The 114,188-nt window shown below is 67.0% G+C and carries 110 protein-coding genes, 3 tRNA genes and 1 pseudogene (2 of these 114 cut by a window edge); 74 read left to right on the top strand and 40 right to left on the bottom strand.

Annotation, left to right across the window (positions count from 1 at the left end; all coding sequences use genetic code 11):
- A protein-coding gene (locus HRC28_RS01575) for a serine/threonine-protein kinase (protein WP_182378342.1) crosses the window boundary here: on the top strand, positions 1-531 show its 3' end. The gene continues 1,071 nt to the left of window position 1, outside the view; the window shows 531 of its 1,602 coding nt (coding positions 1,072-1,602); its start codon lies off the left edge, out of view; its stop codon occupies positions 529-531.
- A 3-nt stretch (positions 532-534) separates the two neighbouring features.
- Here the strand turns inward: HRC28_RS01575 and HRC28_RS01570 are convergent, their stop codons facing one another.
- Together HRC28_RS01570 and HRC28_RS01565 are read right to left on the bottom strand one after the other, a co-directional pair.
- On the bottom strand, positions 535-1,299 hold the full coding sequence (locus tag HRC28_RS01570) for a putative protein N(5)-glutamine methyltransferase (RefSeq protein ID WP_182378341.1): 765 nt from the start codon (positions 1,297-1,299) through the stop codon (positions 535-537).
- Positions 1,300-1,336: 37 nt separating this feature from the next.
- The gene (locus tag HRC28_RS01565) at positions 1,337-1,582 is read right to left on the bottom strand and encodes a PspC domain-containing protein (RefSeq protein WP_182378340.1); all 246 of its coding nucleotides are present in this window, start codon (positions 1,580-1,582) and stop codon (positions 1,337-1,339) included.
- 149 nt (positions 1,583-1,731) lie between these two features.
- Between HRC28_RS01565 and HRC28_RS01560 the strand changes: the two genes are divergently transcribed.
- Positions 1,732-2,547 carry a glycerophosphodiester phosphodiesterase family protein gene (locus tag HRC28_RS01560; protein WP_237111655.1) on the top strand — a complete coding sequence of 272 codons (816 nt, stop codon included), beginning with the start codon at positions 1,732-1,734 and terminating at the stop codon, positions 2,545-2,547.
- A 10-nt stretch (positions 2,548-2,557) separates the two neighbouring features.
- Entirely contained in the window at positions 2,558-3,502 is a 945-nt protein-coding gene (locus HRC28_RS01555; protein ID WP_182378339.1) for a DUF5926 family protein, read from the top strand.
- A gap of 138 nt (positions 3,503-3,640) precedes the next feature.
- Here HRC28_RS01555 and HRC28_RS01550 read toward each other — a convergent pair whose 3' ends face one another.
- The 4 genes from HRC28_RS01550 to HRC28_RS01535 all read right to left on the bottom strand — a co-directional run bounded on the left by HRC28_RS01550 (position 3,641) and on the right by HRC28_RS01535 (position 7,295).
- Positions 3,641-4,678: an adenylate/guanylate cyclase domain-containing protein gene (locus tag HRC28_RS01550; RefSeq protein WP_182378338.1), complete on the bottom strand. Its 1,038-nt coding sequence runs from the start codon at positions 4,676-4,678 to the stop codon at positions 3,641-3,643.
- 7 nt (positions 4,679-4,685) lie between these two features.
- Positions 4,686-5,063 (bottom strand): cyclic nucleotide-binding domain-containing protein, encoded by a 378-nt coding sequence (locus HRC28_RS01545; RefSeq protein WP_182378337.1) that lies wholly within the window; start codon positions 5,061-5,063, stop codon positions 4,686-4,688.
- 139 nt (positions 5,064-5,202) lie between these two features.
- Positions 5,203-6,432 (bottom strand): arginine deiminase, encoded by a 1,230-nt coding sequence (locus tag HRC28_RS01540; protein WP_182378336.1) that lies wholly within the window; start codon positions 6,430-6,432, stop codon positions 5,203-5,205.
- Positions 6,433-6,464: 32 nt separating this feature from the next.
- A complete protein-coding gene (locus tag HRC28_RS01535) occupies positions 6,465-7,295 on the bottom strand; it encodes a prephenate dehydratase (protein ID WP_182378335.1) in 831 nt (276 codons plus the stop codon).
- A 38-nt stretch (positions 7,296-7,333) separates the two neighbouring features.
- Here HRC28_RS01535 and HRC28_RS01530 point away from each other — a divergent pair, with 38 nt between their 5' ends.
- Positions 7,334-7,732 carry a DUF4446 family protein gene (locus HRC28_RS01530; protein WP_182378334.1) on the top strand — a complete coding sequence of 133 codons (399 nt, stop codon included), beginning with the start codon at positions 7,334-7,336 and terminating at the stop codon, positions 7,730-7,732.
- A gap of 143 nt (positions 7,733-7,875) precedes the next feature.
- A complete protein-coding gene (locus HRC28_RS01525) occupies positions 7,876-8,829 on the top strand; it encodes a type IV toxin-antitoxin system AbiEi family antitoxin domain-containing protein (RefSeq protein ID WP_202033191.1) in 954 nt (317 codons plus the stop codon).
- 77 nt (positions 8,830-8,906) lie between these two features.
- Here the strand turns inward: HRC28_RS01525 and HRC28_RS01520 are convergent, their stop codons facing one another.
- Positions 8,907-10,484: a YegS/Rv2252/BmrU family lipid kinase gene (locus tag HRC28_RS01520; RefSeq protein WP_182378333.1), complete on the bottom strand. Its 1,578-nt coding sequence runs from the start codon at positions 10,482-10,484 to the stop codon at positions 8,907-8,909.
- A 56-nt stretch (positions 10,485-10,540) separates the two neighbouring features.
- Here HRC28_RS01520 and HRC28_RS01515 point away from each other — a divergent pair, with 56 nt between their 5' ends.
- The 4 genes from HRC28_RS01515 (at position 10,541) to HRC28_RS01500 (ending at position 14,356) form a co-directional block, all read left to right on the top strand.
- Positions 10,541-11,524: an aldo/keto reductase gene (locus HRC28_RS01515; protein WP_182378332.1), complete on the top strand. Its 984-nt coding sequence runs from the start codon at positions 10,541-10,543 to the stop codon at positions 11,522-11,524.
- 66 nt (positions 11,525-11,590) lie between these two features.
- Positions 11,591-12,871 (top strand): serine--tRNA ligase, encoded by a 1,281-nt coding sequence (gene serS, locus HRC28_RS01510; RefSeq protein WP_182378331.1) that lies wholly within the window; start codon positions 11,591-11,593, stop codon positions 12,869-12,871.
- A complete protein-coding gene (locus HRC28_RS01505; RefSeq protein ID WP_237111654.1) occupies positions 12,864-13,730 on the top strand; it encodes an HAD family hydrolase in 867 nt (288 codons plus the stop codon). Before serS ends, HRC28_RS01505 begins: the two co-directional genes overlap by 8 nt.
- Complete coding sequence (locus HRC28_RS01500) at positions 13,727-14,356, top strand: hypothetical protein (protein ID WP_182378330.1); 630 nt, start codon at positions 13,727-13,729, stop codon at positions 14,354-14,356. The genes HRC28_RS01505 and HRC28_RS01500 overlap by 4 nt, the downstream gene beginning before the upstream one ends.
- A gap of 3 nt (positions 14,357-14,359) precedes the next feature.
- On the opposite strand, the gene HRC28_RS01495 is transcribed toward HRC28_RS01500, so the two are convergent.
- Genes HRC28_RS01495 through HRC28_RS01480 form a run of 4 tightly spaced genes read right to left on the bottom strand, consistent with a single transcriptional unit; the run spans position 14,360 to position 17,020 of the window.
- Positions 14,360-14,992 (bottom strand): bacterial proteasome activator family protein, encoded by a 633-nt coding sequence (locus HRC28_RS01495; protein WP_182378329.1) that lies wholly within the window; start codon positions 14,990-14,992, stop codon positions 14,360-14,362.
- 34 nt (positions 14,993-15,026) lie between these two features.
- Positions 15,027-16,004, bottom strand: a complete 978-nt coding sequence (locus tag HRC28_RS01490; protein WP_182378328.1) for an NAD(P)H-quinone oxidoreductase — start codon at positions 16,002-16,004, stop codon at positions 15,027-15,029.
- A gap of 60 nt (positions 16,005-16,064) precedes the next feature.
- On the bottom strand, positions 16,065-16,388 hold the full coding sequence (locus HRC28_RS01485; RefSeq protein WP_182378327.1) for a DUF6457 domain-containing protein: 324 nt from the start codon (positions 16,386-16,388) through the stop codon (positions 16,065-16,067).
- A gap of 38 nt (positions 16,389-16,426) precedes the next feature.
- Positions 16,427-17,020 (bottom strand): NTP transferase domain-containing protein, encoded by a 594-nt coding sequence (locus tag HRC28_RS01480; protein WP_237111653.1) that lies wholly within the window; start codon positions 17,018-17,020, stop codon positions 16,427-16,429.
- A 47-nt stretch (positions 17,021-17,067) separates the two neighbouring features.
- Here HRC28_RS01480 and HRC28_RS01475 point away from each other — a divergent pair, with 47 nt between their 5' ends.
- From HRC28_RS01475 to HRC28_RS25540, 7 genes are all read left to right on the top strand, one after another.
- Positions 17,068-17,859: a carbon-nitrogen hydrolase family protein gene (locus HRC28_RS01475; RefSeq protein ID WP_182378326.1), complete on the top strand. Its 792-nt coding sequence runs from the start codon at positions 17,068-17,070 to the stop codon at positions 17,857-17,859.
- 11 nt (positions 17,860-17,870) lie between these two features.
- A complete protein-coding gene (locus tag HRC28_RS01470; RefSeq protein WP_182378325.1) occupies positions 17,871-18,902 on the top strand; it encodes a hypothetical protein in 1,032 nt (343 codons plus the stop codon).
- Between the two features lie 46 nt (positions 18,903-18,948).
- Positions 18,949-19,182: a biotin/lipoyl-binding carrier protein gene (locus HRC28_RS01465; RefSeq protein WP_182378324.1), complete on the top strand. Its 234-nt coding sequence runs from the start codon at positions 18,949-18,951 to the stop codon at positions 19,180-19,182.
- Positions 19,183-19,235: 53 nt separating this feature from the next.
- Positions 19,236-19,323, top strand: a tRNA-Ser gene (locus tag HRC28_RS01460).
- Positions 19,324-19,458: 135 nt separating this feature from the next.
- Positions 19,459-19,917 carry a hypothetical protein gene (locus HRC28_RS01455; protein ID WP_182378323.1) on the top strand — a complete coding sequence of 153 codons (459 nt, stop codon included), beginning with the start codon at positions 19,459-19,461 and terminating at the stop codon, positions 19,915-19,917.
- A 101-nt stretch (positions 19,918-20,018) separates the two neighbouring features.
- Positions 20,019-20,112, top strand: a tRNA-Ser gene (locus tag HRC28_RS01450).
- Positions 20,113-20,282: 170 nt separating this feature from the next.
- Positions 20,283-20,408: a hypothetical protein gene (locus HRC28_RS25540; protein WP_272902657.1), complete on the top strand. Its 126-nt coding sequence runs from the start codon at positions 20,283-20,285 to the stop codon at positions 20,406-20,408.
- 29 nt (positions 20,409-20,437) lie between these two features.
- Here the strand turns inward: HRC28_RS25540 and HRC28_RS01445 are convergent, their stop codons facing one another.
- On the bottom strand, positions 20,438-21,439 hold the full coding sequence (locus HRC28_RS01445; protein WP_182378322.1) for a LuxR family transcriptional regulator: 1,002 nt from the start codon (positions 21,437-21,439) through the stop codon (positions 20,438-20,440).
- A gap of 98 nt (positions 21,440-21,537) precedes the next feature.
- On the opposite strand from HRC28_RS01445, the gene HRC28_RS01440 reads away from it, so the two are divergent.
- The 3 genes from HRC28_RS01440 to HRC28_RS01430 all read left to right on the top strand — a co-directional run bounded on the left by HRC28_RS01440 (position 21,538) and on the right by HRC28_RS01430 (position 23,317).
- Positions 21,538-21,610 (top strand) — tRNA-Arg (locus tag HRC28_RS01440).
- A 233-nt stretch (positions 21,611-21,843) separates the two neighbouring features.
- Complete coding sequence (locus HRC28_RS01435) at positions 21,844-22,080, top strand: helix-turn-helix domain-containing protein (protein ID WP_182378321.1); 237 nt, start codon at positions 21,844-21,846, stop codon at positions 22,078-22,080.
- Positions 22,073-23,317 carry a site-specific integrase gene (locus tag HRC28_RS01430; RefSeq protein WP_182378320.1) on the top strand — a complete coding sequence of 415 codons (1,245 nt, stop codon included), beginning with the start codon at positions 22,073-22,075 and terminating at the stop codon, positions 23,315-23,317. Before HRC28_RS01435 ends, HRC28_RS01430 begins: the two co-directional genes overlap by 8 nt.
- 158 nt (positions 23,318-23,475) lie before the next feature.
- On the opposite strand, the gene HRC28_RS01425 is transcribed toward HRC28_RS01430, so the two are convergent.
- Genes HRC28_RS01425 through HRC28_RS01415 form a run of 3 tightly spaced genes read right to left on the bottom strand, consistent with a single transcriptional unit; the run spans position 23,476 to position 25,421 of the window.
- The gene (locus tag HRC28_RS01425) at positions 23,476-23,976 is read right to left on the bottom strand and encodes a DUF6527 family protein (RefSeq protein WP_182378319.1); all 501 of its coding nucleotides are present in this window, start codon (positions 23,974-23,976) and stop codon (positions 23,476-23,478) included.
- Positions 23,960-25,141, bottom strand: a complete 1,182-nt coding sequence (locus HRC28_RS01420; protein ID WP_182378318.1) for a ThiF family adenylyltransferase — start codon at positions 25,139-25,141, stop codon at positions 23,960-23,962. The genes HRC28_RS01425 and HRC28_RS01420 overlap by 17 nt, the downstream gene beginning before the upstream one ends.
- A complete protein-coding gene (locus tag HRC28_RS01415; protein ID WP_182378317.1) occupies positions 25,116-25,421 on the bottom strand; it encodes a multiubiquitin domain-containing protein in 306 nt (101 codons plus the stop codon). The genes HRC28_RS01420 and HRC28_RS01415 overlap by 26 nt, the downstream gene beginning before the upstream one ends.
- A 160-nt stretch (positions 25,422-25,581) precedes the next feature.
- Between HRC28_RS01415 and HRC28_RS01410 the strand changes: the two genes are divergently transcribed.
- Positions 25,582-25,941, top strand: coding sequence for a helix-turn-helix transcriptional regulator (locus HRC28_RS01410; RefSeq protein ID WP_202033190.1), 360 nt, complete (start codon positions 25,582-25,584; stop codon positions 25,939-25,941).
- 4 nt (positions 25,942-25,945) lie between these two features.
- A complete protein-coding gene (locus HRC28_RS01405; RefSeq protein ID WP_182378315.1) occupies positions 25,946-26,524 on the top strand; it encodes an ImmA/IrrE family metallo-endopeptidase in 579 nt (192 codons plus the stop codon).
- A 182-nt stretch (positions 26,525-26,706) separates the two neighbouring features.
- Here the strand turns inward: HRC28_RS01405 and HRC28_RS01400 are convergent, their stop codons facing one another.
- Together HRC28_RS01400 and HRC28_RS01395 are read right to left on the bottom strand one after the other, a co-directional pair.
- On the bottom strand, positions 26,707-27,462 hold the full coding sequence (locus HRC28_RS01400; protein WP_182378314.1) for a hypothetical protein: 756 nt from the start codon (positions 27,460-27,462) through the stop codon (positions 26,707-26,709).
- Positions 27,463-27,564: 102 nt separating this feature from the next.
- Positions 27,565-28,005, bottom strand: coding sequence for a hypothetical protein (locus tag HRC28_RS01395; protein WP_182378313.1), 441 nt, complete (start codon positions 28,003-28,005; stop codon positions 27,565-27,567).
- A 433-nt stretch (positions 28,006-28,438) separates the two neighbouring features.
- On the opposite strand from HRC28_RS01395, the gene HRC28_RS01390 reads away from it, so the two are divergent.
- Entirely contained in the window at positions 28,439-28,765 is a 327-nt protein-coding gene (locus HRC28_RS01390) for a hypothetical protein (RefSeq protein WP_182378312.1), read from the top strand.
- Between the two features lie 297 nt (positions 28,766-29,062).
- Entirely contained in the window at positions 29,063-29,239 is a 177-nt protein-coding gene (locus HRC28_RS01385) for a hypothetical protein (RefSeq protein ID WP_182378311.1), read from the top strand.
- A 566-nt stretch (positions 29,240-29,805) separates the two neighbouring features.
- Here HRC28_RS01385 and HRC28_RS01380 read toward each other — a convergent pair.
- From HRC28_RS01380 to HRC28_RS01365, 4 genes are all read right to left on the bottom strand, one after another.
- Entirely contained in the window at positions 29,806-30,210 is a 405-nt protein-coding gene (locus HRC28_RS01380; protein WP_182378310.1) for a hypothetical protein, read from the bottom strand.
- 19 nt (positions 30,211-30,229) lie between these two features.
- Complete coding sequence (locus tag HRC28_RS01375) at positions 30,230-31,669, bottom strand: hypothetical protein (RefSeq protein ID WP_182378309.1); 1,440 nt, start codon at positions 31,667-31,669, stop codon at positions 30,230-30,232.
- 99 nt (positions 31,670-31,768) lie between these two features.
- Positions 31,769-32,689 (bottom strand): bacterial transcriptional activator domain-containing protein, encoded by a 921-nt coding sequence (locus HRC28_RS01370; protein ID WP_182378308.1) that lies wholly within the window; start codon positions 32,687-32,689, stop codon positions 31,769-31,771.
- 284 nt (positions 32,690-32,973) lie between these two features.
- The gene (locus HRC28_RS01365) at positions 32,974-33,354 is read right to left on the bottom strand and encodes a hypothetical protein (protein WP_182378307.1); all 381 of its coding nucleotides are present in this window, start codon (positions 33,352-33,354) and stop codon (positions 32,974-32,976) included.
- Positions 33,355-33,426: 72 nt separating this feature from the next.
- Between HRC28_RS01365 and HRC28_RS01360 the strand changes: the two genes are divergently transcribed.
- Genes HRC28_RS01360 through HRC28_RS01350 form a run of 3 tightly spaced genes read left to right on the top strand, consistent with a single transcriptional unit; the run spans position 33,427 to position 35,034 of the window.
- The gene (locus HRC28_RS01360) at positions 33,427-33,855 is read left to right on the top strand and encodes a hypothetical protein (protein ID WP_182378306.1); all 429 of its coding nucleotides are present in this window, start codon (positions 33,427-33,429) and stop codon (positions 33,853-33,855) included.
- A 19-nt stretch (positions 33,856-33,874) separates the two neighbouring features.
- Positions 33,875-34,462 carry a helix-turn-helix transcriptional regulator gene (locus HRC28_RS01355; protein WP_182378305.1) on the top strand — a complete coding sequence of 196 codons (588 nt, stop codon included), beginning with the start codon at positions 33,875-33,877 and terminating at the stop codon, positions 34,460-34,462.
- A complete protein-coding gene (locus tag HRC28_RS01350) occupies positions 34,459-35,034 on the top strand; it encodes a hypothetical protein (RefSeq protein WP_182378304.1) in 576 nt (191 codons plus the stop codon). The genes HRC28_RS01355 and HRC28_RS01350 overlap by 4 nt, the downstream gene beginning before the upstream one ends.
- Positions 35,035-35,115: 81 nt before the next feature.
- Here the strand turns inward: HRC28_RS01350 and HRC28_RS01345 are convergent, their stop codons facing one another.
- From HRC28_RS01345 to HRC28_RS01320, 6 genes are all read right to left on the bottom strand, one after another.
- The gene (locus tag HRC28_RS01345; RefSeq protein WP_237111652.1) at positions 35,116-36,585 is read right to left on the bottom strand and encodes a plasmid pRiA4b ORF-3 family protein; all 1,470 of its coding nucleotides are present in this window, start codon (positions 36,583-36,585) and stop codon (positions 35,116-35,118) included.
- Between the two features lie 91 nt (positions 36,586-36,676).
- The gene (locus tag HRC28_RS01340) at positions 36,677-36,889 is read right to left on the bottom strand and encodes a DNA-binding protein (RefSeq protein ID WP_182378303.1); all 213 of its coding nucleotides are present in this window, start codon (positions 36,887-36,889) and stop codon (positions 36,677-36,679) included.
- 94 nt (positions 36,890-36,983) lie between these two features.
- Complete coding sequence (mobF, locus tag HRC28_RS01335) at positions 36,984-39,668, bottom strand: MobF family relaxase (RefSeq protein WP_237111651.1); 2,685 nt, start codon at positions 39,666-39,668, stop codon at positions 36,984-36,986.
- A gap of 376 nt (positions 39,669-40,044) precedes the next feature.
- Positions 40,045-42,438, bottom strand: a complete 2,394-nt coding sequence (locus HRC28_RS01330) for a DEAD/DEAH box helicase (protein ID WP_182378302.1) — start codon at positions 42,436-42,438, stop codon at positions 40,045-40,047.
- A gap of 73 nt (positions 42,439-42,511) precedes the next feature.
- Positions 42,512-43,315, bottom strand: a complete 804-nt coding sequence (locus HRC28_RS01325) for a hypothetical protein (RefSeq protein WP_182378301.1) — start codon at positions 43,313-43,315, stop codon at positions 42,512-42,514.
- A gap of 63 nt (positions 43,316-43,378) precedes the next feature.
- Positions 43,379-43,750, bottom strand: coding sequence for a hypothetical protein (locus HRC28_RS01320; protein WP_182378300.1), 372 nt, complete (start codon positions 43,748-43,750; stop codon positions 43,379-43,381).
- Between the two features lie 563 nt (positions 43,751-44,313).
- Here HRC28_RS01320 and HRC28_RS25535 point away from each other — a divergent pair.
- Positions 44,314-44,448 carry a hypothetical protein gene (locus HRC28_RS25535; protein WP_272902656.1) on the top strand — a complete coding sequence of 45 codons (135 nt, stop codon included), beginning with the start codon at positions 44,314-44,316 and terminating at the stop codon, positions 44,446-44,448.
- A 309-nt stretch (positions 44,449-44,757) separates the two neighbouring features.
- On the opposite strand, the gene HRC28_RS01315 is transcribed toward HRC28_RS25535, so the two are convergent.
- Positions 44,758-46,113, bottom strand: coding sequence for a helix-turn-helix domain-containing protein (locus tag HRC28_RS01315; RefSeq protein ID WP_182378299.1), 1,356 nt, complete (start codon positions 46,111-46,113; stop codon positions 44,758-44,760).
- A 76-nt stretch (positions 46,114-46,189) separates the two neighbouring features.
- A complete protein-coding gene (locus HRC28_RS01310) occupies positions 46,190-47,074 on the bottom strand; it encodes a helix-turn-helix transcriptional regulator (protein WP_182378298.1) in 885 nt (294 codons plus the stop codon).
- Positions 47,075-47,290: 216 nt separating this feature from the next.
- Between HRC28_RS01310 and HRC28_RS01305 the strand changes: the two genes are divergently transcribed.
- Positions 47,291-53,386 carry a DNRLRE domain-containing protein gene (locus HRC28_RS01305; RefSeq protein WP_182378297.1) on the top strand — a complete coding sequence of 2,032 codons (6,096 nt, stop codon included), beginning with the start codon at positions 47,291-47,293 and terminating at the stop codon, positions 53,384-53,386.
- Entirely contained in the window at positions 53,376-54,179 is an 804-nt protein-coding gene (locus HRC28_RS01300) for a hypothetical protein (protein ID WP_182378296.1), read from the top strand. The genes HRC28_RS01305 and HRC28_RS01300 overlap by 11 nt, the downstream gene beginning before the upstream one ends.
- 71 nt (positions 54,180-54,250) lie before the next feature.
- On the opposite strand, the pseudogene HRC28_RS25250 reads toward HRC28_RS01300, so the two are convergent.
- Positions 54,251-54,376: pseudogene (locus HRC28_RS25250) on the bottom strand (integrase core domain-containing protein); the annotation flags it as partial.
- Between the two features lie 476 nt (positions 54,377-54,852).
- On the opposite strand from HRC28_RS25250, the gene HRC28_RS01295 reads away from it, so the two are divergent.
- The 5 genes from HRC28_RS01295 (at position 54,853) to HRC28_RS01275 (ending at position 61,156) form a co-directional block, all read left to right on the top strand.
- Positions 54,853-56,478: a DNRLRE domain-containing protein gene (locus HRC28_RS01295; protein ID WP_182378295.1), complete on the top strand. Its 1,626-nt coding sequence runs from the start codon at positions 54,853-54,855 to the stop codon at positions 56,476-56,478.
- 115 nt (positions 56,479-56,593) lie between these two features.
- Positions 56,594-57,496: a hypothetical protein gene (locus HRC28_RS01290; RefSeq protein WP_182378294.1), complete on the top strand. Its 903-nt coding sequence runs from the start codon at positions 56,594-56,596 to the stop codon at positions 57,494-57,496.
- Positions 57,497-57,555: 59 nt separating this feature from the next.
- Entirely contained in the window at positions 57,556-58,194 is a 639-nt protein-coding gene (locus tag HRC28_RS01285; RefSeq protein WP_182378293.1) for a hypothetical protein, read from the top strand.
- Positions 58,195-59,165: 971 nt separating this feature from the next.
- Positions 59,166-59,918 carry an ATP-binding cassette domain-containing protein gene (locus HRC28_RS01280; protein WP_182378292.1) on the top strand — a complete coding sequence of 251 codons (753 nt, stop codon included), beginning with the start codon at positions 59,166-59,168 and terminating at the stop codon, positions 59,916-59,918.
- Positions 59,915-61,156, top strand: coding sequence for a hypothetical protein (locus HRC28_RS01275; RefSeq protein WP_182378291.1), 1,242 nt, complete (start codon positions 59,915-59,917; stop codon positions 61,154-61,156). The genes HRC28_RS01280 and HRC28_RS01275 overlap by 4 nt, the downstream gene beginning before the upstream one ends.
- Before the next feature lie 642 nt (positions 61,157-61,798).
- On the opposite strand, the gene HRC28_RS01270 is transcribed toward HRC28_RS01275, so the two are convergent.
- Complete coding sequence (locus HRC28_RS01270; protein WP_182378290.1) at positions 61,799-62,068, bottom strand: hypothetical protein; 270 nt, start codon at positions 62,066-62,068, stop codon at positions 61,799-61,801.
- 18 nt (positions 62,069-62,086) lie between these two features.
- On the opposite strand from HRC28_RS01270, the gene HRC28_RS01265 reads away from it, so the two are divergent.
- The 3 genes from HRC28_RS01265 (at position 62,087) to HRC28_RS01255 (ending at position 64,084) form a co-directional block, all read left to right on the top strand.
- Complete coding sequence (locus HRC28_RS01265) at positions 62,087-62,764, top strand: MMPL family transporter (protein WP_182378289.1); 678 nt, start codon at positions 62,087-62,089, stop codon at positions 62,762-62,764.
- A 598-nt stretch (positions 62,765-63,362) separates the two neighbouring features.
- Complete coding sequence (locus HRC28_RS01260; protein WP_182378288.1) at positions 63,363-63,950, top strand: helix-turn-helix transcriptional regulator; 588 nt, start codon at positions 63,363-63,365, stop codon at positions 63,948-63,950.
- Entirely contained in the window at positions 63,947-64,084 is a 138-nt protein-coding gene (locus HRC28_RS01255) for a hypothetical protein (protein ID WP_182378287.1), read from the top strand. Before HRC28_RS01260 ends, HRC28_RS01255 begins: the two co-directional genes overlap by 4 nt.
- Positions 64,085-64,236: 152 nt before the next feature.
- Here the strand turns inward: HRC28_RS01255 and HRC28_RS01250 are convergent, their stop codons facing one another.
- A complete protein-coding gene (locus HRC28_RS01250; protein WP_182378286.1) occupies positions 64,237-64,872 on the bottom strand; it encodes a sigma-70 family RNA polymerase sigma factor in 636 nt (211 codons plus the stop codon).
- A gap of 161 nt (positions 64,873-65,033) precedes the next feature.
- Between HRC28_RS01250 and HRC28_RS01245 the strand changes: the two genes are divergently transcribed.
- Genes HRC28_RS01245 through HRC28_RS25245 form a run of 3 tightly spaced genes read left to right on the top strand, consistent with a single transcriptional unit; the run spans position 65,034 to position 68,792 of the window.
- Positions 65,034-66,290 carry an Ig-like domain-containing protein gene (locus HRC28_RS01245; RefSeq protein WP_182378285.1) on the top strand — a complete coding sequence of 419 codons (1,257 nt, stop codon included), beginning with the start codon at positions 65,034-65,036 and terminating at the stop codon, positions 66,288-66,290.
- Positions 66,287-66,460: a hypothetical protein gene (locus tag HRC28_RS01240; protein WP_182378284.1), complete on the top strand. Its 174-nt coding sequence runs from the start codon at positions 66,287-66,289 to the stop codon at positions 66,458-66,460. Before HRC28_RS01245 ends, HRC28_RS01240 begins: the two co-directional genes overlap by 4 nt.
- Before the next feature lie 37 nt (positions 66,461-66,497).
- Positions 66,498-68,792: a LuxR C-terminal-related transcriptional regulator gene (locus tag HRC28_RS25245; RefSeq protein WP_182378283.1), complete on the top strand. Its 2,295-nt coding sequence runs from the start codon at positions 66,498-66,500 to the stop codon at positions 68,790-68,792.
- Positions 68,793-68,795: 3 nt separating this feature from the next.
- Here the strand turns inward: HRC28_RS25245 and HRC28_RS01230 are convergent, their stop codons facing one another.
- Complete coding sequence (locus HRC28_RS01230) at positions 68,796-69,086, bottom strand: hypothetical protein (protein WP_182378282.1); 291 nt, start codon at positions 69,084-69,086, stop codon at positions 68,796-68,798.
- A gap of 173 nt (positions 69,087-69,259) precedes the next feature.
- Entirely contained in the window at positions 69,260-69,574 is a 315-nt protein-coding gene (locus HRC28_RS01225) for a hypothetical protein (RefSeq protein ID WP_182378281.1), read from the bottom strand.
- 278 nt (positions 69,575-69,852) lie between these two features.
- Between HRC28_RS01225 and HRC28_RS01220 the strand changes: the two genes are divergently transcribed.
- The 6 genes from HRC28_RS01220 to dmpG all read left to right on the top strand — a co-directional run bounded on the left by HRC28_RS01220 (position 69,853) and on the right by dmpG (position 81,877).
- On the top strand, positions 69,853-76,593 hold the full coding sequence (locus tag HRC28_RS01220; protein WP_182378280.1) for a DUF11 domain-containing protein: 6,741 nt from the start codon (positions 69,853-69,855) through the stop codon (positions 76,591-76,593).
- Between the two features lie 137 nt (positions 76,594-76,730).
- On the top strand, positions 76,731-77,189 hold the full coding sequence (locus HRC28_RS01215; RefSeq protein WP_182378279.1) for a hypothetical protein: 459 nt from the start codon (positions 76,731-76,733) through the stop codon (positions 77,187-77,189).
- Positions 77,182-78,705, top strand: a complete 1,524-nt coding sequence (locus tag HRC28_RS01210; protein WP_182378278.1) for a sigma-70 family RNA polymerase sigma factor — start codon at positions 77,182-77,184, stop codon at positions 78,703-78,705. The genes HRC28_RS01215 and HRC28_RS01210 overlap by 8 nt, the downstream gene beginning before the upstream one ends.
- Positions 78,706-79,074: 369 nt before the next feature.
- The gene (locus tag HRC28_RS01205; protein WP_182378277.1) at positions 79,075-79,896 is read left to right on the top strand and encodes a fumarylacetoacetate hydrolase family protein; all 822 of its coding nucleotides are present in this window, start codon (positions 79,075-79,077) and stop codon (positions 79,894-79,896) included.
- Positions 79,893-80,867 carry an acetaldehyde dehydrogenase (acetylating) gene (locus tag HRC28_RS01200; RefSeq protein ID WP_346010508.1) on the top strand — a complete coding sequence of 325 codons (975 nt, stop codon included), beginning with the start codon at positions 79,893-79,895 and terminating at the stop codon, positions 80,865-80,867. The genes HRC28_RS01205 and HRC28_RS01200 overlap by 4 nt, the downstream gene beginning before the upstream one ends.
- Positions 80,867-81,877, top strand: coding sequence for a 4-hydroxy-2-oxovalerate aldolase (gene dmpG / locus HRC28_RS01195; RefSeq protein ID WP_182378275.1), 1,011 nt, complete (start codon positions 80,867-80,869; stop codon positions 81,875-81,877). Before HRC28_RS01200 ends, dmpG begins: the two co-directional genes overlap by 1 nt.
- Positions 81,878-81,887: 10 nt before the next feature.
- Here dmpG and HRC28_RS25530 read toward each other — a convergent pair whose 3' ends face one another.
- A complete protein-coding gene (locus HRC28_RS25530) occupies positions 81,888-82,022 on the bottom strand; it encodes a hypothetical protein (protein WP_272902655.1) in 135 nt (44 codons plus the stop codon).
- A gap of 202 nt (positions 82,023-82,224) precedes the next feature.
- On the opposite strand from HRC28_RS25530, the gene HRC28_RS01190 reads away from it, so the two are divergent.
- From HRC28_RS01190 to HRC28_RS01175, 4 genes are all read left to right on the top strand, one after another.
- Positions 82,225-82,944: a tyrosine-protein phosphatase gene (locus HRC28_RS01190; RefSeq protein WP_182378274.1), complete on the top strand. Its 720-nt coding sequence runs from the start codon at positions 82,225-82,227 to the stop codon at positions 82,942-82,944.
- A 162-nt stretch (positions 82,945-83,106) separates the two neighbouring features.
- On the top strand, positions 83,107-84,459 hold the full coding sequence (locus HRC28_RS01185; RefSeq protein WP_182378273.1) for a helix-turn-helix domain-containing protein: 1,353 nt from the start codon (positions 83,107-83,109) through the stop codon (positions 84,457-84,459).
- Complete coding sequence (locus HRC28_RS01180) at positions 84,456-85,154, top strand: SDR family NAD(P)-dependent oxidoreductase (protein ID WP_182378272.1); 699 nt, start codon at positions 84,456-84,458, stop codon at positions 85,152-85,154. Before HRC28_RS01185 ends, HRC28_RS01180 begins: the two co-directional genes overlap by 4 nt.
- Positions 85,154-86,134, top strand: coding sequence for an NADPH:quinone oxidoreductase family protein (locus HRC28_RS01175; RefSeq protein WP_182378271.1), 981 nt, complete (start codon positions 85,154-85,156; stop codon positions 86,132-86,134). The genes HRC28_RS01180 and HRC28_RS01175 overlap by 1 nt, the downstream gene beginning before the upstream one ends.
- A 9-nt stretch (positions 86,135-86,143) precedes the next feature.
- On the opposite strand, the gene HRC28_RS01170 is transcribed toward HRC28_RS01175, so the two are convergent.
- Positions 86,144-86,941, bottom strand: coding sequence for a glucose 1-dehydrogenase (locus tag HRC28_RS01170; protein WP_182378270.1), 798 nt, complete (start codon positions 86,939-86,941; stop codon positions 86,144-86,146).
- 122 nt (positions 86,942-87,063) lie between these two features.
- Between HRC28_RS01170 and HRC28_RS01165 the strand changes: the two genes are divergently transcribed.
- Positions 87,064-88,125: a phosphotransferase family protein gene (locus HRC28_RS01165; RefSeq protein WP_182378269.1), complete on the top strand. Its 1,062-nt coding sequence runs from the start codon at positions 87,064-87,066 to the stop codon at positions 88,123-88,125.
- Here HRC28_RS01165 and HRC28_RS01160 read toward each other — a convergent pair.
- Both HRC28_RS01160 and HRC28_RS01155 read right to left on the bottom strand, forming a co-directional pair.
- Complete coding sequence (locus tag HRC28_RS01160) at positions 88,112-89,095, bottom strand: NADPH:quinone oxidoreductase family protein (RefSeq protein ID WP_182378268.1); 984 nt, start codon at positions 89,093-89,095, stop codon at positions 88,112-88,114. The genes HRC28_RS01165 and HRC28_RS01160 overlap by 14 nt on opposite strands.
- Positions 89,096-89,121: 26 nt before the next feature.
- On the bottom strand, positions 89,122-89,574 hold the full coding sequence (locus HRC28_RS01155; protein WP_182378267.1) for a MaoC family dehydratase: 453 nt from the start codon (positions 89,572-89,574) through the stop codon (positions 89,122-89,124).
- 150 nt (positions 89,575-89,724) lie between these two features.
- Here HRC28_RS01155 and HRC28_RS01150 point away from each other — a divergent pair, with 150 nt between their 5' ends.
- Positions 89,725-90,966, top strand: coding sequence for an acyl-CoA dehydrogenase family protein (locus HRC28_RS01150; RefSeq protein ID WP_182378266.1), 1,242 nt, complete (start codon positions 89,725-89,727; stop codon positions 90,964-90,966).
- On the opposite strand, the gene HRC28_RS01145 is transcribed toward HRC28_RS01150, so the two are convergent.
- Positions 90,963-91,511 carry a TetR/AcrR family transcriptional regulator gene (locus HRC28_RS01145; protein WP_182378265.1) on the bottom strand — a complete coding sequence of 183 codons (549 nt, stop codon included), beginning with the start codon at positions 91,509-91,511 and terminating at the stop codon, positions 90,963-90,965. The genes HRC28_RS01150 and HRC28_RS01145 overlap by 4 nt on opposite strands.
- Before the next feature lie 14 nt (positions 91,512-91,525).
- Here HRC28_RS01145 and HRC28_RS01140 point away from each other — a divergent pair, with 14 nt between their 5' ends.
- The 4 genes from HRC28_RS01140 to HRC28_RS01125 are packed head-to-tail and all read left to right on the top strand — an operon-like array spanning position 91,526 to position 95,435.
- Positions 91,526-92,794 (top strand): LuxR C-terminal-related transcriptional regulator, encoded by a 1,269-nt coding sequence (locus HRC28_RS01140; RefSeq protein ID WP_182378264.1) that lies wholly within the window; start codon positions 91,526-91,528, stop codon positions 92,792-92,794.
- Between the two features lie 51 nt (positions 92,795-92,845).
- Positions 92,846-94,054, top strand: a complete 1,209-nt coding sequence (locus HRC28_RS01135; protein WP_182378263.1) for an acyl-CoA dehydrogenase family protein — start codon at positions 92,846-92,848, stop codon at positions 94,052-94,054.
- Complete coding sequence (locus HRC28_RS01130) at positions 94,051-94,782, top strand: CoA transferase subunit A (RefSeq protein WP_182378262.1); 732 nt, start codon at positions 94,051-94,053, stop codon at positions 94,780-94,782. Before HRC28_RS01135 ends, HRC28_RS01130 begins: the two co-directional genes overlap by 4 nt.
- Positions 94,782-95,435, top strand: a complete 654-nt coding sequence (locus tag HRC28_RS01125; RefSeq protein ID WP_182378261.1) for a CoA transferase subunit B — start codon at positions 94,782-94,784, stop codon at positions 95,433-95,435. The genes HRC28_RS01130 and HRC28_RS01125 overlap by 1 nt, the downstream gene beginning before the upstream one ends.
- 4 nt (positions 95,436-95,439) lie before the next feature.
- Here HRC28_RS01125 and HRC28_RS01120 read toward each other — a convergent pair whose 3' ends face one another.
- Complete coding sequence (locus tag HRC28_RS01120; RefSeq protein ID WP_202033189.1) at positions 95,440-96,219, bottom strand: FadR/GntR family transcriptional regulator; 780 nt, start codon at positions 96,217-96,219, stop codon at positions 95,440-95,442.
- A 125-nt stretch (positions 96,220-96,344) separates the two neighbouring features.
- On the opposite strand from HRC28_RS01120, the gene HRC28_RS01115 reads away from it, so the two are divergent.
- The 18 genes from HRC28_RS01115 to HRC28_RS01030 form a co-directional block, all read left to right on the top strand.
- Complete coding sequence (locus HRC28_RS01115; RefSeq protein WP_182378260.1) at positions 96,345-97,454, top strand: acyl-CoA dehydrogenase family protein; 1,110 nt, start codon at positions 96,345-96,347, stop codon at positions 97,452-97,454.
- 90 nt (positions 97,455-97,544) lie between these two features.
- Positions 97,545-98,711, top strand: coding sequence for an acyl-CoA dehydrogenase family protein (locus HRC28_RS01110; RefSeq protein ID WP_182378259.1), 1,167 nt, complete (start codon positions 97,545-97,547; stop codon positions 98,709-98,711).
- Complete coding sequence (locus HRC28_RS01105) at positions 98,711-99,469, top strand: SDR family oxidoreductase (protein ID WP_182378258.1); 759 nt, start codon at positions 98,711-98,713, stop codon at positions 99,467-99,469. Before HRC28_RS01110 ends, HRC28_RS01105 begins: the two co-directional genes overlap by 1 nt.
- 1 nt (position 99,470) lies before the next feature.
- Positions 99,471-100,643: a thiolase family protein gene (locus HRC28_RS01100; RefSeq protein WP_182378257.1), complete on the top strand. Its 1,173-nt coding sequence runs from the start codon at positions 99,471-99,473 to the stop codon at positions 100,641-100,643.
- Positions 100,644-100,659: 16 nt separating this feature from the next.
- The gene (locus tag HRC28_RS01095) at positions 100,660-101,898 is read left to right on the top strand and encodes an acetyl-CoA hydrolase/transferase family protein (RefSeq protein ID WP_202033188.1); all 1,239 of its coding nucleotides are present in this window, start codon (positions 100,660-100,662) and stop codon (positions 101,896-101,898) included.
- On the top strand, positions 101,895-102,845 hold the full coding sequence (locus HRC28_RS01090; RefSeq protein WP_202033187.1) for a hydroxymethylglutaryl-CoA lyase: 951 nt from the start codon (positions 101,895-101,897) through the stop codon (positions 102,843-102,845). The genes HRC28_RS01095 and HRC28_RS01090 overlap by 4 nt, the downstream gene beginning before the upstream one ends.
- Positions 102,846-102,869: 24 nt before the next feature.
- Positions 102,870-103,631: an SDR family NAD(P)-dependent oxidoreductase gene (locus HRC28_RS01085; protein ID WP_182378255.1), complete on the top strand. Its 762-nt coding sequence runs from the start codon at positions 102,870-102,872 to the stop codon at positions 103,629-103,631.
- Between the two features lie 11 nt (positions 103,632-103,642).
- Positions 103,643-104,659 (top strand): lipase, encoded by a 1,017-nt coding sequence (locus HRC28_RS01080; RefSeq protein WP_182378254.1) that lies wholly within the window; start codon positions 103,643-103,645, stop codon positions 104,657-104,659.
- Positions 104,660-104,680: 21 nt separating this feature from the next.
- The gene (menB, locus tag HRC28_RS01075) at positions 104,681-105,520 is read left to right on the top strand and encodes a 1,4-dihydroxy-2-naphthoyl-CoA synthase (protein ID WP_182378253.1); all 840 of its coding nucleotides are present in this window, start codon (positions 104,681-104,683) and stop codon (positions 105,518-105,520) included.
- Positions 105,521-105,558: 38 nt separating this feature from the next.
- Positions 105,559-106,335 carry an enoyl-CoA hydratase-related protein gene (locus HRC28_RS01070; RefSeq protein WP_182378252.1) on the top strand — a complete coding sequence of 259 codons (777 nt, stop codon included), beginning with the start codon at positions 105,559-105,561 and terminating at the stop codon, positions 106,333-106,335.
- 9 nt (positions 106,336-106,344) lie between these two features.
- Positions 106,345-107,289 carry an EamA family transporter gene (locus tag HRC28_RS01065; RefSeq protein WP_182378251.1) on the top strand — a complete coding sequence of 315 codons (945 nt, stop codon included), beginning with the start codon at positions 106,345-106,347 and terminating at the stop codon, positions 107,287-107,289.
- Positions 107,290-107,425: 136 nt separating this feature from the next.
- Entirely contained in the window at positions 107,426-108,640 is a 1,215-nt protein-coding gene (locus HRC28_RS01060) for an ABC transporter substrate-binding protein (protein WP_182378250.1), read from the top strand.
- Between the two features lie 64 nt (positions 108,641-108,704).
- Positions 108,705-109,559: a branched-chain amino acid ABC transporter permease gene (locus HRC28_RS01055; RefSeq protein ID WP_182378249.1), complete on the top strand. Its 855-nt coding sequence runs from the start codon at positions 108,705-108,707 to the stop codon at positions 109,557-109,559.
- Entirely contained in the window at positions 109,556-110,599 is a 1,044-nt protein-coding gene (locus HRC28_RS01050; RefSeq protein ID WP_182378248.1) for a branched-chain amino acid ABC transporter permease, read from the top strand. Before HRC28_RS01055 ends, HRC28_RS01050 begins: the two co-directional genes overlap by 4 nt.
- A gap of 67 nt (positions 110,600-110,666) precedes the next feature.
- Entirely contained in the window at positions 110,667-111,368 is a 702-nt protein-coding gene (locus HRC28_RS01045; protein ID WP_182378247.1) for an ATP-binding cassette domain-containing protein, read from the top strand.
- A complete protein-coding gene (locus HRC28_RS01040; protein WP_182378246.1) occupies positions 111,365-112,060 on the top strand; it encodes an ABC transporter ATP-binding protein in 696 nt (231 codons plus the stop codon). Before HRC28_RS01045 ends, HRC28_RS01040 begins: the two co-directional genes overlap by 4 nt.
- A gap of 96 nt (positions 112,061-112,156) precedes the next feature.
- Positions 112,157-113,380 (top strand): CaiB/BaiF CoA-transferase family protein, encoded by a 1,224-nt coding sequence (locus tag HRC28_RS01035; RefSeq protein WP_182378245.1) that lies wholly within the window; start codon positions 112,157-112,159, stop codon positions 113,378-113,380.
- Positions 113,377-114,188 carry the 5' portion of an enoyl-CoA hydratase-related protein gene (locus tag HRC28_RS01030; RefSeq protein ID WP_182378244.1) on the top strand. It continues 1 nt past the right edge of the window, so 812 of the gene's 813 nt are visible here — the first part of the coding sequence; its start codon is at positions 113,377-113,379; its stop codon straddles the right edge of the window (only 2 of its three bases are visible, at positions 114,187-114,188). The genes HRC28_RS01035 and HRC28_RS01030 overlap by 4 nt, the downstream gene beginning before the upstream one ends.

The following is a 114,188-nucleotide window of genomic DNA, read 5'->3' as shown; positions in this document are numbered from 1 at the left end:
AGCGAACCCGCCGCGGACATCGATTTCCCTGCCCTCGCGGCGCCGGCCGACTACGAGGTCCACGTGGTGCGGACCAAGGAGGGCGGATGGAACTACCTCGCGCCGACGGGCTGGGTGGCGTTCAAGGTCAAGGACAACGGCAGCGATGCCGGTGTGCTCGACGTGGCGCAGATCGACGAGCAGCGACAGGTGCGCTGGCGGCCGGAGGGCGAGCCCGCGGTCGGCGGCTACAGCCTGCGTGTCGAGGCGATCACGTCGACCGAGTCCGTCGCGGAGATGGTTGCGGCCAAGGTCGACGCGTTCGTGAACTCGCCCGACCTCGTCGGTGTCGAACTCCTCAACCGGACCAACGACACCGTCTACTTCACCTTCCGGGACGGAGCCAACCGGCTCCGCTACAACTTCTTCCGCTGGGTTGCTGACGCCGAGGGCCTGGCCGGCCTGGAGATCTCGGTGACCGGTCGCAAGGCCGACGAGTCGGCGTTGTCCGACCTGCTCGACAGCGTGTCCGGGAGCGCGAACCCGTCCTAGGAGTCAGCGAAGCGTCCCGCTGAGGACGGTGGCGTACCGCTCGGGGTCGTGGTGGATCTGCGCGTCGAGGCCTGCTGCAGTGAACGCCGCCGCGGCCTCGTCGGACTGCTCGTCGGACACCTCGGAGAAGACGCTGCCACCCGGCTTGAGCCAGGTGGGGGCGAGGGCCGCGACTCGGCGCAGCACGTCGAGCCCGTCGAGCCCGCCGTCGACGGTGCCGAGCGGTTCGTGGTCGCGGGACTCGGGCGGCATCAGCGCGATCGCGGCGGTCGGGACGTAGGGGACGTTGGCGAGGATGACGTCGACGTGCCCACGCAACGCGGCGGGCAGCGGCTCGGCCAGGTCGCCGAGATGGGCGACCCCGCCGACAGGTTCGAGGTTGTGGGCCGCGCAGGCAACGGCGATTGGGTCGTTGTCGGTCGCGTGCAGCGCCGTCGCAGGGTGGCGACGGGCCAGGGCCAGCGCCAGGGCGCCACTGCCGCAACACAGGTCCAGCACCGTTGCCGGACCGGTGGCCAGCGCGTCCGCCGCCAGTCCCACGAGGTACGACGTCCGCTGCCGCGGCACGAAGACGCCCGGTTCCACCGCGACCCGGAGCCCGTCGAACGCGACCCAGCCGACGACGTACTCGAGGGGTTCGCCTGCGACGCGGCGCGCGACCAGTGCCTCGAGCTCGGTCGTCGTACCGGCTGCTTCCTCGAGCAACGCGGCCTCTTCCTCGGCGAACACGCAGCCCGCGGTGCGGAGGCGGGTCACGAGGTCGGGCACCCGGCCACCTTGTCGCCGTTGATCGAGCTTGTCGAGATCACGCCTCCGGCATCAGCCACCACGCGACGGCGTACAGCACGATGCCGAGGCCGGACCCGAACACGATCGCGGCGACCAGGACGAGGCGCACGATGGTGGCGTCGACACCGAAGTGGTCGGCGATGCCGCCGCAGACACCGGCCACCATCCGGTTGTGCGAGCGGCGGGTCAGCCGCCGACCGGCGGTGGCCTGCGGGTAGGACGGGGCCGGGGACGGGGCGGGGTAGTTGTCGTAGTTGCTCATGCCTCAACGGTGCCCGGGCGCGCGCCTCCGCACATCGGGGACCGACCCCGGTCGTACCCGGGCCTCACCCCCGAGGGACCCCGGCCCGTGACCGGACCGATCCCTGAGTGTCGCTGCCAACCCCGGCGGCGTACTGACACAATCGACACGTGCCGGACGTCCCACCCCTGCGGCCGCAGGTGGTTGCCCATCGCGGTGCCAGCCATGAACTCGCCGAACACACGCTGGCGGCTTATCTGCGGGCGCTCGACACCGGCGCGGGTGGTCTGGAGTGCGATGTCCGCCTGACCGCCGACGGGCACCTCGTCTGCGTGCACGACCGCGACCTCCGTCGTACCGCCTCCACCAAGGGCCTCGTCTCCACGATGGACCTCGCGGACCTGTCCGAGCTCGACTTCGCCGCCTGGAAGAACCCGTGGGCGGACCTCGACGACGAGGCGCCCGAGGCCGACGAGTCGCTCCACAGCGTGCTCACGCTCCGCAAGCTCCTCGAGACCGTCGCCGACTACGACCGCCGCGTCGAGATGGCCATTGAGACCAAGCACCCGACCCGCTTCGGTGGTCTCGTCGAGAAGCGCCTCGTCGAGATGTTGCGCGAGTTCGGCTGGGACCAGCCGGGGTCGCCGGTGCGGGTGATGAGCTTCTCGTTCACCGCGTTGCAGCGCGTCGAGCGCCTCGCCCCCGACATCCAGCTCGTCCAGCTCTTCGACAAGCCCAACCAGTGGCCCATGCTGCGGCGCGTCATCGGCAAGGACTGGATCGTCGGCCCCGGCATCAAGATCCTCCGCCAGCACCCGAAACTGCGGGACAGCCTGGTGCGCAGCGGCCGCGACATCCACGTGTGGACGGTCAACAAGGAGAAGGATCTCCAGATCTGTCTCGACCTGGGCGTCAAGGCCGTGATCAGCGACAAGCCGCGGTTCATGCTGGACCTCCTCGACACCCGCTTCGGTCCCGCCGAGTAGGTTTCGGCGCATGGCCAAGAAGAACCGCACCAAGTCATCCGGGACCGCGACCGAGACCCCCGCCGGCGAGGTCGGTCCGCGCCAGCCCTGCCCGTGTGGCTCCGGCAAGCGCTACAAGGCCTGCCACGGTGCTGCCGGCGGTGCCGACGTGTTCGTGAAGCGTCCGTTCGAGGGCCTGGCCTCGGAGTGCGACGTCGTCGCGCTGCGCGAGCTCGTCCCGGCCGCGACCGCCGTACTTCCTCTCAAGGGTGAGTACGCCGACCGCGTGGTCAAGCTCTGCTCCCTGCTCCCGGGCGCCGCCCCGGCGCTGGTCCGCGACAGCGGCGAGGTGTGGCTCGGCCTGCAGGTCCAGCATGCCTACGGCGACCCCGCCCGCGACCTCGGTGCCGTGCTCGAAGCGGCCCTCGCCGCCGAGCCGGGCGCCGGCATGATCGGCCTGACCAGCAACCCCGGGCAGGGTCCGCGACTGCAGGACCTCGTCGTGGACGGCGACCTCAAGATCGAGGTCCACGAGGGCTTCGAGTTCTGGGTGTCCGACATGGAGGCCAGTTCCGAGCTGGCCCAGGCGCTGGAGGCTGCTGACGGTGCTGCCGCCCCGACCGCCCGCCTGACCGAGGTCACCGCGGCCTACTGGACCGCGATGGGCTCCAAGGAGCACCTGCGCTGGGTGATGCCCGAGCCCGAGGACGTGCTGCTCGACGCCCTCGCGCGTCTGCACGTATCCGGTGATGACGTCATCGTGCCCGACGCCCGCCTGGTCGGCATGTTCCGCGCCCACGGCCTGCTCGCCCCCGTCTGGGACCTCCCCGTCGGCACGGGCCCCGAGCCGCTCGAAGACGCCGCAACGACCTTCAAGGCCAAGCTCGACGCCGCCCTGGCCAACACGGCCGACCTCACCACCGAGGAGCGCTCCGCGCGCAACGGCCTGGCCAACCGTCAGGTCACCATCCGCTGACGAGGTGCGCTGGTTTCTCACACGAAGTGCGTTGGTTTCTTGCTCGAGGTCTGAGGGTTTCTCACCCCGTGCGAGAAACTGCCGCACCTCGAAGCAGAAACCAGCGCACTTCGACCAAGAAACCCACGCACTTCGCGGTCAGCTGGGCTGCAGGGCCCAGACGTGGAGGCGTGAGTAGCCCTTGACCGACACCCTCCGCAGCCGGCGGAAGCGGTACGACGACGCGTCGGTCGCCGGGTGGTGGGTCGCTGCCGGATCGTCGTGGTCGTCGTCGGACGTCCGTCCCGAGAGTGCCTCGTAGGCGCCCTCGTCGACGAGCACGGAGTTGGGCCGGGCGATCGAGGTGAGCCGGGCGGCGATGTTGACGGTCGGCCCGAAGACGTCGCCAAGACGAGTCACCACGTCGCCGTACGCGATGCCGGCACGGACCGCAGGGAACGGGTCGTCGTGGTCGGCGCCGCGGCGGGTGAGCTCGGCGGCGATCTCGGCCATGGCCACGGCGTCCTCGGCCACGATCAGGAGCTCGTCGCCGATGTTCTTGATGATCCGGCCGCCGCGGTCGACGGCGAGGCGGAGCACCGTCGTCTCGAAGTCCTCGAGCCAGGCGACCAGTTCACGGTCGGTCAGGGTCCGTGAGCGCGAGGTGTAGCCGACGATGTCGACGAAGCAGACGGCCAGTGTCGTGGACGCTCCGGAACCGGTCTCGGCCAGCATCCGGGCGCTCGCGCTGAGCAGGTGCCGACGCCAGACGTAGCTCTGGAGCTCCTCGACGAGCGGCATCACTTCGTCGGAGATGGCGAGCAGGCCGTTGGTCGGATCGGCGCCGCTCTCGACGGCGACGTCGGCGAGCAGGGCGACCTGCCAGTCGGCGAGCCGGGCGAAGCTGCGCCCCCAGGTGCGGACCAGGCCGGCCTGGCGGTCCGGGCTGAGCACGCCGACGGAGATCAGTTGGCTGGCCAGCCGTACTGCCTCGACGTCGGCGGAGGTGAACGCCACGGCGTCATCGGGGACGTGGGCGAAGCCCAGCAGGTGCCACAGTTCCTCGGCGATGACGGTGGGTACGCCGGACTGTTCGGCGACCTGCGCCCGGTTGAACTGGGGACGCTCGCCGAGCAGGTGCTCCTCGAGCGCACCAATGACCCCGCCGTCTCCGGCGGGGTCATCCGGCGAATTCACGAGTCGATCAGCCTGCGTCGTTGCCGAAGCGCGACTGGGCGACCTCGACGAGCGCCGCGTGGAACGTGGGCCACTCGGCGTCGAGCTGCGTCAGCGTCTCGTCGGTCAGGTGGATGGTGTCGAGGGGCGTGAGCGCGACGATGGAGGCGGTGCGCAGCGAGTGGCCGACGATCGCGGCCTCGCCGACGATTTCACCGGGACCCAACTGGGCGATCTCGACGCCGTCGCGTCGGACCGACACGGTGCCGGCGAGAAGGATGTACGCCTTGTCGGCGGGGGTGTCCTCCCAGATCGGCGACCAGCCCTGGGGGAGCTTCACGCGCCGCCCGGTCGCGCTGATCCGCGCGATCTCCTGCGGCGTGAAGTGCTCGAAGAACGTTGCCATGCTGACCCTTTCGCTGTGCCTGACCCTGACATTTCGCCGGCGTCCGGCTCCCCATGTGCTGCTGGTGACCTTAGTCGTCCCCGGCTCCCAGCGGGAGCCTCGCGGGATTACCTGTCACAACGTGTCCCGGCCAGCGGGGTTACCCCAGCGGGTCGCGCGCCACCGGGCAGCTCATGCAGCGCGGACCACCGCGGCCGGACCCGAGCTCGGAGCCCGCGATCCGGATGACCTCGATGCCCTCCTCCTCGAGCCGCGCGTTGGTGCCGTCGTTGCGCTCGTAGGCGACGGCGAGACGCGGTGCGAGGGCGAGTGTGTTGTTCCCGTCGTCCCACTGCTCGCGCTCGGCGGTGACCGGGTCGAGGCCGGTGTCGATGAGGTGCAGGGTGTCGATCTGCATCGCCTTCGCCGCCGCCACCAGGAACGGCTCGGGCGGGGCCACGTCGATCACGGTCGAACCGGGTTCGCGTGCGGTCACGGCGTACGCCGTCAGGTGGTCGGCGACGTTCGGGTACATCACGACCTTGTCGACGTCGACCATCGTGCAGACGGTGTCGAGGTGCATGGTCGCGCGCTCCTGGGCGATCGGGACCGCCAGGACGGTGGTCGCCAGACCGGCCCGGAACACCTGGCGCGCGAGCCGCTCGGCACCTGCGGGCGTCGTACGTTCGCCCACGCCGACGGCGATGACCCCCGGTGCGAGGAGCAGTACGTCGCCGCCCTCGACGTGTTCGAGGTGGTGGCCGTGCAACCGCTCGGTGCCGGCGAAGCGCGGGTGGTAGTGGTAGATCAGCTCGGTCAGCTGGGTCTCGCGGCGCCGGGCGGGCATTGCGAGCGAGGTGACCGCGACACGGTCGGGCAGCCAGAACGACGAGTCGCGTGTGAAGAGCAGGTTCGGCAACGGGTCGACCAGGAAGGTGTCGTCGGACAGCAGCGACGTGACGAGCGTGCCGCTGGCCAGGCCGGAGCGGACCTCGTCGTTGCGGACGCCGGCGGTGAGCAGGTGGGTGAGCTCTTCGGGCGTGGCGGCGCGGAACATCGCACGCAGGTGCTCGCGGACCGGGTCGCCGAGGTCGCGACCGCTGGGCCCGGTGAGGGTCGTGTCGATCACCGCGGCCCGGGCGGCCGACACCTCGAGGGCTTCGGTGAGCAGTTCGGTCAGGTAGAGCACCTCGACGTCGTGGCTGCGCAGCGCTTCGGCGAAGGCGTCGTGCTCCTCCTGGGCGCGGGCGACCCACGGGATCCCGTCGAAGAGCAGCCGGTCGTTGTTGCGCGGGGTCAGCCGCTGCAGTTCGGGTCCGGGACGATGCAGCAGGACCGTACGCAGACGACCGACTTCGCTGTCGGCGCCGTGGGCGGCAGGGTTCACCATGCGCCCACCCTAGGCGTGCGCTGCCGGGCGCGTCAGCGCCGGAACGGATCGGCGGGGTAGACGCCGAGGATCTTGATGTCGGTGGTGAAGAACGCGAGTTCTTCGAGCGCCCGCTTGAGTTCGGGGTCGTCCGGATGGCCGTCGACTTCGGCGAGGAACTGGGTCGCGGCGAACTCCGCGCCGACCATGTAGCTCTCGAGCTTGGTCATGTTGATGCCGTTGGTCGCGAACCCGCCGAGCGCCTTGTAGAGCGCGGCCGGGAGGTTGCGCACGTTGAAGACGAAACTCGTGACGACCGGACCGTTGCCTTGCGGGGCCGCGATGAACTCGGGGGAGAGTACGACGAAGCGGGTCGTGTTGTGGTCCTCGTCCTCGACGTCGTCGCGGAGGATCTGCAGGCCGTAGATCTCCGCGGCCAGCGGCGGTGCGATCGCGGCCTGGCGCGGGTCGGCGGCCTCGGCGACCTCGCGGGCGGCGCCGGCGGTGTCGCCGGAGATGATCGGCGTCAGGCCGAGTTCGCGGATGATCTTGCGGCACTGGCCGAGCGCGTGGACGTGGCTGTGGACCGTCTTGATCGTGTCGAACGACGCGTCCGCGGTGGCCATCAAGGTGAACTGGATCCGCAGGAAGTGCTCCGCGATGATGTGCAGCCCGGAGTCCGGCAGGAAGTGGTGGATGTCGGCGACGCGCCCGGCGATCGAGTTGTCGATCGGGATCATCGCCAGGTCGCAGTCACCACTGGTCACGGCCGCGAAGACGTCCTCGAACGACGCGCACGGGACGGCCTCGGCCTCCGGGTAGTGCCGACGGCACACCATGTCTGAGTTGGCGCCGGGTTCCCCCTGGTACGCGATACGAGCCATGCGCAAAGGGTAGTGGCCGAACACCTACGCTCGTCGCCATGGCCGTCGCACTCTCGATCCTCGCTCTCGTCGTCGCCCTCGCAGCCCTCGTGGTGGCCCTGAGGAACGGGACCAAGCGGGCCGGTGCCGGTGCCGACGACCTGCCTGCCGACGCTGCTGGCCTGCGCCGCGAGGTGGCCGCCCTGCGTGCCGAAGCGGTGGGCGCGCTGCGGCATCTCGCCGTGGTCCGGTACGACGCGTTCGACGAGATGGGCGGCCGGTTGTCGTGGTCGCTGGCCCTCGTCGACGACGGTGGCGACGGCGTCGTACTGACGTCGATCCGGGGCCGCAACGAGGCGCGGACCTACGCCAAGTCGGTCGCCGGGTGGAGCAGCGAGCAGGAGTTGTCGCCCGAGGAGACCGAAGCGGTCGCCCACGCGCGCATGGCGCGCTCGTAGGCAACTCGTCGACATCGCTGACCTGCTCTCAGCACGCACCAGGTGAGTGCTCAGCGCAGGTCAGTGCACGTCGTTCACGCTCCCGTCCACAGGTCGGGGCGCTCGGGCTGGTCGGAGCCGCGATGCGATGCCAACCTCCCCCCATGCCGCGTCACCTCGAGTTCACCCACCCCGGCCTGCAGGAACTGCTCGTGCGCGAACAGCACGGCGTCGTCTCGCGCCAGCAACTGCTGGCTCTGGGCGCGACCGACCACGACATTGCCCGCATGGTGCGGCGCCGGGAGCTGACCGCGCCCTGCCCCGGCGTGTACGTCGACCACACCGGCCGCCTGACCCGTGCCCAGCGAGAATGGGTGGCGCTGTTCACGTGCGCTCCCGCCGCGCTGAGCCACGAGTCAGCCATGCCCGGGGGCGACCCGCCGGTTGTGCACGTGTGCGTCGGTCCGGACCGGACCGTCCGGCGAATGGCTGGCGTCGTTGTCCACCGAACCGCGCATCTCGCGACACGAGTCGACTGGCGTCGTCGGCCGCCCCGGATGGCGCCGGAGCACGCCACGGTCGACGTGATGGAGTCTCGGATTCGCTCAGGTGACGTCGCCGGCGCATACGCCGCGCTGACCCGCGCCTGCTACACCCGCGAGGTCGGTCCCCCCATCTTGCGCTCGGCCCTGGCCCACCGCGCGAGGGTCACCCGTCGTGCGCTGATCGCGGGGATGATCGACGACGTCGAGCACGGCGCCAACTCGGTGCTCGAGCGCGGCTACCTCCAGTTGGTCGAGCGGGCACACGGACTGCCTCGTGCGCGGCGTCAGCAGGCAAGCCATGCGACCGGCAGGAAGACGGTCCAGGACGTCCGTTACGAGGAGTTCGGCGTCATTGTCGAGCCGGACGGTCGCGCCTTCCACGATTCGCCGGAGGCCCGCGACGTCGACGCTCGACGTGACCTCGCCGAACGAGCGGTCAGCGAAGCGGTGACGTTGCGGGTGACGTACGGACTCGTCTTCAACGACGGGTGTCGTACTGCTAGGTGGATCGCCACGATCCTGCAACGCCGCGGCTGGAACGGCGTGCTTCAGCGTTGTCCGCGTTGCCCTTGATCGTTGACCTGCTCTCAGCACGCACCAGGTGAGTGCTCAGCGCAGGTCAACGAGGTTCGCAGCTTGATGAGCAACGGCTAGCGAGGAACCCGCACCAGCACGCGCCCGTGGATGCACTCCATCCGCAGCTCGGCGCCGGCGCCGATCGTGTCGCCGTCCAGTTGCCGCGGCACGTCCCCTGACGCCCGTACGACGACCTTCCGCCCCGTCATGCGTACGACGGCCTCGCCGGCGTTCTGCTCCCGGCGGGTGAGCACCCGGGCGACGAGCGGGATCCAGCTCAGGAACCGGCGGGGGTAGAGCACCACGACGTCGATCAGGCCGTCGTCGATCGAGGCGTCGGGGAGCAGCATCATGCCGCCCTGCAGGCTGCCGACGTTGCCGATGACGCAGGTCCGGGCGCGGTGCTTGGTGAAGGGCAGGTCGTCGATGGAGATCTCGAGCTTCATGGTCGGGAACATGAGGGCCTTGAGGCCGGACAGCACATAGGCGATCCAGCCGACCTTCTTCTTGATGTCCTCGTTGACGCCCTCCATGAGGGCGGCGTCGAAGCCCATGCCGGCCATCACCATGAAGTGGGTGGGCTCGAGCTCGTCGCCCTCGACGGACACCATGTCGATGGCGCGGTCCTGGCCGGTCAGCGCGATGTCGATCGCGGCCCGGATGAAGAGCGGGATCTGCAGGTTGCGGGCCAGCAGGTTGCCGGTGCCGGCGGGCACGATGCCGACCGGGATGCCGGTGCCGGCGAGTTCGGCACACACCTCACGGACGGTGCCGTCGCCGCCGCAGACGATCACGAGGTCGGCGCCCTCGACCGACGCCAGTTCGGCCTGGCCGGTGCCGGAGTCCTCGACGGTGGTGAAGTGCCAGCGCGGTTCCTTCCAGCCGGAATCGACCGCCAGCTGGTTGACCATCGACTGGAACTGCTCGACGGACTCCACCTTGATCGGGTTCAGGATCACCGCGAGGTTGCCGCCGCGGGGGAAGACCGCCGGCAGTGGCTCGGCCTTGAGGGCGTGGCTGCGCGGCAGCGGGCTGTAGAGCGCGAGGCCGAGCAGCACGATGCCGGCGCCGAACAGCACGCCACCGACGACGTCGCTCGGGTAGTGGCGGCCCAGCAGGATCCGGTCGGCGGCGACGGCCGCCACGACGAGCACCATCAGGGTGATGACCAGGCGGCGGATGCCGCTGCGGCGGATCAGCATGATCGCCAGCAGGATCACCAGGCCGGCGTACGCAGCAATGCCGGAGGCGTGGCCCGACGGGTAGGCGTTGGAGTGCAGGAAGTACTCCGGGTCCTGCCACACGGGCCGGCCGCGGCCGACCAGGACCTTGGTGCCGTACGTCGCCAGCGCCGTGGTGACCATGACGACGACGATCAGGATGCCTGCGCGGCGGTGGCCCTTGAACAGCATGAAGCCGGCGAGCAGGACGGTCAGCACCGTCATTGCGGGCGTGGCGAACAGGAACTCGACCACCCGCAGCGGGTCGCGCAGCCAGGCCTGGTCGACGGCCCAGTTGGCGGTCGACTCCCCGCGGTGGTCGAGGTCGATCAGCCAGGACCATTCGGCGGCGACTGCGACAGCGATCGCGGCGAACAGGCCCAGGCAGAGGAGAGCGGCCAGGAGCGGAGTCCGGCGAGGTCGGTCGAGCACCAGCGGAGTTTAGGACACCCCGTCGCAGGTATCGGCATGGTCGATACCGTCGGGGCATGAGCACCCCGTCGTACGCCGCCCTCGGACGCTCCGGCCTGGTCGTCTCCACGATCGGGCTGGGCTGCAACAACCTCGGTCGCCCGGGCACCGCCACGGAGACACAGAAGGGCACCAACCGGGTCATCGGCGCCGCCCTGGACGCGGGCATCACCCTCTTCGACGTCGCCGACACGTACGGCGCGACGCCGGGCCTGTCCGAGACGCGTCTGGGTGTGGCGCTGGGCGCCCGCCGGTCCGGCGTGATCCTGGCGACCAAGTTCGGCATGGACGCCCAGGGTGCGAACGGGGCCGACTTCGGTGCGCGTGGCTCGCGCCGCTACATCCGCAACGCCGTCGAGGCCTCGCTGCGCCGCCTGGGCACGGACTGGATCGACCTCTACCAGTTCCACACGCCCGACCCGAACACCCCGATCGACGAGACCCTGTCGGCGCTCAGCGACCTGGTCCGCGAGGGCAAGGTGCGCTACATCGGCCACTCGAACCGGTCCGGCTGGCAGATCGCCCAGGCCGAGTACGTCGCCCGCGAGCTCGGCGTCGAGCGCTTCATCTCCGCCCAGAACCACTACAACCTCACCGACCGTCGCGCCGAGTGGGAGGTGTTGCCTGCCGCTCGTGAGTTCGGGCTGGGTGTGCTGCCGTACTTCCCGCTCGCCAACGGCCTCCTCACCGGCAAGTACGCCTCGGGCATCGCGCCCGAGGGCTCGCGTCTGACCCGCAGCCGCCAGCACCTGCTGGACGTGGCGACGTCGAAGCCGTTGCAGGAGTACTCCGCGTTCGCGAAGTCCCGCGGCGTACCGGAGGCGACGGTGGCCTTCGGCTGGCTGCTCGCCCAGCAGCCCGTCACCTCGGTGATCGCCGGCGCCACGACGACCGAGCAGGTGTGGGCGAATGCCGCAGCGAGTGCCTGGGTCCCGACGCCCGAGGACCTCGCCGACCTCGACGCCATCTTCCCTGCACCGGAGCCCATCTCTCCCTTTTGATGCCGAGACCCGGCGATGCTCGAAACCGGCGCGCGATCGGTCGGCAGGGCCGGATAGCCTCAGGGCATGATCGACCCGCGCATTCTCCGTGACGAGCCCGACCGCATTCGCGCCTCGCAGGCCAAGCGCGGCGCGTCCGCCGACGTCGTGGACCGGGCGCTGGTCGCCGACGGTGCCCGCCGGGCTGCGATCTCCTCGTTCGAGGAGAAGCGCGCGGCGCAGAAGGCGTTCGGCAAGCAGGTCGCCCAGGCGGCCGGCGACGAGAAGCAGGCCCTGCTCGCGCAGGTGAAGACGCTCTCGGGTGAGGTCAAGGAGCTCGAGGCCACCCAGGGCGTCGCCGAGGAGGAGTGGCTCTCGGCCCTCAAGGCGATCCCGAACGTGGTCGCCGAGGAGACCCCGGCCGGCGGCGAGGACGACTTCGTCGTCATCGAAGAGGTCGGTACGCCGCGCGACTTCGCGGCCGAGGGCTTCGAGCCACGCGACCACATCGAGATCGGCCGGATCCTCGGCGCGATCGACCTCGAGCGTGGCGCGAAGGTCAGCGGCAGCCGCTTCTACTTCCTCACCGGGGTCGGTGCCCAGCTCGAGTTCGCGCTGGTCAACATGGCGATGGACCAGGCTCGGAACGCCGGCTTCACGCAGGTCATCGCGCCCTCGCTCGTGCGCCGCAGCGCGATGGAGGGCACCGGTTACCTCGACCAGGGTGGCGGTGACGACGTCTACCGCCTCGAGGGCGAGGAGATGTATCTCGTCGGCACGTCGGAGGTCGCCATGGCGGCCTACCACTCGGAGGAGATCCTCGACGGCGGATCGTTGCCCCTGCGCTACGCCGCGTTCAGCCCGTGCTTCCGCAAGGAGGCAGGCTCACACGGCAAGGACACGAAGGGGATCATCCGGGTCCACTGGTTCGACAAGGTCGAGATGTTCATCTACACCACCCTCGAGGACGCTGCTGCCGAGCATCAGCGCCTGCTGGCGTGGGAGAAGGAGTTCCTCGAGAAGCTCGAACTGGCCTACCGCGTCGTCGACATCGCCGCGGGCGATCTCGGCTCGTCGGCCATCCGCAAGTTCGACTGCGAGGCCTGGATCCCCACGCAGGGCAAGTACCGCGAGCTCACCTCGACCTCGAACTGCACCGACTTCCAGACCCGGCGCCTCGACACCCGGGTCCGCACCGGCGACAAGATCGGCCCGGTGGCGACCCTCAACGGCACGCTGACCGCGATCACCCGCACCATCGTCGCGATCCTCGAGACCCACCAGCAGGCCGACGGATCGGTGCGGGTGCCGAAGGCGCTCCAGCCGTACCTCGGTGGCCTCGAGGTCATGGAGCCGATCGGTGGTTGAGGTGCGAGCGCAGCGAGCCTCGAAACCACAGCTCGTGGCGCTGGACATCGACGGCACTCTGCTCAAGTGGGTGGAGGGCCTCGGCATGAGCTACGAGCAGGTCACCCCCGCCGTCCACGACGCCATCCAGGCAGTGCTCGACGCCGGCGCCCACGTGGTCCTCTCGTCGGGACGGTCCGCGGCCAACATGGTCACCGTTGCCGACCAGCTCGACCTCCACGGCCACGGCGAGAAGATCTGGATCGTTGCGTCCAACGGTGCCGTCGTGCTGCGGTACCCGCCCATCGAGGTCGTCCACGAGGTCACCTTCGACGCACGCGCAGCCGTGGCCGCCGTACTCAAGGAACACCCGGAGGCGCTGGTCGCCGTCGAGGAGCGCGGCGTCGGCTACCTCGTGTCCGCGCCGTTCCCCGACGGTGAGCTCGGCGGTACGTCGACGGTGGCCGAGGTGGCCGACATGGTCGCCCAGCCTGTGAGCCGCGTGATCATCCGCGACCCGAACGCCACGGCGGAGGACTTCGTCCAGCTGTCCAGCCGGCTGGGCCTGCACGGCACCGACTACGTCGTCGGCTGGACCGCCTGGCTCGATCTGGCACCCGTGGGCGTGTCCAAGGCCTCCGGCCTGGAGTACGTCGCCGGGCAGCTCGGCGTCGATCGCGCCGACGTGTTGGCGATCGGTGACGGCCGCAACGACATCGAGATGTTGCAGTGGGCCGGCCGGGGTGTGGCGATGGGCCAATCGGTCGACGAGGTCAAGGCGGTGGCCGACCACGTCACCGCCTCGGTCGAGGACGACGGCGCCGCGGTGGAGCTGGGTCGCTGGTTCCCCGCGCCCGGATCTGGTGGGATGGGCGCGTGAGGCTCCCCCTTCGTGCTGTTGCCGCCCTGGCGGTCGTGTCGTTCTCGCTGCTCCCGGCAGCGGCCCATGCGACCCCGGCGATGCCCGGCGCGTGCGGCGGTCTCGCCCTCACGGACCGCACGGCCGTCTACGAACGCGGTGCCGGGGTCGACGACGTGTTCGTGGGCCGCGTCGACAACGTCCTCCCGGGTGTCCTGCCCGGCGGTGGGACGGCGAATGCCAGCCCGCACCGCGTTTTCGTCCAGGTGCCGCTGAAGAGTGACCTCCCGGCCGGGAAGTACGTGCAGGTCACGTTCACGCCCACCGATGAGGTCGCGGACCGCACGTTGAAGGTCGGTGGCCGCTACCTCTTCTTCACGCAGGGCAGCACGCCCGGCGAGCTGAGCGCTGACGCGTGCGACGGTTACGCCGCCGTGACCGGTCTCGACAAGGCCATGGAGACCCAGCTCCGGGAGTACCTCACCGTGCCCCCGGTTCCGGCCGAGCCGTCAGCGCTCGCCGAACCGCCTGCCGACGCCGACTCCACGCCCGACCTCGGGCGGCTGCTGGCTCCGGGTGGCGCGATCAGCCTGATCGGCGTGCTCGGACTGGTGCTGATCAGCCGGCTCGGCCGCCACCGTTATTGACCGTTAGAGGTACATGCCGCCGCGGGGCTCGTCGCCCTGACCGGCCTGACCGGGCTGCTCCGGCTGACCGGGCTGACCGGGCTGCAGGGGGGACTGCTCGGGACCGCCCATCGACATCCCCGGGGGCAGGGCCCGACGGATCTGTTCGAACTGCGCACGCGCGGCCATCTGCTGGGCGTAGATCGCCGTCTGGATGCCGTGGAACAGCCCCTCGAGCCATCCGACGAGCTGGGCCTGGGCGATCCGGAGCTCGGCCTCGGAGGGCGTGACGTCCTCGGAGAACGGCAGGGAAAGGCGCTCCAGCTCCTCGACGAGCTCCGGGGCCAGGCCCTGCTCGAGCTCGGCGATGGAGGACCGGTGGATCGCGGCGAGGCGGTTGCGGCTGGCTTCGTCGAGCGGCGCGGCCTTCACCTCTTCGAGGAGCTGGCGGATCATGCTGCCGATCCGCATCACCTTGGCCGGCTGCTCGACCAGGTCGGCCAGCGAGCGCTCGCCGTCGTCGTCCTCGTCGTCGCCACTGGTGACGTCGGTGACGTCGGTGTCCTGGCTGGCCTGGACTGCTGAGGCGGGGACGGTGCCGATCGGCTGTCCGTCCGGTCCCACCACCACGATCTGCTCTTCGCCGCTCTCGGTCATGGCTCCAAACCTAGCCCGACTCGGCCAACCGGGTTCAGGGGGTCAGGAGGACCTTGCCCACGCTGTCGCCGGACTCGATCAGCCGGTGTGCGTCGCCCACCCGGTCGAGCGGGAGGACGGCGGAGACGACGGGCACGATCGAGCCGTCGTCGACGAGCGGCCACACGTGCTCGACGACCGATGCGCAGATCCGCGACTTGCCTTCGACCGGCCGCGAACGCAGGGCGGTGGCGATCACCGCGCCGCGCTTGGCCAGCAGTTGGGCGATGTTGAGCTCGGCCTTCACGCCGCCCTGCATGCCGATGATGACGAGGCGACCCTCGTCGGCGAGGACGTCGACGTTGCGGCCGAGGTACTTCGCGCCCATGTTGTCCAGGACGACATCGGCCCCACGACCGCCGGTGGCTTCCTTGACCACCGCGACGAAGTCCTCGTCGTGGTAGTTGATCGCGACCTCGGCGCCGAGTTCCCGGCACCGCGCGAGCTTCTCCTCGCTGCCTGCGGTCGTGAACACCCGCGCACCGGTCTTCGCGGCCAGCTGGATCGCGAAGGTCCCGATACCGCCGCCGCCGCCGTGCACGAGGAAGACGTCGCCGGGGCCGAGCCCGGCGACCATGAAGACGTTCGACCACACCGTGCAGGCCACCTCGGGCAGGGCCGCGGCGGTCACGAGGTCGATCCCCTCAGGGACCGGCATCACCTGGGCGGCCGGTACGACGACCTGGCTCGCGTAGCCGCCACCAGCCAGCAGCGCACACACCTGCTCGCCCACCGACCACGTCTCGACGCCGTCGCCGAGTGCGGCGATCGTGCCGCTGCACTCGAGGCCGATGACGTCCGATGCTCCCGGCGGCGGCGGGTAGAAACCCTGGCGCTGCAGCAGGTCGGCACGGTTCACGGCCGTTGCGGCGACGTGGATCAGCACCTCGCCGGGACCCGGAACCAGGTCGGGCAGTTCCGTGACGGTCAGGGTTTCGGGGCCCCCGGGGCCGGACTGGGTGACGGCACGCATGGCGCCAGTCTGTCAGCCGCTCCGTGTCCGCTGGGCCTCAGACCAGGCCAACCGGCTCGGTCAGACGAGGGAGTCCTCATCGGCGTACTCGGCGTCGCTGAGCTCGTCGACCTCGACGTCCACGACGGGCTCGTCGCTCACTCCGGCCGGGCGGTCCCAGGCCTCGGCGAGCGCCTGTGCCTTTCCGGCCAGCCCCTCCACTTCGTCGGGGTCTGCACCGCCTTCGCCAGCGGCGAAACCGAGGAGGAACGCCGTCACCACCCCGGCTGCGGGGTGCACGTTGTCGACAGCGATGCGGGCAAGGTCAACCAGGAGGCCTTCGTCGGCCTCGGCCTCGATGTCCAGGACATCGCACAACTCATCGATCCAGTCGTGGAGGTTCACCCGTCCAGAGTGATCCTCAGTCGGCCTGCTGACAAGAGTCAGCGGGATCCGGACTCGTACTCCGAGGCCGCATCGCGCAGATCGGTCCAGGTGTCGATGTCCTGGGCCTCGCGTCCGACCTGCGGAACCTCGGCCAGGTCGAAGGGTTCGAGCAGGGCCTTGACGGACAGGTTGTGCTGCGCTTCGCGGTCCGGTCGTACGGCGTCGAGCCGGCCGGTTTCGAGCACGTAGGCCAGTTGGCGACGACCGTCGGCCCCGACCAGCGCAGCGCCCTCGTGCCCGACGGCGGCCTCCTGCAGGCGGCGGAAGGTCGAGGCGGTGAGGTGCGGCATGTCGACCGCGAGGACGGCCAGGGTCGGGAAGCGGCGCAGCAACGAATCGCGGCCGGTCAGCAGTCCGGCGGCCGGACCTCCGTGGCGCGGGTCCTCGAGGACAAAGGTCACGGGCCGGTCGGTCGGCACCGGGTGACCGACCACCACGACCTCGCTGGCGTCGATGACCGATTCGAGCGCCCGGTCCAGCAGCGTCCGGCCGTCGATCTCGATCGACGCCTTGTCCGCGCCACCGAGCCGCACCGCCCGCCCGCCCGCAAGGACGATGGCGGCGAATCCTGTCAGCCCGGCTTCGATCACCCCGACAGTCTCCCAGCCGGGCGCGAACGACGTCCTACGCTTGCACCGTGATCGTCCCCACTCTTCGCCTTGCCCTCGTGCAGGCCGCGGCGACCCTCGACCCCGCCGCGAACAGGGACGAACTCGCCCGCCTGACCGCCGAACACGGCGCCGACACGGACCTGGTCGTCTTCCCCGAGGCGTTCGCCCGCGACTTCGGCGAGGCAGGGTCCGACGTGAGCGGGTACGCCGAGCCTCTCGACGGTCCCTTCGGTACGGCGCTCGCCGCGGCCGCGGCAGGACGGGACACCACCGTCGTGGCCGGCCTGTTCGAGCAGGGTCCCGACCCGAGCCGCCCGTTCAACACGCTGCTGATGCGCGGGGCCGGCCGGGCGTCGTACCGGAAGGTGCACCTGTACGACTCCTTCGGTTACCGCGAGTCCGATCGCCTCAGCGCGGGTCCGATCGAGCCGGTCGTCGTCGAGCTGAAGGGCTGGAAGGTCGGCCTGATGACCTGTTACGACCTCCGTTTCCCCGAACTGGCGCGGGCCCTGGTTGACCGGGGTGCCGAGGTGATCGTGCTGCCGGCCGCCTGGGTCGCCGGGCCGCGCAAGGTGCACCACTGGCGCACCCTGCTCACCGCGCGTGCCATCGAGAACACCGTGTACGTCGCCGCGGTCGGCCAGCCTGCGCCGCGGTACTGCGGCCACTCGGTGGTCATCGATCCGTTCGGCGAGGTGGTGGCCGAGGCCGGTCCGGGTTCCGTCGAGGTTCCCGAGGTCGTCCGGGCGGTGCTGGACCACGAGGTCCTCGGCGAGGCGCGCCGGGTCAACCCGTCCCTGAGCAACCGCCGTCTGTAAGGTCCTTCATCGTGTCCCGCAGCGCCCCACGTGTCCCCTCCCGGGAGCCGATCGAGCAGCGCCTCGGGGAGTTCGGGACGTCCCGGAAGCCGTTGCTGGTCCTGCTGGCGCTGATGGTCGCCGGGACCGCAGCGCTGGTCTGCGCGATGGTGCCGGTGGGCCCCGACTGGTTCGGCAGGGTCGGCTCGATCATCATCGCGACCTCGTTCAGCGCGGCGCTTGCTGCCCGCACAGGTGGCCGGCCGTTCGTCTTCGGACTGCTCGCGCTGGGCTGCGGCCTGACTGCGGTGATCAGCGACCAGGACCTCCTGCTCACCGGCGCTGCGGTCCTCACCTCGGCGATCGCCGCCGTCCTCGGCGTGATGCTCACGGTCCCTGCCGCCGGCTTCTTCGCCTCCGCACGTGAATGCACCGTCGGGCTCGTCGTTGCGGGCGTCGGAGCCCTGGCCACCATCGGTTTCGAGCCGGTCATCGAGACCGTCCGCTTCGAGTACGTCGGCCTCGGGATGGCGTTCCTCGCGGCCATCGTGCTCGTGTTCCGCCTCGGAGCCGGCTTCCACGGGCTCGGTCGTCGCGGCCTGATCGTGGTGGCGATCGGCGGCGCGGTGCTCGCGGCGACGCTGCTCTACGCCGAACTGCTGCGGAACTACGGATCGTCCGGTCTCGTCGACCAGTTGCTGTCCTGGGTGACCTGGAGCAGGGAGACCCTCGGTGCCTTCCCGCGCCCGATCGAGACCGTCCTCGGTGTCCCGGCGCTCGCCTACGGGTGCCACATGCGGGCCCGTCGGCGTCAGGGCTGGTGGGTCTGTGCGTTCGGTGTCGCGGCCACCTCGCCCACCGCCACCGCGCTCGCCAACCCGGCCGTCACCGTCCAGGAGGCGGTGCTGTCGGTCGTCTACGGCCTCGTGGTCGGCCTGATGATCGGCTGGATCATGATCCGCCTGGACCTGGCGCTCACCGGCAACCGGGGACGCCGCAGTCGCGTCGCCGAGCAGGCCGCCGCCGTACGCCCGGAGCCGAGCCGGTTCTCAGCGCTCCTGTGAGTGTCGTGGCTTCGGGTACCACCCGGTAACGCCTAGCGTCGCAGGCATGGCCTGGGTGACGACGTCAGAGCTGGTCGCGGAGATGGTGGCCAACGTGCTGCGCGTGGAAGTCGAGGAGGGCGATGCGGTCGCGATCGGCGACACCGTCGTGCTGCTCGAATCGATGAAGATGGAGATCCCGATCATCGCCGAGGTCGCGGGCACCGTCAGCGCCATCAAGGTCTCCGCCGGCGACGTCGTCCAGGAGGGCGACGTCCTCGTTGAGCTGACGAACCGGTAGTCGTCTAGGCTCGCTTGCTGTCCGTGACTGCGCCCTGGCGCGGTGGCGGATGAGGAGGGGTGCCGGAGTGGCCGATCGGAACCGCCTTGAAAGCGGTCGTAGGGAAACCTACCGGGGGTTCGAATCCCTCCCCCTCTGCCACATTTGGTCGAGCGTGTCTTCGGCCACTGGAGGGGGCAGCAAGCTGCCCGTCGTTGGCCTCCCGCCACGCTGCCGACCGGGAGCGCGCCCATCGCGGCTTTGGCGAGTCAGCAGCAGGTCTTGTTCAATCGCCCCATGAGCAGCGCGCAGTCGACCTCCATCTCCGAGTACCGGCTCGCTCCTGTCGTGATGGCACGGTTCGTCGGCGCCTACCTCGTGCTGCTGGCCCTCCTCCTCCTCGGTACGACGGTCGCGGCCGTGACGTTCGAGTGGAGCCTCGACGTGCTGGTGGCCCTCCTCGGGCTCGGCATCCTGGGCCTGATCGGGCTCAGCTGGTGGTTGCGCAGCAAGCTCGTCGTGGTGCGGCTGACCTCGTCGGGCTACCGCGTCCGGATGGTGCGCGCCGCCGGGGTTTCCGAAGCGCCGTGGAGCGACGTCGAGGACGCCGTCGCCGCCGCCCCGCGCGACATCGAGTGCGTCATCCTGCGGTTGCGCGACGGCCGCTCCACGACCATTCCGGTCGAGCTCGTCGCCGGTGACAAGGACGACCTGGCCCGCGACATCCGCGATCGCCTGCGCGGCGCGACCCGCTGACGTCGTACTCGTCCGTGAGACGACGGGCGGGTCAATTGGGTGCCGCGCGACGGTGCTTGTAACCTTGCTCCGCTGCTCGGTCGTTCGCGACCGATGGTGGAGGAGGCGTCGCCTAGTCCGGTCTATGGCGCCCGCCTGCTAAGCGGGTTTGGGGCTACAACCCCATCGAGGGTTCAAATCCCTCCGCCTCCGCCAAGTGACAGCGCGAGACCCCGGAGTGAGGACCCCTCACCCGGGGTCTCGCCATTGCTGCGGAGTTGCGGCAAGATGGAGGATGCGTGGTCTGGACATTGGGGGACGGTCACGTTGTCTCGGACTCCAGAGGGAGGGTTCCGGGAGGGACCCCACTAGCTAGGGGATTGACGATGAAGAACATTGCTCGCAAGACCGCACTCGCGTTCGCTGTGATGATCGCCGCCGTTGGCGTCGTGTCGATTCCGACGGCTGCCGAGGCCGACAGCGGCTGGGGCTGGGTCGTCGGGCGCAACTGACGCGCGCCCGGGCCGTTCGGCCCTGATGGTCAACCGCCGCTGGTCTCCTGGCCGGCGATGCCGCGCTGACCCATGATGTAACCGAGCTGGAAGCGCGTCTCTGCGTCGTACTCGTCCTTGAGTTCGGCGACGTATCCGGCGTACGTCCGCGCGCTCACGCCGAGCCGCTTCGCGCTCACGGCGTCCGCGTGCCCCTCGATGAGCATCCGCATCGTCATCGAACGCTGCTCGGTCGCGATCTCCTTCATCACCTTCTGCTCGCCGCTGGCGAACGGCCGGCCGCGCGCGAAGGCGCGCTCGAAGACGTCGACGAGGTACGCCACGATGGCGGGCTCCCGTACGACGACGGCGGTGGCCAGGCTGTCAGCAGCGGGGATCAGGGCGACCCGGCGGTCCACCACGATCATCCGGTTGAAGAACTCGTCCAGCGTCCGCACCTCGGCGCCGTGCCGGGTCACGTCCGCGACGTACTTGTGCGTAGCGGGGTGGCGCCGCGCGCTGTGCTGGTAGATCGTTCGCATCGAGATCCCGCGCTTCAGCGCTGCGACATCCCGGACGGCACCCTCGGCGACCGTCTTGGCGCTCCGGGTGGTCTGCGGTTGCGCGGTGAGCAGTTCGGTCTCGGCGTCGCCGATGATCGCGGTGAGGTACGGGCTGATCGCCTCGCCGTGCAGGTAGAGGAATGGACCCGACTCCGTGGCCGCGGGCGAACGCCGCCAGCTCTGGGTGAGATTCGAGAACGCCTTCGCCCAGCGCGCCGACTCGTCGATCAGCCGCGCGCCCTCGGTCCCGAGCGGCGTGACCACGCGCGACTGCGCGTTGCTCGGCTCCACCGGCCGCCAGGTCTTCCGGGTCTCGTCCAACTGCAGCAAGCCGAGCTCGGTGAGCAGGTCGAACGCCCGTCGTACCGGCGTCGTTCCGGCCAGTCGCGAGTCGTCGGCAGCCAGCCCGCCCTCGGCCAGGATCTGCTCATAGAGACTGGTCGCTTCGTCCTCGAAGAGCTCCCGATCCTCGGGTTGCAGGCCAGCCATGACGCCATGCTTCCACACCCGGCGTACGACGACAGGTGGTCCTGATTCGGCATCGGCCCACGCCCTCGGCTATTCTCGTCCGGTCGCGCAAGCGATATGCGCCTGTAGCTCAACGGATAGAGCATCTGACTACGGATCAGAAGGTTTGGGGTTCGAATCCCTACAGGCGCACAGACTGGATTCACCGCATGACCTGCACAAACAGGTTCAGAGGCCCGCTTCCCGAACAGGGAGGTGGGCCTTTCTCGGCTCAAATACTGGCTCAAAAACTATTTGGCGTCCCTCTGTCGCCTCGAGTCGGGCCGAGACGCGAGTCCCCCCAACGTCCCCCGAAATCCGGCGGCGTCCCCCGCGTCCCCCGGTTTCGTGATCGCACGGGCCTGGTCTCCGACCTTTGGTGGCACATGGAGACCACCACTCACCCCAGCCCCCTGACCACGACCGCAGCCGACACCCTGCTGCTCACCCTCGATGAGGCCGCCCGCCAGCTGTGCTGCGCCCGCCGCAGCGTCGAGCGCCACGTCGCCAGCCACCGGCTTCGCGTCGTCCACCTCGGCCGCTCCGTACGCATCGAGCGCAGCGAGCTCGAGCGGTTCATCGCCCGGATGCGCGATTCGTACGTCGAGGTCCGCGATGAGTAGGCCACGCAAGGCAGCCGAGCAGACCACCTCGACGCTTTACCAGGGCGCTGACGGCAATTGGCACGCCCGCGTCACCATGGGCCGCCGTCCCGACGGCACGACTGCGCGCAAGCACGTCCAGCGGCAGACGAAGTCAGAGTTGCGCGACGCAGTCCGCGACCTCGAGCGCCGCCGGGACAACGGCACCTTCGTGTGGACCCACGACGACGTCACCTTGGGTCACTGGCTCGAGCACTGGCTCGAATCCGTGGTGCCCATGACCGCACGGTGGAAGACCCTGTCGACATACCGCAGCCAGATGCGCGTCCACGTCATCCCCGCCCTCGGACAGTGGCGGCTCAGCGAGCTCCGTCCCGAGCACCTCGAGGAGCACTACCGACGCATGCAGACCGACGGCCACTCCGCCCATGTCATCCGCGGCGTGCATCGCGTCCTGCGCTCTGGTCTCAACGAAGCAATACGCCGCCGACGACTCGCCACCAACCCGGCCCTGGTCGCGCGTCCGCCACGCGCCGAGGACGTCGAGGTCGAACCGCTCTCGGTCGAGGAGAGCCGCCGCGTCCTCGCGGCCGCGCAATCCACGCTGCACCCAGCCCGGTGGTCGATCGCCATCTCGCTCGGACTGCGCCAGGGCGAGACGCTCGGCCTCCTTTGGCCCGACGTCGACCTCGACGACGGCGTCCTCCGGATCCGTCGGGCGGTCCAGCGCCACACCTGGGAGCACGGCTGCCCGTCGATGGACGGTTCGCCCTCCTGTGGACGGAAGCGCGGCGCGGAGTGCGAACACCGGAGCGGTGGCGGGCTGCAGTTGGTCGAGCCGAAGACGAAGGCCTCGAAGCGGACGATCGTGCTGCCTCAGCCGCTCGTGGACGAGTTGCGTTCTCATCGGGCCGCGGTGAACCGCCGACGCCTCGCAGCCGGTTCCGACTGGGACAACACCCACGACCTGGTCTTCCCCGCCGCCAGCGGCGGCCTCATCGATCCAGCACGCGACCACACCGAGTGGAAGGCGCTCCTACAACGAGCCGGCGTCCGAGAGGTCCGCCTCCACGACGCCCGTCACACCGCCGCGACCTTGCTGCTCCTGCAGAACGTCGATATCCGCACCGTCATGTCGATCATGGGCTGGACCGAGATGGCCACTGCCCAGCGCTACACCCACGCCGTCGATGAACTTCGACGTCGCGCAGCGCGTCAGATGGGGGCGCTGCTCTGGGAGGGACAGACAGGAGGGTGAGCCGTGGATCGCATCCGGAGGTAGGGCATAGCGCCCAGATTGACGCGCCGTCGTGATCCACCTGCCACGACCGGGCGGAGCCGCTGCAACAGCGTGCCGCAGCTCGCAGTAGGTAGGGCCGTGCGTTCGGACAGGCCCGGCCGTCTGGCCGCCTAGGATCAATGTTCGCCGCTGCGTCCCAGGAACGACCGCATCCAGCTGGCCGGCCTGTCGTCGCCGGCACTCGGCGGCGCCTCAGGTTCGCCGCGGGTGCGGTCGCCGTCGCCGACCGGGCCACGGCGGTCGGGCGGCCAGTCGCCGTAGGTGCGTTCATCTTCGCCGCGGGCGAGGACGGCGCGGTCGCGGTCGCGGTTGCGGGCGATCTCGCGGTCGGTGAAGATGCGGGCCCAGCGGACGACTCCCCCGCGGTCGACGATGTAGTGCGACTTGCAGGGCAGGCTCCAGTTTCCGATGGAGGGGCGGAGGGAGGCGTTGCGGCCGTCGTAGGTGAAGGACCACTGGGCGGGGCCGAGCGGGGTGATGACTTCGTTGCCGCAGCCGCAGGCGCAGAGGTGTCCGCAGGTGTCGTACTCGATGGAGATGTAGAGGACGCCGGGGTCCATCGAGTCTGGGAAGGACTCGATGAACTCCGGCTTGTAGTGGTCAGTCTTCGTCGTCATAGACGTTGTCCTGATGGGTGATGTGGTTGGTGAACAAGGAGTAGGTGAAGAAGGTTTCGCTGGTGCCGTCGGCGTAGAGCCCGAGGTGTCGCTTCCAAGTGATCACGGCGAGGAGCGCGTTGAGCGCGTTGAGGTCGGCGATCTGGATGTTGCGGTCGTAGTCGTCGGGGTCGGCGGTCTCGGGGACCGAGTCGCGGGTCGCGGTGTTGTCGGGGAGGCCGAGGGTTACGCGCAGCAGGCCGGAGAGCTTGCCGTCGATCTCCTCGACGCCCATGCCGACGTCAATGAACGGGATGTTGTGCTCGACGAGGTGGTTGATGATCGGGATTTTCGAGTTGGTGTCATCCATGGAGATGAACACGAACGTGAACTCGTTGAGCAGATCGAGGTTGGTCTCGTCGATGAACTCGGGCACCGCGGTGATGCCGGTGTGCATGTTGGAGTAGAGCTCGGTGAAGTACTCGGCCTTGTTGGGCCGTTCGCGGAGTTTGTCGAGCGTGGCCGCGCTGGGTGCACGGAACGCGTTGTGGTTGTCGAAGGTGTCGCCGTCGAAGCAGCGGATCGCATCGACGGGGGTCTTGGCGATCTGGTCCAGGATGTAGCCGCCGGATCCTCCGAGGCCGACCATTGCGATTCGCTGGCCGCGGAAGACCTTGTTCAGCGGTGCGATGCCGGCCCGGGTGGACGCGGTGTCGCGGTAGACGAACGGGAGGTCGTCTTCGACTTCCTGCCACGCGGCGCCGGGGGTGGCGGTCGCGGTCGGATCGATCGCGGCGGCCGGGTGGGACAGGATCCGGGCGTACGCGACGACCTTCTCGTACTCGCTGGGGTACCCATTGGGGCCCGGCTTGGACGAGAGCATGTAGCTGGCGCGGAACTCTTCAGAGACGATCCGCTCCTCTGCGTTCGCGCAGCTGATCTGCTGGCCGTGCTCGTTGCAGGGGATGGTGTCGCCGCCGAACCAGATGCGGTGGTCAGTGTCTGACACGATCCGGTCGCCCGAGACGGTCACGGGGTAGGTGAGGAACCCGCAACGCACTTCGCGGTCGGGGGTCACGTACGGGATGTGGCGGATGACCAGGTGGCCCGCCTGGACGACGACGTCGTAGCCGTCGTCCAGGAGGCGACCCAGGTCCGGGTCAGGAACGGATCGTGAGGTAGACATCGAACGTCATCTGGTTCTTGACGTACACGGAGTGGCCGACAGTGAGGGAGCCCTCGCGGTTCTCCTTCGGGCCACGGGTGTAAGCGATGGTGACCTCTTCGGTCTCGTCGAGGACCTTGCCGGGGAAGCGGATCTGCACGAGGTCCTTATAGGAGATCTGCTCCTTGTCCCAGTCGGTCTTGCGGGTGTTGATGATCAGGGTGAACGTCTTGGTCGGGTGACCGTTGTCTCCCTTGTTGTCGTTGTCGTCGGTGTGTTTCTCGGCTGCGGTCGCGGTCATGGCGGCTCTCCTTCGTTGGTACCAACTCGGTTGACTGCTGGCGTTGCGAATTTACTTCGCTGCTCGAAGTATCAAGCAGTGCTAACATACCACACATGCTCGACTCTTCAAGCACCGCTTACTTTTCGGAGCGCTGGTGAATACCGGTCCGACTGTTGACGTGAAGACGCTGCACGCCGCGCTGGATAAGGCCCGCGAGGATGCAGATCTGTCCTGGAGGGCGTTGGCGAAGGAGATCGGCGTGAATGCGTCGACCATCTCGCGGATGCAGCAGGGCCTGAAGCCGGACGTGAACGCGTTCGCGGCGATGACCACCTGGCTGCGGATGGACGCCGAGAAATTTTACCTAGCCGGCGACGACGACCCGGGGACCAGTGATCCGGCGCCGTTGATGTCGGAGCTGACTGTTTTGCTTCGCGCGAGGCCAGATCTGCCGGACAAGAACCGCTCGTACTTGGAGGACGTCATCGAAGCCACGCTGCGTCGCTTCGAGTCCGAGCGCACCGAGGACGGCCTCTGATTCGGTGGGCGCGAAGAAGGGGTGGACCCAGGCGCGGATGCGTGAGGTCGCCAAGGAGGAACGTGACGAGCTCGGCCTCGATCCGTTCGACCCGTTAGACCCGTACGAGCTCGCTGACGCTCACGGCATCCCCACCTACACGCTGACCGACCTGCTCGACCACGGCCTGGCCCCCGCGACCAGGGACCATTTCCACGCCGCTGGCTCCCGGGACTGGTCCGCGGCTCTGGTGCCACTGGGGACCGCGCGGGTGATCGTGGAGAACGAGGCGCACCTGGAGGTGCGGCGCAGGTCGAACATCGCCCACGAGATGGGCCACCACCTGCTGGAGCACCCGTTCGACAGCGTCATCCTCGGCGAGGACCACAAGGAGCAGTTCGACTCGACCCTGGAGAAGCAGGCCACGTTCATCTCCGGGGAGCTGCTGGTGCCGGACGAGGCTGCCCGCAAGGCGGCGTACGCCGGATGGGACAACGCGAAGGTCGCCCGCCGCTTCAACGTCAGCGAGCAGTTCGCTCAGATGAGGATGTACGGCGCCCGGGTCATCGCCGCGCGCACCGCGAGGAAGTACTCCCGCACCTGAGCACGTCGGCGCCGGCGCACCTGCCGACTAACTACTCGTCGTTGGAGCCGACTACCCGGTATGCACCATGAGCCCCAGCGTCACGCGGGCTTCGCTGGTATCTCCAAGACCCGAATGGGGCCCAGTTATTGGCCGGCCCTCGGCTCAACTAGCCGACCCGTGCGAGCGGGCGGTTCGAGAACTCAGGTGCCGGTGCGGAAGTCGGGCGACTCCCCGTTGTACAGGTCGAGAACCTCGATCTGTCCCGCAACCGTCAGCCAGCGACGCCACGCCTGCAAGGTCTCGCAAACGACCAGGGTCCGCTCTTGCTGCAGCCAGAAGTTCAGGTTCGTGATCTCGTAGTGCTTGAGCAGGTAGGACAGTCGCTCGTCGCCGACCCGACGGACGATTGCCTCGACTGTCTTCGGGAACGGCGCACCGTGAGTGGTGGTCCACACGGGCACTTCAAAGGAAACGCCCCCGGCGTTGCCGGAGGCGTTGATGGAAGAACTAGACGGGTCCCGCTTGTGAGCGGGAGGCTCGCTGTCATCGTCAGCGAGCCCCTCGTCGTCCTTCTTCTTCTTCCGCATCTGTCCGAGGGTCTCGCCGAGCAGCTCGGCTCCGGACGAACCCCGCTCCGTCGTCGACCTCGGAGTCTTTGAGTTCTTCACGGCGTGGTCGACCAGCGCACCGTACATCCGGGCAACCAGTCGTTCGTCGTTGTCATCGAGGAGGCCCAGCTCGCGACCCGTCGCCATGGCGTTGACCGCACGCAGCAGAAGGTCGTTCGGATCGAGCGCCGCGAGGTTCACGTTGGTGAGGCCGGCGTTCGCGAACTCGAAGTCCCACAGCATGTCGTCGGAGAACCGCGGCGCCACCGTTTCGATGAGCTCGGCCGCCAGGGACATCCATGCAGGCTGGGAGTCGCAGCCACTGCTCGGTGAGTTCTCGGCGCTCATACCAGCCTCCTTGGAACCAAGGTAGTTGGGTGCCCGAGGAATTACCACGACCCCGCCCACAAAATCTCGGGAACGGGGTGATCATCCTTCCGCGTGCAGGTGTTAGTGCTTCAGGTGATCCTCTATCGGGGTGCCGGCGAAGTGGTACTGGACGTTCGAGCCGCTCACCGTCATCGGGCGAAGGAGCTCGTTCAAGGAGGTGGCGAACCCATCCACCTCGCGACGACAGCTGACGCTGACGTCGTAGATCGAAAAATTAGTGATGACCGCGTCGCGGTCTGGCTTCACGAACGTGAGCGGCTTCCTACCGTTCAGTTTGTTGTTCACGGCCTGCACTACACCAAGAATCGAGACCTCTTCGGGTACAGCGACAGGGATGGTGATCCAGGCCCGGAACTGAAGATGCTCGGGTTCGGCCTGCCCGTCCGGGATGCTCAGATCAATCAAGTAGGCCGGTTCGCTTGGCACCGTATGCCGGAAGTCCCTGCAGCCGTCGAGGATGCTGCCCAGAGCTCGCACGGAATTGAGCTGCTCTTCGCTCATACCGTCACCTCGTCCGCGTTTTGAGAGACCCCCGCCTGCGGGGAACGCCTCGAACCGAAAGCTCGGGTCCTGTTCACGTGGCAGTGAAGGTGTACAACTTGGTCGACGTCTGCGGGCCCCACAGCGAGAGCGTTCCGGAGCCTGCGGACCCGGCCGACACTACGCCCATCGGCCCGCGAAGAGCCAGACCTGAACAAAAGTTCACATGATCGACCAAGGATCGTCATGTTTGGCGCGACACGCCGAGAACTGTCCGCGATATCCGACCTGGTCATGACGCAGGCCTGCGGTGCGAAACGGGTGGGCCGCCGCGACGCCATGGCTGTCATGACACCGGCTCGAGCGTCCGAATGGTGTGAGACACGCCGAGAGAACGTAATACGCGTTTCGCGTATCGTGTACCGCGCATCACGTAGGCTGGTTCGCTGTGCCCGTGGAAAGCTTGTTCGATCGGTCAGACGTACGGGATCTGTCGCGACGCATGTTCGGCCAGGACCACAAGCTCTCAGTGCTCCTGTTCGTCGCCCGCCGCCGCGATCAGGCCTTCAGTCTTGGAGACGTGTCCGACTGGATCGGCGCTCGCAACTCCAGTTCCGTCCAGAAACCCCTGAAGGACCTGTATGACTGCGGCCTAATTGCCGACGCCCTCACCGCGCCCACTGACCGCACCCGTGCGTACGTTGCCACCGTGAGCAGCATGTGGTCCGCAGCCGAGGAGCTGTACGCCTCCCTAGAAGGCGCCGAGCCGCAGCTTTTCTAGGTGCAGCAGCGACATTGCCACCAGTTTCGCAACCACAAATACTGCCAGCCATCAGCTTCCCGCGGCTGCCGAGCTCGACGGCATCTTCCCGGCGCCCGAGCCCGTCGTTCCACCTCCCGAGCCGGCGATGGGCGTTCAAGCGCTTCGAGGGCGCTCCACGGTCGGTTGGTGGGTCTGCCCGGATCTACTGCGCGCAATGACGCGCCAATCCGCCGCGTTTCGCGTTCCCGTTACCGGGCGCCTACCCGCCGCTACGGAGCGACCAACTCTGCGACAGAGCCTGGGAGTTCGTCGAGCGTGACACCGCGCGCTGTACAGAACATTCGCAGCTACCGGTGCGACGAGGGCTGCTCGCGGGTCTACGCCGTCGATGCGGGAGATCGCGACCTTGCCGCTCCACCGACCGGTGTCTCCACACCGTCGCTCGATTCCGACGCCGAGGTCATCGTGGGCAACGATCTCCTCGGTCCTTGATAGAACTCGTACGAGACGCCGTTGTAGGTCAGAGACGCCGAGCAACTCGGGTGTTGTCGTGCCGAGAACCACACGTAGCCGCCGGAGCTGACAAGCGTCACCGCGAGCAAGGCAATCACGATCCGACGAACGCGTGCACCCGGCCGATGGTGGCTCCTGGACAACGACACAGCCGATCTCACAGTCAACGCACTGGCCCGCAAGATGGACGACTACCTCACCTACTTGGATCGACAGGAAGAGTTTGTCCGCGCCCGAAGCTCACGGGTCGCAGCTCTTCGGTCCGGTTCGCTGCATGAACAAGCGACAGAATGACGCGAGCCCTTGTGGCGACGCGGCGTCGTCGACCGCCGATGTCAATCGCGACGAGCGGGCCCGGGGGTTCCGCGCTCGTCCAGTTTCGGACCACGTGGTCAATCCGAAGGTCGCAGAACGAACTGTCAGTCGGCACTATGCTCGCCGCCCGCCCCGCCGAGAAACGAGCTCCTGCTCGCCCTCGCCACCCACGTCGAGGCGGCGGCCCCGTTGAGGGACCGCCGCCCGCCGCTGTGGTGACGCGGGTGCGGCTAGCGCAGGTGCCTGGAGAGGGTGTCGTGGAGCGCTTGGAGGTTGCTGGGCGTGACATGGCGGTTGTTCCACGCCAGCATGGCGTTGAACAGGCCGACCATGGCCCGGGTCTGTACCGAGAACCATTCGCCGTTGCGTACCGGCGCGATGCCGATCTCGGTACGGATGAACTGCTTGAGGCGGGTGCCGAGATACGGCGGCTCCGGGTAGAGGTCGGAGCCCATCACGGCCACTACCCCGATGTCGGGGTTGTGTGTCATGTAGGCGGCTCGGATGCCGGGTTCGTCGAAGACGTCCTTGGTGTCGCCGAACTTGACGTAGCAGCCTTCGGCGCCATCGGGATAGCGGATGAACGAGCCGGCGTCGTAGCCGGGGCTGACGATGAAGTAGGTGTACCTGCTCATGGTGTGCGCTCCCTCTGGCTCAGCTGATTGCGGTCGGGTAGTCGATGGCGTCGACGTAGTGCCAGGCGATCGACCAGGAGTAGCCGCGGTCGTAGTCGCTCTTGACCCAGATCTCGCCGGCGTTCTGGCCGATGATGTGGTCGCACCTCTTCTCCCAGTCGCCGCCGGTGCCGTCGGTCCAGTTGCACACGACGTCCCAGCCGACGATCAGTTTCGTGGTGTCGCGGAAGTTGAAGGTGTGCTCCCGGTAGCCGATCTTCCAGTCTTCGGCGACGTGGTCGCCGCGGCTGGCGATGGTGACGCCGGGCAGGTTGCTGCCGTCGTAGCCGTAGCACCAGCGGACGGTGCCCTTGTCGGCGTCGATCCTGAGGTTGCGTTCGGGCTCGGTGCGGACCGCGGCCTGGACTTGGGAGAAGAAGGTCTGCCGGTTGAGGATCGCGGTGAACAGCCCCAGCAGTTCGGTGGTCTGCGCTGTCAGCTTCTCGATCTCTTCCGGGTTGTCGGGCAGCGCCGCCTGCTGGGCCTCGATCGTCTTCTCCAGCATCTTGTACCGCTGCTCGACCAGGGGTCGACCGAAGTCGGGCACCGTGTCCCAGCGTGCGCGGGTCAGCCAGAACCGGTCGTAGAGGTAGGCCAGCTTGGAGAAGATGAGCGGGCTGACCGGCACCTCGCCCGACAGCGCCGGGTCGATCACCCGGTAGTGCATGAGGTAGGCCTCGAGCGGTTGGAGGGACCGACTCTTGTCGAACCAGGGGAGCAGGATGTTGAGGATGTTGCCGGCGGTCCAGCCCTCCTCGGACGGCGGCGTCGGGATGCCGCTGTCGACGCCGTGGGCGGTGATCCGGATGCTGATCGTGGCGTTGCAGGATTTCGCCGCGCTCTCGAACTCGGTGCTGCCCTTGGCGGTGAAGACCTGGGGCACCTCGGCCGAGAACTTGAGACTGAACTGGCGTCGGTCCTCGGCGGTGCGGAAGTGGCACTGGTAGAGCACGTAGAGCACCGAAGCCGAGCGGTAGCCGGCGACGAAGTAGTCGCCGTACTTCTCACGGAAGTCGTGGCCGGGCTCGACGGCCAGCTTGTAGCCGTCGTGCGGAGCAAGAGAGTACTGGCTGCGGTTGATCGTCATCTGCGCGATCAGGGTGACCGACAGCTCGGAGACGGCGAGCGAGTCCAGGAACGACGTGCTCGCGCCGACCGTGACACCTTCCATGTTGTAGGAGCCCTCGACCGACCCGGCGACTAGGCTGGAAACGTCGCTCTCGGACTCGATGAGGGAGTAGACGTAGGTGGGGCTCATCTGCGGCTCGTTCTGCACCTCGAACGGCTCGACGGCCCGGGCCCGGAGCTGTCCGGTCACGGCGTCGACGCCGAGACCGAGGCGGTAGTCGCCGTGCCAGGGTTGGCCGATGACTGTGGTGTTGAGCAGGGTGGTGGCGGCGGGTTCGGCGGTCTGCTTCATGGCGGTGCCTTTCGGGGCGAGTGGCGGAGCTGGCTCGGACAGATTCCGCGGCCCGGATCACCGGTCGATCACCCTGCGCCTGCGCTGATCACGCGGCGATCACCGCAGGCGTTGCACCCGCTCCACGACGCTGTCCAGGCGCCCCCAGACCTGGGTCAGGTCGCGCCGCGCCTGGTTGAGGTCGGCGAGCAAGGCGGTCACTTCCTCGCACGCGAAATCGGTCGGCGCCGCCAGCCGCCGAAAGAGTTCCACGGTCTGCGGCATCGGGGCGACCTGGAGCACCCGCTGGAGGGTGATCCGGCAGCGCTCGAACTGGCTCTCCACCAGGTCTTGGCGCCCGCTGGCAGCGTAGGCACGCATCAGCGCGCGGTGGATGTCCTCGCGGACCGGCTCGACGTCGAGCGCGCGTTCGCCGAAGCGCGCAATGCCCTCGACGTCGGCCACCGTGCCGTAGTACCGGACCAGGTGGCTGAGGGCGATCAGGTAGAGGTTCTCGATCCGGGCCCGTTCGCCGAGCACCCACTCGTCTTCGACAGCCGGGGCGAGCTGCCCGCGATAGAGGTGAACGGCCTGTTCCAACCGTTCGACATCGGCGATCGTGATCGCGTGTGGCGGCACCCGCACCAAACCGCTGACCAGGTCACTGAACGCCCACACGTCGACGGTGATCCGTGCCGCACCATCGATGCCAATGGTCTGCGATCCGTGCGGGGTGACGATCAGGTCGTCGCCGTACGCCGCCCGTATCTCGTGGTTCAACCGCCAAGCCGCAGTGTTGAGCCGTCGCCGGGCCAGCGGCGGTGGGGAGTCGGGATAGAGGTGTGCGGCTGCGAGGGAGCGGATCCGGCCCGAACGTGGACCAAGGGCGAGGTATGCCGCGAGCCGGGCCGCGCTCGACGTCAGCGGGTGGGGGTTGTCGCCGAGGTCGATCGACGGGACGCCGAACAGACACAGGACAATCCCCGAGCCCGGCATCGCTGTCCCCATCCGTTGCGTTTCCACGGTGGTGCGCCCGCTCACGTTGGCAAGTTGCGGTTGACAGAGTCTGTCAGCGGCGTGCCGTTGCAGCGATGTTTTGCAACAAATCCGTTACCCCGTCGGCAGTCGCCCTGTCGGGAATCGCCGATCTGAACCAACCCGGTGCCGCGGCCGCATGGCTAGGCCGCCTGCGTGGCGGTTGGCGGCGCGCTCGCCCGCGAAAGGCCAACATTGGGAGAGTGCACTGCACTGCTCAGAGCCCCGTTTAGGTCGCCTGACAAGATCTCCACCCGATTCCGCGGCTCGTGGAGTGCGTCAGTCCGCCGCTACCGCCCGTGGGCGAATCGCGCCTTGAGTTCCGGGTCGCTGATGGCGTGGCGCGGTAGCTCGGGCGACGTGAGAGCGAGCCCGAGGACACCTTCGAGTGCGGCGACGTCGCGCAGGGTCAGTTGCGCATAGCCGCGGAGGAGCTTGCTGAGGCGGCCTGGCGCGATTCCGGATTGCTCCTCGAGCCATGACTTCGGGCGCTCGGCCTGCTCGAGCCGCGCAGTCAGTTCGACCACGAAGTGGTGCTGGAGTTCGGCGGCTCTCATGGTTGCGTACTCCGCGGGAGTCGTGGGTTCGCTCCAGGTCACGGTCGTCGGGCGGCCGAAGAGCGCGGGATGCTCCAGTAGGTCGCGGGGCATCGATGACGGCGGTTTCGGCACGGGTCAAAACATAGGCCGACTCCAGCCTGTGGATAACCGAAGGACGGTCCCGGAGTGACTTATCTTCCATGTATGGAAGATAAGTCTCGGGGAAGTGAAGTGGATCGCGCGAGCGCAGTGCTCGCGCGAATGGCCGCTACGGGGCATGTGCTCGGTTGCGGCGAAGGGTGGTTCCCGCTGATCAGCGAACTTGATCGGCAGCTCGCAAACCTGGATCCGGCCTACGGCTTGTTCCGCGTCGGCCGGGTGGACGGGGCATTGGTGTTCGACGCTAAGCCTTCGGTACCGGAATTGGCCGCTCAGTTCAGTGCACTCATTTATGTGACGGCGCGCCGAGCGAGTGCGGTGTGCGAGGTTTGTGGTGGCGACGGCGAGCTCCGAACGATCCACGGGCTGGCCGAAGTGCTGTGCGCTGCGCATCAAGCGGCGGCTGAACGGGCTGAGTCTCGGCGTCTGGTCGGTCGCAAGCCCATGGGAATGGTTTCTGATCAGGTACCATAGGGTTGCGAAGGGAGACGCCATGGACGCGGATACGCAGGATGTCGCGAGGCAGCTGCGCGCAGCCCTGCGTTGCAGCGGGCTCAGCCTGCGCGGTTTCGCGGCAGCGTTGGGGACCTCACACTCGCGTCTCTCGTCCTACCTCAACGGCACGGCCAACCCGTCGGCCGCATTCTTCCTCCGAGCGCTGCGCCAGGGCGCCGCTTTGGGCGAGGCCAACACTCGGGGATGGATGACACCGCAGAGCACCCGGCAAGCCTTGAAGGACGCGATCGCGCAGGGCGACGACCGCTGGGCCTTCAAGATCGCCACCCAGGCCCGTGACCAGATTCGCGCAATGCTCGCCGCCGCGGATGAGCCTGCCGCCGCGTGGGAGACCCGACCGGCCAGCACGGGCGACGAGAAGTGGGACGCCCTGCTCGCGGCCCTCGTCGCGCACGAGTTCGCAGCGTCCGGTCGGACGCCGCCGGCATGGACCGAGTTCCGTGCGGCGCGCGAGTGGGTCATTCCGAACCTGTTGCTTGAAGAGGCCGACATCCGCGAAGCGACGCCCGACTGGCTGGCTGAACGCGGGATCTACGTCGCCCAACGCGACCTGATCACGGCATGAGTGCCCCGATCGAGCTCGACCGCGACCGTCTCCGAGCGCTGCTCGCCGAACTCGACAGCCGGCTGGCCGTACGCGGCATCTCAGCCGGCCTGTACGTCGTGGGAGGTGCCGCGATCGCCCTCACCATCACGGAGCGGCGACTGACCGTCGACGTCGACGCGCTGGCCACCGACCAGTCGGTGTACGACGAAGCGGTAATCATCGCCAGGGCCCACGGGCTGCCCCCGACTTGGCTCAATCCGAGCGCAGCGCCGTGGATCCCACCGCGCCCACCCACGCCCCTGCCCACGGCGCCAGGACTCCATGTCGAGTACGCGCCGCTCGAGCACATCCTAGCGATGAAGATGGTCGCGATGAGAGAGCGCGACTACCCGGACATCGCTGAGTTGGCCCGGTCGCTCGGACTGGCCGAGGCGGACGGCGCCGCCTTCGAGCGGTTGATGCGCGACGCCTACGGCGAAGACGACATCCTTGAGATGGCGCTCGGCGTGCGTCGCGACGAAGACCTCAACGCCGAGGTCCGCCGCCTTGCGCAGGCCACCCGCAGGATCGTCCAGCATTTCCTTCAGTAGTCAACAATGCGTGCGGCTGCTCAATGCCTGGTGCACGCATTCCAAAGGCCGCGACCACCTCAGGGCCAAAACCGTGTGCGGCTACAACCGCCGGATGGCCGCCCGGGCGGCTGCCGCTACCGCGAAGTCGGTTCCTTTGACCTCACCCCACCGAGCCCGTGCCGCGCCGGCCATCTGCTCGAGCACGTTGAGAGTTGGACTCGTCGCCGGTGGCGGGGAGAACCGGTCCCGGCCGCTACTCCAACCCAACGCGTGAAGCAGGTCCGCCGTCTCGTCTCGCCACTGCTCGACAGGTGTGCCGCTACAAGCCACGGCGAGGACCATCCATCCGGCGTGGCGGTCGAAGTCCTTGGTGCCGATCGGCAGACGAGCGACGATGTGCGCGAGCAACGCTTGGGGATCATTGCCGCATCGTTGGGCGGCCGCGGTCGGGGCGAGTCGTCCCTTGCGCACGCTGACCAGGCCGAGGGCACGCGCGGTGCCGCGGATCTGGGCGATGGGATGGGTCAGGTCCTCGCGGTTCGCCTTGCCGATCCACCACTGCGCGATCCCGGTCCGGGTCGCGAGCTCCTCGACCACGGTGGGGCGAAGGTAGCCGGCGGAGGTGAGGGCGACTCCTTCGCCGATGACGTCGAGGAATGTTCGGTAGGTCGCCGTCAGGCGTGCCGCCTCGCCATCGCTGATCTCGGTCGGTCCGTGGGAAGTCGGAAGGCCGAGTACCTCTCGCAGCGATCGGATGCCGCGCCGATCCAGTTGCTCGGCCAGGTCGGCCAACTCGTCGGTGACAGCGAGGGGTTCGGCGGCGCAGGCAGCCAATGCCGCGTTGGTCTCGTCGAGGTCGAAGTGGTCCGGATGCCAGTCGAGAGGAAGCCATTCCCGCGCGTACTCGGCGTCCTCGAATACTTGCGGGAGGAGGGCGTCGTCGTACCCGCTGCGCACCCACGTGGCGAGGTCGTCATAGCCACCGAGTCCACCGCAGTCCTCGGGTGGGCAGGCCATCCGCCCAGCCGTGCAGCGCAGGGTTGCGGGCGGGTCATCGAGGACCGCCTCGACGACGAGGCTGTGGTCCCAACCGTCGCTGAAGTCGTACTCGTACCAGAGCTGGTCGCCCTCCTGGACAAGAACTTGGTCGAGACGCACGTCGTGCTCAGGCATGCCGTCGTCCCCCTCGTCGAGGTCGAACTCGGTCGCAAAGTACGCCGCCCTGTGGTCATTTCCCATGCGGAACCGGTGCAGATGGGAGTCGTACCAGCCCATCGCCGTCTGGATGGCATCGTGCAATCGAGGCAGGGTGAGGTCGCCTGGAACCTCAATCCGTCGCCAGATCGGCGGCTTGGCGCCGTCGAGGTCCAGTCGGATGCGAAAGCCGCGAACGTTGCTGGGCACCGGAGCCAGTGTCGGCGTCGGCTGCTCGTCGAGCTTCTTGAAGATGCTGGTGACCTGCCCCTTCATCAAGGCGTCGAGCAGCGCCTTGGACTGTTCCGGACTGGCGCCGGCCATCAGTTGATTGACGAGCCTCTCGGCGTCCGTCGGGCTGGGGCGATCGTTCACGGCAATCAGTCAATCACCGCAGCCCGAGCTCCGAGCGCGACCCGCGGCCGCTCCGATGCAGTCCTGGGGAGGCTTGGCGGGCGTCTTCTTCTCAGTCGCCTGTATTCAGGAAGCGCCGGAGTTCGGCGACGGTCGTGTAGAGCCGGCCGTTGCCGTTGAAGCGCCACCACCTCGGACCGCGGCGAAGCCGGCGCCATTCGCGGACGGTGCGCTGCGGGGTCCGGATGAAGGCGCAGAACTCCTCGAACATGAGGATGTGGTTGTCGTCCCATTCGTCGGGGACGCCCAGCGGCGTGATGCTCATTGATGACTCCCTCGGTTGGTGCGGACTGGCGTCGGCTGCTCTAGTCACCTATGTGCGAATTGCGGTTCGCAGCGATCACGGTCGTGCAAGTTGGTCATCGACCGACACCGCCTGCGCGTTGCGGAGCACCGTCTGCCGGTCGCACCTGCGATCGCTCATGTCCGAGGCCTCGCGACTCCGGGATCCAGGACTCGTCGGGCAGACGTGTGCCGTATCGCTCGATGTCTTCGTCCACGCGGGTCGCGGCGTGTCCTGGGCCGAGGTCGGCGCGGTCGCGGTTGAACACGGCGACCCATTGGTCCCGGGCGTCCTCGACGGTGTCGGCGACCAGGTGGGCGATGTTGTGGTGGCGTCCGCGGGTCATGGCGACGTACGCGGCTGCGGCGCCGGTCGCTTCGCCGATGACGAGGTGGGCGGAGTCGACGGTCTCGCCCTGGGCTCCATAGACGGTCGAGGCGAAGGCGAGCTCGACGTGTTCGCCGACGTAGTCGGCGGGGAGTTCTCGTTGTCCTGAGCGACCGGTGACGAGGAGGCTGCCGTTGTCTCCGATGCCGGCGACGGTCCACACGTCGCGGTTGGCGACGCCGAGGTCGCGGTCGTTGCGCCGGGTCGCGACACGGTCCCTGAGTCCGATCCGCTCACCACGGCGGGTGACGGGCTCACCATTCCGCTCACCAGTCGGCTCACCAGTGCGGTGGCGGTGGTCGCGGATGGCGGCGTTGAGGGCGCCGACCTGTTCGCGGGTATCGGCGATGACCAGGTCGTCACCTGCAGCACCAATGGTCGCCACGGCGGCGGTGCGTTCGACGTCGGTGGCGTGGATGGTGATGAGTCCGCGCTCGAGGAGGGCGTCGAAGACGTCACCAGATCGCTCACCAGAGCGCATGAGCAGGCTGAGGTTGGCGTACTCGGGGTCGACGAACCGGTGCACCGACTCGAGCTCGAGATGTGCGGCTGGTGGTGCCCATCGTGCTGCAAGGTCGAGGACGCCGCCGCGGCCGACGGCTGGCAGTTGGTGGCGGTCCCCGAGGAGCGCAACGGTCGCGCCTGCGCGGTCGGCGATCGCGAACAGTGCGCGGGCGGTGTCCTGGTCGAGCATCCCGGCCTCATCCACGAGCAGGACGTCACCGGGCAAGAGCCGTGCGCGTGGGTCAATGGGTTCGCGAGCGACGTTGACGCGCGACCAGTGGCAGTCCTGATCCCAGCGAAAGCCGTGTTGGTGGATGAGCCAGGCTGCGGAGAACGCGTCGGTGCCGACCTGTTTTCGCGCGGCCTGTGCTGCTTTGAGGGTGGGGGTGACGACGACGAGGCGACGTTCCTGGAACCTGAGCGCCCGTTGCGCGGCGGCGAGGGTGGTGGTCTTGCCGGTGCCGGCGGCGCCTTCGATGACCAGTACGCCGGCGTGGCCGGCGAGCGCGCCCACGACCTCGCGTTGCGCGGAGTCCAGGTCGCCACCGCGAATAGCGACGGGCTCGACCGGTTCCAGCGCGCGCGTTGCGATGGCGTCGATTAACTTCGCCTCGACGTCGAGCACACGGTCGGAGGTGAGGTTCCTGATGTGCTCCGGGACATCGCCGCGTTCACGCAACGGACGACACGCGGCGACCGCACGTGCGGTGAGGTCCTCGGCCAACTCCGTACGCACCGCTCGGTCCGCGACGATGCCGACCGCAGGGATGAGCTTCTCGACTTCGCCACGGATGTCGGCCGCGTTCCAGGCCGAACGTTTCGCACCGAGCCGGGTGAGGACCAGATCGACGACCGCGTCGCGACGCAACCGACCGATAGCCGTCACGCGAACCTCGACTGGTTCGGTCGGTGGACGGAAGCCGAGGTCGTGCAGCTCGGAGTTCCACCGGGCGACGAGGTCGGCGCCGTCGGCGGGGACGACTTTGTCGGGGCGTGCTTCAGCCCAGGCGCGGCGGTCCCACGTCTGTCGCAGCTTCGGACCCGGTTCCTCGTCGGGGTGCTCAGTGCGCCATTCGGCTTCGTAGCGGTCGACGTTGCGGTTGATCTGTGAGGTGCGTTGGCTGAACCGACCCGCGTACGGCGCGAGCTGCTGAATCTCGCCGGAGTCGTCCAGTGTGTAGCCATGCTCGGCGAGTGCAGTGCGGAACTCGGGGTCGCACATGACGGCGGCGTGACCGATGCCGTTGAGTGCCTCGATCGAGTCGACAACACCGACCGAATGCAGGCCACGCCATGCGCCCGCTGCGTATACGCGTGCGTTGATCTGGACGTGCAGGTGACGGTGCGGGTCACCGGCACGCGAGGTGTAGTGCCGCACGACCGCGGCCTCAATCTTTTCGACGGGCACCTGGACCTGCCGACCGCGCGGACCGATGCGCGTGGTCGCGTGCGCTGCAACCCACCCGATGACCTCACCGGCCGCACGAGTCTGTGCGGCTTCGTACGCAGCAGCCAGGTCGGGATGGAGTGCAGCCGCGAGCGACCAGGTCTTCGGCCCGTTGACGACGACCTCGACGAAGCGAAGTGCCCGGTCGTCATCACGCAACCGACCCTTCGCGTGGCCGGTGCTGACGTCGTACCCGGCAACCCAGCGTTCGTATGTCGGGCCGTCGAGGTCTGGTCGCCGGACGATTGCAGTTTCGTCGTCGCTCACGTGGATGGCGTAGTGCTCGGCGATGCCGCTGCCTTCGGCGAGGTAGTATTCGTCGGCGCGTGAGTGGTCGGCCTCGACGTAGGAGCGTGCAGCGGCTGCTGAGCCGCGGTAGAACTTCACGCCACCGTGCATGATGTGCTCGTCACCGCCCGTCACGTTCCGTCAAAGTCCCCTGAAGTGACAGCGGCCCGCCCCCTGGGGGGACGGACCATCTACGAACCTTCGTAGCATGCGTGCCGCTCGGTTTCGAGGCTGCGAGCAGCCTTACGGGGGGCGGGCTTTCGGGCTCGTCAGAGTCCGTCAACGCCCGTCATCGGGGCCTCGCAGTTGGCGACGGCGGTGGGAGTTCGGTGGTGAGGGCGTAGTTGCCGTAGGAGTCGCGACTGCATCTGATGCAGTGCCGGCCGACAAGGTCAGCAGCACCGCGTGGAAATCGCGAACACTTTCCGAACTGCTCAGAGATGCTGGGGAAGGTTCCGACGCGTTGACAGACCAACTGCCCTGAACACCAGAGTCAAGCGAGTCGACTCGGCTAGTCGTCGAGGAGGTTCACCAACGTCTCTGCTTCGTACACGAGAATGTCGTTCTCGTCTTGCGCGGCCATTGCAAGCGGCAACTCGGCCGGTACCGTAACGGTGCTCTCGGGGAGGTTGACACTTACGAGGGACTGATACTGGTCGGCGACGAGTCGCGCGAGATCTCTGGAGAAGCCGTTTCGGAGAAGGCAGATGATGAATGGGTCGTCGGTGCCGTACTTCAGTTGGTTATAGAGCCTTGGCTCCAAGAACCCTAGGGAGTGCAGGATCTCGAAGTACTTGCTGAGACGAAAGTCGACGAAGTCCTGTTCTTCCTTGATCTTCACCACTGCGAGATTGATCATTCCAGCACGGGTCTTCGAGGCCATGCGTATGTACATCTTCCGCCACCCGTACTCGCCGTAGACCTCCTCGCCCCAGCGAGGGCCCACGTAGACCATCTGGTCCCTCAGTTGCGTCCAGTACCGGACGAACCGTGAGATGAGTTGTTTGAATGGCTCGCCGTTCATGCGCCACTCGATGAACATGGCGTAGAACGTTCGCGCCTCTGGGTAGTCCCGAATTCGGGCCAGTTCGTTGTCGTCGTCCAGATCGACGTGCTCAAGGAAGATCTTTGCCAGGGCGTCCAGGACGTCCTCAGGTGTCTCAAGCAGTTGCTCGCGCTCACGCAGCGCGTCGATCTGATCTTGAATCGCCTGCTCAGACTCGAAGATGTCGAAGTCGTAAACCCCGTTGAGGAAGCACAGGCGTCCGACCTCGGTGGAAGCAGTTCGCAGGCCCGAAAGTTGCGAGGTGCCGGGCTCGATGTTCTCCAGGTACTCGAGCGCTGCTTGGCGGCCGACGTTGTCAGCTGATCCCTCAAGCAACGGATTCCTCACCTCGTCCTCGGCTGCCCTTGCCAGATTCGCCCTGCTCGTGAGGAAGGAGTCGACGTTCCAATTTGTGGGCGCATAACTTCCCGGAATCAGGTGGATGCGCGGCTGCAAGAGATCCAGGTCGCGCCGATCGGGATCGAACACCTCCCCGAATCGTGCGACCCGTCCGATCAGGTTGCGGAACCCGGAGCGGCTCAGGTGTCGACGACCGCGGCTCGGCGTGAGGAGAATCAGGCAGTCCGCCGGTGTGTTGACACCTTCGAGCAGCGTTGACGTGGTGACCAAGATCCTCTTCGAGATCGCGGGGTCGGTGCTGAACAGGCGCTCGATGTACTGCCGGAGCAGGTCGGGAACCTGCCCGTGGTGGAACAAGACGCCCTTCTCTATGCCGCCGATGAGGCTGTAGCTGGGGTCGATCAGGTCGCCGATCGCACGGATCGCGCGCCGCGCTTCTGCGGAGAGATCTGCCGGCGAGAGGCGAGAGGAAAGCCTGGCGACAAGGTCCTGAGCATCCTTGGGACGGTTCACGTAGACGAGCGTTCGATGGCCCGCCCGCCATTCGAGTGCTTCAAGCTCATCGGTTGGCACTCGCTCCTCGAGAGCGATCCTCTCGTCGAGAAACTGGTCGTACAGGTACGACGACTCACCCGGTCGATCGACGATGAACTTCTCGGCTTTCACATGCTCGTTGACCGATCGCGCTTGCGTTCTTTGGTCGGCTCCGTTGACGTGGCGAAGATTGGTCGGTTCGGACATGAAAGGCGTGTAGTACGTGACACCCAGCGTAGGGTTGCGGTGACGCGCTGTCAGCACCACCTGCGACAGTTCGACGGCACGCTGATCACTGGACAACAGGCCGTGCGCTTCGTCCACCAACAACTGGTCGACGCGCAGTTCGGGATTCTCGTTCAGCAGGCGATGGAACCGCTCCTGCGTCATCACGGCGATGAAGCGATCTTCGTCGTTGTAGGCATCGGGATGCGTTAAGACTCGAATTCGGGCACGGCGGACCCTTGGATCCTCGATCAACAGGCGCTGCGTTTGCGATATCAGTGCCCGCGTCGGAACGAGCACGCACGTCGCCTGGTCCAAGGCTTGTGCCACCTTGTCGACGAGCATCTCGGACTTTCCATAGGAGGTAGGCGCCACGATGACGGCCTCGCGATAATTCGTGTTGAACGCCCGAAGATCCATCTGCCCACGAGTCCGGAGCCGCTGTTGCCCGCTTGGCTCTACAGTCACGAAGTTGGTGCTGTGGGCGTTGAACAGAACAGCCGCTAGTGATTCGGTCTCGGCCAGGTCCGGGTCGATCCGTTCGGTGGCGGCGACGACTGGCATGAGCTCTCGCGTTGTGGCTACGGCGTGCAGGGGTTCGTAGTCGCCAGTCGTCTCCCCGTACTGGAGAACGATGCGGTAGCCGAGACGCGACACAACGTCGTCACTGGATCGCAGGAACAAGACGGCGAAACGGAGAATATCGACGAACTCTTCGTTAGCGAGCTCCTCGCCTCGCATGAGGCGGCTGTAGAGCGGGAGGAACCGCGATTGCTGGAGGTTGGAAGTAAGCCGCAGTTGGCGCAGAGTGAGATCAACTGGCCGCGGCATTGGCTGACATCCCCTCAAGGATCGCGACGATCGTCTCGACCTCATGTTGTTGGACAACCAGCACGCACAGCTCGGCGAACAATTGCTTGTTCTTCAGGTCGTTCACCGCAGCGATGACCCCAGCGTCGCTGATGACACAGTGCTCGAGGTCATGCATCACCGCAGCGGCGAGCACGACGTTCTTCTTGAAATCGTTTCCCGAACTCACGGCCTTGGCGTCGCTTCGTAGCAGTTCCTTGGCGGACCTGGCCTGTGGAGATTCGAGAGTGAGAACTGCGTCGATGAGGGCCGAGTCCCAACGGGAAACTTGGGCACCGGTTCCGAGCTTGTCGGTGATGTCGGCCGATGCAGCCTTAAGCAGCGACGCGGACTTCTCATCGGCTGATTGGTCCGGACCTACTTCGCCGGACTTGACCTCGCCGTACCAGATCTGCCGAGCTCTGGTGGAGTGGAAGGTGAGGTCGAATCCCTTCTTGATGCTGCGCTCCTCCTTGTTGAAGTAGACGGCCGCGCTCTCGAGCTGTGCGTGTGCCTGCGGCATCATCAGGTGCACGATGAGTTCGCCCGCCATGCCCACCTGCGTGGTGAGGTGCTTGGCTTTGTAACGAGTGAGGAACTCACTGATCGTTCGCTCAAGCGAGTAGTAGTCGCGATCCTCCTGGGACTGCTGCCCGCCGTAGCAGTACGCCGCCAGTCTTTCCCTCAGATGCGATTCGAACTCGTCCGAAATGGCTTCGACCACCACCACCCTGGTGGTGGTGTCACCGGACTCGACTATTCCGTCCACTGCTAGGCGTTTCCGTCGTCGGTCTCAGAGGTCAACCACAGCGATACCTGGATGAACCGGATCTCAACGATGCGGAACGAACGACGTGTAGCAGGTCCTGGAGCGGCCGTTCTTGGTGACGGTGACGTTCACGCGCACGCGGTATCCGGCGGATGCACCGGAGATGTAGTACTTGATGCTGGCTCGGCCGGCTGAGTTCGCGGTGCCGCGCTTGACGTTGTTGGTCGTCTTGTAGTGCGCGACGGTGCGGACCTTGGCGTAGGCGTTTGTGCGCACTCGCACGTAGACGTTCGTGTACTGCTTGGGAGTCGAGTCCGACATGCTCGCTCGGCACGTGAGCGCTGCGGCGTCGGCAGGCGCTGCGGTCACAAGCAGCGGGACGAGGAGAGCAGCCGCTGCGAGCGCCGCAAGGCGGAGGCGGATCAAGGTAAGCATCGGAAGGTCCGTTCAGTTGGAGCGATGGCCTGGGTGAATCTGTTGCGGTTGAACGGCGACGACGCGGGTCCCCTCCCGGGGCCACTTTGATCGGCGTCTGCCGAGGCGGCACGGACCCGAATTCGTCGCTGACAGGTCAGCACCGGGTGCGGCCCCGCCGCATCTCGTCGACGACAGGATGCGGAAATGACCGCGCGGGTCGGCACTGCTCCCTTGCCCTGAGTCATGGAGATCCCTCGTTTTGTGGGTCCCGGTCACGCGCCGTAGGTCCCTACGCGACCGGGTTCACCGAACTATAGACATGTTTTGGAATGCCGCGATGGCACTTCAAGACAGACATGGGTCGGAACGACGCCCGGCCGGCCGCGATCCTGGCTCGACGCTGGAGGGCTAACGCATGCGTCGTCGGCTCTCCATTTGCCGTTCCGTGAAAGCGCGCCCAGTCACCTCATTGGCAACTTTAGTTAACAGAATCGCGATTCCCGGGACGCGGACCGTCACGGACCTTCCTAAATGTGTCTACACATCTGTCTGGATGTGCCACACGTTGAAAGGTCCGTGCCATGTTCACGAAGAAGAAGGTCTCCATCCGTCTGGTCGCCGTTGCGCTGGTTGCCGTCACGAGCCTGGGGGCGTCGCTGGGTGGGAGCGCTCCTGCTGTCGGCGGTGTTTCGGCCGACGGCCACACCTGCTGCTGATCGAGTCAGCCCGAAAGCAGGTGTCGCTGCTCTGCGGGGCCGGCCGGGAGCCGGCCCCGCAGGGAACGGCCATCGAGGAGTACCCGGGGAGGGCGCTGGAGATACCCGGCGCGCGAGGTGAATTGGCGCACTGGTGGGACGAGACCCTGAACCCGCTGCTGACCTACGCCGGACCCATGGTTCGGCGTGGAGCCTCCAGCGAGCTATCTCCGGGCCGTAGAGGTGGTATTTCTCGTTGCTGCTGACCTATCGCCCGCCTGTCGGCGGGGCGTGGTGACGCGGGTGGCCCGGTCACGTGCGGTGGAGTGGTCAGGCGTGGGTGGAGATGGTGGTCGGCGTCGAAACGCGGAAGCCGGTGGACGCGCCCGCGCTTCGGAATGCCTGGATGGCGCCTTCGTTGTCGCCGGCCTGGGTCAGCAGCTCGGCTAGTTCGAACCACAGCTGTGCAGCGCCGCGGTCGACACCGACTCCGCTGAGCACGAGGATGGCTGCGCGGTAGTGCTGGCGGGCCTCCTCCGGGTCGCCCTCGGCGAACGCCACCCGCCCGTGCAGGGAGTGCCACTGTGCCTCCACCAATGGCGCAGAGTCCGGTTTGGTCTCGGCCACCCGCGCAAGGCTCGCCCTGGCCTCGTTGAAGTCTCCGAGCAGGTAGTTGGCGCGTGCACGCTGCACGTGCATGAACGAGATGTCCCAAGCCCCGCTGCCGGACCAGGTCATCTCTTGCTCCATGTTGTTCAGGATCTCGAGTGCCGTTGTGGGGTCGGGCGGGTCGAGCTGTAGGTGCAGGTTTGCCAGCTGTGAGCGCAGGTTGGCCAGGTTGCGGTTGTCGTCGCTGAGCTCGAACATCGCCAGAGCCTTGCGCGCGAGCTCGATAGCCGAGGGCACTGCTCCTCGTCGGGCCTCGACGACGCTGGCGTTCCAATATGCCGACGCCTTGCCCAAGACCGATCCGTGCTTCTCTGCCGCGGCCAGCGCTCGCATGCAGGTCCGCATCGCCTGGTCGGTGTCGCCTTGCCACAGCTGGGCCGCCGCGACCGTCACCGTGAGCTGGATGGCCTCGGTAAGACCTTCGAGGCCCAGGTCCTCGATGGTCTTGGCGGCCTTGTCGCCGACCGCGATCGCGCGGGGAAAGTCGCCGGAGTCGCGGTAGCAGCGGGTCAACGCGATGAGCATCTTGAGCCAGGTCACGTCCGGCGTGGGCTCGGACGTCAGGTCCTCCAGGAGAACGATGGCCCCGTCGAGGTCACCAGTGTTCTCCAGCGCCCCCGCCTTCACCCGCTGAGCGGCACGCAACAGCTGTGGCACGCTCTCGACTGCAGGATCACTCACCAGGTTGCTGGCCGCCTTGAGGGCGCCTTCCGCGTCGCCCGATGCCAACGCCAGCTCTGCGTAGTCAACCGCAAGCTGCAGTTCCATGCGCTGATCGCGGGTGACATCGAGGAGCAGATCGTCGAGAGTCACTCCCATCCGCGTCGCCATGCGCTCCAGCAGGCCCGCTTCGGGTCGGCGTTGGCCGTCCTCGATCCTCGACAGGTATGCGGCAGTGATGTCCTCAGCTGCCACTTGCGCCTGGGTCATGCCTGCCGCGACGCGGGCGGTTCGGATGCGACGCCCGAGCACAACGGGGTCGATCGTGCGGCTCAGTTCGGCGAGATGGAGGTCCACGTGTCCCATTGTGCCTCGGTTGGGCAGGTCGTGTTGCTCAGACTTGTCGCGACTGGCTGAGATTTGTTCTGCTGCCTCAGGCCGACGAGATCCGGGTGAGGTGCCGCATGCAGGTGTGACCCTCGCTGATGTCGATCAGGGCGAGGGCGATCTTGGCCAGCTCCAGGGCCGCTGGGGTGGCGCCGTTGGACAGGGCTTCGGAGACGCTCGCGTGCCAGTACGCCGATGCCTGGGCCAGTTCCGAGGCGTCCGCATCAGCTATTTCTAGAGCGCTTCGACAGGTGGCCGCGGCTGCCTGGTGGTCGCCTCGGCGCAGGTGGATCTCGGCTCTCACCACGGCCAGTTGGAGTGTTTCGGTTAGTCCGTCGATGCCCATTCGAGTGGCCATCCGTTCGGCGAGGTCCCCGAGCGCGGTCGCGCGCGCCAGTTCGTCGCGGTCGCAGTAGCAGCGGCACAAGGAGATGAGCGCGCGCAGTGTGTTCATGTCGGGAGTCAGCTGCTGGGTGAGCTCTTCGAGGATGCTGATCGCGCTGTCGAGATCGCTCAGTGCATAGTGGGCTTGAGCTTTGACCCGTTGGGCTTCGGCGAGTAGTGCGGGGTCCCCGTAGTTCTTGAGCCGCGCTACCACGTCGGCAGCAGCAGTGAGGGCTTCAGTGTTGTCGCCGAGCGTCAGGGCGACGGCGGCGTGTTCGACCTCAAGTTCGAGTTGGCGTGCTTCGTGGGTGGTGATGCCGGTCAACAGCTGATGGGGGGTTGTGCTCATCCGGGCTGCCATCCGCGCGAGTAACTGGGTCTCGGGGCGTCGCTGGCCATCTTCGATCCGTGAAACATACGCCGCCGATACCTCGCCGCCCGCTACCTGTGACTGGGTCATGCCTGCTGCAATTCGAGCCGCACGGATCCGGCGCCCCAGTTCGACCGCGTCGATCGATTGGCTCAGGCCGGCCAGGAAGGCATCCATGGGCCGAGTATCGCCCACCTTGCCGTGGAGTTACTACTAGTCACTATTGTGTGACAGATTCAGACAAGTCGGGCTAGGGTTCGGCGCGTGCGGTGTGGCAGGGGCCACGCCCGTGTTGAAGGTGGGTGGATCGAGATGAGACTCGATCGCGAAATTCAATCGTCCAACCGGCCTTCTCTCGGGGGGATCGGTCGCCGAGCGCTCCGGGTTCGATCTGTGGGGATCCCGGTGCTCGCGGCAGCACTCGCCTTCAGTGCTGGACAGGTCACGGCCCCTGCCCGCGCCGCAGCCCCCGAAGTCGCTGCCAAGCAAGCGGCGCCGAAGGTCGCCGAGCGTCCCGACCGGACCTCGGCCATGGTCACCGCTATCTCTCAGGGCTCACGAGTCGAGGACCTGTCGGCACGGACTCCGTCCTCGGGCATGTACGCCAACCCCAACGGCACCTGGACCTTGGAGTCCTACTCAGGTCAGGTCCGGTCGAAGGACAGCGACGACAAGTGGGTCAGCGCGGACCCCACCCTGGAGACCTCCAAAGACGGCGTGACCTCGCCCGCCGCGGTCCCGTTCGATGTCGAGTACGGCGACGGCGGCTCTAAGGACCTCGCCACCGTCACCTCAAACTCGGGCAGCAAGCTGTCCGTGGATTGGTCGACCAAGCTCCCTGCCGGCTCGGTGGATAGCGACCAGATCACCTTCGACCCAGCGGGCGTGGAGAACGGTGAACTCGTCGTTACGTCCCACCGTGAAGGCTTCAACTTCTCCGTCGTGCTGGACAAGGCCCCCGCAGCAGGCGAGGTTCCGGAATACCGGTTCTCGCTCAGTCTGTCCGAAGGCAAGTTCATCACCCGCCCGGACGGGTCGATCGACATCAAGAGCGACGGCAAGTTGATCGGTTCGATCACGCCGCCGCTGATGTGGGACTCGGCAGACGAAGCGCCGACGGTTCCTGTCGAAGCCACCCTGGAGGGCACGGGCACGTCCCGCGAACTGGTGCTGCGGCCCGATCCCGTGTATCTGGCTGACCCAGAGCGCACGTACCCGGTCACGGTCGACCCCACGGTGATCCTCACCGCAACGGGAGACACCTGGGTGCAGAACATTCTACCCAACACCAGCCAGCACACCTCACCCGAGCTCCGGGTGGGCACCAGCAACCTCGGTATCAGCCAGAATCGGTCGTACCTGAACTTCGACACCACCGCATTGGGTAGCCCCTCGCCGGGATCGATCGCGAACGCGAAGGTGAGCCTGTCGAACTTCAATGCCGGCTCATGCTCGGGCTCGGCGATCAAGATGTCGCAGATCACCTCGTCCTGGACCGTCCCGGGCATCACCTGGTCCACCCAACCCACGGTCACCGCGACGGGTGCCTCGACCAACGACGCCGCCCACGGCTTCACTGGCTGCACCAGCGAGGGCGTGGTCGACTTCGACGCCACCGCGATCGTGAAGTCCTGGGTCGGCGGTGCCGACAACTACGGCGTGCAACTCGCTGCCGTCACGTTGAACAACGCCAGCTACCGCAAGTACAGGTCCCTGGAAAACGGCGACAACGCCAAGTCGCCCAAGCTGACCGTCACCATCAGCCAACCCCCTGCCACCCCGACCGGCCTGATCGCGACTCCGGGGCTATATGGCAACTTCATCACCTCCAAGACCCCCACCCTGTCCTCGGTCATCACCGACCCCGACGGCGGCCAGGTCAAGGGCTACTACGAGATCAAGCAAGGCTCGACCTCCGTATGGTCCGACACCACCCCCGCGGTCGCGTCAGGTGGAACCACGACCATCGCCGTGCCCGCAGGGAACCTGACCGAAGGGTCGACCTACACGATCAGTGCCTGGGGTGAAGACGACGTCAACGTCCGCTCCGCCACGCCAGCGACCAAGACCGTCACCGTCGACACCATCGCCCCGACCGTCACGATCACCTCGTCCCACTTCACCAACGGGACCTGGACGACCACCATGCCCGGCTCCGACACAATCACCCTGAACGGGTCAGCCGACACCGCTGGTTTCTACTTCAACCTCGACGGCCAGACCTCTGCCGCCGGCGCGAACTCATCCGGTGACAAGGTCACGACCTACACCCCGACACCCGGATGGCACGTCTACGAAGTCACCCCTGTCGACAAGGCCGGCAACTACGGCACACCCGTCACGTTCTCCTACGGCACCGGAACCGCGGCGTTCACCACACCCGGCCAGTGGACACCGTCCACAGCCTCGTTCCCGATCGACATGTCTGGCCCCGCATCCGCAACCGGAGCGACATTGCAGTGGCGCCTTTACGGCGAAACGACCTGGCGCACAGCGGCGAAGGTCAAGAATGCCGACGGAACCAACTGGACTGGCACGGTGACCCTCACCGGTCGTTCCGCCACCAACCCGCTGATCTGGAACGCCACCGAAGAGACGTACGGAACCGGAACTCTCGGCGGTAACGCCCTCCTCGAGACCCGCGGCTGCTTCCAATACTCCGGATCCGCCGACTCCTGCACCACCACCCTCTACCTCAGCCTCCTCCAGTCCGCCTTCGGAGACCGATTCCCGATCACTGAACTCGGGCCTGCTCAGGTCGCTCTCCTCAGCGGTGAAGCGATGATCGCCGACACCGACGCGGCCGACTCCAAGGCAGGCATCGCCCGTACCTTCGCAAGCCTGTCTGATGCAACCCTCGCGGACGGGATCTTTGGGCCGGGCTGGTCTGATCCTCAGGTGCTCGTCTCGCAGTCCGATGCCGCCGCAACCATCGTTGACAACAGGACGAAAGACGGCACACTTATCGTCGTCGATTCCAGCGGCGGGTCGCAGACCTTCACCTCGACTGGAGGCGGGACCTACAAGCCGCTTCAGCCGACCGGCGACGCCACCGGCTTGACCTTCACCATCGGCACTGGCGGTAACCCCGACACCCTTGTACTCGCCCGCCCCCTCGGAACCGCGAGCGTGACCACCACCTGGGAATGGAAGACCTCCGACACCGGCGGCGACCCCGCCTGGATCGTCAAGGCAACCGATGCTCCCGGCACGAGTAACGACATCGTCGTCACTAGCACCAGCCAACGCCCGACATTCATCCAGGAATCCGACCCTGCCGCCTCGGCAACTTGCAACACCACCACCCAGACCGAAGGCTGTCGCGCGCTCAAGATCACTTACACCGGGACCGGGTCCGCGACTCGCGTGAGTAAGGTCGAACGCCTGATTGGTGCAGCCACGCCAGGGGCCGTGACCTTGAAGGCGCTGGCTGACTACACCTACACCTCCGGCAAGCTCACCAAGGTCTGCGGACCTGACCCGGACGGTGCCGGCGCCGCCACGTCGCTATGTACCGAATACACCTACACCACGGTCGCGAGCCGCACGATGCTCGCCACCCTCAAGCCCGCGGGCCTCACCGAATGGCGCTTCACCTACGACAGCATCGGCCGGCTCGAGAACGTGAAACGCGAACGCCCGACCGCCAGCGGCGGCGGTGACGCAACCTGGTCCATCGACTACAGCCTTAACCCGGCCAGCAGCGGACCCGACATGACCTCCGCCGACGTCGCCGAATGGGGACAGCAAGTCGTCCCGACCAAGGTCTACGCCGTCTACCGGCCCTACACAGGCTCCGCGAGCCTCACCAAAGCCGAGTTGATTTACACCACTAGTACCGGCATTGTCACCAACACAGCCGGCCACGGCCCGACCGGGTGGCTGGTCGATACGATCTGGTTCGACGCGAACCAGAATGCGGTCCAGCGGCTCGACGGCACCGGATGGGCACGTGTCCAAGCAACTGCTGCAGCAGACCGCCCCCGCGTCGCCGCAGAAGCGTCCTCCTATAGCGTCTACAACACCTGGGGCGACGCCGACACCGTCGGCAACCGGCTTGTCGATGAGTACGGGCCGGCACACACCGCATCGCTAAAGAACGGCACCACCGGGTTGTTCCGGACTCACACCCAGACGATGTATGACGACGACCCGAGCGTCGATGCGGCGCTGATCACCAACCGGCCCGGGGTAGATGGGCTCGGTTTGGCGGTTAAGGAAACCACCTCGACCAGCGACGCCGTCCGCACCACCGATTACGACGCGACTGTCGTCACCTATGGATACGACCCGGTTGTGGCGGGCGATGGGAATGGGTGGACCCTCGGCTCCCCGACAACGGTCAAGACCCAGGTCAACGCCAGCACATGGTCGACCGAAACCACCCGCTTTGATGCGTCGGGTCGTGAGGTTGAATCCCGGCAACCTGGTGGTGGTGCGAACGGCGCCGGTGCTGGAACGGACGCGCACTCCACGGTCACGAGCTACTACACGGCAACGGGGGCCGGGGATTGCGGTGGGAAGCCGGCCTGGGATGGACTCGTCTGCAAGGTCGGGCCTGCCGGACAACCGGTCGGGCAGCCGATGCCAGTCACGTGGACCACCGCCTACGACGAAGACCTGCAGCCGACCAACATCCAGGAGACCTCGGGGGTCACGACTCGAACAACATCCATGACGTTCGACGGGTTGGGTCGCACCAAGACCATGAACAAGGCGATCACCGGCTCAGGGGCCACCAATGACACGATCGCGACCACCTTCGGCTACGCGGACGCTACTGGTCTCCCGACCACAACCACCTCAGCCGGATCGAGCATCACCACCGGGTACGACACTTGGGGGAGAACGGCGAGTTACGTCGACGCACTGGGCACAAACTCAGCGACCACCTATCAGGAGGACGGGCGGGTCGCGACATTCAACGACGGCGCAGCCACATACACCTACTCGTATGGAACACACGGTGAACTGGACAGTCTCAACGCCGGCGGCGGCGTCGGATCGTTCGACTACGCCTACAAGCCAAACGGAGTCATAGACACGATCACGTACCCGAATGGGATGCTTGCGAAGATGACCTCGGATGAGGTCGGCACACCGACCGGGCTTACCTACGCCCAAGGGGCCGCCCAACTGCTGGCGTTCACTGCCACCAATGTTGCTGACGGGCGAACCATCGATCAAGTATCAACGGCCTCGGCGCAGACCTTCACCTTCGACGGCCTCGGTCGCCTCGGCAAGGTTGAGGACAGCCGTGCTGGTGGCTGTACTACGCGCACATACGGGTTCGACGCGTCCTCGAACCGCAATGCGTTCGCGTCGTACAACCCAGGGACCGGCGGGGCATGCCAAACCACCACGGCAGCGATCGACAAGACCAGCGACTACGACAGCGCGGGGCGCATCACCAACGCCGGATACACCTACGACACATTGGGTAGGACCCTCACCACCCCGCAGGCCGACGCTGGCCCGAACGCAGCTGGGATCCTCACTGCGACGTACCGGGCCAACGACATGGTCGCCTCGCTCAGCCAAAACGTCGCCAACGGTACCGGTGGATCCACCGCCCAAGCGATGACCTACGAACTCGACCCGGCCGAACGCATCAACAGCTTCAGTACCACTACTGGCGGGACCGAAACCAACCGCACCCGTTACCGCTTCGCCGAAACTGGCGACTCACCAGCAAGCGTCGATGTAAGCGCCGATCAAGGGAGCACATGGACTGCAACCCGGTATGTGAGCGCACCCGTTCTCGGGATGGCAGCCTCTACAACCAACGGCACCACGACCCTCCAGCTCACTAACCTCCACGGGGATATCGTTACGACGACCCCAGGGAGTTCCGGCGCCTCAACTATTGGCGCATTCACGGAAACGGATGAATTTGGCAATCAGAAGTCAGCTGATGTCGCGGTGGCAAGGTTCGGATACCTCGGATCTTTCCGCCGGTCAGCCGACGCCTTGGGTGGTTTCATGCAAATGGGTGCCCGATTGTTCAATCCGTCCACTGGCGGGTTCACAAGCCTTGATCCACAGCGAGGCGGAAATCTGACCGGTTACACATACCCGCAGAACCCCGTTGATGAACTTGATCTTAATGGTAAAGCAAGGGTAATTCGTTGTCACTTGAGCGTCTACCACCCTCACTGGTCCAAGCATGATCGAACATCTGTGAATGTGAAAGCGCAGATAAAGTGCTCTGGAGCCGGCGGCGGCTTCGTGGACTCTCTCAACTTGTTTGTAAATCTCTACATTCGGGTTTACTTTCCGGACACGAGATGGGTGCTATGGCAGCCCGGAAAGACCTATCGCTCGCGGAGCAATAACATGGTGACTGCGTACGACCCGGCTCCATGCGCCAACGCAACGTTTAGAGCTCAGGCCTGGGGCACGATCCGTTTTCCTGTCGGCTACAGCCCGAGTACGGCCCGCGTCTCGGCGTCGTCCCCAGTGACCGAGGTTAGATGCTATGGACGATAGCAAGAGTGGGTTGACCGACATAAAGAGTCGAGTCCACCATTTTGATTGCGAATTTGTCGCGATGCCGACCAACGGTGCAAACGAATTGAATCGAAAGTTTGCAACTCTCCTCGCAGATATTAGCTCTGAGGGAGTGCAGGACAACGAAACGAAGATCTTCAAGTCCCCAACGGACGTGGATGCATTCGTGGCCGAGTCCGCTTTCTTAAAGGCACTTAGCGACAGGGCGCCGTGGCTTGACGCTCCTTCAGTCAGTAGCGCATACCAGCAGCATTGGGTTTCGACTGGAAAGCCTACGTGGGCTCCTCCTCAGGAGCAGCGTCCGAGCGCTGACCATTTCAAACCTGTTTCTGAAATCCGGCCTGGAGCATCGGCGAGTTGGCGAGAGACCGGTGGCCTGTACTCGTCAACAGCGACTGACACCTTTGTGGGAATGTGGCGGAATTTCCTGGATGATGATTCGTGTTCAGGATTGCACCCTCGTCCATGGTCGACATGGCGACTTGAGGTTGGATCAAATGCAAAGGTGCATTCGATAAGGACAGCGACAGACTGGGTGGAACTGCTAAATGCCCATGGCAGCAATTCAGGAGGAATCGCGCGGGTCAACTGGGCTTCAGTCGCGCGGATCTGGGATGCAGTGCATTTTACTCCTCGCGCTATTGTCGCTGTAGAAGGCTATCGGTTCGAAACCCTCATGGGGTTGAGTGTGCCGGTCTATTGGGATGTCGAGAGCACGTATTGGTTGCGGTGGTGTTTTGATGCCGTCGAGTTGGTCAACTTTGAGCGGTGACGCGCTGAGGTGTGGATGCAAACTTGAAGCGACCCAGGTTCTCCGCCGCTCCTATGCGGGTTGCGGCTCTCGGTTGAGGCCGCGTAGTGGGCCCGCTCGAAGTCCACTGGGCTCATCATCCCAAGAGAGCTGTGCACGCGTCGGTTGTTGTACCAGCCGACCCAGCCGTCGGTGGCGTACTCGACAGGAGCCTGCCCCGGAAGCCTGGACGCGAGGCTAAGGGGCCCGTTGCACGAACAGGTGCCAGCATGGTTCAACGGAGCGGGTGACCCGATGCGCTCGGTGCTTGTGCACGCCCTTTGTCCTTTGCCCGGGCGACCGCGCAGGGGCGGTTGGTGCGCTAGGTATATCCGGCCAATTTCGGCGCAGGCGGGTGAGTGGAGCCGCCGGTCGCCATCAGGGTGGCTCAGCCTGACCGTCACGCGTTCGTATAGCAACCCGGTTGCTTGTGGACAAACGTTGGGAACAAGGTGGCGGGGCCAAGGTGACGACGAACGGCTCGCGGCCGACGAATCGCGATGCCGGTCGGACGCATTGCTGACATCCGGCCACGGCTGCCATGACTAGACCTGTCCTTGATTATTGTCTCAACGTAACTCGGCACGCGCTCGCGCGTTGAAGGCTCGCATCCTGGTGGCCGCTGTGGCCGCTTGGGCGGCGATGGAGGACTTGGATGTCTCGACGTATGTGGCTGGGCTCGATCACCGGGACGGCCGTCATCGGTCTCGTTGCGGCAATGACGTCGGGAGCCCTAGCGGCGTCACCGGCGCAGGGTGTCGCGGCGCTCGAGGAACCGGTGTCGACCCACACGGTGACCCTCGACCTCACGGGCGACACCTGGGTGAGCAACATCGGTCAGACGACGAGCCAGGCGACGTCGCCGGAGCTCCGGGTCGGCTCGACCAATCTGGGGATCACCAAGGCGCGCTCCTACCTCGACTTCGACTACTCGGCACTCGCCGACATCCCCGCGGATGCGGTGGTGCAGAGCGCGGCCCTGACCCTGTCCAACTTCGAAACCGGGTCGTGCGCGGGCTCGGCGATCCGGGTCTCGCGGGTCACCGGCCTGTGGACGGTTCCGGGCCTGACGTGGGCCAAGCAGCCCACGGTCACGACGACGGGCGCCGCCACCTCGGTGAAGTCGTACGGCGCGGCCGCGTGCCCGACCGAAGGTGCTGTCGCGTTCGACGCTACGGCGATCGTGAACTCGTGGCTGAGCGGATCGGCCCAGCACGGCGTTCAGATCGCGGCGGTCCAGGAGGGTGCCAAGACCGGTTTCCGCAAGTACCGCTCGGCGGAGAACGGTGTCGCTGTGAAGGCTGCGACGCTCACCGTCACCTACAACTCCTACCCGGCCACGCCGGAGGAGCTCGCTGTCGATCCCGAATCCGAGGTGGTCGGCCTCGTGCCCTCGCTGACCCCCACGTTCTCGGCCAAGCTCTCCGACCCCGAGGGCGACCCGGTGCACGCCTTGTTCGAGGTCCGCAAGGGCAACAACGTCCTGGCCCCCTTGGTCTGGAGTGGCGCGAGCGATCCGGTCGAGTCGGGCGAGACGGCCAGCGCCACGATGCCTGCGGGCGTGCTCCTCGACGGCAGCATCTACACCGTGTCGGTCAACGCCCACGACGGCACGTTGAAGAGCAAGGCCAAGATCTCGAAGGTCTTCAAGGTCGACGTGACCGCTCCCGAGGTCACGATCACCTCGGACACGCTCACCAACGGCGAGTGGATCAACCCGACCCCGGCGTCGGCCAAGTTCACCCTCAATGGCTCGGCAGACACGGCTGGCTTCTACCTCACCGTGGACGGGCAGGAAGCCCCTGCCGTCGGTGCGAACGCATCCGGTGACTACGGCACGACCATCAAGCCCGCCGCTGGCTGGCACACGTTCGAGGTCGTGCCGGTCGACAAGGCCGGAAACGAGGGTGCGACCGTGACGTTCAGCTACGGCACTGGTGCACCCACCTTCACGTCGCCGTCGGTGTGGGAGAGCTCGGCCGATGACTTCACCGTGTCGGTCGACGCGCCGGCCGGCGCCACCGGAGCGACCCTGCAGTGGCGGGTCTGGGGCCAGGGGACCTGGCAGACGGCCACCGAGGTCGACCAGGGCGAGGCAGCCTGGGACGGCACCGTCACCAACGAGGCCGGCCGTGCCACCACGGGCCTGCTCACCTGGCACGCCGCCCTCGAGGCACCCGCTACACGACCCCTGGCTCTCCAGGTGCGTGCCTGCTTCGCCTACGCCGCCGAGACGGTCTGCACCGCTGAGCGGTTCGTCGTACTCGCCGAGGACGACTGACCTTGTCCGCCGTGCTTTCTCTCCGCCTGATTCGTCGTAGGTACGCGGTCGCCACGCCCTACGACCCGATCCAACTGAACTGACGGGTGCGTTGCAGATGGCAACTAAGAAGTCCATGAAGACGGTCGCGTTCTTCGAGGTATGCGACGAGAACGACCTTCCCATGCTCGCCACGGACTGGCAGGACTGCCTGGGCGAGCTTCTGGTTCGTCAGCAAGACAATGGGATCACCGACTTGCGTCACCAGATCCTGGGCGTCCGAAACTACGCGCAGGTGTACGTCCACAACGAGTCGCGTCACCTTGTCTTGGCGCGAGAGCGTGAAGAACCGCCGTCGTCGCTAGATGAGTCGTCGGGCGACATCCTCGACGAGGAGACCCAAGCCAACAGGCCGTGGGTAGAAATCTCGGTGCTGTCGTTCATCCCCGGCACGAACATCTTCGGACTGGTGCTCGGTGCGCAGGGGTCACCACGTGCCGGAGCCCTTGCCGACTGGGTCAACAAGGACGGTGAACTCTTCGATGACCTGATCTCGGTCCGTCCGTACACCGATGATCAACTGGTCGGCATGCTTCAAGACGGCTCCTCGGAAGCTCGCATGGTCAGTGTGCGACTGGATCCCCATCAGATCCATCAGGGGAACATCGACCCCAACGGAGGGCTCTATTCGGCCACACAACAGTTGGGCCGCGACCTCGACCTCGGGTCTGAGATCGACGTCGAGGTGATCCTGCGCGTCCGTGGCCGATCCAGCTCGGCTACCGACAGCACCCGGGGACGCATTGCCGACATCGGTCGCAATCTGATCGGTAGACCCATCAGGAGCGGTCAGGTGGAGCTGGTTGACTTTGAGCCAGAATCAGTGACTGACCGAGAGCTCGTCGATCTGGTGAAGTACAGGATGGCAACGAAGGAAACGGTCTCTGTCATGGACGACGACGGGCATCAAGTCCGGATCCCTTCTGCCATCAACGCGATCAGCCGCGCTGCCGACCGACTGCAGATCAAGGCCGACTAGAAGGCAAGGTTCAATCGCCCCCTGTCGGTAGCGTCCATAGAATAGGAAGCGGGTGAACGATGAACGTGCAGAACCCCACCCCGGTGGCGAAGGCGATCGACTGGTGGCTCGGTCGGGTGTGGCCTGACCTTGCAATCGGCCTGGCGTTCGTTGCTGTGCACGCTGTTGCGCTTCGGTTCGATTGGCTCGGCAATGGGCCCAACGACATCCAGCCGGATCAGAGGGGCTTCATCTATGTGGCGCTGTCGACCGTGACCGCGCTGGCGGCTGGAACCAACAACACCGCGGTTGGTTCGTACGTCTCGTCAGCTGGTGGAGTCGTCGACAAGGTCCGTAGGACACACGGCAGGTCCATTCGCATTTCGCTTCGCAGCATCGGCACGTGGCTCTGGGTGGTCGCGGTCGTTTCATTGGTCTGCCTCGCCATCGACCCGCAGGACCCTGATCGCTCATCCACAACGCACGGTGCTGCTTGGGTTGCTGAAGGCTTGGTTGTCTTGGCCGTCGTGAAGTTCTCTCGGCTTACGCTGATCCAAGACCTTATGCTCGCCGCGAACGACCTGTCGCGCGTCACCGAACAGAAGCAGGAAAAGCGCGCTCTGCGTCGCCGCAGCAGCCAACCTGCACCGGTGCAGGCTGGTGCAACCGACGGTTCCGCCGGTCCTTCAGATGAAGCAACCACAGCCAGCCGAGGCTAACCGCGGTCGGATGTAGGTGAGCGAGCGAATCAGTCACCGTGCCTGACGCTGTACTACTTGCCATCGCTCGGCTGCGACGTCAGCTTGCCAGCATCGGACGAGTTACCCTACTGGGCAAGGCGGTGCGCTGCGCTTCCTCACTCGTGTCGAGGAACTGAGTGTCCTCGCCCCTGCGTGGGGCGGCCCCTGCTCCGGGCTCACGGTCAAGTACGTCGTTCTCGGTCACGTCGCTGTCAGCCGCCGAATTACGGCCCCTGGCTCTCTCTAGATGCGTGCCTGCTTCGCGTAGGCCGCTGAGACGGCGTGCACACCTGAGCGATACGTCATGCTCGAGGACGACTGCCCCTCGCCTTGCTGCTCTACCTGTCTAAATATAACTACGAACATGCCAAATCGTTCCGCACGGAGTGTCACTATTGACAGATCTAGTAAACACCCCTGAGGATGTCAGTCCCGAACCCTTGACAGCTTCAAGATAGGTCGCAAGATGCGAATTCAGACGCTCGCGGGTAGTGCCGCCCTCCTTGCTATTAGCCTGGCTGCAGCCACGCCGGCTATGGCCGAGTGGAATGACAGTACTTCCACAAGCCCGGTCTACGGCTATGAAGATGGCTCCAAGTTCGGCAAGATGTACGGGAACTTCTACAACAGCAATGGCACGAGCGCGATGAGTACTACTTGGCAATATGACATGCAGCCGGGCGGAAACAACGTGCGAGTCGAAACCGATTTTCAGTTCAAACGACTCTGTAGTTCTGTTGCCACTACTGAAACTTGGTGTCAAGACGTATCAAAGCAAACGACCGAGACGAACGATGCATCGTGGTACAAGCACTCGCGAGCACGAAACTTTCGGTACGACTCCGAGGAGGTGCGAGGCGTGATTAACATCTGCGAAATTCAAGCGTTTTCCAACGACCCGTGCAGTGCGTCCGTATACTCGCGCTTTAGCTACTGAGTTGGTAAACTCCGTGGATCCCGCCGTTTCGGCGAAAGATATTACCCATTCCTACGGGAACCTGCTTGCACTCGACTCTGTGTCCTTTGACTGGAGTGCGGGCGTTGTCGGACTGGTAGGGATCAACGGCGCTGGGAAATCGACCCTACTCAATATCCTCGGCACTGGCTTAACGCCGACCTCAGGCTCGTATTGCCTGTTCGGGGAAGAAGGAATACGGCTGGCCACGGAGTCCCGGATGCGGATCGGCACAATGCCTCAAACACTTGCGATCCCGGGTTCGCTCCGTGTGATGGATTTTCTTTCGTACATGGCTTGGATGCGCGGCTTTCCACGCAAGCAGCGCCGCAGTCTGGTGCGAGAAGCGCTCGTTGCGTCCGACCTTGAAAGCAAGGCCCACAGCAAGGTCGGTCAGCTTTCCGGCGGAATGCACCGCCGACTACTGCTAGGCCAGGCTCTCCTAGGTGGCCCCGACCTCCTGCTGCTGGATGAACCGACAGCAGGCCTGGACCCAGAGCAACGCGTTCGCGTCCGGGAACTGATCAAGGCATTTCCGCCCACCAGGTTGACTATCGTCAGTAGTCACCAAATGGAGGACCTGGTCCCAATCGCAGATCGGATAGTCATGCTTGAGGCTGGCCGAATCGTTTTCGATGATGATCTCGAGAAGTTGCGTACCCTCGGGGCCGACCTGGTGACTGCCGAATCGGGAATCAGTGCATATGAGGCGGCGTTCATGCGCCTGCGAGGATCACTGACTGCATGAATCGTTACACAGGGGGGATCTTTGTTGCCCCGCTACTCGGGACCGCACTGTTCGTGCTCGTCAGTTTCGACGCCCAGTGGAGGGGCGAATGGAACTGGACTGTTGACACGGTTACCGGCTCGACCGTACTCACCGCCCCTCTGGCCGGGTCCGTCGGCGCCTATATTGCCGCCACCCAACGACGACTCGATCCGTTGATCGCCCCATCCGTGCGGGGATGGCTCGTCCCCGTCTTGTCGGGCTTTCGAGCCTGGCTGCTCGCTCTGGGCGTGTACGCCATTACGTGCGTGACGGCGCTGACGATGACGTTTCTTGCAAACCACGGCGGACCGCTGTCGTTGTGGGCACTGCTCATTGGTCCGGCCGTGCTGGCTTTCTGCTGCATGGCCGGTGCCGCTCTCGGCTGGTGGTGGCCGCATCGACTTGCAGCTGTGTTCGCTGCCCCTGCGCTGTTCCTGGTCGGCGCCTTCGGGCCGGGACCCGTTGCGGACCTGCTGCGCCAAGGTCCCGTCACGGGTTCACTCGCCGGTTTGAAGTATGACGCCCGCGTTTGGTGCCTGCAGGTGTGCGCGCTGACTGCGGCGACGGTACTCATTGCGTGTGCCTTGGTCCCTCGACGACGCTCCAGGAAGACCTTGGCGAAGGCCGCCGGTGCGGCCGTCGTGTCAGGTTCCATCTTCATTGGCGCGTGCTTGGGGCTGATGACGGAGAATGCGGAGCGCTTTGCGGCTTCCTCCGAAAAGCCGACGTCCTGCATGGGGGCTCCTCAGGCGTGCCTGGCCCCGTCGAACGTGCGGTTTCTTGAGGATGTGTCGCAGGCGCTGTCCACGGCGTCGGAGGTGCTACAGGGCGCCGGAGTCAACATGCCCGAGCGGTACGAACAACTGCTTGCGGGCTACCAACCGCCGGAGACAAGCGGTCTACTGACAAACGTCGATGACTCGCCGTTCTCGGATTTGCGGAGGGGGGCCATTTTGGTAGCTCGACCGGCCGCTTGCGCTGCTTGGACTGATCCGTCCGAGCCTCCTCCGGATGAAGCGTTCCAAGCCCAGGAACTGCTTACCGAATGGATCGTCGGGAGCGGCGGTGAGGAGACCTACCCTTGGAGCGCGGAATCCGAGGAGTGGCTCTCCCGCCCACACCGAACGGATCGCACTGCGTGGGTGGTGCGCACCTTCAGCCAACTGCGAAGGTGTCAGCTTTCTGAAGTCGCAATGCCGTGGGCAGTTCCCCAATAGACAGCCGTACTGCTCACGCGTGGCTGGTCGCTCACCATGGGCTCGCCTTCGCGTGGACTGTCGTGGTGCTGACTGCTGGGCTTGGCTGGTTTGCACTTGACCCAGTTCCCGGTGCCACAGGTGGTCCGCCAATCCCACTGTGGGCGCTGGGTCCTCCGGCATTCGCGATGGTCGCCAGCGTAGCGACGGTCAACGCAATGCCTGAGCTCGCCCCGTCACGGCGGCGATTGAGAAGGGGACGCCTCCTTTGGCTTGCCCTGATGTTGTTGGTGTCGTGCTCAGGGGCTGCTTTGGCAACGTGGATTACGGACCTCGACAACATTGTTCCTGCAACCGGGCTTCTGGTGGCACTCACATTCGGGCTATCGGTTGGGGTCGGCAGAGCGGCCCTCATAGTTGGTGCGATACCCGCCGTCGCAATCGTGACGTTTACGCGGTCGCTAGGTTCTAGCGAGGCCGGGTTTTGGCTGCCCGAGAGCTATCCGCGGCTATGGCTAGGTCTGGGTGTCGTTGGGGTTATCGGAAGTTGTGCTTACGTTCTGGTTGGCGCTCGACGGCCAAAGGGCGCCCGGCTCATGGACGAATAGGCGGATACGGTTTCTCTCGACGAGTTCAACATCGGGCGGGCGCTCGAAGGTGTAGTCAGGTCCACTGCCAGGTGGGGTCGTTGGCCCGCGCGGCCCGACACTTGAACATCGTCACAAGCTTGATCGCGTTGTCCGCCGGGCTGTACTCCATTCCGGCTTTGATCCGTGTCCGGCCGCGACCAGAGCTCAGTTCGACAAGCGAGTTGAACCGGAATGAGCCGTGGTCGTTGATCTTCAGGTCATAGATGTAGGTCTGGTTGACCTGTGTAAGTCGGAGTTCGGCGAGCTCCGTGTCCGACGTCGCGGGTAGCCCAGCACGTCCCACGTAGTCGAGATTCTCGGGTTGCTCCCGCCCTATCTGTCCAATGCAGTCCTGACGCCCGACAGCCGGGAGGCAGTGCTGTCCTTCGGTCTGAAACTCCAGGACTTGGGTACGCAGAGTGACTTGCTTGAAGACGTGGAGGCATCCCTGCCGACACCGCCTAGCGGAACGCGGGCTGAACTTGTCGGACTTCCCGTCGCGGCCAGCCACACCTACGAGGCAGTCGCCGGCGATCGATGGATCGGAAACATCGCCGGCGTCGTTGTTGCAGGCCTAGTTCTGACGATCGGTCTCCGCCATCGCCGAGACGCAGCGCTGGCAGTTGGCGCAGCGATTCTTGCTACAGGCTGGACATTGGCAGGACTGGCCGTCTTCGATCGGCCGCTCAATCCGATGACCATCACACTTGGTTCACTCGCAACTGTCACAGCATGCGAGTTCACGGTACTGCTCGCCGAGTCACGCAGGAAGGCGGCACCGAAACTGGCAAGGACGGTGACGTGGGCATGTGTCACGTCCGCCGTCGGATACCTCGCGCTGGTGCCGTCACGGATCTCGTTGCCGCGTGAGTTCGGTATCACGCTGGCGGTGGCGATGGTCCTCTCCTACCTGGTCGCGATTGTCGTCGTGCGACTGCGCTCGCCATCCATGCCTACCGAACCTGTTCGAATCGGCGAGCCCGAGTTGACCCTCGGCTGATCGAGGTCGGCTGACTGACCGACCGACACGACGAACAGACTGTGCCGGACGTAGCTGCAGTCGGTCCGGCCCGCGACGACGTGATTCGCCGCCTCTCGAGTTCGGACGGCGCCTGTCCGACAAGGGGCGCGGGCAGCGCCGACATCGGCTCCTGCCCTCGGTGGCGGCTTGATGGCACAGCAATTCACGCCTATCGAATGGCGAATCGCCCGCTGCGAAGGCGTACATCTCCGCGGCCCAAACCCGGCTCAAAAACCCCTTCAATGGGTTGGCGAGCGACTGCACCGGTCTTGCTCCGACTGCACCCGACGACGCCGCCGAAATGCCGTCTGACCTGCTACTTTGGCGTCATCAGGATGTCGGCTGAAGGTGTGCCGAGTCGGCGCCAGACACCTCGAAAACCTTCTGATTCGCACTACGGATCAGAAGGTTTGGGGTTCGAATCCCTACAGGCGCACAAGGCAAAAGCCCACGTCATCCTCGCCGTTGACGTGGGCTTTCGTCGTTTTCGGGCAAGGACGGCGGGCTGGGTTGTGGTCCTGGCGATCGGCCGTGTGGTGTCTGATCAGGTACCATGATCCGGGAAGGGGAGTGGCGCTTGGACACGGACACGCAGGACGTCGCGAGGCAACTGCGCGCAGCCCTGCGTCGCAGCGGGCTGAGTCTGCGTGGTTTCGCAGCAGCACTGGGGACCTCGCATTCGCGCCTGTCGTCCTACCTCAACGGCTCGGCCAGCCCTTCGGCCGCGTTCTTCCTCCGTGCGCTGCGGCAGGGCGCCGCATTGGGGGAGGCGGATGCGCGCGGATGGTTGACACCGCAGAGCACGCGGCGGGCCCTGAAGGAAGCGATCGCGCAGAGCGACGACCGCTGGGCCTTCAAGATCGCTACCCAGGCCCGTGACCAGGTCCGCGCAATGCTCGCCACTCCCGATGAACCCGCCGCCGCGTGGGAGACCCGACCGGCCAGCACGGGCGACGAGAAGTGGGACGCCCTGCTCGCAGCCCTCGTTGCGCACGAGTTCGCGGCGTCCGGTCGGACGCCACCGGCATGGACTGACTTTCGCGCAGCACACGAGTGGGTCATGTCGAACCTGTTGCTCGAGGAAGCCGACATCCGCGAGGCGACGCCCGACTGGCTGGCTGAACGCGGCATCTACATCGCCCAACGCGACCTGATCACCGCATGAGCGCCCCGATCGAGCTCGACGCCGATCGTCTCCGTGCGCTGCTTGCCGAACTCGACAACCGGTTGGCGCAGCGCGGTATCTCAGCCGGCCTGTACGTCGTGGGAGGACCGCGGGTCTGCTGCATCGACTGGTGACAGCATCTGCGACCGAGCGATCTGTCATCGGCCCGATTGTGCGCCTGTACTCGTCGGCGTTGCAGGACGACGCGGTGCGTCGGGCCGGATAGCGACGGTGCTCACCTCGAGTTCGGCTCGATCGGTAGTTGGGCGTCAACAAGCGTGTGTTCTCAGGCAGCAATCTGGCGGGAAGCGACGATGGCCTCGGCGGGACAGGTCTCACGGTGGGGGATCCCGGCGAGCCGGGCGAAGTAGGCACGGCGGAGGGCTTCGCGAGCCCTGAAGGCAAGTTGGGCAACTGCGTTCGGGTTGGAGCCGACGAGGGCTGCGACCTCATTGAGCGAGCGTCCCTCGACCGTGGTCAGCCAGAGGACCTCCCGCCAGCGTGCCGGAAGCGCACGGAACGCCTCCGCTGCCAGATCATGCGTCGGCGTAGCGGATGGTGGGGCGTCAGGCAGGGTGTGGTCGAGCGCCGTGAGATCGCCGACGGGTAGGGAACGGCGCTCCTTGCTGTGGACGTTCACGTTCAGGTTCCGGATCGCCGTGAAGAGGTAGGCGCGGAACGCCCGGTCGGGCCCCGATCCGCTGATGAGCAGCTGGAGGGTCCGCGTGAACACCTCCGCGACCAGGTCTTCGGCCCGCGACGGCCCGGAGGCCGCGATCGCTACTCGGAGGGCGGCCTGGCGGTGCCTGTCGTACAGGTCGGCGTAGGCCTGGGTGTCGCCGTTGCGGACCCGGTCGAGAAGGTCTGCGTCGGTGGTGGAGTGATCCCGAGAATCAAGCGGCGTGGGAAAGGGTCGGATCACAGTTGTGCTCTGCTTCGTAGTCGGATCAGGTGCCTGACCAGCGTGACCAGGACCGACCTGCGCACGCATGCGCCGAATTACCTGTTTGTCGCTGACGGCACGTGACGCAGGTCACTGCGGTCGATGCATAAGCGAGCGACGGTCCGGCTGGTCCCTCCACCGTGGCAACTGAACTGAAGAGTCCGACCGTCGTCGTACGGGCCGTCATCGGAGTCCTCGCGGTGATCGTGCTGGCCATCGGACTGGTCGTCACGAGCGGCCACTCCGAGAACGCCACGGCAGCCGAGGTGCCTGCGACGATCGACGTGACCACCACGGCAACGAGCGTGGCTCAATGGGACCGCGTGGACTTCACCTGTCGTTGGCAGGTCCCGGACCATTCGCGGCCTGGCGACACCTTCACCCTCACATTGCCTGACGCACTGCGCTGGATGGGTCCGACGACCTTTTCGCTTCTCGCGCCGGATGGGGTCACGCCGGTCGCGACGGCAGACGTCGCCGGTGGCCCGCCGTGGGTGGTCACGTTCACCCTGACGGACTACGTGTCGACCCACCCGCTCAACGTCAACGGCACCTGCCGGTTCAGCACGCAGTACGTGAAGACCGTCAATGAGGGCGAAGCGGTCGATCTTGAGTTCGAGGTCAGTGGAGGTGTCTCCACCGTCCCGCTGACCGGATCCAATCCTTGCCAGGCTGGGTGTGAGCCTCCGCCTGCTGTGGCCACGAAGTGGATCTGGTGGTCCGATCCGGCCGATCAGCGTCGGTCGCATTCGGTGCTGCTGTCCCCACAGACGCCGATTGACGGCACGACAGTCACGATCACCGACACGCCCCGCACGGGCCTGGCCATCGACTGCACCACTGTCGTGGTGACCGTGGGGGACAGCCGCGCCAGCGACGGGACGGTGATCGCCGACCTCACCGCGACCTATCCGGACCCGGCTCACATCGTCTGTACGCCGACGTCGCTCACCGCGACCTGGGAGCTCCCGGCCGGGTGGTACATGAACGTCGCTCTCGACAGCGACGTCACCGACCCGGGGCTCGCCGAATACCACAACGACGGGACAGTCGCTCTCAGCGGACAGGACCCCGCCACCGTGACCTCGGAGCTCGACCGGACCGAGGCGGGCGGCGACGGGGAGGGCGAGCCGATCGATGAGTCGACCGCACCTACGGACACGTCGACCGGTCCGACGGACACGGCTTCCGGTCCGACGGACGTGGCCACGAGTTCGGTCGAGGCGTCCACCACCAGCGAGACTCCTGCCTCGTCCCTGGATGACTCCGAGGTGGCCCCGTCCGGAGCGGACGGGGACCTGCCTGAAACGGGTTCGAACCTGACGCTCTGGCCCGTGCTCGCTGGGGCCCTCCTTCTCATCGCCGGAGCGCTCTTGGTCGGCCGGACCCGATCGTGATCGCCGGTCACAGCGGGCCGGACGCCCCGCGAGTCAGCCTCTTCGATGGCGTGGAGGACGCCAGCGCCACACTCTGCGCGTTGCTGGTGCTGCCATTGATAGCGGTCGGTGGCATCGCGTTCGGCGGTGCCGCGATGGTCGCCGCGCGGGTCCTCGGTCTGGCAATCTGACCCTCGGCCGGACCCGAAGGCACCTAGGGTGTCGACTGTGGGTGCATCGTTGGGTGGCCATGCCGGGATGGTTGGACGTTCCGTCGAGGTCGCGGATGTTCGGCGACTGCTGGCGCCCGGCAGGGTCGTCACGCTCACCGGGATCGGGGGCGCTGGGAAGACCAGGATCGCGCGTCGGGTGATCGCCGAGGCGACGGACGACGAACGGGCGAGAGCCTGGGTGGTCGAGCTCGCGAACGCCGCTGAGCCTGAGCTCCTGGGCGAAGTCGTCGCCGGAGCGCTCGACCTCCAGATCCCTGCGGGTGCGTGGGACGGATCGGTCCTGACCGGCTTCCTCGCCGACCGCCCCGGATTGCTGGTTCTCGACAACTGTGAACACCTGATCGCGGCGGTCGCCGAGTTGGTCACCGACCTGCTGGCGGCATGCCCCGACCTCACGGTGCTGGCCACCAGCAGACAACCCCTCGGGATCACCCGGGAGATCGTCTACCAGGTCCCACCGCTGTCGGTACCGGACGTCGGTTTCGCCGTCGACCTTGAGGGTTCGGTCCGTTTCGATGCGATCGCGTTGTACGTGCAGCGGGCCACCGAGGGGATGGCGTCCTTTCGTCTGACCGCCGAGAACGTCGCCGCCGTGGGTGCGCTGGTCGCCCGTCTCGACGGGATCCCGTTGGCCATCGAGCTCGCGGCGGCTCGAGTCCGGGTCCTGTCGGCCGACGCGCTGCTCGAACGCATCGCGGATCACTTCGCTGTGCTCGAGACGGACCTGCGCGATGTTCCCGCGAGGCAGCGGTCGCTCGCTGCGTCCGTCGGGTGGAGCTACGACCTCTGCACAGCCGCAGAACGTGAACTGTGGAGTCGGTTGTCGGTCTTCACCGGCGGCTTCGAGATGAGCGCAGCGGAGGAGGTCTGTTCTGGCTCGGGGATCGATGCCGGTCAGGTGCTGGATCTGCTCTCGGCGCTGGTGGACATGTCGATCGTGGGACGGGTGGGGGAGACGGGCTCCCGGTTCCTCCTGCTCGAGCCCGTTCGCCAGTTCGGTGCCGAGCGACTGGCTGAATCGGAGGGCGCAGCCCACTGGCGTGATCGTCACCTGTCCCGGTACGCGGAACTGGTGGAACGGCTCGATCGCGAGTGGGTCGGACCGGACCAGCTGGTCTGGATGGACCGGTTGCGTATGGAGCATCCGAACCTGCGCGCTGCTCTGGAGCATGCCCTGGAGAGCCCCGCGTCGGCCGGGGTCGGGCTCCGAATGTGTCGGGGCCTGGAACCGTTGTGGATCTGTGGTGGCCTGCTGGGTGAGGCGCGTCGATGGATTGAGCGTGCGATCGCGCTGACCGACGGAGCACGCCAGGACAAGCTCGAGGCGCTCCGGCTGTGCGCCTGGTTCGGTGCGCTGCAGCTCGACCTCGGCTACGCACGCGACCGCGTGCAGGAGGCGGAAACGTACGTCGATGACGCCGATGACCTTTCCCGGGCCACCTACCTCTTCGCTGCAGGGGTGGTCGCAACCTGGGAGCAGGATTTCGATGCCGGGGTCGGCCTGTTGGTGCAGAGCGCGGAGGCATACGCGAGGGCCGACCACTTTCCGGGTGTCCTGGAGGCGAGACTGAACACTGCGATCGCGCACGTGTTCGCGGGGAGCTACGAACAAGCCGGGATCGTCTGCCGGTCCTGCCTAGAGGTCACCGACCCTCTGGGGGAGACGTACGTCGCTGCCTACGCCAGATGGGCTCTCGGCTTGGCGGCGCTGATGTCGGGGAACGTGGTCGAGGCGACCGAGCTGGAGCAGGAGGCGCTCGCAAGGTCGTCGTCGTTGGGTGACCAGTTGGCGACCGCGTTGGCGCTGGAGGCGCTGGCCTGGCTTGCTGCGATCTCGTTCGACTTCGAGCGGGCTGTTCCGTTGCTGGGTGGGGCCGACCTGTTCTGGCGGATGATGAGCATGCCGGTGGAGTTGACCCCGGGCATCAGTGAGTTCCGCTCATTGGGTGAGGCCCAAGTGCGGGCGCAGACCGGCCGCGAGTTCTTTGATGACGCCTTTTCCCGCGGACTGGCGATGGCGCCGCACGACGTCATCGCCGTCGGGTTGAGCGCGGATCCCGTGCCTGCTCGGAAGGTCGGTTCCGACCACCGGGCCGGGCCCCTGAGCAGGCGGGAGTCGGAGGTCGCGGCGCTGATTGCTGAGGGGCTCACGAACCGTGACATCGCGGAGCGCTTGTTCCTCTCGGAGCGAACTGCGCAGGGTCACGTCCAGAGCATCTTGCGCAAGCTCGGGTTCAGCTCCCGGTCCCAGATCGCGGTCTGGTTCGTAGGTCAGGCGCTCGGGACCTGATCCCTACGATCCGCACGGGTCGGCAGTGAATCCGAATGACTGCGGAGCGGCGAGCCGCGCAACACGGAAGACGAGACGCTCCTCGGCATCCCAACTGTCCTGAATGCGCCGTTCCCACTCCGTTGCCGCGAGGGCTCGTACACCGACGTACGGGCCTGCGTAGCTGGTGAAGCCCGTAGCGGGGTCGGTGCAGATCACGATCCACGCGGCGTCGATCGCTGCCAGATCGTCTTCGACGACCACGTCGTGAAGTCGGTCGACCCACGCCGCGGGCACGTCTCCGTCTTCAGCCACGGTCTGCCTCCCTTTGCTCGACGCCGCAGATGCGGACGTGGCGCCCGTCCCCCAGGCCGGGCGCCACGTAGGGGAGACGGTCCAGCTGCCGCTTCACTTACGCCCGGTGTCGGTGATTCACGCCACACAAGGCCGCTGGTCGTGCGACGACAGTGCCTTTCGGGCGTCGGTGACTACCGGTTCAGGGGCTCCTGACCGGGAGGTGCCGAGTCCGCGACGGCCCCGATCGCGTTCGGGGCCGCCAGCCGGGCGATGTCGAAGGCGAAGTGACCGGGTTCGTCCAACTTCTCCTGTTCGCGACGGTCCGCGTCGGCTGCCAACAGTGCGCTCATTCCGTCGGGGAACGGCCCCGAGTGGGTCACGAACTGGTTGCGCATGTCGATGCACAGGACGATCCACGGTCCGCTCAAGGAGGCGACGTCGTCGTCGATGATCATCTGCTCCATCCGCGCCATCCATCCGTCGGGGAGGCTCTCGAAGTCGGTCATGGCTCACTCGCTCTCGTTGGCTGCTGAGTTGACGGCGGCGCCCGTCCCCCCGAGCCGGATCCTGGTCCGATGCCTCCGGAGAGGAGACCCCGCGGACTGCGGATCGATGACGCGCTGGCGGCCACGAATTTCGAGTTCCCGCCAGATGCGCCACGCGTGTGGCGTGCATCACTGTCTTTTGTTGTGGGCTCGCGTAAGCGGCGCCCCTCCTTCGCGGTCTCCCCCACGAGTGCATTGCATGGCGGTGCCGGTTTTTTCCGAGATGGGGAGTTGTTTCGATGTCCAAGCACGCTGCGCGGAGTGCCCGCACCAACGTGGTCAAAAGCCTGCGACGCCATGCGGTCGTCGTCGGGGTGGCTCTCGCGATCCTGTTGCTGCTGGCTGCAGTGATCCGCGTCGCCCCGAAGGCCGTCGCGCCTCTCAGTGACGAACTCGCGCTTGCAGCAGCGGGAGTTCCGGAACCCGGCACGCCGATCTTCACCGAGACGTTCTCGGCACAGAACGCCTCGGCGAGCGGCATCAACATCCTCAACTACACCGGCGCGAACGGCATGACCTACGACGCCGACGTGCCGTACACGCCGGCGGGAGGGCAGTGCAACGGGTGGGTGATGAACTCGCTCACGCCGCAACCGACCGCGGCCCAGGACGCGGGTTGTGCCAACAACCAGCCGGCCGGCTGGAACCAGCTCCGGTCGATGGCGACCACCCTCGGCCTTGCCCAGGGTCAGACTGCGGCCCAGGCGGCCACCAACCAGGTCCTCACCGAGTACACCAACGCGCCCAGCGGAACCATCGCTGCCGGGTACGAGTTGAAGACCGAATCGGCCATCCAGGCCACCGCTGGGCACTATTACGCCGTTTCGGCGTACTTCGCCGAGATCAACTGTTTCTCCAACCACGCGCGCATGACCTTCTCGTTGGTCGTCAACGGCACCCCGACGGTGCTGAGCAGTGGGCTGGACCCGTGCACCGCTCCGGGTGTGGTGATCTACCCCGACCTCACCCGTGTCGTGAAGCTCCAGTCCGCCGCCATTCAGGTCCCCACCACGGGTACCCCGACCCTCGGGCTCCAGATCTACAACGCCCAGGCCAACGGCAACGGCAACGACGTCTCGTTCGACTTGCCACAGATCGTCGATGTCACGCCCAGCCTCGACAAGTCCTTCAGCCCGCCGCTGATTGCACCCGGAGGCGTCTCCACTCTCACGTTCACCGTCACCAACACATCCGAACTGATGGCGAAGGCCGACTGGTCCTTCACCGACAACCTGCCGGCGGGTCTCAAGGTCGCGGCGACCCCGAACGTGGGTGGCACCTGCACCTCGACGACCGGTGCCCCGCTGGTCCGGACGGCGAACGCAGGGGCGACCTCGATCGCGGTCACCGGTGGTGATCTGGCGCTGAATCAGGTCTCCTGCACGGTCACGGTGAATGTCACCTCTGACGTTGAAGGCACCTACGTCAACGGTCCTGCGAACGTCACGACCAACCTGTTGCCGCCTGAGAACACTCCTTTGGAGGTGCGCGCCCCGCGGATCAAGCTGGTCAAGTCACTCGGCGGCGCCCGGATCAGGGACGCTGACCAGTTCACGGTCCAGATCCGCAGCGGTTCCGCTGGTGGCCCGGTCGTGAACAACACCGCTGCGTCCACGACGCAGGGCACCGGAGCGACGGTCGCCGCCGGCACCGGTACGACGGGCACCTACGTCGCGGACGTCAACACGACGTACTTCCTCACCGAGACCGCGACCCCAGGGACCGATCTCGGCGCCTACAACAAGACGATCACCTGTGTCGACGCCAACGGGCGGCAGACAGGGCTGCCGAGCGGCGCCACCTTCTCTGGTTCGCTGAGCATCAAGCCAGTGGCCGGTGCCGACATCACCTGCACCCTGACCAACACCGCGAACCCGCAGCCGGCGATCACGCTCCTCAAGCGGGTGGCGTCGGTCGATGACGTGAACGGGAACGGCTTGACGGACCTGGGGGACGAGATCAACTTCGTCTTCGATGTCTCCAACACCGGCAACGTCACCATGTCCGGGATCGCGATCGATGACCCGCTGCTCGCCGACCTGGGCATCACGGTGACGTGTGACCCGACGACGCTGGCGCCTGGTGCGTCGGTGACGTGTGCGGCCGATGGGCCGTACGTGATCACCCAGGCTGATGTGGATGCCGGGACGGTCGAGAACGCTGCGACTGCGAGCGGTACCCCGCCGTCTGGTCCGGTCGTCGAGACCCCCGAGAGCCCCACCGTTACACCTACCGAGGGCGCTGCCGGCATCGACCTGGTGAAGACGGCCGATCGCGATGCCCTGATTGTCGGTGACACGATGACGTACACGTTCGTCGCGACCAACACCGGGACAGTCACGCTCACTGACGTGGTGATCGAGGAGACTGCGTTCACCGGTTCGGGCACGGTTTCTGACCTGGCCTGTACCCCGGCCGCACCGTCTGTGTTGGCACCGGGGGACTCCATGGCCTGCACCGCGACGTATGTGGTGACGCAGGCTGATGTTGATGCCGGGACGGTGGACAACACCGCGACCACGACGGGTACTCCGCCGTCTGGTCCGAAGGTCACTGATGAGGACGAGGTCCAGGTTCCTGGAACGTCGGAGCCTTCGATCGAGTTGGTGAAGTCCTCGGACAAGACTGATCTGGTCAGTGGCGAGACGATGACGTACACGTTCATCGCCACGAACACCGGCAACGTGACGTTGTCTGATGTGGTGGTCGAGGAGACCGCGTTCACTGGTTCTGGTTCGGTGTCAGCGATCGACTGTGACCCGGCTGCACCGTCGGTGTTGGCACCGGGTGAGTCGATGGAGTGCACCGCGACCTACGTCGTGACGCAGGCCGATGTCGATGCCGGGACGGTGGACAACACCGCCACGACCACGGGTACTCCGCCGTCTGGTCCGAAGGTGACGGATGAGGACGAGGTCCAGGTTCCTGGAACGTCGGAGCCGGCGATTGAGCTGGTGAAGTCCTCGGACAAGACCGATCTGGTCGTTGGCGAGACGATGACCTACACCTTCGTTGCGACGAACACCGGCAACGTGACGCTGTCGGATGTCGTGATTGCTGAGTCGGCGTTCACTGGTTCGGGCACGGTTTCTGATCTGGCTTGTGACCCGGCTGCGCCGTCTGTTCTTACTCCGGGTGCGTCGATGGAGTGCACCGCGACCTACGTGGTGACGCAGGCTGATGTTGATGCCGGGTCGGTGGACAACACCGCCAGTACGACGGGTACGCCGCCGAGTGGTCCGAAGGTCACTGATGAGGACGATGTCCAGGTCCCTGGAACGTCTGGCCCGGGTTTGGCCTTGTTGAAGCGGGTCGGGTCGGTCGAGGACGTGAATGGCAATGGTCTGAATGACCTGGGGGACGAGATCAACTTCGTCTTCGACCTCGAGAACACCGGCAATGTCACGTTGACCGACGTGAGCGTGGACGACCCGTTCCTGGCGGGCCTGGGCATCACGGTCACGTGTGACCCCACGACCCTGGCGCCCGGAGCGACCGTCACGTGCGAGGCAGATGCGCCGTACGTGATCACCCAGGCCGACGTGGACGCCGGGACGGTGGAGAACGTCGCGACCGCGACGGGTACGCCGCCGACTGGTCCCGAGGTGGAGACACCGGAGAGTCCCACGGTCACACCGCTGGACGGCGCCCCGGCGATCGAGTTGGTGAAGACCGCTGACAAGTCCGACCTCGTGGTCGGGGAGACGATGACGTACACCTTCGTCGCGACGAACACCGGGACGGTGACGTTGTCTGATGTGGTGGTCGAGGAGTCCGCGTTCACTGGTTCGGGGGATGTGTCGGCGATCAGCTGTGACCCGGTTGCGCCGTCGGTGTTGGCTCCTGGTGAGTCGATGGAGTGCATCGCGAGCTATGTGGTGACGCAGGCTGATGTGGATGCGGGGACGGTGGACAACACCGCGACGACCACAGGTACGCCGCCGTCTGGTCCGGTCGTCACTGATGAGGACGACGTCCAGGTTCCTGGCACCCAGGAGCCGGCGCTCTCGCTGAACAAGTGGGTCGGGTCGATTGATGATGTGAACGGGAACGGTCTGAACGATGTGGGCGACGAGATCAACTTCGTCTTCGACCTCGAGAACACCGGTGACGTCACGTTGACCGATGCGGCCGTGGATGACCCGCTGCTCGCGGGTCTGGACATCACTGTCACGTGTGACCCGACGACGTTGGCACCTGGTGCGTCGGTGACTTGTGTGGCCGATGGCCCGTACGTGATCACGCAGGCTGATCTGGATGCCGGGACGGTCGAGAACGTTGCGACCGCGACCGGTACCCCGCCGTCGGGTCCGGTGGTCGAGACCCCCGAGAGCCCCACGGTCACGCCGCTGGACGGCACCCCGGGTATCGAGTTGGTGAAGACCGCTGACAAGTCCGACCTCGTGGTCGGCGAGACGATGACGTACACGTTCGTTGCGACGAACACCGGCAACGTCACGCTGTCTGATGTGGTGGTCGAGGAGTCCGCGTTCACTGGTTCGGGCACTGTTTCTGATCTGGTCTGTGACCCGGCTGCACCGTCGGTGTTGGCGCCGGGTGAGTCGATGGAGTGCACGGCGACGTATGTGGTGACGCAGGCTGATGTGGATGCGGGGACGGTGGACAACACCGCCACGACAACGGGTACGCCGCCGTCTGGTCCGAAGGTCACTGATGAGGCTGAGGTCCAGGTTCCTGGAACGTCGGAGCCGGCGATTGAGTTGGTGAAGTCCTCGGACAAGACCGATCTGGTTGTTGGGGAGACGATGACGTACACGTTCGTTGCGACGAACACCGGCAACGTGACGTTGTCTGATGTGGTGGTCGAGGAGACTGCGTTCACTGGTTCTGGTTCGGTGTCAGCGATTGACTGTGACCCGGCTGCACCGTCGGTGTTGGCACCGGGTGAGTCGATGGAGTGCACGGCGACCTACGTCGTGACGCAGGCCGATGTCGATGCCGGGTCGGTGGACAACACCGCCACGACCACGGGTACGCCGCCGTCTGGTCCGGTCGTCACTGATGAGGACGAGGTCCAGGTTCCTGGAACGTCGGAGCCTTCGATCGAGTTGGTGAAGTCCTCGGACAAGACTGATCTGGTCAGTGGCGAGACGATGACGTACACGTTCATCGCCACGAACACCGGCAACGTGACGTTGTCTGATGTGGTGGTCGAGGAGACCGCGTTCACTGGTTCTGGTTCGGTGTCAGCGATCGACTGTGACCCGGCTGCACCGTCGGTGTTGGCACCGGGTGAGTCGATGGAGTGCACGGCGACCTACGTCGTGACGCAGGCCGATGTCGATGCCGGGTCGGTGGACAACACCGCCACGACCACGGGTACTCCGCCGTCTGGTCCGAAGGTGACGGATGAGGACGAGGTCCAGGTTCCTGGAACGTCGGAGCCGGCGATTGAGCTGGTGAAGTCCTCGGACAAGACCGATCTGGTGGTCGGGGAGACGATGACGTACACCTTCGTCGCGACCAACACCGGCAACGTCACTCTGTCTGATGTCCTCATCGAAGAGACCGCGTTCACTGGTTCGGGCACGGTTTCTGACTTGGTCTGCGACCCGGTTGCGCCGAGTGTTCTTGCGCCGGGTGCGTCGATGGAGTGCACCGCGACCTACGTGGTGACGCAGGCTGATGTCGATGCCGGGTCGGTGGACAACACCGCGACCACAACGGGTACTCCGCCGTCTGGTCCGGTCGTCACTGATGAGGACGAGGTCCAGGTTCCTGGAACGTCGGAGCCTTCGATCGAGTTGGTGAAGTCCTCGGACAAGACCGATCTGGTTGTTGGGGAGACGATGACGTACACGTTCGTTGCCACGAACACCGGCAACGTGACGCTTTCTGATGTCGTGATCGAGGAGACCGCGTTCACTGGTTCTGGTTCGGTGTCGGCGATTGACTGTGCCCCGGCTGCACCGTCGGTGTTGGCACCGGGTGCGTCGATGGAATGCACCGCGACGTATGTGGTGACGCAGGCTGATGTGGATGCGGGGGCGGTGGACAACACCGCCACGACAACGGGTACGCCGCCGTCTGGTCCGGTCGTCACTGATGAGGACGACGTCCAGGTCCCGGCCACCCAGGAGCCGTCGCTCTCGCTCAACAAGCGGGTCGCGTCGGTGGTGGATGTCAACGGGAACGGTCTGAATGACCTCGGGGACGAGATCAACTTCGTCTTCGACCTCGAGAACACCGGAAACGTCACGCTCACTGATGTGGCCGTCGACGACCTGCTGCTCAGCGACCTGGACATCACGGTCACGTGTGACCCCACGACGCTCGCGCCGGGCGCCACGGTGACGTGTGGGGCCGATGCGCCGTACGTGATCACCCAAACCGACGTGGACGCGGGAACGGTGGAGAACGTCGCGACCGCGAAGGGTACGCCGCCGACTGGCCCGCCGACGACGAGCAAGCCGGACGAGACGATCACCGAACTGGACGACGAGCCGGCCCTGACGCTCGACAAGCGGGCGGCGACGGTCACGGACGTGGACGGCGACGGGCTGACGGATGCCGGTGACACCATCGAGTACGCCTTCGAGCTGGTGAACACCGGGAACGTGACGCTCACCGATCTGAATGTCGACGATCCGATGCTGGTCGCTGCCGGGATCACTGTCAGCTGCCCGGTGACGTCTCTGGCTCCGTCGGAGAAGGTGCTGTGTGTCGCGGATGAGGCTTACATCATCACGGCCGCCGACGCTCTGGCCGGATCGGTGCGCAACACCGCCACGGCGACCTACACGCCGCCGGGCGGGACCCCGGTGGTCAGCCCGCCGGACTCGGTCAGGACGCCGACCGAGGTCCCGGGGGATGTCTCCTCTGGCGAGACGCCGCCCGGTGACGGCGTGCTGCCCAACACCGGCGGTCCGTCCCTGGTCCTGACCGTGGGTGCCGTCATGTCTGTTCTGGCCGGCCTCGTCCTGGTGGGACGTGGGCGGAGGCGTCACGAACTGGCCTGAGTCGATGCTGTCCGGTCCGGTTGCTCCCGAGCGACCGGGCCGGACGGGTGCGTTCCGAGCCAGCTCGGGCGCGGCATCGAAATCCTCTGGAAGACAGGGCGGACAGCCGTCCCGGCGCCACGTGGTGCCAAGGAAATGTGAGGAAGATCGTGGGTAGAAAGACAGTTCTCGGAATTGTGCTCGCGCTGAGCGTTGTCCCGATGGCCGCGTGCGGCGGTGACGGCGGGGCGTCGCAGGACCAGCCAGCGGCCACAGCAAGTTCGTCGGAGTCGCGAGTCCCGAGCGGGGACAACGGCGACCTGATCGACCCAGTGGGTGCGCGCGCCGATCTCAGGGACTTCCAGTGCGCACCCAAGGCAAAGCGCAGGTGGGCTGCAGGCGGTGCGATCGCCAATGACAGTGACCGAGCTGCGCGTTACCTTGTTCGAGTGTCCGTAGTGGTTTCTGACACCAGCGAGGTCGTTGTCACCCGGCGTCGTACCTTCGAGGTCGCGGCCGGCAGCAACAAGAAGTTCACGATGACCGGCCTACGGGGCAGGACCGGTGATGCCGTGGAGTGCACTGTCCGGGTGGTGAGGTCAGAGCTCGATGACTGAAACGCTCGAACCAGCAGTGGTGTCGCTCAGTGACGAGGCGTTGCTCGACCTCGTGCGCTCGGGCGACGTCAGTGCGTGGGCCGAGCTGTTCGGTCGACACCATCAGGCCGCGACGAGGATGGCGCGGGGTGTCGATCCGTCGAACGCCGACGACCTCGTCTCCGAGGCCTTTACGCGCGTCTACCTCGCCGCACGAAAGGGCGCCGGAGTCCGGTCGGCCTTCCGCGCCTACCTGTTCCAGACGATCCGCAACCTCGCGGTCAACCGCTTCCAGCGAGACCGCAGGATCATGTGGGTGGACGAGCTGCCCGATCATGGCGCGGACACTGCGGCCTCGGGTCAGGTGGACGACCGGATGACCTCGGAGATGCTGGTCGACGCCTTCAGGTCTCTGCCGCCGAGGTGGCAGACGGTCCTGTGGCACACCGCGGTTGAGGGTGAGGACCATCAGGTCGTCGGCCGGATCATGGGCCTGAAGCCCAACGCCGTGGCGGCCCTGAGTTTTCGTGCGCGTGACGGCCTGCGCCGCGCCTACATCGACGCGCACGTGGCTGCGACCGATGTCGCTGAGTGTCAGGCCGTACGGCGCCTGGTCCCGGGCCACGTCCTCGGAAAGCTGTCGCGCCGAGAGCAGGAGCGAGTCGCGTCACACCTCGACGAGTGCAACGAATGCTCCGCGGTGGTCCTGGAAGTCGTGTCGGTGAACGGGCGCCCCGGGGCGGCCTTGCTGCCGGCGATCGTCGGTCCGGTGCTGGCTGCTGGGTACGTCGACCAGGGCGGGGCCCCTGGCACCCTGCTCAGTCACCCGACGCCGCTGTTGGCGCTGGACAAGTCGCATCACGGGGTGCTCGCCGCCGCAGGCGTCGCTCTCGTCCTCATGCTCGGTGCCGCTGGGGCCTCGGTGGTGCTCCTCACGGACGATCCCGGCAAGGACGGGCCTGTTGTCAGCGCGCCCGCCACCTCGCTGAGCACGGAAACAGCGGCAGCGACGCCCGAGCCGTCGGCGACGCCACGGAGTCCGGCCGCCACCCCTGTCCCGTCGGCCTCTGTGACACCGCCCGCTGCTCCGTCGACCGTCCTGGTCCCTGTTTCACCGGACCCCAGCACCCGCCGACCGGTTGACCCCGAGACGACCGTGGCGTCCCAGCCCGTTCCCCCGACCCGCGCCGACCTGGCCATCACCGGCGGCTCCGTGACGTCGTACCCGGACCACGAGCATCTTCAGTTGACCCTCGGGCCGGAGTCGTCCGCCTCCGGCACGCTGATCACGTTCCGGGTGCTCGGCCTCGAATCCTTCGCCGCACACCGCAGGGGAGAGTTCCGTCCAGGCATCTGCGAACTCACCGATGAGGGCGCCGCGGGGCAACCCAGCGAGGTGACCTGCACCCTGAGCCCGGGCACCGCGGACTTCGCCCTCGATGTGGTCATCCCGGGCGAACTCGTCGTGTCCGCGGAGGTCAGCGCCAACAACAACATCGACCCCGACCCCAACAACAACAACTGGCAAACGCCGTAGCGGAAAAGCTCTGTGCGACGCGCGTAAGGAGAGCCGGTGCTCCGCTGTCTTCTCTGTGAGCGCGGCGGGAGGGAGCCTGGCCGCGGAGGTTGGCCGGCTTTCCTCTCCGAAAGCCCGCTGGCCTTGAGCCCGATCGTCGTCCCCATGTGCGCGGTCGGATCCTCAAAGGGATCGAGGGCGCGTGCGTTCCCCAACAGGCCGCGCCCTCGATCCGCCACGAACAGATGACCACGTTGCGCCCCCGCAGGTGGATTCCGGTGGCTGGTGTCGTCGCATACGAGACGCTTCAGCCTTCACCACTCATTCCGGTCGTGCCGTTGGCCGGAACGACGCCTTGGGGAGTGGACGTGCGCTGCCGAGAGTGGAGTCATGACCGATTCCCTCCTCGTGCTCGACGCTTCGGTGCAGGCCGCCGCTGACCGACTGGTGACCGCTGCGACCGCAGGCGTGCCGTGCCCGCCGGTTCGTGACCTCATTGGCGCCACCGATGTTGCCGCCGCCTATGCCGTGCAGGAGCGGGTCAACCGTGCTCGCATCGCAGCCGGTGCCCACGTCGTGGGGCGCAAGATAGGTCTCACCTCCCCGGCTGTCCAGGCACAGTTGGGTGTTGACCAGCCCGACTTGGGTGTCCTCTTCGCGGACATGGCGTACGACGCCGCCGTACCCGTGCCGCTGGCCGGGCTCCTGCAGCCCAAGGTCGAGGCGGAGATCGCCTTCGTGCTGGGCGCGGACCTCGCGGACGGCCCCCTGGGCCTTGAACAGATCACCGCAGCCGTCGACCACGCGGTGGTCGCCATCGAGATCTGCGACAGCCGGATCGCCGGGTGGGACATCCGGCTCGCCGACACCGTCGCCGACAACGCCTCGGCCGGCGGCTACGTGCTCGGCAGCGAGCGCCGGACGCTGGCGGAGTTCACGCCCCGCGACACCGTGATGCGGATGAAGGTCACCGGCGAGGAGGACTCGACGGGCACAGGGGCGGACTGTCTGGGCGATCCGCTGCTCGCGTTGCAGTGGCTGGCACGCCAGGCACTGGCCTTCGGCGACCCGCTCCGCGCTGGTCAGGTGATCCTGTCCGGTGCGTTGGGCCCGATGCGCCCTGCGCGGCCCGGCGCCCTGGTTGACGTGCGCGTGAGCGGCCTCGGCACGCTCTCCATCTCGTTCGGCGCGGCCACCGCTGAGGAGTCCTGATGAGCAGGGTGAAGGTGGCGATCATCGGTTCGGGCAACATCGGCACGGATCTGATGATCAAGATCCAGAGCACGGCGAAGCACCTCGAGATGGGTGTCATGGTCGGTATCGACCCGGCCTCCGAAGGGCTGGCTCGTGCCCGTGACCTGGGTGTTTCTACGACCCACGAGGGCGTGCACGGCCTGATCGCGATGCCGGAGTTCGCCGACATCGGGATCGTGTTCGACGCGACGTCGGCCAAGGCCCACGTCGCCAACGCAGCGTTGTTGCAGCCCCTCGGGAAACGGCTGATCGACCTGACGCCGGCGGCCATCGGTCCCTACGTCATCCCGGCCGTGAACATCGCCGAGCACCTCGATGCGCCGAACGTGAACATGGTGACCTGCGGTGGGCAGGCCACGATTCCTGTCGTTGCTGCGATCTCTCGGGTCGTGCCCGTTGCCTATGCCGAGATCGTCGCGTCGATCGCCTCGAAGTCCGCCGGACCGGGCACTCGCGCGAACATCGACGAGTTCACCGAGACCACCTCGGCCGCGATCACGCAGGTCGGCGGGGCTGATCGGGGCAAGGCGATCATCATCTTGAACCCGGCCGAACCGCCCCTGATGATGCGCGACACCGTCCTCGCGCTGGTGCATGCACCAGACCCGGTGCAGCACGAGCAGATCCGTGCGAGCGTTGAGAAAATGGTCGCTGACGTCGCGGCCTACGTCCCGGGCTACCGCCTCGTGCAGCAGGTGCAGATCGTCGAGATCCCGCCCGACCAGCCGGTCCAGACGCTCGTGGCGCCTGGCGCTGAGCGGCCCACGCACCAGGTCTCGGTGTTCCTCCAGGTCGAGGGCGCGGGGCACTTCCTGCCGTCGTACGCCGGCAATCTCGACATCATGACCTCCGCTGGCATGCAGGTCGCCGAACGCATCGCCGCAGATCTCATCAACACAGCCCGCATCAACGAGAAGGCGGCCCTGTGATGAGGACCCCGATCTTCGTCCAGGACGTCACCCTGCGCGACGGCATGCATGCGGTCCGGCACCGGATCACACCCGAGGACGTGCAGCGGATCGCCATCGCCCTCGATGAGGCCGGGGTGGACGCGATCGAGGTCGCGCACGGCGACGGCCTCGCCGGCGGTTCGCTGAACTACGGCCCCGGCAGCAACACCGACTGGGAGTGGATCGAAGCCGCCGCATCGGTGCTCAAGAAGGCCCGGCTCACGACACTGTTGCTTCCCGGCGTCGGCACCGTGCACGAGTTGAAGCGCGCCCACGACCTCGGTGTGCGGTCCGTCAGGGTCGCCACGCACTGCACCGAGGCCGACGTGTCAGCCCAGCACATCGAGGCGGCCCGCGAACTCGGCATGGACGTGTCCGGGTTCCTGATGCTGTCGCACATGGCGCCACCCGCGGACCTCGCGAAACAGGCGATGCTGATGGAGTCCTACGGCGCGCACTGTGTCTACGTCACCGACTCCGGTGGCCGGCTCACCATGGACGACGTCGCAGCCCGGGTGCGCGCCTACCGTGACGTGCTCGACCCGGCGACCGAGATCGGCATCCACGCCCACGAGAACCTCTCGCTGTCGGTGGCCAACTCGGTCGTGGCCGTGCAGAACGGTGTCTTCCGGGTTGACGCATCGCTCGCCGGCCACGGTGCCGGTGCCGGCAACTGCCCGCTCGAGGCGTTCGTTGCGGTGGCCGACCTGTCCGGGTTCGAGCACCGTTGCGACCTGTTCGCGTTGCAGGACGCTGCTGATGACATCGTGCGTCCGCTCCAGGACCGCCCGGTCCGAGTGGACCGCGAGACGCTCACTCTCGGGTACGCCGGCGTCTACTCGAGCTTCCTGCGTCACGCCGAGCGGGCGGCGGAGCAGTACGGCGTCGACGTACGCGGCATCCTGATGGAGTGCGGCCGCCGCGGACTCGTCGGCGGCCAGGAAGACATGATCACCGACATCGCGCTGAGCCTCGCTGCTCGCAATTGACGCTGCGAAATCAGAGCGTGAACCAGGTGATCTCGAGTCCGTTCGTGCAGCGATGACAGCTGGCCACCGTGCCACCCTGGTGGCGGATCTGGGCGAGGAGGTCGTGCAGTTCAGCCTTCGTGGTTGTCGAGGTGTGCCATGTCATGACATCCCCTCCTGTCGTTGAGGTGCTCTTGTGAGCACCCTTCGATGGTGCGCTCGGGGGCGCCTCCGAACGACTCCCCTGGGGGTGAACAAGGTCCGCCGTTCGGCGTACTCGCCCTTCAAGGCCATGCCCACTGTCGGTGTCCACAGTGGTCGCCGCAGCGCCCGTGGTGCCCGGAGGCGCTGGGCGGGAGATTGGCTCCGTGCCCTCCGAGACGTCGTTGCCCAGCCCGCGTGTCCTCTCCCTCGAGGGAGCGCACAACCTGCGCGACCTCGGTGGGATGAGCACGGTGTCGGGCCAGATCGTCCGGCCGGGCCGGATCTTCCGCAGCGACTACCCGCTGTTCGCCGATCTCGACCCGGGCGGCATGACGGGACTCGGGCTCCGCAGCGTGGTCGACCTGCGACGGGGGAGTGAGGCAAGCCGGGAATGCGTGGACTGGGCGGGCCACGGGGTGGCCTATCACCGCTGGCCGTTGACGGCCGGAGCCGCGGACTCGTGGCACGCGCGCTACCCGGCGTACCTGACCGAGCGGCCCGAGACTGTCGTCGGAGCCGTGCGTGAGGTGATGCGTCCCGCCGGCCACGCCGTGCTCTTCCACTGCGCCGCGGGCAAGGACCGCACCGGTGTGCTGGCGGCTCTGCTGCTGTCCGTCCTCGATGTCCCTGAGGCGTCGATCATCGAGGACTACGTGTTGTCGGCGTCCAGCGTCGAGCCGGTGCTGACGCGTCTGCTCGGCATTGACCTGTACGCCGACATGTTGGCCGGCGGCGCTCCCGGTGATCAGGATCCGCGGCCCGAGCACATGGCGGGCTTCCTGTCCTGGCTGGCCGAAGCGGGCGGTGCCGCAGCGTGGCTGGCCCGGCACGGGGTCCAGGAATCGGAGCTCGCTGCGTTCCGCGCCGCGATGCTGGAGGGCTGAATGGTGCGACACCATCCTTGCGTAAACGGTCAGACCATTCTAATCTCAGAGCAAAGTGATCGTCATCTCGCATGTCGACAGGGAGATATCCATGGCTGCCCCGCTCAAGGTTGGAACGGCACAGGTGCCGGCCCGTTCCGGCGCGCTCCGCGAGGCCCGGCCATGACCGTCGCCGCGCACCGTTCGCTCACCACGTCTGCCCCGCCCGTGTCCGACCTGCGGATGCGCCACGACGAGCTCACCCGGCGCCATGCGCTCGAACTCCGGCTCTCCGCAGTGACGGCGGCGGGTGGCGGTATCTCCGGGCTGGTCCACACGGTCGCCGATCTCACGGCGAACCCGATCTGGCTGATCGACCCCCAGCGCCGCGTCGTCTCCCGCTCGGCCCGCGTCCGTGGCTCCGATTTCCGGTCGCCGGACGTCGACCGGTTGCTCGAGCAACACGGCCCGGTCGACGTGGCCGGGACCGACCCGATCCTCGTGGCGGCCCAGCCGGCCCACGGGATCGAGCGGCGTCACCTGTTGATGCCGGTACGTCGCGACGACTGCCTCTTCGCATGGCTGGTGCTGGCGGAGGTCTCCGGCCGCATCAGCCGGGAGGAGGCGCTGCTGGTCAACCGTGCGGCCTTCCACCTCGCCGGTGAGTACGCCGTCCAGCGCCGTGTCGCCCGCGCGTCCTGGAATGCCCGCGCCACCCTGGCCCGCCAGCTGGTCCGGGGTCACACCCGCGATGACGACATCGCCGACGCTGCCGAGTACCTCGGGGTGCGCGCCGACGCCGATCGTGTCCTCGTCTACATCGCCGACGCGATCGGAGCGGCTCCGCGCCACGAGGAAGACCTCTGCGCACGGATTGCCCAGGACCTGGGAGGTGAGGTGCTCGGCACCCGCGGCCGCGAGGGCACGATCCTGCTGATCGAAGCCCCCGACGGAGTGGCCAAGGTCGCCTTCGTCCACCAGGTCAAACTGGCCATGAAGCAGTTGATGACCAGTCTGGGCGAGCCCGACGCAACTGTGGGCGTCTCCGGCGTCACCCGCGCCAGCGCCCTCCAGCGTGCCTATCGGGAGACCCGCGAGGTGGTGCTCTGCATCGACCGTTTCGCTCGGGCCTCCGAGCGGGTGATCGCGGTCGACGACCTCGGCCCGGCGCGTCTCTTCGTCGCGAACGGCGACCTCGCCGCCGTACGTCGGTATGTCCAGGACGTCGTCGGCGCGCTGCTCGACGGCGCGCCCGGCACAGCCGACCTCCTGCGTACCCTGCAGTGCTTCTTCGACACCGGGCGCAGCGTCCGGGAATCTTCGGCGCGGTTGGGGATCCACGAGAACACCGTGCGGCTGCGCCTGGCGAAGGTGCACGACCTCACCGGACTGGACGTGGCTTCCGACGCCAACGACCAGCTCTCCGCCCAGACGGCCCTGCTCGTCCTGCGGCTCGAGGGCCACCCGGCCATCCCGCCGTTCGACGAGCGGCACGGCTTCACCAGCAAGGACGACCGCGGGGCGGACAGCGCATGAAGCGTCGGGCACTGGTCACGGGGGCCGGCCGCGAGGGCGGCATCGGTCAGGCGATCGTTCGCCGACTGACAGCCGACGGCTTCGAGGTCGTCACCCTCGACAAGGAACCGGGCTGCACCTGGCAGGTCGACATCGCGCGCGACGAGCTCCCCGACTTCGGCGAGATCGACGTGTACGTCGGCAATGCCGCCATCACGACGCTGTTCGGCTCGGCGCACAACTTCTCGCTCGACAAGTGGCAACTCGATCTCGACATCAACCTCACCGGCACCTTCCGCGTGCTCCAGCAGTGCCTGCGCGGGATGCGCGATCGCGGCTACGGCCGGATCGTCGTCATCTCCAGCACGTCGGGAACGCAGGGCATGCCCGCGCAGGTCTCCTATGCCACCTCCAAGGCAGGACTGATCGGGATGGTCAAGACCGTCGCTGCCGAGAACGTCCGCACCGGCGTCACCGCCAACTGCGTGCTGCCGGGCATGACCGCCTCCTCCGGCATTCTCGGCATGCCCGAGGACGTCAAGGACGCGTGGCTGGAGAGCCTGCCCAACGGCTTCGTTGCGCCCGACGACATCGCGAACGGGGTGGCGTTCTTCGCCAGCGAGACGTCGGGCATGGTCACCGGCCAGTTGATGACAGTCGACGGCGGCGACGAACTGAACACCCGGTCGGTCACCTCCTCGGTGGCCCGCCGCTGATGCGCGGGCTGGTCGTCCGGGAGACCACGGGGCCCGGCGCCGTTGCCCTGGTCGACGATCTGCCCGAACCGGCGGGAGCGCACGCCTGGGCCGACGGGGAGCGACTCCTGGTCGAGGTGCGGGCTGCCGCGGTCTCCTTCCCCGACCTTCTGCAGAGCCGGGGCGCGTATCAGCACGGGATGCCGGTGCCGTACGTCACCGGTGGTGAGTACGCCGGCGTCGTGATCGAGGCGCCAGTGGACTCTCGCTTCCGTCCCGGCGACCGGGTGGCCGGCTTCTGCGTCTGGGGCGCCGCTGCCGAGCGGGTGCTCGCGATTCCGCGCTACACCGTGCGGATCCCGGAGGCCCTCTCGTGGGCCGAGGGTGCCGCCTTCTTCCTCAACTACGCAACAGCCTGGTTCACCCTCCACCGCGCTGGCTTCGAGGACGGGGAGTCGGTCCTCGTGCACGGCGCTGCGGGCGGTGTCGGCACCGCCACCCTCGATCTCCTCCGGGGCCGCGCGAAGCCGGCCATTGCCGTGGTCTCGTCGGACGAGAAGGAAGAAGTCGCTCGCGCCTGCGGGGCAGACGTCGTACTCCGGACCGACGAAGCGTGGTCGGACCTGGCCCGGGAGCACGCTCACGGTGGCGTCGACGTGGTGGTCGACCCGGTTGGTGGCGACCGCTTCACCGACTCCCTGCGCGCGCTGGACGTAGGCGGGCGCCTGATGGTGGTCGGCTTCGCCGAGGGCTCGATCCCGGAGGTGAAGGTCAACCGGTTACTGCTGCGCAACCTCAGTGTCGTCGGGGTCGCTCTGGATCCGTGGCAGCAGCGCTTCCCCGGCTACGGCCCCGACCTGATTGCCGGGCTCGAGGCCGCAGCACTCGACGGTTCCGTCCGTCCGTACGTCGGCCATCGCCTGCCGTTCGCCGAGGGCGCCGATGCGCTGGGCATCCTCGACCGTCGTGAGGCCCACGGCAAGGTCGTCATCGAACTGTGAGGGCTCGGCTCACAGCAGCAGGACGCCGCCGTCAACCGGGATGCTGGCGCCGGTGATGTAGGCCGCGGCGTCGCTGGCGAGGAAGACCGTCGTACTCGCGATCTCGACCGGGTCGCCCAGCCGTCCTGCCGGGACGCGGGCGTCGATGATCTTCTGCTGGTAGCGGGGGCTGTAGTGGGCCGTCGCCTCGGTGAGGAACACTCCGGGCAGGATCGCGTTGACCCGGATCCCGCGGCTGCCCCACTGTGCGGCGAGGTCACGGGTCATGCCGAGGACGCCGGCTTTCGCCGCGCTGTAGCCGGCGGCGGGCATCTTCGCGGTCGTCACGGCCATCACGCTGGACAGGTTCACGACGGAGCTGCCTGGCCGCATCACTCGTCCGGCGGCCTGAGCCATCCAGTAGGAGCCGAACAGGTTGACGTCGACCACGTTGCGGAAGTGCTCGGGAGGATCGTCTGTCGCAGGGTTGTAGTCCCCGCCGATGCCGGCGTTGTTGACGAGGACGTCGCAGCCGCCGAGCTCCCGGACGGCCGCAGCGACGAGGCGGTCGCAGTCCTCGACCTTCGTCACGTCCGTCTCCACCGCGATGCAGCGGCGTCCCAGACCCTCGACCAATGCCCGGGTCTCGTCGAGCATCGTGAGCCGACGTGCGCCGATGGCGACATCTGCTCCGGCGGCCGCCAGGCCCTGGGCGATCGCGACACCGAGCCCGCTGGAGGCGCCCGTCACGACGGCGACCTTGCCGTCCAGCCGGAAGCGGCTCGGCCAGGCGGCGCCGTCGTACTGACCGGGGGTGGGGTTGTCCATGAACCGGTTCTACTCGCCCCGGCGCCGCTGAACGACCGTCGATCGGTGGCGCGCTGTGGGCCTCTCCATCCGGAATCCGTGCCGCCGTTGTTGCGGCCGTCGGGCCGTCACAGAGTGGTGGGATGCAGGACAACGATCTCGATGCCCTCGTCCACCGCGCTTCCACGGTCGCTCGGCGCACCTGGCCCGACGCGCGTCTGGAAGGCGGCCGGGTCCTCGAGGGCGGGGTGTCCAGCCTGACCTTCGCCTCCACGCTGATCCGTGCAGGGAGCGAGCGCCCGGTGGTGCTGAAGGTCGCGCCCGCCGGGCTGCCGCCGGTGCGCAACCGGGATGTCCTGCGCCAGGCACGCGTCCTGCGCCGGCTCGACGAACTGCCCGCGTTTCCCGTGCCCGAGGTTCTCTTCGAGGACGCGGGCAGGCCGCCGGAGGTGCCCCCGTTGTTCGCAATGGAGCTGTGCGCGGGGGACTCCTACGAGCCGTTGCTCGACGTCTCGGCGACGCCTCCGACCGCGGAGGTCGCCCGCGACCGGATGCTCGCGGCGGCCCATGCGCTGGGTCGCATGCAGGCCGAATCTCCTGGTGCGCTGGGGCTCGCCGACGAACCGGTCTCCCCGGTTGGCGAGGAGCTCGAGCGGTGGCAGCGGTTGTTCGCGACCGTGGACCCCGACATCGCGCCCGGGCACGAGAAGCTCTCCGACCGGCTTGCCGAGCGGATCCCCGCCGGCGTCGCTCCCCGGCTGCTCCACGGCGACTACCGGGTGGCCAACATGCTCTTCAGCGGCGCTGATCTCACGGCCGTCATCGACTGGGAGATCTGGTCGATCGGCGACCCACGTGCCGACCTCGCCTGGTTGCTGATGCACCTCGCTCCCGCCCAGGTCTTCCACGAGCACCGCTCGCTGGGTGACCTTGCTGTGGGCACTCTGATGCCCACGCGCGACGACCTCGTGGGTGCCTACCTCGCCGCGCGGGCCGCCCATGGCGGTACCCCTGACGATCTCGCCAACATGGAGCAGGACCTCGCCTGGTTCCTGGCGGTCTGCTACTACAAGACGGCGTCGACGATCGCGGTCATCCACAAGCGCGAGCGCAAGCGCGACGCCCCGGATCCGAAGATCGCCGTCGCTGCTCGCCACCTCGACGCCGTCCTCGAGGCCGGCCACCAGGCCCTCAACGAACTGTGACAACGACCTTGCCGACCGCGGTCCGCTCGTCGAGTGACGTCAACGCATCCGCTGCCCGGTCCATCGGATAGACGGCGCCGATGGCTGGCGTGAGGCGGCCCGCGTCGAGCAGCTCCTGCACGCCGCGTCGTACTCGCGCCAGGGTGCCGGGGTGCTCGGTCTCCATGACGTCCATGGTGATGCCGGTGAGGGTGAGGTTGCGCAGCAGCAGCCGGTTCATCTTCAGTTCCGGGATGCTGCCGCCCGCGAAGCCGACGATGACACCGCGGCCGCCGATCCGCAGCGATCGAACCGTGTCCAGGAAGCCGTCGCCGCCCACCATGTCGACGAAGACCTCCACACCGCGCCCGCCGGTCAGCTCACGGACCTCGGCCAGCCAGTCCCCGTCGGAGCGGACGACGTGCGTGGCGCCGGCGTCGCGGGCCACCTTCTCCTTGGCGTCGCTGGAGACCAGGGCGATGGTCGAGACGCCGAACGCCTCGCCGAGGTCGAGCACGCAGGTGCCGACGCCTCCGGCAGCACCGGTGACGAGGACGGTCTCGCCGGACTGGGCGCCGGCGCGGTCCAGGGCGTACCAGGCCGTCGCGTAGTTCATGTAGATTCCAGCACCCTCGGCGTAGGACATCGAGTCCGGAATCCTGATCAGGAAGTCGTCGATGGCGAGCGCCTGCTCGGCCATCGCGCCCTGCCAGACGATGCCGGCGACGCGGTCGCCGACCTTCACCCACGAGTCCTCCGGAGCCTCGACCACCTGGCCCGAGATCTCCGAGCCGCAGACGTACGGCGCCTCGACACCGCCCTGGTATTTGCCCCAGGTCTGCAGCGGGTCGATGAACGACAACCCGACGGCGTGCACGTCGACCAGCAGCCGTCGCCCGGCGGCGCGACGGTGCGCACCCTTCGGGGCGGGAATCTCGCGAACGGCGGCGGAGCGGGGTCCGGCCAGGGTCTCGACGACGACAGCGCGCACGGTGTTCTCTCCTTGGGGTGGGGTGATCAGTCGAAGTAGGCGAAGAGCGACTCGGCGACACACGCCGGTCGTTCCTCGCCTTCGATCTCGAAGGTCAGGCGGGTCCGGAAGTTCGATCCGCCGTCGAGCGGCTCTACCGCGAGCAGGTCCTGGGTCATCCGCAGGCGCGAGCCGACCTTGACCGGCGTGATCCAGCGGACCTTCTCGTAGCCGTAGTTCAGGGCGAGCGAATGACCGTTCATCTCGAAGATCTCGTACTGGAACTTCGGGCCCAGCGAGAGCGTGAAGAGGCCGTGGGCGATGGTCACGCCGAAGGGGCTGGCTGCCGCTCGCTCGGGGTCCACGTGGATCCGTTCCCAGTCCTCGGTCGCATCCGCGAATGCCTGGATCCGTTCCTGCGTGATGTCGTGCCAGGAGCTGGTGCCCAGCCGTTCGCCCACGAGGGCACGGAGTTCGTCCACGCTGCTGAGAATCCTCATGTCCGCATCGTCGTCGGCCGGGCGCTTCCGTGCGAAGGGACCGGATGAAGGTGGTGGAGATCCCCACACCGGCCCCGTCGAGCTCTGGCGCCGGTCCCGGATTTCCGGCCTAGCGTCGGCGGTCCGCGAACCACAGCAGGGAGTACACCCATGGACTGGTCGATCCCCGAGGACGTCACGACGTTCATCGCCGACCTCGATGACTTCATCGACACGAAGATCAAGCCGATCGAGGAGGCCAACCCCGAGCACTTCGATCACACCCGCGAGTTCACTCGTACCGACGTCGAGCGGGGCGGCATCCCGACCCGCCGGTGGCGCGAAATCATGCACGAAGCCCGGGTGCTCGCCGACGAGGCCGGCTTCTACCGTTACCCGTTGCCGAAGGAGTTGGGCGGCCAGGACGGTTCGAACGTCGCCATGGCCTTGATCCGCGAGCACCTTGCCCGGCGCGGCCCCGGTTTGCACGCGGAGTTGAGCCATGAGGCATCGATGGTCGCCAACGTCCCGCTCGCGCTCGTGCTGCACGAGTACGGAACGCCCGAGCAGAAGGAGCAGTACCTCGAGCGCCTGGTGTCGGGCGACATGGAGATGGCGTTCGGGCTGACCGAACCCGACCACGGCAGCGATGCCACCTGGCTGGAGACCCGCGCAGTTCGTGACGGTGACGACTGGATCATCACCGGAGCAAAGCGCTGGAACAGCGTCGTCGACGTCTCCGAGGTGGATCTCGTCTTCGCGCGGACCGGTGGCGACGACGGCAAGGCGGAGGGCATTTCGGCCTTCCTCGTCCCGACGAATGCCGAGGGCTTCGAGGTCCCGTTCTACTGGTGGACCTTCAACATGCCGACCGATCACGCCGAGGTGAGGTTGAACGGCGTCCGCGTACCGGCGTCGGCCATGATCGGCGAGGAGGGACGTGGCCTGGACTGCGCACAACTGTTCGTCCACGAGAACCGGATCCGGCAGGCGGCGAGCTCGCTGGGCGCTGCCCAGTTCTGCATCGACCGGTCGGTCGAGTACACCGAGGAACGCACGCTCTTCGGCCAGCAGATGAGGGACTACCAGGGGCTCCAGTGGCAGTTGGTCGAACTGCAGACCGAGGCGGAGTTGGTGCGCAACACCATCATGAAGACCGCTTGGGAGATGGACGTCCACGGCAAGACTGCTGTCAGTGACAAGGTCTCCATGGTCAACGTGCGGGGCAACCGGCTGGCCTGCGACGCCGCCGATCGCGCGATGCAGATCCACGGCGGCGTCGGCTACAGCCGGCACCACCCGTTCGAGCACATCTATCGGCACCACCGCCGTTACCGGATCACCGAGGGCTCCGACGAGTTGCAGTACCGGCGTATCGCGGCCGGGATGTGGGACTTCCGCTCGAAGAGCTAGCGAGTGCCGTCGGTCCCGCCGGTGAGCAGGCCGAGGATCCGGTCGGCCACCTGCGGGGTGGACAGCACCCGCTCGGGCCAGGTGGCCACCGAGAAGACCATGCCCAGCCAGCTCTGCGTGGTCACGGCGACGGCGGACTCGTCGAGGTCGGGGTGCGCGCGGGCCACCAGGGCTTCCCAGCTCCGGGAGTACTCCGCACGGCGCCGGTTGAACTTCTTTGACCACGGCTCGACGAGCGAGCGGACCTCGCGCTGGTAGAGCGTGACCAGCTGCCGGTTCGCCAGCGCGAAGTCGACGTGGTGCCGCAGGGCGCGGTGCAGGTCGGCCACCGGGTCGTCATCGACCTGGCGGGTCGCGCCGAGGAGCTCGTCCATCGCCTCGTTCAACAAGGTCGCGAGGATCTCGTCCTTGCCGGCGAAGTAGCGGTAGAGCGACGGCCCGCTCAGGCCGGCCCGTCGGCCCAGTTCGTCCATGCCGACGCCGTGGAAGCCCTTCTCGTGGAAGGCCGTTGCGGCGGTGTCGAGAATCCGGCGGTCACGCGGCACGAAAGGAGACTATCATGGTGGCGGAACGATCGTTCACGACAACGGTCGGCGGCCGACGGCGTCGACGGACAGGTGGAGTGATGGAGTCGGGCAGCGCCGCATCGGCGCGTCGGCGGGCCGAGCTCGTCGCACAGGCAGGGCAGGCCCACCGGGCCGCGGTCGACCTGCTCCGCACTCTCGACATGCTGGACGAACTCGAGGACGCCGACGAGATCGAGCAGACCCCGTCCGACGCAATCCGGATCGTCGACGGGCAGTTGGCGATCCTCGGCGGTCTGATGCGGGAGTGTCTGCTGGACCAGGGCCGGGAGCACCGACCCGACCAAGTGGTCGAGGTGAGCCGGGTGCTCCACGAGATCCACACCGTGCGGTTCGCCATCCACGACCATCTCGGTCACGAGCGCTTGCGCCGGCTGGACCAACTCGACCGTGGTCTGCGCCGCCTGCGGACCGTCACCGACCAGGACGAGTTGCTGGAGATGGCCTGCGAGGTGGCCGCGGAGGCGGGCGGCTTCGACCGGGTGATGCTCTCGCGGGTCGATGAGGAGACCTGGCGGCCGTGGCGCAGCCACGCCACCACGATGGGTGAGACCGAGCGCGCGTTCGGCGACTGGATTCGTCAGCTCCCGGGGATCCGGCTGTCTCACATGCTGCTCGAGAGCGAACTCGTTCGGCGCCGCGAGCCCGCGATCGTGTTGCGTGCTGACGACGACGCCCGCGTCTACGCCCCGATGGCGGAGGCATCGGGCCTGACGTCGTACGTCGTCGCGCCGATCCTGTCGGGGGACCGGGTGATCGGTCTGCTGCACGCCGACAACCAGGCGGCCGAGGTGGTCGAGCTCGACCGCGACATCCTGTGGTTCTTCGCCATCGGGTTCGCGCAGGTCTTCGAACGTGCGGTCCTTCTGGCGCGGCTCCGCGAACAGCGGGCTCAGGTGATGGCGGCCATGCATGCGGTCGACGCGGTGCTCGACGAACTGGCGACCAGCACCATCGACCTGACCCGCCGCGATCAGACGGCCATCGGTGTGAGCCGCCCAGCGCAGCCTGCGGGGATCGAGCGGCCGCGGGCCATCGAGCGGGTTCTGACCAGCCGTGAGTTCGAGGTCCTGACGCTGATGGCGACGGGCGCGACCAACGAGCGGATCGCGCAGCGACTGGTCATTGCGACCGGCACCGTGAAGTCCCACGTCAAGCAGATCCTGCGCAAGCTGCGCGTCGAGAACCGCGCCGAAGCGATCTCTCAATACCTCCGCCTGACGATCGGCGCACGCGAGGACTGACGAGCCCGAGAGCCATTGCCTATTCGGTCTGACCATTGTAATGTCGGTACCATGGATCTCGCTGACGCCCCCGATGAGGCAGCCTTCCGCGCCCGCGTGCGCGCCTGGCTCGCCGAGGCGCTCCCCCAACTGGCGTGGCCGGAGCCGCCTGGCCTGGAGGAGAAGGTCCCGTTCTGGCGCCAGTGGCAGCAGATGCTGTGCGAGGCGGACCTGGCCGGCCTCACCTGGCCCCGGGAGTACGGCGGTCAGGGGCTGGACGAGCGGCTGCGCGCCATCTTCGGCGAGGAGTGCGACCTCGCCGGCGCACCGGAGCGTCTCAACATCATCGGCGAGGACTTCTGCGGTCCGACGATCGCCCACTTCGGCACCGACGAGCAGAAGGCGCGGTTGCTGAAGCCGATCCTCACCGGCGAGGAGATCTGGTGCCAGCTCTTCTCCGAGCCCGGTGCCGGTTCGGACCTCGCCAGCCTGCGCACCAAGGCCGTCAAGGTCGACGGCGGCTGGCGCATCAGCGGTCAGAAGATCTGGACCAGCCGGGCGCAGATCGCAGCCCATGCCATCCTGCTCGCCCGCACGGGCGGCAACGACCCGGGTAAGGCGCGGCACAAGGGCATCACGTTCTTCCTGCTGCCGATGGAGTCCGAGGGCGTCACCGTCCGGCCGCTGCAGCACATGCTCGGCGAGGCCGAGTTCAACGAAGTCTTCCTCGATGACGTCTTCGTCCCTGATGAGTACGTCGTCGGCGAGGTCGATGGTGGCTGGAAGGTCACCATGGGCACCCTTGCGTTCGAGCGCGTGGCCATCGCGACCGGTCGGGTCAACACCACCAAGGCCGTCACGGACATCGTCGCGGACATCCGTGGCATGCAGGATGCTGCCGGTCGACCGTTGGGCGCGGACCCGAAGGTGCGCCAGAAGGTCGCGGACCTGTGGTCGCGGGCCCTGATCCACAAGACGATCAGCCAGCGGGTCGTCACCGGTGCGGCCGCCGGAGCGCCTCCTGGCCCGGTGACCTCGATCGGGAAGCTTTACTTCTGCCCGCTCGTCGAGGACATCGCCGACTTCCGGCTGTCGTTGGCGCCCCTCGGCGGCCAGTTCGACCTGTCCGAGGACGACGGCGAACTCGCCGCGAGCCGGGCCTGGCTGCGGCTGGCCAACCAGGGCCGCGGCACCGCCATCGCGGGCGGCTCCACCTACATCCAGCGCAACATCGCCGCCGAGCGGATCCTCGGCATGCCCCGAGCAGGAGCCGCAACATGACGAAGATCTTCACGAGCGCCGCCGAGGCGCTGTCCGACCAGGTGCGGGACGGCATGGTGGTCGCGGCCGGTGGGTTCGGCCTGTGCGGTGTTCCGGTCGACCTCGTCATGGCGCTGCGTGACTCGAACGCCCAGGGCCTCACGGTCATCGGGAACAACGTCGGGTGCGACGACCACGGGATGTGGCACGTCCTCGCGAACGGTCAGATCGCGAAGGTCATCCTCTCCTTCGCCGGCGACAACAAGATCCTCGCCGAGGCCTTCATGAGCAACGAGATCGACATCGAGTTCAACCCGCAGGGCACCCTGGCCGAGCGCCTGCGTGCCGGTGGTGCGGGCATTCCCGCGTTCTTCACCCGCACCGGCTACGGCACGATCATCGCCGACGGCAAGGAGACGCGGCAGTTCCCGAACCCGGACGGCACTCTCGACTGGTACGTCATGGAGACCGGCCTGACGGCTGACGTCTCGCTGGTGAAGGCCTGGAAGGCCGACACCGAGGGCAACCTCGTCTATCGCAAGACGGCACGCAACTTCAATCCGATGATCGCGACCGCAGGACGCCTGACCATCGCCGAGGTCGAGGAGATCGTCCCGGTGGGTTCGATCGATCCCGACTCCGTGCACACGCCCGGCATCTTCGTGGACCGCATCGTGTTGTCGACCGGCCCGGAGAAGCACATCGAGCGTCCGACGACGCGTCCGCGCACCGCGAAGGAGAACGTGTAATGGCCTGGAACCGTGACGAGATGGCTGAGCGTGCCGCCCGCGAGCTGCGCGACGGTTACTACGTGAACCTCGGCATCGGGATCCCGACGCTGGTGGGCAACATGGTGCCCGAGGGCATGACCGTGACCCTGCAGTCGGAGAACGGCCTGCTCGGCATCGGCCCCTTCCCCTACGAAGGCGAACTGGACCCCGACCTGATCAACGCCGGCAAGCAGACCATCACCGACCTGCCGGGTTCGAGCTACTTCTCCAGTGCGGACTCGTTCGCGATGATCCGCGGCGGCCACGTCCACCTGTCGATCCTCGGCGGCATGGAGGTCTCCCAGAACGGGGACCTCGCGAACTGGATGGTGCCCGGCAAGATGATCAAGGGCATGGGCGGCGCGATGGACCTGGTCGCCGGGGTGCGCCGCATCGTGGTCGTGATGGACCACTGCGACAAGACCGGCGAGTCCAAGTTCAAGCCGGAGTGCTCCCTGCCGCTGACCGGCAAGGGCGTGGTCGACATGTTGATCACCGACCTCGGGGTGTTCGAGATCGATCGCCGTGGCGGCACCGGTGCGACTCTCCTGGAGATCGCGCCCGGCGTATCGCTCGACGAGCTCACGTCGAAGACCCAGGCCGCGTTCGCGATCGGCCCGGGCCTGACATGACCGCTCAGTCCCCGGGGACCTCGATCTCGGTGCGTTCCTCGACCTCGAGGACTGCGGAGGCGTACTCGTGGACGTGTCGGGTCATTCGGCGACCGGCGGCGGTCGCGTCGCGCTTGCGGATTGCCTCGGTGATGCTTCGGTGCGCCTGCTGCGTGGTCTTGCGGACCTCGGTGTTGATGAAGCCCTGGTTGTCGGTGGCGGCGTAGATGGCCCGCGACAAGGCGCCCATGAAGCCGGTCAGCAATTCGTTGTGCGAGGCGACGGCGACGGCCACGTGCCAGTCGACGTTGGCCTGGAGGAACTCCGCGAGCGGACCCTCGAGCTTGATGGCGTCGTTGGCGCGGTCGAGTGCATCGAGGTCGGCGTCGGTCCGGTACTTCGCGGCGAGCTGTGCGCAGGCGGGTTCGACGGCCTCACGGGTCTCGAGCAGGGCGGCGAGCCGCACCTGTCGCCCGCGGATGAGCAGGCTGACCGTGCTGGCGATCGACTCCTCGCCGGGCCGCTTGACGAAGGCACCGCCGGAACGACCGGTGCGGATCTGCACCAGCCCCTGGACCTCGAGGATGCGCAGTGCCTCGCGCACCGTCGTACGGCTCATCCGGGTCTGTGCGACGAGCTCTCGCTCGGGCGGAAGCGCGGTTCCCTCAGGGAAGTCGCCGCGCAGGATGCGCTCGCGCAAGTCGTCGGCGAGCACGTCGGACGCCTTCGGAACTTGCATGGGCGAGAGCTGGACCGCAGCTCGGACGCTGCCGGACGTCTTGGGGGCGCTCGTGGAATCAGTCATTTCCTACCGTTCTTTTGCGGACCCGTCCGCTTCATTGGTCATACCCAAACTAACAGTTCGGACGTTCACGGCGCGCAGCGCCGGGCTGTCCGCGCTGGACGATTGCACAGTGGAAAGGCAGCGCCATGCAGTGGAAGTTCTCTGAGGAGCAGGAGGCCTACCGCGAGGCGCTTCGCGGCTGGCTCGGCGACATCGCCGGATCTGCCCAGGTGCGCGCCTGGCTGGGTGTCGAGGGTGTCGAGAACGGTGTGGCCGATCCGTCCGCCTTCGAGGAGCGTTTCGTCGGTGACGGAATGTCCGGTGTCGGCGTCGCTGAGGAGCTCGGTGGGCAGGGCGGCGGGCTCGTCGAACTCGCCATCACTGCCGAGGAACTCGCTCGCGTCGCCGCGCCCAGCGCGGGCTGGCTGGCGACCACCCTTGCGGTTCCCGCGCTCCAGGGTCGTCCCGATCTGGTGAAGGCCGCACTCGAGGGCGGGCACGCCGCTGTGGTGGTCGCCGCTGAGTGCCTCCCGGATGCCGCGCCCTGCCTGGTGGTTGACGCTGATGGCCGGATCAGCGGGGTCGTTCCGCGCGTGCTCGGCGCCGATCGGGCCGGTGTGCTCGTGGTCCTCGCGGGTGAGGGCGACGCCGCGAGGCTTCATGTCGTCGCCGCAGGCGACCCCGCCGTGACGCTGACCCCCCACCTCCTCCTCGACCGGTCGCGTTCGGTGGCTGATGTCCGCTTCGACGGTGCGCCCGGTGAGGTTCTCGACGTCGACCCGGCAGTCGCGCTCGCACGCATCACCGAGATCGCTGCTGTCGTGACGGCCGCCGACGCGCTCGGTGCGATGCAGCGGATGCTCGACCTGGCGGTCGAGTACAGCGGCCAGCGGCAACAGTTCGGCGTACCGATCGGTTCGTTCCAGGCGGTGAAGCACGCGGCGGCCACGATTCTGGTCGACCTCGAAGCCGGCCGGTCGGGCGTCTACTACGCGGCGGCGTCGGTCGACGGGCAGTTCCCGGACTGCGGCCTGCACGCGGCTGCCGTCAAGGCGCAGGTCACGGCTGCGGCCGGACGGGCCGCCGACTCGGCGCTGACCATGCACGGCGCGATCGGCTACACGTGGGAGCACGACCTCCACCTGTTCTACAAACGGGCCCGGCTCGACCAGGAGCTCTTCGGGCCGGTCGAGGCATGGAACGAGCGCATTGCCGACGGTCTTGACCTGGTCTCCGACCATGGCCACGATGGCTAGTTATTGGTCTTACCATTTGTTATAGTCAAGCCATAAGTCTTCAGCCGGACGATCCGGCTCCCTTCATCTCCGATCAGGACGGGAACCACCGTGGATTTCGATCTCAACGACGACCAGCAGACCATCCGCAAGGCCGTCGCTGACCTTGCTGGCAAGTTCGACGACCAGTACTGGTTCGAGAAGGACTCCAACCACGAGTTCCCGACCGAGTTCTACAACGCCTTCGCCGAGGGCGGATGGCTCGGCATCACCACGCCCGAGGAGTACGGCGGCCACGGCTTCGGCATCACCGAGGCCTCGCTCCTGCTCGAGGAAGTGGCGGCCTCCGGTGCCGGCATGAACGGCGCCAGCTCGATGCACCTGTCGATCTTCGGGATGCACCCGGTGATCGTGCACGGCTCGGAGGAGATGAAGAAGGAGAACCTTCCGCGGATCGTCAATGGCGACCTGCACGTCTGCTTCGGTGTGACGGAGCCCGGTGCTGGTCTCGACACCACGCGGATCACCACCTTCGCCAAGCGTGACGGCTCCGACTACGTCGTCAACGGCCGCAAGGTCTGGATCTCGAAGGCCATGGAGTCGGAGAAGATCCTGCTCCTGACCCGGACCGCGAAGTTCGACGACTCCCCGAAGAAGACCGATGGCCTGACCCTCTTCTTCACCGACCTCGACCGCGCGCACGTCGACATCCGGCCGATCGCGAAGATGGGCCGCAACGCCGTCACGTCCAACGAGCTCTTCATCGACGACCTCCGGATCCCCGAGGAGCACCGGATCGGCGAGGAGGGCCAGGGCTTCAAGTACATCCTCGACGGCCTCAACCCCGAGCGGATGCTCGTCGCCGCCGAGGCGCTCGGCATCGGCCGGGCGGCTCTCCGTCGTGCCGTCCGCTACGCCAATGAGCGCGAGGTCTTCGGTCGTCCGATCGGCAAGAACCAGGGCATCCAGTTCCCGCTGGCCGACTCGCTGGCCCGACTCGACGCTGCGGAACTCATCCTGCGCAAGGCGACCTGGCTCTACGACAACGGCATGCCCTGCGCCCGCGAGGCCAACATGGCCAAGTACCTCTGCGCCGACGCCGGCTTCGATGCCGCCGACCGCGCGCTGCAGACCCACGGGGGCATGGGGTACTCCGAGGAGTACCACGTCGCTCGCTACTTCCGCGAGGCCCGCTTGACCCGGATCGCCCCGATCTCGCAGGAGATGATCCTCAACTACCTCGGCGAGCACGTCCTCGGCCTTCCCAGGAGCTACTGATGACCAGCCCCTTCGACCTGACCGGTCGCTCCGCACTCCTCACCGGCGCCGGCAACGGCATCGGTGCAGCTGTCGCGAAGGCCTACGCCCGCGCGGGCGCAGCCGTGATGGTGACGGACCTCGACAAGGACTCGGCCGCTGCGGTGGCCGCCGAGATCGTTGCCGCCGGTGGCCGTGCCGAGTCGGCTGCGCTCGACGTCCGTGATGCCGAGGGTGCGGCCGCGGCCGCTCAGCAGGCCGCGAACATGGCTGGCGGAACGCTGCACATCGTCGTGAACAATGCGGGCGCGATCGCGCCCGCGATGTTCGCCAAGATGGACCGGGACGCGTTCGACTTCGTCGTCGGTGTCCACCTGGGTGGCGCCTTCACGGTCAGTCAGGCGGCGCTGCCGTTCCTGGCGACCGATGGCACCGGCCGGATCATCAACGTCACGTCGGCCGCTGGCCTCGTCGGGACGATTGGCCAGGTCAACTACAGCGCAGCCAAGTCCGCGATCATCGGCGTCACCAAGTCGTTGGCGAAGGAGTTGGCCCGCAAGCAGATCACGGTCAACGCCATCGCGCCGCTCGCGGCCACGAACATGACCGAGAACATCCGCAGCAACGAGAAGCTCGCCGAGATGACGCTTGCGCGGATCCCGCTCGGTCGCTGGGCCGATCCCGACGAGATCGCGTCGACCTTCGTGTTCTTCGCCTCCGACGCGGCGTCGTACATCACCGGCCAGGTGCTGGCCGTCGACGGCGGGACGGTGATCTGACATGCCGCTGACCGGACGCGACGCCTGGATCGTCGAAGCCCTGCGCACCCCCATGGGGCGCGCGCACCCTGACCGCGGCTGGTTCCGCGACGTGCACCCCAACGTCATGCTCGGCACGGTCTACACCGCGCTGCTCGAGTCGACCGGCCTCGCGCCCGCCGCCGTCGAGGACCTGCTGATCGGTTGCACCGCCCCCTTCGGCGAGCAGTCCCGCAACGTCGGTCGCAACGCCTGGCTCCAGGCGGGCTATCCCGCCGAGGTTCCGGCGACCGTCCTGGACCGCCGCTGTGGCTCGGCCCAGACGGCCGTCGAGATGGCCGCGGCACTGATCGCGTCCGGCACCCACGACATCGTCCTCGCCGGCGGCGTCGAGAACATGGGACACATCCCGATGGACGCGGTCGTCAAGATCGAGGAGCTCTACGGCGCCGCCTGGCCCGCCGAGCTCAAGGCCCTCTACGACTTCCCGGCCATGGGCGAGAGTGCCGAGCGGATCGCCGATCAGTGGGGGATCAGCCGCCTCGAGATGGACGAGTACGCCGTCCGTTCGCATGCGCTGGCCGCAGCTGCCATCGAGGCCGGCCGGTTCGAGCGCGAGCTGATCCCGATGGAGCTGGACGGCGCGGTGCGCACCAGTGACCAGAGTGTCCGACCGGGCACCAGCGTGGAGAGCCTGGCCGGACTGAAGACGATCTTCCGGCCGGAGGTCGGCGCTGTCACTGCGGGTTCCTCCTCGCCGCTGACCGACGGCGCCGCCGGCGTACTGCTGGCCTCGGACGAGGCGGTCGCGCGGCACGGTTTCACCAAGCGCGCCCGGATCCTCGACCAGACCACGGTCGGCGTCGACCCGCTCATCATGCTGACCGGTCCGATCCCGGCGACCCGCAAGCTTCTCGAGCGCAACAACATGACGATGGACGACATCGACCTCGTCGAGATCAACGAGGCCTTCAGCTCGGTCGTGCTCGCCTGGGAGCGCGAGCTCAAGCCGGACATGGACAAGGTCAACGTCAACGGCGGTGCGATCGCCCTGGGCCACCCGGTGGGTGCGTCCGGCTCGCGGCTCTTCGCCACGTTGCTGGCGGAGATGGAGCGTCGCGACGTGGAGATCGGTCTCGTCACGATGTGCTGCGGCGGCGGCCTCGGCACAGCGACTCTCGTGCAGCGCGTCTGAGGCCGACATGTTCGACGTGGCAGATTTCCTGAACCCGGGTGACGGGGTGTGGTGGGGGCAAGGCAGCGCCGAGCCCGAACCCCTCGTCAACCAGGTGCTCGACGCGGTGGACCGCGTCGGGCCGATCAGGGCCTTCTCGGGGCTCACGTGGAACGAGCGACTCTCGGGCGACCTGCCGGAGAAGCTCACGGTCGTCTCGTACGGCGGCCTGGGGCAACTGCGCAGCCTCAGCAAGCAGGGTCAGCTCGACGTCGTACCGTGCCACTACTCGGCGATCCCGCGGATGTTCGCGTCCGGCCAGTTGCCCAACGATGTCGGACTCGTCCAGGTCTCCCCTCCGGACAGTTCCGGAATGGTGACCCTCGGAACCGGTGTCGAGTACGTCGCCGATGCGCTGCGCCACACGCGCACCCTCATCGCCGAGATCAACCATCAGATGCCGCGGACCACCGGTGGCCCTCGCCTCCCGTTGTCCGTGTTCGCCGCGGTCATCGAAACCGACCGTCCGCTGCGCGAAGCTCCCTCGAAGCCCGCAGACGATGTTGAGCGAGCGATCGCCGCGAACGTGGCCGGCATCGTCGATGACGGTGCCACCCTCCAGATCGGCGTGGGTTCGTTGCCCGCCGCCGTACTCGAGGCCCTGGCCGGGCACGCCAAGCTCGGCTTCCACAGCGGCATGATCACCGACGGGGTCCTGACGTTGGTCGAGAAGGGCGTCATCACCGGCGAGGAGAAGGAGATCGACGCTGGCATCGCCGTCACCGGGGCCGCACTGTGCAGCACTGATGGCTACAACCGGCTCGGAGACTTCCCGGTCGAGTTCCGGCCCGCGAGCTACACGCATTCCCCGGCCGTACTCTCGCGCCTGAGTTCCCTGATCTCGATCAACTCGGCCATCGAGGTCGACCTCCTTGGCCAGGTTGGTGCCGAACTCGCGCGCGGAGTCCACATCGGTGCGGTCGGGGGCCAGGTCGACTTCAGCCGGGCCGCTGCGCTCACCGGTTCGCGGTCGATCATCGCGCTGCGCTCGACGGTCGGCTCCGGCGAGCGCGAGCAGTCCACGATCGTTCCGACGCTGGCCAGCGGCGTCGTCACGACGGCCCGCGTCGATGTCGACGCCGTCGTCACCGAGCACGGCGTCGCCATGCTCACCGGCTGCACGGTGGCCGAGCGGGCGCTGCGCCTCATCGAGGTCGCCGCACCCCAACACCGTGACCAACTCGAACGCAGCCTTGCAGAGCAGGAGAACCGATGAGCATGTCCCGCTTCCCCAACAGTGCCGAGGACGAGAACCGCACCGTCCACGTCCGCGAGGTCGGACCGCGCGACGGCTTCCAGAACGAGCCGGAGACGATCCCGACCGAGGACAAGATTCGGCTCATCAACGCTCTGGGTCGCGCCGGCATCAAGCGGATCGAGGTCGCCAGCTTCGTGCGGCCCGACGTCATCCCGCAACTCTCCGACGGCGTCGCCGTACTCCAGGGCATCGACGTCCCCGCCGACGTCCAGCGCATGGTGCTGGTCCCGAACAGCAAGGGCCTCGACAACGCGCTCGGTCACCGCGACCTGTTCGAGGAGATCGCCCTCTTCGTCAGCGCCAGCGAGACCCACAACAAGCGCAACATCAACCGGACCGTCCGGGAGACGATGGACGACGTGATGCAGATGGGCAAGCGCATCCTCGCGGAGGACCTCAGCTACAGCGCCGTGATCGCCACGTCGTTCGGCTGCCCCTTCGAGGGTGCCGTGCCCATGGACCGCGTCCTGGACCTCGCCGAGCAGTTCGCCGAGTCCGGCGCGACCGAGATCGGCTTCGGCGACACGACCGGGATGTGCAACCCGGCGTACGCGCACCGTTTCTTCTCCGCCGCCATCGAGCGACTGCCTGGCGTCGAGATCACCGCGCACTTCCACAACACCCGCGGGCAGGGCCTCGCCAACGCGTACGCCGCCCTCGAAGCCGGTTGCCGCAGCTTCGAGTCCAGTTTCGGTGAACTGGGCGGCTGCCCGGTGCCGGCCGGCTCGACCGGCAACATCGCCACCGAGGACCTCGTCTCGATGTTCCACGAGATGGGCGTCGACACGGGGCTCGACCTCGAGCGCATCATCGACGCCGCCCGGGATGCCCAGAGCACTCTCGGCCGCAAGCTCACCAGTCACTCGATCATCGCCGGGCCGGTCATCTGGTCCCCGGCCGTCTGAACCCATCACTCGAAGGAGAACACCATGAGCAACCGCGTCGCACTGGTCACCGGTGGTGCCCAGGGCATCGGCAAGGGCATCGCCACCACGCTCGGCCGGGACGGGTTCCGGGTCGTCGTGGCAGACCTGAACCTCGCCGTCGCCGAGGAGACCGCCAAGGAGATCAGCGCCGCCGGTGGCGAAGCCATCGCCGTCCAGATCGACGTCACCTCGACGGAGTCGGTCAAGGCAGCCGTCGCGACCGTGGAGCAGGAGCTCGGTCCGATCGAGGTCGTGGTCAACAACGCCGGTTGGGACGACTTCATGCCGTTCGTGAAGACGACCGAGGAGTTCTGGGACAAGGTCATCGACATCAACTACAAGGGCGCGCTGCGCGTCATCCACGCCGTTGTCCCGGGTATGACGGAGCGCGGCTTCGGTCGCGTCATCAACATCGGCTCCGACGCCGGCCGCGTGGGTTCCTCCATGGAAGCCGTCTACTCCGGCGCCAAGGGCGGCATCATCGCCTTCACCAAGACCCTCGCCCGCGAGGTCGCCCGCAAGGGTGTCACCGCCAACACAGTGTGCCCCGGTCCGACCGACACCCCGGCGCTGCGCAAGTTCGCCGACGGTGCGGGTGGCGGCGACGCCGAGAAGGTCATCTCCGGAATGACGAACGCCGTCCCGATGAAGCGCCTCGGCACCCCGGACGACATCGGCCCGGCCGTCTCCTTCTTCGCCTCGGACGGCGCCAGCTTCGTGACCGGCCAGACGCTGTCCGTCAGCGGCGGCCTCACGATGGCCTGACGGACAGCGACATGTCCGTACGGGGATGGATCGGAGCGCTGCTGACCGTCGCTCTCCTGGTCCTGGTGTTGCCGCCGTCGCCTTCTGGCGCAGGAAGTCAGGTGGGGGCCGCTTCCGCTCACGCGCTCGGCGGCGGCGACACCAGCCCCGTGCTCCGCACCCCCCGTGCCCGCCTGGACGCTGCCGTGCGCTGCAGTCGTCTGGCCAACCGCTCCAACCCCAGACCGACGGTGCTTCTTGTCCACGGCACGGCCAGCGCACCGGAAGAGGTCTGGGGTTGGGCCTTCGAGCGCCAGTTGACTGCCGACGGCTACGGCTGGTGCGACGTCCGGCTGCCGAAGCGGGCACTGGGCGACTTCACCGTCGCGGCGGAGTACGCCGTGCATGCCGCGCGGGTCGCCCATCGACGCAGCGGTCGCAAGGTCGCGCTCGTCGGGCACAGCCAGGGCGGCGCGATGGTGCTGTGGGTCGCGAAATTCTGGCCCGATGTCGCGCGCCATGCCTCGGACGTCGTACCCATTGCCGGGCCGTTGCGTGGCACGACCGTCGCCAATGGGCTCTGTGCGCTGCGTCGCTGCGCCCCTGTCGCCTGGCAGATGTCCCGCGGTGGCCACACGATGCGCGCCCTGGAACGTGCACCGCTGCCGAAGGGACTGGCCGTCACGTCGATCGCGACCCGGCTCGATGAACTGATCACCCCGCAACCGTCGGCGAGCAGCGGTCGAGGAATCAGCACGATCCTGGTGCAGGACGTGTGTCCCGGCCATGTGGCCGAACACGCGCTGCTGTCCAGTGACCCGGTCGCCTACGCCCTGATGATCGACGCGACCAGCCACCGTGGCACCGCTCGCGCCGCCCGGGTCGGGAAGCGGGTGTGCTCACGGGCGGTGCTGCCGAAGGCAGACCTGGTCGCCAGCCTCTCCTTCGCTCCGATCACGGTCAGCTTCACGACCGGCCTGTTGAATCCGCTGACCTGGACCGATCGCGAGCCTGCACTGCCTCCCTACGCGCGCCGCTACGGCGCCTGACCATCCCGTTCCGAGGAGACCATGAGCCACCCCGTCGAGACCGTCGACTGGACCGCGAGCGGCCAGTACGACGACATCGTCTACGAGACCAGCCCCGACGGGATCGCGAAGATCACGATCAACCGGCCCGAGGTCCACAACGCCTTCCGGCCGCAGACCCTGGTCGAGGTCGACCGGGCGCTGATGGTCGCGCGCGAGGACGAGTCCGTCGGCGCGATCATCCTCACCGGTGCCGGCGACAAGGCGTTCTGCTCGGGTGGTGACCAGCGGGTGCGCGGTGACAGCGGCTACAAGCTCGACGACCACGCGACCGGGCGCTTCCACGTCACCGACCTGCACGTCGCGATGCGTCGTTGTCCCAAGCCGATCGTGGCCATGGTCGCCGGCTGGGCCATCGGCGGTGGCCACGTCCTCCACCTCGTCTGCGACCTCACGATCGCGGCCGACAACGCCGTCTTCGGCCAGGTCGGTCCGAAGGTCGGCTCCTTCGACGGCGGCTACGGGTCGAGCATCCTGTCCGACCTGGTCGGCCCCAAGAAGGCCAAGGAGATCTGGTTCCTCTGTCGACAGTACGACGCCCGGGAAGCCCTGGAGATGGGGCTGGTCAACACCGTCGTACCGCTGGCTGAACTGGAGGCCGAAACGGTGCGCTGGTGCCGGGAGATGCTCGTCCTCTCGCCGCGGGCGCTGCGGATGTCCAAGCTCAGCTTCCACGCGCACGAGGACGGTTACGCCGGCATCCAGCAGCTCGCCCACGACGCGAACCTCCTCTTCTATGGCACTGACGAGGCCCAGGAGGGCCGCGAGGCCTACAAGGCCCGCCGCACCCCCGACTTCACCCGCTTCCCGCGACGGCCCTGACCGCTCGCCGTACCCACCCGAACGAAAGCAGGAAACCGATGTCCGAGAATCCCGTCGTCACCTGGACCACCGATTCGCCTGGCGTCACGGTCGTCACCATGGACCGGCCGCCCGCCAATGCGCTGGGCATTCCGATCCTGGACGGCATGCATGCTGCGATCGACGCCGCCGAGAAGTCCGGCGACGTGAAGGTCATGGTGCTCACGTCCGCCCGGGACGGCTTCTTCGCTGCGGGCGCGGACATCAAGCACATGGCGACCATCGACGCCGACTCCTTCCTGGCGTACGGCGACAAGATGCGCGCCGTGAACGACCGGCTCGCCGCGTCGCCCTGGCTCTCGATCGCAGCAATCGACGGCCTGGCCCTCGGTGGTGGCCTCGAGCTCGCCATGGCCGCCACGTTGCGGGTCGCCGGACCGCGCGCGAAGCTCGGCCTCCCCGAGGTCAAGCTCGGCCTGATACCCGGCGCAGGCGGCACGCAGCGGCTGACGCAGCTGGTCGGCCGGGGTCGCTCGCTCGACATCATGCTCACCGCCCGCCAGGTCGGTGCCGAGGAAGCCCTCCGGATCGGACTGGTCGACCGGCTCACCGACGGCGACGTCGTGGCGGCGGCGCTGGAACTGGCCGGCGACCTGGTGACCTCCTCGCTCCCGGCCCAGCTGGCCGTCGTACGCACGGTGGATGCCGCCTTCGAGATGCCGCTCGCCGAGGGCATCGCCTACGAGCGCCTGCAGGAGCAGGGCCTCTTCGAAGACGGCGAGGCCGCCGAGGGCATCGCGGCCTTCATCGCGAAGCGCGCTCCGAACTTCGCATGATCCCTTCCGGTGCCTGACACGCTGAAGGCGGTCGACCGCAGGACTCTCGTGGTCTGCATGGCGGCCGTCTGGCTGTTGTGGGGGAGCGTCTACCTCGCGATCCGGTTGGTCGTCGACGAGGTGGATCCCTTCCAGGCGATGGCCCAGCGCTATGTCGTCGCAGGTCTCCTGCTGGCCGGCATCGCGGTCGCCCTCCGCGGCTGGCGGGTGCTCCGGGTGACCAGGGCCGAACTGGGCGGACTGCTGGCCACGGGCGTCCTGTTGCTCGGGCTGGGCAACGGGTTCCAGGCGCTGGCCCAGGTGGAGGGCCTGCCCTCCGGTGTCGCCGCCCTCATCGTGGCGACCGTCCCGGCGTGGGCCGTGCTGATCAGGCTGCTCACCGGCGACCGCCCACCCGTGCTGACCCTCTGCGGGGTGGCGATCGGCTTCGCCGGGCTCGCCGCCCTTGTTGGCCTGGGACAGCACACGGGTGAGGCACTGCCGCTGCTCGGCGCCGCGTTCTGCCTCGGTGCCAGCATCAGCTGGACGGTCGGGTCCTTCCTCCAGGGTCGACTCCGGCTGCCCCGCGACGTCGTCACGGTGGCGGCGTACCAACAGCTCGTGGCCGCTGGTACGTCGACGACCCTGGCTCTGGTGACCCGCGAGCACTTCAGCACCAACTACTCCGCCCGCGGCTGGATGGCAATGGCCTGGCTCGTGCTGGCCTGTTCCGTTGCTGCCTATCTCGCGTTCGCGTGGTTGCTGTCGAACGTGTCGCTCTCCCTGACGGCCACCCACGCCTACGTGAACCCGGTCGTCGCCGTGCTCCTCGGCTGGGTGGTCCTGTCCGAGCAGGTGGGCCCGGGAGTTCTCGTCGGTGGCGGCGCCGTGGTCGGCGCGGTGGTCCTCATCATCAGCTCCGAGCGGCGCGCCGCGGCCAACGCGCGGGTCCCCGAGACGGTCGCTCCGGGCTGAACGGACCTCGACCTACCTCTTAGGGGATAGAAGAACCCCTCCTTATAGGGTCGAACCTATTTAATTGTCAGACCATACTTGGTGACGTGAGACACACCGAGTGTCGGTGTTCCGTTGACCCGAGGGGATCTATCGCATGAAGCGACGACTGCTGGCGGCTGCAACTGCCGTCACGTTGGCAACGACCATGGCGGCCTGTGGCTCGGCCAGTGACAGCTCCGGGGGGAACAGCGAAGACGGCCCGATCAAGGTCGCGCTCATCCCGCCCACGAGCGGAGCCTTGGCACAGTTCGGCACCGACGCCGTCAAGGGCTGGAAGACCGCAGTCCGCCTGCTCAACGAAGCGGGCGGGATCGATGGCCGCGAGATCGAGCTCATCGTGAAGTCGACCGACGCCGACCCCGCCACGACGGTGCGCGTCGCGAAGGAGGCGGTGACTCAGGACGGTGCCCAGTTCATCGGTGCCGTGATGACCTCCCCCGAGCACGGCGCGCTGAACGCCCAGCTCGAGGGACTGGGCGCGATGTCGTTCAACGCCATGGGCAAGGACGACGCACTGATCGGCGAGCAGTGCTCGCCGTACGCCGTGCACGTCGTGCAGACGACCAGCATGGACGTCAACGCACTGGCCGCCTCGCTGACCGAGCTGCCGGGTGAGAAGTGGGCCATCCAGGCCGTTGACTACGCGACCGGTCACAGTGCCGCGAAGACCTTCAAGGCTGCGGCCAAGGCGGCAGGCAAGGAGGTCGTGCTCGAGCAGTTTGCCCCGCTCAACACGACGGACTTCGGCTCCTACATCACCAAGTTGAAGGGCAGCGGTGCCGACGCGGTGTTCGCCGTCGAGTTCGGCGCCGACGGCGTTGCGTTCGTCCAGCAGGCCGAGCAGTTCAACCTCGACGCCCAGCTCAAGACCGTCCTCGGCCTCAACATGGTGTCCGAGCCCCTCTTCAAGACCCTGGGTGACGGGATCGTCGGCTACTACAACAACGTCGGGTACGACGCCGCCGGTGACAACGAGCTCAACAGCGAGTTCGTCGAGGCCTACACCAAGGACCATGGCTCGGCGCCGTACTACGTGCCGGCCGACAACTACACAGCGGCGCAGATCCTCTTCGCGGCGATCGAGAAGGCGGGCAGTTCGGACCCCGCCGAGGTCGCCGAGGCGATCGACGACCTCGAGGTCGACACCGTCGTCGGCAACGTCACCGTCCGCGGCGACGACCACCAGGTCCTGCGGGACTCCTACCTCGGTGAGGTCGTGAAGGGTGACGGCGGCCTGGCCTTCGACATCCTCACCAACACCTCCGCCGACGTGACCACCCCGGAGCCGAGCTCCGCCTGCAAGTTCTGATGCGCGCGGACGCTGGTGTGCGGAATCCCGTGCACCAGCGTCCGGCCTTCATGAAGGGACGAACGTGAACGCAGCACAACTGCTCAACGGCGTGGCCCTCGGGTCGCTGCTGATGGTGCTGAGCTCGGGGCTGGCCATGATCTACGGGCTCCGCGGCGTGGCCAACTTCGCGCATGGAGCGCTGTATATGGCCGGCGCCTACATTGCCTACTCGGTCGCTGACGTGGCCGGCTTCTGGGTGGCTCTCCTCGTCGTCCCGCTCGCGTTGGCCGTGGTGGGCGTGGTCCTGGAGCTGGTGTTCTTCCGTCCGCTGCAGCACCGCTCCCACATCGAGCTCGGCCTGATCACCTTCGGCCTGGCCCTGATGGCCGAACGGGTCGTGGTCCTCATCTGGGGCGAGCGCACCCTGCGGGTCAACCCCCCGGAGTTCCTGGAGGGGACGACCACCTTCGTCGGGGTCGAGTACCCCAGCTATCGCCTGGCGATCATCGTGATCGCAGTGATCCTGGCCGTTGCACTGATCGTGTGGCTGCGCAGCACGGCGATCGGCCTGCACATCCGGGCGGCGAGCCAGGACATCGAGACTGCCGCGATCATGGGCATCAACGTCGACCGGGTGAGCCTTGTCGTGGTCGCGGTCGGCGCCGGGCTGGCCGGGCTCGCCGGTGCGCTCGCGGCGCCGTACATCGCACTCGACCCGGGGATGGGCAACGCCTTCCTCATCACTGTTCTGATCGTGGTCGTGGTGGGCGGGATCGGGAGCATCGCCGGCGCGATGATCGCGGGAATGGGCCTGGGCATCATCCAGAGCATCACCACCGTCTGGTCGCCAAGTCTTGCCGTGATCGTGCCGTTCCTCGCCCTGACGATCGTCCTGCTGTGGCGGCCCACCGGGCTCGCCGGAAAGAGGGTGTCATGACGACGACCGCACCCACCGATGACGTCACCGCGACGATGATGGCCGCCCCAGCTGTCGGTCGCGGGCGTCTCAAGGGCACCTTGATCGGGCTCGCCGTTGCGGTGGCCGTCCTGCTCGCCGGCCTGGCGGTGCCCTACGTGGTGACCGACACCTATCGGATGAGCCTCCTGCTCGACGGAGCGATCCTGAGCCTGTTGGCGATCGGCATCGGATTCCTGGCCCGGCACCTCGGCATCATCAGCCTCGGGCACGGCGCCTTCTTCGGTGCGGCGGCCTACGGCGTCGGAATCGCCACCACCAACTGGGGGTGGTCGCCCACGGCAGCCGTCGGGTTCGGTGTCCTCGTCGGAACCGGGATCGCCCTCGTCATGGGCCTGCTGGTGGTTCGCGCCTCTGGTTTCGGATTCCTGATGCTCACGCTCGCCTTGTCACAAGCGCTCTACTCGCTCAGCGTCCAGACCTCCGCTCGCCCGTTGACGGGCGCGCACGACGGAAAGCTCCTGAGCTACGACCGGGACATGACCTTCCTCGGGCTGGGCCAGGCGGACGTCATGAACCCGGGCCTGTTCTGGCCGATGGCCTGGATTGCTCTGACTGTCTGCGCCACCGTCCTCTGGTTGGTGGGGCGTTCGCGCTTCGGCACGACCCTCGAGGGCATCCGGGAGAACGAGGAGCGCATGCGTTTCTCCGGCTTCGGGACCTTCATGCCCCGGCTCGCGGCCTTCGTGCTGTCGGGCGCTGTCGCTTCCGTCGGGGGCGCGCTGTTCGCCATCAACGCCGGCTACATCTCGCCCGACATCCTCGGCTTCACCAAGGCAGGGGATTCCTTGATCGCAGCACTCATCGGTGGCTTCGGCATGCTGGCTGGCCCCGTCGTCGGGACGTTCCTGTTCGTCTACGCGCAGGCCAACTTCAACTTCGGCGGCAACCTCCACCTGTTCACCGGCATCGCCCTGATCCTGGTGCTGGTCTTCATGCCCGGCGGGATCACCGGCACGCTGCAGAAGCTCTACCACCGACTCAGGAAGGGACGTCGATGAATCACCCCACGAAGTTCTGCGCTTCCCCCGCTTCGCCCCTCCATCACACAACTCCGCGGGGACCCCGATGACGATCTTCGAAGGCCGCGGCCTGACCGTGAGGTACGGCGCACACGTGGCGCTGGACAACGTCGACATCGCCCTGGAGCCCGGGGTGGTGCACGGTGTGATCGGCCCCAACGGCGCGGGCAAGTCGACCTTCATCGACGCGCTCTCGGGGCGCAAGCGGCCCTCCGCCGGGACGGTGACCTTTGAGGGCGCCGACATCACCCGCCGCTCGGTCCGATGGCGGCGTGGCAAGGGACTGTCGCGCTCCTTCCAGCGCACGAGTGTCTTCGCGTCGATGACCGTCGGCGACCAGCTCGAGATGGTCGCTCGCCGCAACGACGAGCAGGACCTGGACGAGATCGTTGCCACGTTGGGTCTCGACGAGATCCGCCATCAGGTGTGCTCGGAGATCGCCTACGGGACGCAACGTTCGGTGGACCTCGCGATTGCCCTGATCGGCCGGCCCAAGGTCGTCCTTCTCGACGAGCCGTGTGCCGGCCTCGTCCAGGACGAGTCCGTGCGGATGCTCCAGCACGTACGGGACGTCTGCAAGGACCGCAACGTCGCCGCCTTGCTGGTCGAGCACGACGTCGAGGGGGTCTTTCGCACCTGTGACGTCATCACCGTGCTGGACCTCGGCAAGGTGCTCGCGACCGGCACGCCCGAGGCGGTCCGTGCCGACAAGAACGTGATCCGTGCCTACCTCGGGAGCGCAGCATGACGACGCCGATCCTTGAGTTCCGCGGCGTGACCGCCGGCTACGCCGGGTCGATCATCCTGCAGGACCTCTCCTTCGCCATTGCCCCGGGAGAGACCGTGGGCCTGGTCGGTCGCAACGGCGCCGGCAAGACCACCACCCTGATGTCGGTGTACGGCGTTCCGACGGTCACGGGGGAGATCCTCGTCGACGGTGAGGCGGTCGGTCGCAAGGCCCACGTCCCTACCGCCCGTGGGGTTTCCCTTGTGCCGCAGGGGAAGCGGATCTTTGGGAACCTCACCGTGGAGGAGAACATCCTGCTGGGCCAGGCATCGGGCCGCCCCACCACGTGGACGCTCCCCGACCTCTACGAGCTGTTCCCGAACCTGGCGCGCGGCAAGAAGCGACCGGGCACGTCGCTGTCCGGCGGTGAGCAGCAGATGCTCGCCATCGCCCGCGCGCTGATGGCCGGTCCGTCGTTGCTGATGCTCGACGAGCCGACCGAAGGATTGGCTCCGGTGATCATCGACGCCATCGTCGAGGCGTTGAAGGAGATCCGGTCCCGCGGCACCGCTCTCCTCCTGGTGGAGCAGCACATCGGGATGATCCAGAAGGTGGCCGACCGCTACATCGCGCTGCGCAAGGGTCGGCTCGCGGGCGAAGGCCCGGTGTCCCAGCTCAGTGACCGCGCTGTGCAGGAACTGATCGCGCTCTGAGTGCGGAGGACCCGATGGAATTGTCTCCATCCGGGCTCCCCAAAGTATGGCCTGACCATTAGGCCATGACCTACGCTGGACCCTGGAGGTGATGGGATGTCTGCGACCGTCGCGGAACGATCGTTCACTGGTCCCCTGGCGGGGCTGAAGGTGATCGAGATCGGGAGCATCGGCCCCGGTCCGTACTGCGCGATGCTGCTCGCCGATCTCGGCGCCGACGTGATCCGAATTGACCGCACCAGCGGCGCCGCGCTCGTCGGACCCAACGCCGACTTCCGCACCGAGGTGATGCACCGCGGCCGACAGTCGGTGGCCGTCGACCTCAAGAATCCGCGCGGCCGGGAGGTGGTCCTGGACCTGGTCGCCGGCGCTGACGTACTCATCGAGGGCTTCCGGCCCGGCGTCACCGAACGACTCGGCATCGGTCCCGAGGCGTGCGCGGCCATCAACCCGCGCCTGGTCTACGGACGAATGACGGGCTACGGGCAGGACGGGCCGATGGCCCAGGCCGTTGGCCACGACATCAACTACATCGCCCAGAGCGGAGTGCTCGCGCTCCTCGGCCGCAACGGCCAGGCGCCCACTCCGCCGCTGAGCCTCGCCGGCGACTTCGGTGGCGGGGGAGCGGTCCTCGCCCTCGGCATCGTGGCCGCCGTTTGGGAGGCCCAGCGCTCGGGTCTCGGGCAGGTCATCGATGCCGCGATGGTCGACGGATCGGCGCTGCTCGCCGCTGCCTTCCACGGCTTCGTCAGTGCGGGCACGTGGGACACCGAGCGCGGCACCAACATCGTCGACTCCGGCGCTCCTTTCTACGACGCCTACGAGACGGCCGATGCCCGATGGCTGGCGGTCGGCGCACTCGAGGCGCACTTCTACGCCGACCTGCTGGAGATCCTCGAGCTCGACCCCGCCGCGCTGCCCGACCAGGACGACCGGTCGCAGTGGCCCGGAATGAAGAAGACCTTCGCCGATGTCGTCCGGACCCGGACCCGCGACGAATGGATCGAGCGCGCGGCAGGTCGCGGCTGCATCTCGGCGGTCCTCGACGTCGAGGAGTCCTGGACCGATCCCCACAACGTCGCGCGCGGCACCTTCGTCGACGTCGCCGGCGTCACCCAGCCTTCGCCGCAGCCCCGGTTCAGCCGGACGCCGGCGTACGTCGACAGCGCACCTCCTGCGCCCGGCGAGAACACCCGCGACGCCCTGGATGGATGGGGCATCCCGACTCAGAAGATCGACGAGTGGGAGGCGGCCGGAGCCATCGCGCAGACGACGCCCACCCCTCGGGAACCAACCCAGGAAGGCAGTGCTGCCCGATGAAGAGCCTTGATCGCACCTACGAGACGCTCACGCTCGAGGAGGCGACGCCCGGCGTCGTGGTCCTCACCTTGAACCGTCCCGACCGCTACAACGCGATGACGAACCAGATGTTCGTCGAGCTCGAGCGGGCCGCGCTCGACCTCGATCAGGAGGACGACCTCCGTGCTGTGGTCCTGACCGGCGCCGGGATGGCGTTCTGCGGCGGCTACGACCTCGCCGATGCCGATGGCCTCGCCGACCTCGGTGCCATCCAGATGCTCAACCAGCAGGAGCGCGCTGCGCGTTCCCTGGTCTCGGTCCGCTCGATCCGGGTCCCGGTCATCGCTGCGGTGAACGGCCCCGCGGCCGGTGGCGGCCTCGCTCTCGCCCTCCAGGCCGACATCCGCCTCGGCTCGCCCGAGGCCAAGTTCAATGCTGCCTTCGTCAAGATCGGCCTGACGGCCGGCGACCTCGGCACCTCCTGGTTGTTGACGCGCCTGGTCGGCCCCGCGGTGACCAGTGACATCTGCTTCACCGGCCGGATGGTCTACGCCGAGGAAGCCGCCCGGATCGGGCTGGTCAACTCCGTCAGTGAGCCCGGCAAGCTGATGGAGGACGCGCTGGAACTGGCTGGCCAGATGGTCGCCAACAGCCCCGGCGGCGTCCAGCTGTCGAAGAAGGCACTCCAGGCCAACATGGAGATCGGCTCCTACGCAGCCGCTCTGGAGCTGGAGAACCGCGGGCAGGCACTGCTCACCCGCAGCACCGACATGCCTGAGGCCCTCGCGGCCTTCAAGGAAAAGCGCAAGCCCGTCTTCAAGGGGGAGTG

Origin of the sequence: Nocardioides sp. WS12 (assembly GCF_014108865.1) — a bacterium.
In the GTDB taxonomy this organism is placed as follows: Bacteria; Actinomycetota; Actinomycetes; order Propionibacteriales; family Nocardioidaceae; genus Nocardioides.
This window is presented reverse-complemented; position numbering and strand designations above follow the sequence as displayed.

Excerpts from the sequence above, each read along its gene's own strand:
- HRC28_RS01105 (WP_182378258.1), top strand. The coding sequence starts at position 98,711 with ATGACCAGCCCCTTCGACCTGACCGGTCGCTCCGCACTCCTCACCGGC.
- HRC28_RS01490 (WP_182378328.1), bottom strand. The coding sequence starts at position 16,004 with ATGCGTGCCGTCACCCAGTCCGGCCCCGGGGGCCCCGAAACCCTGACC.
- serS (WP_182378331.1), top strand. The coding sequence starts at position 11,591 with ATGATCGACCCGCGCATTCTCCGTGACGAGCCCGACCGCATTCGCGCC.
- HRC28_RS01350 (WP_182378304.1), top strand. The coding sequence starts at position 34,459 with ATGAGTGCCCCGATCGAGCTCGACCGCGACCGTCTCCGAGCGCTGCTC.
- HRC28_RS01130 (WP_182378262.1), top strand. The coding sequence starts at position 94,051 with ATGACGAAGATCTTCACGAGCGCCGCCGAGGCGCTGTCCGACCAGGTG.
- HRC28_RS01375 (WP_182378309.1), bottom strand. The coding sequence starts at position 31,669 with ATGAAGCAGACCGCCGAACCCGCCGCCACCACCCTGCTCAACACCACA.
- HRC28_RS01210 (WP_182378278.1), top strand. The coding sequence starts at position 77,182 with ATGACTGAAACGCTCGAACCAGCAGTGGTGTCGCTCAGTGACGAGGCG.
- HRC28_RS01165 (WP_182378269.1), top strand. The coding sequence starts at position 87,064 with ATGCAGGACAACGATCTCGATGCCCTCGTCCACCGCGCTTCCACGGTC.
- HRC28_RS01420 (WP_182378318.1), bottom strand. The coding sequence starts at position 25,141 with ATGTCTACCTCACGATCCGTTCCTGACCCGGACCTGGGTCGCCTCCTG.
- HRC28_RS01465 (WP_182378324.1), top strand. The coding sequence starts at position 18,949 with ATGGCCTGGGTGACGACGTCAGAGCTGGTCGCGGAGATGGTGGCCAAC.
- HRC28_RS01060 (WP_182378250.1), top strand. The coding sequence starts at position 107,426 with ATGAAGCGACGACTGCTGGCGGCTGCAACTGCCGTCACGTTGGCAACG.
- HRC28_RS01425 (WP_182378319.1), bottom strand. The coding sequence starts at position 23,976 with ATGACGACGAAGACTGACCACTACAAGCCGGAGTTCATCGAGTCCTTC.
- HRC28_RS01530 (WP_182378334.1), top strand. The coding sequence starts at position 7,334 with ATGGCCGTCGCACTCTCGATCCTCGCTCTCGTCGTCGCCCTCGCAGCC.
- HRC28_RS01125 (WP_182378261.1), top strand. The coding sequence starts at position 94,782 with ATGGCCTGGAACCGTGACGAGATGGCTGAGCGTGCCGCCCGCGAGCTG.
- HRC28_RS01415 (WP_182378317.1), bottom strand. The coding sequence starts at position 25,421 with ATGACCGCGACCGCAGCCGAGAAACACACCGACGACAACGACAACAAG.
- HRC28_RS01185 (WP_182378273.1), top strand. The coding sequence starts at position 83,107 with ATGACCGTCGCCGCGCACCGTTCGCTCACCACGTCTGCCCCGCCCGTG.
- HRC28_RS01115 (WP_182378260.1), top strand. The coding sequence starts at position 96,345 with ATGCAGTGGAAGTTCTCTGAGGAGCAGGAGGCCTACCGCGAGGCGCTT.
- HRC28_RS01080 (WP_182378254.1), top strand. The coding sequence starts at position 103,643 with ATGTCCGTACGGGGATGGATCGGAGCGCTGCTGACCGTCGCTCTCCTG.
- HRC28_RS01155 (WP_182378267.1), bottom strand. The coding sequence starts at position 89,574 with ATGAGGATTCTCAGCAGCGTGGACGAACTCCGTGCCCTCGTGGGCGAA.
- HRC28_RS25540 (WP_272902657.1), top strand. The coding sequence starts at position 20,283 with ATGAAGAACATTGCTCGCAAGACCGCACTCGCGTTCGCTGTGATGATC.
- HRC28_RS01545 (WP_182378337.1), bottom strand. The coding sequence starts at position 5,063 with ATGGCAACGTTCTTCGAGCACTTCACGCCGCAGGAGATCGCGCGGATC.
- HRC28_RS01340 (WP_182378303.1), bottom strand. The coding sequence starts at position 36,889 with ATGAGCATCACGCCGCTGGGCGTCCCCGACGAATGGGACGACAACCAC.
- HRC28_RS01445 (WP_182378322.1), bottom strand. The coding sequence starts at position 21,439 with ATGGCTGGCCTGCAACCCGAGGATCGGGAGCTCTTCGAGGACGAAGCG.
- HRC28_RS25535 (WP_272902656.1), top strand. The coding sequence starts at position 44,314 with ATGTTCACGAAGAAGAAGGTCTCCATCCGTCTGGTCGCCGTTGCGCTG.
- HRC28_RS01045 (WP_182378247.1), top strand. The coding sequence starts at position 110,667 with ATGACGATCTTCGAAGGCCGCGGCCTGACCGTGAGGTACGGCGCACAC.
- HRC28_RS01170 (WP_182378270.1), bottom strand. The coding sequence starts at position 86,941 with ATGGACAACCCCACCCCCGGTCAGTACGACGGCGCCGCCTGGCCGAGC.
- HRC28_RS01255 (WP_182378287.1), top strand. The coding sequence starts at position 63,947 with ATGAGCGCCCCGATCGAGCTCGACGCCGATCGTCTCCGTGCGCTGCTT.
- HRC28_RS01120 (WP_202033189.1), bottom strand. The coding sequence starts at position 96,219 with ATGACTGATTCCACGAGCGCCCCCAAGACGTCCGGCAGCGTCCGAGCT.
- HRC28_RS01090 (WP_202033187.1), top strand. The coding sequence starts at position 101,895 with ATGAGCATGTCCCGCTTCCCCAACAGTGCCGAGGACGAGAACCGCACC.
- HRC28_RS01285 (WP_182378293.1), top strand. The coding sequence starts at position 57,556 with ATGAACGTGCAGAACCCCACCCCGGTGGCGAAGGCGATCGACTGGTGG.
- HRC28_RS01310 (WP_182378298.1), bottom strand. The coding sequence starts at position 47,074 with ATGGATGCCTTCCTGGCCGGCCTGAGCCAATCGATCGACGCGGTCGAA.
- HRC28_RS01455 (WP_182378323.1), top strand. The coding sequence starts at position 19,459 with ATGAGCAGCGCGCAGTCGACCTCCATCTCCGAGTACCGGCTCGCTCCT.
- HRC28_RS01150 (WP_182378266.1), top strand. The coding sequence starts at position 89,725 with ATGGACTGGTCGATCCCCGAGGACGTCACGACGTTCATCGCCGACCTC.
- HRC28_RS01330 (WP_182378302.1), bottom strand. The coding sequence starts at position 42,438 with ATGCGAGGCGAGGAGCTCGCTAACGAAGAGTTCGTCGATATTCTCCGT.
- HRC28_RS01430 (WP_182378320.1), top strand. The coding sequence starts at position 22,073 with ATGAGTAGGCCACGCAAGGCAGCCGAGCAGACCACCTCGACGCTTTAC.
- HRC28_RS01525 (WP_202033191.1), top strand. The coding sequence starts at position 7,876 with ATGCCGCGTCACCTCGAGTTCACCCACCCCGGCCTGCAGGAACTGCTC.
- HRC28_RS01135 (WP_182378263.1), top strand. The coding sequence starts at position 92,846 with ATGGATCTCGCTGACGCCCCCGATGAGGCAGCCTTCCGCGCCCGCGTG.
- HRC28_RS01540 (WP_182378336.1), bottom strand. The coding sequence starts at position 6,432 with ATGGTGAACCCTGCCGCCCACGGCGCCGACAGCGAAGTCGGTCGTCTG.
- HRC28_RS01565 (WP_182378340.1), bottom strand. The coding sequence starts at position 1,582 with ATGAGCAACTACGACAACTACCCCGCCCCGTCCCCGGCCCCGTCCTAC.
- HRC28_RS01360 (WP_182378306.1), top strand. The coding sequence starts at position 33,427 with ATGGAAGATAAGTCTCGGGGAAGTGAAGTGGATCGCGCGAGCGCAGTG.
- HRC28_RS01320 (WP_182378300.1), bottom strand. The coding sequence starts at position 43,750 with ATGCTTACCTTGATCCGCCTCCGCCTTGCGGCGCTCGCAGCGGCTGCT.
- HRC28_RS01100 (WP_182378257.1), top strand. The coding sequence starts at position 99,471 with ATGCCGCTGACCGGACGCGACGCCTGGATCGTCGAAGCCCTGCGCACC.
- HRC28_RS01050 (WP_182378248.1), top strand. The coding sequence starts at position 109,556 with ATGACGACGACCGCACCCACCGATGACGTCACCGCGACGATGATGGCC.
- HRC28_RS01295 (WP_182378295.1), top strand. The coding sequence starts at position 54,853 with ATGTCTCGACGTATGTGGCTGGGCTCGATCACCGGGACGGCCGTCATC.
- HRC28_RS01175 (WP_182378271.1), top strand. The coding sequence starts at position 85,154 with ATGCGCGGGCTGGTCGTCCGGGAGACCACGGGGCCCGGCGCCGTTGCC.
- HRC28_RS01555 (WP_182378339.1), top strand. The coding sequence starts at position 2,558 with ATGGCCAAGAAGAACCGCACCAAGTCATCCGGGACCGCGACCGAGACC.
- HRC28_RS01290 (WP_182378294.1), top strand. The coding sequence starts at position 56,594 with ATGAAGACGGTCGCGTTCTTCGAGGTATGCGACGAGAACGACCTTCCC.
- HRC28_RS01435 (WP_182378321.1), top strand. The coding sequence starts at position 21,844 with ATGGAGACCACCACTCACCCCAGCCCCCTGACCACGACCGCAGCCGAC.
- HRC28_RS01515 (WP_182378332.1), top strand. The coding sequence starts at position 10,541 with ATGAGCACCCCGTCGTACGCCGCCCTCGGACGCTCCGGCCTGGTCGTC.
- menB (WP_182378253.1), top strand. The coding sequence starts at position 104,681 with ATGAGCCACCCCGTCGAGACCGTCGACTGGACCGCGAGCGGCCAGTAC.
- HRC28_RS01035 (WP_182378245.1), top strand. The coding sequence starts at position 112,157 with ATGTCTGCGACCGTCGCGGAACGATCGTTCACTGGTCCCCTGGCGGGG.
- HRC28_RS01495 (WP_182378329.1), bottom strand. The coding sequence starts at position 14,992 with ATGACCGAGAGCGGCGAAGAGCAGATCGTGGTGGTGGGACCGGACGGA.
- dmpG (WP_182378275.1), top strand. The coding sequence starts at position 80,867 with ATGAGGACCCCGATCTTCGTCCAGGACGTCACCCTGCGCGACGGCATG.
- HRC28_RS01140 (WP_182378264.1), top strand. The coding sequence starts at position 91,526 with ATGGTGGCGGAACGATCGTTCACGACAACGGTCGGCGGCCGACGGCGT.
- HRC28_RS01180 (WP_182378272.1), top strand. The coding sequence starts at position 84,456 with ATGAAGCGTCGGGCACTGGTCACGGGGGCCGGCCGCGAGGGCGGCATC.
- HRC28_RS01225 (WP_182378281.1), bottom strand. The coding sequence starts at position 69,574 with ATGACCGACTTCGAGAGCCTCCCCGACGGATGGATGGCGCGGATGGAG.
- HRC28_RS01220 (WP_182378280.1), top strand. The coding sequence starts at position 69,853 with ATGTCCAAGCACGCTGCGCGGAGTGCCCGCACCAACGTGGTCAAAAGC.
- HRC28_RS01355 (WP_182378305.1), top strand. The coding sequence starts at position 33,875 with ATGGACGCGGATACGCAGGATGTCGCGAGGCAGCTGCGCGCAGCCCTG.
- HRC28_RS01205 (WP_182378277.1), top strand. The coding sequence starts at position 79,075 with ATGACCGATTCCCTCCTCGTGCTCGACGCTTCGGTGCAGGCCGCCGCT.
- HRC28_RS01300 (WP_182378296.1), top strand. The coding sequence starts at position 53,376 with ATGGACGATAGCAAGAGTGGGTTGACCGACATAAAGAGTCGAGTCCAC.
- HRC28_RS01535 (WP_182378335.1), bottom strand. The coding sequence starts at position 7,295 with ATGGCTCGTATCGCGTACCAGGGGGAACCCGGCGCCAACTCAGACATG.
- HRC28_RS25530 (WP_272902655.1), bottom strand. The coding sequence starts at position 82,022 with ATGACATGGCACACCTCGACAACCACGAAGGCTGAACTGCACGACCTC.
- HRC28_RS01085 (WP_182378255.1), top strand. The coding sequence starts at position 102,870 with ATGAGCAACCGCGTCGCACTGGTCACCGGTGGTGCCCAGGGCATCGGC.
- HRC28_RS01395 (WP_182378313.1), bottom strand. The coding sequence starts at position 28,005 with ATGAGCGAAGAGCAGCTCAATTCCGTGCGAGCTCTGGGCAGCATCCTC.
- HRC28_RS01400 (WP_182378314.1), bottom strand. The coding sequence starts at position 27,462 with ATGAGCGCCGAGAACTCACCGAGCAGTGGCTGCGACTCCCAGCCTGCA.
- HRC28_RS01380 (WP_182378310.1), bottom strand. The coding sequence starts at position 30,210 with ATGAGCAGGTACACCTACTTCATCGTCAGCCCCGGCTACGACGCCGGC.
- HRC28_RS01275 (WP_182378291.1), top strand. The coding sequence starts at position 59,915 with ATGAATCGTTACACAGGGGGGATCTTTGTTGCCCCGCTACTCGGGACC.
- HRC28_RS01040 (WP_182378246.1), top strand. The coding sequence starts at position 111,365 with ATGACGACGCCGATCCTTGAGTTCCGCGGCGTGACCGCCGGCTACGCC.
- HRC28_RS01070 (WP_182378252.1), top strand. The coding sequence starts at position 105,559 with ATGTCCGAGAATCCCGTCGTCACCTGGACCACCGATTCGCCTGGCGTC.